This is a genomic window from Serratia sp. JSRIV004, from assembly GCF_019968705.1.
Taxonomy (GTDB): domain Bacteria; phylum Pseudomonadota; class Gammaproteobacteria; order Enterobacterales; family Enterobacteriaceae; genus Chania; species Chania fonticola_B.
On sequence record NZ_CP074140.1, the window covers coordinates 5,741,089 to 5,855,383 of the forward strand.

110 protein-coding genes, 4 tRNA genes, 3 rRNA genes, 1 pseudogene and 1 riboswitch (1 of these 119 cut by a window edge) are annotated in these 114,295 nt (G+C 54.6%); of the genes and pseudogenes, 33 read left to right on the forward strand and 85 right to left on the reverse strand.

The genetic code is table 11. The features are described from left to right. Positions 1-398 precede the first annotated feature (398 nt). Both KGP21_RS27270 and KGP21_RS27275 read left to right on the forward strand, forming a co-directional pair. Complete coding sequence (locus tag KGP21_RS27270) at positions 399-1,217, forward strand: winged helix-turn-helix domain-containing protein (RefSeq protein ID WP_223498598.1); 819 nt, start codon at positions 399-401, stop codon at positions 1,215-1,217. Continuing rightward, positions 1,190-1,702: a hypothetical protein gene (locus tag KGP21_RS27275; protein WP_223498599.1), complete on the forward strand. Its 513-nt coding sequence runs from the start codon at positions 1,190-1,192 to the stop codon at positions 1,700-1,702. Before KGP21_RS27270 ends, KGP21_RS27275 begins: the two co-directional genes overlap by 28 nt. A 169-nt stretch (positions 1,703-1,871) precedes the next feature. Here the strand turns inward: KGP21_RS27275 and KGP21_RS27280 are convergent, their stop codons facing one another. After that, positions 1,872-2,159 (reverse strand): hypothetical protein, encoded by a 288-nt coding sequence (locus tag KGP21_RS27280; RefSeq protein WP_223536633.1) that lies wholly within the window; start codon positions 2,157-2,159, stop codon positions 1,872-1,874. A gap of 186 nt (positions 2,160-2,345) precedes the next feature. Between KGP21_RS27280 and KGP21_RS27285 the strand changes: the two genes are divergently transcribed. Continuing rightward, on the forward strand, positions 2,346-3,476 hold the full coding sequence (locus KGP21_RS27285) for an RNA-guided endonuclease TnpB family protein (RefSeq protein WP_141234362.1): 1,131 nt from the start codon (positions 2,346-2,348) through the stop codon (positions 3,474-3,476). Between the two features lie 285 nt (positions 3,477-3,761). On the opposite strand, the gene KGP21_RS27290 is transcribed toward KGP21_RS27285, so the two are convergent. Continuing rightward, entirely contained in the window at positions 3,762-4,304 is a 543-nt protein-coding gene (locus KGP21_RS27290; protein ID WP_223498602.1) for a hypothetical protein, read from the reverse strand. A gap of 237 nt (positions 4,305-4,541) precedes the next feature. Here KGP21_RS27290 and KGP21_RS27295 point away from each other — a divergent pair, with 237 nt between their 5' ends. The 3 genes from KGP21_RS27295 to KGP21_RS27305 are packed head-to-tail and all read left to right on the forward strand — an operon-like array spanning position 4,542 to position 7,877. After that, positions 4,542-5,576, forward strand: a complete 1,035-nt coding sequence (locus tag KGP21_RS27295) for a glycosyltransferase family 9 protein (protein WP_218520160.1) — start codon at positions 4,542-4,544, stop codon at positions 5,574-5,576. A gap of 22 nt (positions 5,577-5,598) precedes the next feature. Next, complete coding sequence (locus KGP21_RS27300) at positions 5,599-6,093, forward strand: molybdopterin-dependent oxidoreductase (RefSeq protein ID WP_024527650.1); 495 nt, start codon at positions 5,599-5,601, stop codon at positions 6,091-6,093. After that, on the forward strand, positions 6,090-7,877 hold the full coding sequence (locus tag KGP21_RS27305) for an ATP-binding protein (protein ID WP_021807382.1): 1,788 nt from the start codon (positions 6,090-6,092) through the stop codon (positions 7,875-7,877). The genes KGP21_RS27300 and KGP21_RS27305 overlap by 4 nt, the downstream gene beginning before the upstream one ends. Here the strand turns inward: KGP21_RS27305 and KGP21_RS27310 are convergent. Continuing rightward, positions 7,867-8,718, reverse strand: a complete 852-nt coding sequence (locus tag KGP21_RS27310; RefSeq protein WP_021807381.1) for a helix-turn-helix domain-containing protein — start codon at positions 8,716-8,718, stop codon at positions 7,867-7,869. The two genes, KGP21_RS27305 and KGP21_RS27310, sit on opposite strands and share 11 nt — an antisense overlap. Before the next feature lie 601 nt (positions 8,719-9,319). Between KGP21_RS27310 and KGP21_RS27315 the strand changes: the two genes are divergently transcribed. Further along, on the forward strand, positions 9,320-9,715 hold the full coding sequence (locus KGP21_RS27315; RefSeq protein WP_223498978.1) for a DapH/DapD/GlmU-related protein: 396 nt from the start codon (positions 9,320-9,322) through the stop codon (positions 9,713-9,715). On the opposite strand, the gene KGP21_RS27320 is transcribed toward KGP21_RS27315, so the two are convergent. The 24 genes and pseudogenes from KGP21_RS27320 to terL form a co-directional block, all read right to left on the reverse strand. Next, positions 9,708-10,271 carry a tail fiber assembly protein gene (locus KGP21_RS27320; RefSeq protein ID WP_223498979.1) on the reverse strand — a complete coding sequence of 188 codons (564 nt, stop codon included), beginning with the start codon at positions 10,269-10,271 and terminating at the stop codon, positions 9,708-9,710. The two genes, KGP21_RS27315 and KGP21_RS27320, sit on opposite strands and share 8 nt — an antisense overlap. Next, positions 10,271-10,957 (reverse strand): annotated as a pseudogene (locus KGP21_RS27325) (phage tail protein); the annotation flags it as partial. The pseudogene KGP21_RS27325 and the gene KGP21_RS27320, both read right to left, overlap by 1 nt. Positions 10,958-11,463: 506 nt before the next feature. Further along, a complete protein-coding gene (locus tag KGP21_RS27330) occupies positions 11,464-12,036 on the reverse strand; it encodes a YmfQ family protein (RefSeq protein ID WP_223498980.1) in 573 nt (190 codons plus the stop codon). Beyond that, positions 12,033-13,103: a baseplate J/gp47 family protein gene (locus KGP21_RS27335; protein WP_223498981.1), complete on the reverse strand. Its 1,071-nt coding sequence runs from the start codon at positions 13,101-13,103 to the stop codon at positions 12,033-12,035. The genes KGP21_RS27330 and KGP21_RS27335 overlap by 4 nt, the downstream gene beginning before the upstream one ends. Further along, on the reverse strand, positions 13,103-13,453 hold the full coding sequence (locus tag KGP21_RS27340; protein ID WP_223498982.1) for a phage GP46 family protein: 351 nt from the start codon (positions 13,451-13,453) through the stop codon (positions 13,103-13,105). Before KGP21_RS27340 ends, KGP21_RS27335 begins: the two co-directional genes overlap by 1 nt. A gap of 53 nt (positions 13,454-13,506) precedes the next feature. Next, positions 13,507-14,169, reverse strand: a complete 663-nt coding sequence (locus KGP21_RS27345) for a phage baseplate assembly protein V (protein ID WP_223498983.1) — start codon at positions 14,167-14,169, stop codon at positions 13,507-13,509. 10 nt (positions 14,170-14,179) lie between these two features. After that, positions 14,180-15,382: a phage baseplate assembly protein gene (locus KGP21_RS27350; protein WP_223498984.1), complete on the reverse strand. Its 1,203-nt coding sequence runs from the start codon at positions 15,380-15,382 to the stop codon at positions 14,180-14,182. Further along, positions 15,366-16,676 (reverse strand): DNA circularization protein, encoded by a 1,311-nt coding sequence (locus KGP21_RS27355; protein WP_245398477.1) that lies wholly within the window; start codon positions 16,674-16,676, stop codon positions 15,366-15,368. The genes KGP21_RS27350 and KGP21_RS27355 overlap by 17 nt, the downstream gene beginning before the upstream one ends. A 41-nt stretch (positions 16,677-16,717) precedes the next feature. Next, a complete protein-coding gene (locus KGP21_RS27360) occupies positions 16,718-18,958 on the reverse strand; it encodes a phage tail tape measure protein (RefSeq protein WP_223498986.1) in 2,241 nt (746 codons plus the stop codon). After that, on the reverse strand, positions 18,948-19,103 hold the full coding sequence (locus KGP21_RS27365) for a hypothetical protein (protein WP_223498987.1): 156 nt from the start codon (positions 19,101-19,103) through the stop codon (positions 18,948-18,950). The genes KGP21_RS27360 and KGP21_RS27365 overlap by 11 nt, the downstream gene beginning before the upstream one ends. Then, on the reverse strand, positions 19,103-19,501 hold the full coding sequence (locus KGP21_RS27370) for a hypothetical protein (RefSeq protein WP_223498988.1): 399 nt from the start codon (positions 19,499-19,501) through the stop codon (positions 19,103-19,105). The genes KGP21_RS27365 and KGP21_RS27370 overlap by 1 nt, the downstream gene beginning before the upstream one ends. Further along, positions 19,498-19,872, reverse strand: a complete 375-nt coding sequence (locus KGP21_RS27375; RefSeq protein ID WP_223535853.1) for a phage tail protein — start codon at positions 19,870-19,872, stop codon at positions 19,498-19,500. The genes KGP21_RS27370 and KGP21_RS27375 overlap by 4 nt, the downstream gene beginning before the upstream one ends. Before the next feature lie 13 nt (positions 19,873-19,885). Beyond that, entirely contained in the window at positions 19,886-21,307 is a 1,422-nt protein-coding gene (locus tag KGP21_RS27380) for a phage tail sheath C-terminal domain-containing protein (protein ID WP_223498990.1), read from the reverse strand. Further along, positions 21,300-21,551 carry a DUF2635 domain-containing protein gene (locus KGP21_RS27385; RefSeq protein WP_223535854.1) on the reverse strand — a complete coding sequence of 84 codons (252 nt, stop codon included), beginning with the start codon at positions 21,549-21,551 and terminating at the stop codon, positions 21,300-21,302. Before KGP21_RS27385 ends, KGP21_RS27380 begins: the two co-directional genes overlap by 8 nt. Continuing rightward, the gene (locus KGP21_RS27390; RefSeq protein WP_223498992.1) at positions 21,532-22,200 is read right to left on the reverse strand and encodes a DUF1834 family protein; all 669 of its coding nucleotides are present in this window, start codon (positions 22,198-22,200) and stop codon (positions 21,532-21,534) included. The genes KGP21_RS27385 and KGP21_RS27390 overlap by 20 nt, the downstream gene beginning before the upstream one ends. Beyond that, positions 22,197-22,628 (reverse strand): gp436 family protein, encoded by a 432-nt coding sequence (locus KGP21_RS27395; RefSeq protein ID WP_223535855.1) that lies wholly within the window; start codon positions 22,626-22,628, stop codon positions 22,197-22,199. Before KGP21_RS27395 ends, KGP21_RS27390 begins: the two co-directional genes overlap by 4 nt. A gap of 2 nt (positions 22,629-22,630) precedes the next feature. Further along, on the reverse strand, positions 22,631-23,044 hold the full coding sequence (locus tag KGP21_RS27400) for an HI1506-related protein (protein ID WP_223498994.1): 414 nt from the start codon (positions 23,042-23,044) through the stop codon (positions 22,631-22,633). Between the two features lie 3 nt (positions 23,045-23,047). Next, positions 23,048-23,956 carry a Mu-like prophage major head subunit gpT family protein gene (locus tag KGP21_RS27405; protein ID WP_223498995.1) on the reverse strand — a complete coding sequence of 303 codons (909 nt, stop codon included), beginning with the start codon at positions 23,954-23,956 and terminating at the stop codon, positions 23,048-23,050. A gap of 14 nt (positions 23,957-23,970) precedes the next feature. Further along, positions 23,971-24,369, reverse strand: coding sequence for a hypothetical protein (locus KGP21_RS27410; protein ID WP_223498996.1), 399 nt, complete (start codon positions 24,367-24,369; stop codon positions 23,971-23,973). Positions 24,370-24,373: 4 nt separating this feature from the next. Continuing rightward, on the reverse strand, positions 24,374-25,468 hold the full coding sequence (locus KGP21_RS27415; RefSeq protein ID WP_223498997.1) for a phage protease: 1,095 nt from the start codon (positions 25,466-25,468) through the stop codon (positions 24,374-24,376). A gap of 208 nt (positions 25,469-25,676) precedes the next feature. Further along, positions 25,677-26,213: a phage virion morphogenesis protein gene (locus tag KGP21_RS27420; RefSeq protein ID WP_223535856.1), complete on the reverse strand. Its 537-nt coding sequence runs from the start codon at positions 26,211-26,213 to the stop codon at positions 25,677-25,679. Next, positions 26,213-27,376, reverse strand: a complete 1,164-nt coding sequence (locus KGP21_RS27425; RefSeq protein ID WP_223535858.1) for a phage minor head protein — start codon at positions 27,374-27,376, stop codon at positions 26,213-26,215. Before KGP21_RS27425 ends, KGP21_RS27420 begins: the two co-directional genes overlap by 1 nt. Further along, positions 27,363-28,946, reverse strand: a complete 1,584-nt coding sequence (locus KGP21_RS27430; protein WP_223499000.1) for a DUF935 domain-containing protein — start codon at positions 28,944-28,946, stop codon at positions 27,363-27,365. Before KGP21_RS27430 ends, KGP21_RS27425 begins: the two co-directional genes overlap by 14 nt. Next, positions 28,946-30,589, reverse strand: a complete 1,644-nt coding sequence (gene terL / locus KGP21_RS27435) for a phage terminase large subunit (protein ID WP_223535860.1) — start codon at positions 30,587-30,589, stop codon at positions 28,946-28,948. The genes KGP21_RS27430 and terL overlap by 1 nt, the downstream gene beginning before the upstream one ends. A 74-nt stretch (positions 30,590-30,663) precedes the next feature. On the opposite strand from terL, the gene KGP21_RS27440 reads away from it, so the two are divergent. Next, positions 30,664-31,146 (forward strand): hypothetical protein, encoded by a 483-nt coding sequence (locus KGP21_RS27440; protein WP_223535862.1) that lies wholly within the window; start codon positions 30,664-30,666, stop codon positions 31,144-31,146. A gap of 145 nt (positions 31,147-31,291) precedes the next feature. Here the strand turns inward: KGP21_RS27440 and KGP21_RS27445 are convergent, their stop codons facing one another. From KGP21_RS27445 to KGP21_RS27500, 12 genes are all read right to left on the reverse strand, one after another. After that, positions 31,292-31,792 carry a DUF1804 family protein gene (locus KGP21_RS27445; protein WP_223535864.1) on the reverse strand — a complete coding sequence of 167 codons (501 nt, stop codon included), beginning with the start codon at positions 31,790-31,792 and terminating at the stop codon, positions 31,292-31,294. 388 nt (positions 31,793-32,180) lie between these two features. Next, entirely contained in the window at positions 32,181-32,579 is a 399-nt protein-coding gene (locus KGP21_RS27450) for a hypothetical protein (protein WP_223535866.1), read from the reverse strand. Then, entirely contained in the window at positions 32,570-33,040 is a 471-nt protein-coding gene (locus tag KGP21_RS27455) for a lysozyme (protein WP_223535869.1), read from the reverse strand. Before KGP21_RS27455 ends, KGP21_RS27450 begins: the two co-directional genes overlap by 10 nt. Continuing rightward, positions 33,024-33,365 (reverse strand): phage holin, lambda family, encoded by a 342-nt coding sequence (locus tag KGP21_RS27460; RefSeq protein WP_223535871.1) that lies wholly within the window; start codon positions 33,363-33,365, stop codon positions 33,024-33,026. Before KGP21_RS27460 ends, KGP21_RS27455 begins: the two co-directional genes overlap by 17 nt. 126 nt (positions 33,366-33,491) lie before the next feature. After that, positions 33,492-33,680: a hypothetical protein gene (locus KGP21_RS27465; protein ID WP_223535873.1), complete on the reverse strand. Its 189-nt coding sequence runs from the start codon at positions 33,678-33,680 to the stop codon at positions 33,492-33,494. A 144-nt stretch (positions 33,681-33,824) separates the two neighbouring features. Beyond that, positions 33,825-34,283 (reverse strand): mor transcription activator family protein, encoded by a 459-nt coding sequence (locus KGP21_RS27470; RefSeq protein ID WP_223535875.1) that lies wholly within the window; start codon positions 34,281-34,283, stop codon positions 33,825-33,827. Further along, complete coding sequence (locus KGP21_RS27475) at positions 34,261-34,686, reverse strand: gp16 family protein (RefSeq protein ID WP_223535877.1); 426 nt, start codon at positions 34,684-34,686, stop codon at positions 34,261-34,263. Before KGP21_RS27475 ends, KGP21_RS27470 begins: the two co-directional genes overlap by 23 nt. Then, complete coding sequence (locus KGP21_RS27480) at positions 34,670-34,951, reverse strand: DUF4752 family protein (protein ID WP_223535880.1); 282 nt, start codon at positions 34,949-34,951, stop codon at positions 34,670-34,672. Before KGP21_RS27480 ends, KGP21_RS27475 begins: the two co-directional genes overlap by 17 nt. Further along, on the reverse strand, positions 34,951-35,322 hold the full coding sequence (locus tag KGP21_RS27485) for a hypothetical protein (protein WP_223535883.1): 372 nt from the start codon (positions 35,320-35,322) through the stop codon (positions 34,951-34,953). Before KGP21_RS27485 ends, KGP21_RS27480 begins: the two co-directional genes overlap by 1 nt. Then, positions 35,303-36,022 carry a 3'-5' exonuclease gene (locus KGP21_RS27490; protein WP_223535885.1) on the reverse strand — a complete coding sequence of 240 codons (720 nt, stop codon included), beginning with the start codon at positions 36,020-36,022 and terminating at the stop codon, positions 35,303-35,305. The genes KGP21_RS27485 and KGP21_RS27490 overlap by 20 nt, the downstream gene beginning before the upstream one ends. Continuing rightward, entirely contained in the window at positions 36,004-36,222 is a 219-nt protein-coding gene (locus KGP21_RS27495) for a hypothetical protein (protein ID WP_223535887.1), read from the reverse strand. The genes KGP21_RS27490 and KGP21_RS27495 overlap by 19 nt, the downstream gene beginning before the upstream one ends. Continuing rightward, positions 36,215-36,934, reverse strand: coding sequence for a DUF2786 domain-containing protein (locus KGP21_RS27500; RefSeq protein ID WP_223535889.1), 720 nt, complete (start codon positions 36,932-36,934; stop codon positions 36,215-36,217). Before KGP21_RS27500 ends, KGP21_RS27495 begins: the two co-directional genes overlap by 8 nt. Positions 36,935-37,021: 87 nt before the next feature. Between KGP21_RS27500 and KGP21_RS27505 the strand changes: the two genes are divergently transcribed. After that, on the forward strand, positions 37,022-37,258 hold the full coding sequence (locus KGP21_RS27505) for a hypothetical protein (protein ID WP_223535891.1): 237 nt from the start codon (positions 37,022-37,024) through the stop codon (positions 37,256-37,258). 123 nt (positions 37,259-37,381) lie between these two features. Here the strand turns inward: KGP21_RS27505 and KGP21_RS27510 are convergent, their stop codons facing one another. Genes KGP21_RS27510 through KGP21_RS27540 form a run of 7 tightly spaced genes read right to left on the reverse strand, consistent with a single transcriptional unit; the run spans position 37,382 to position 41,958 of the window. Beyond that, positions 37,382-37,573, reverse strand: a complete 192-nt coding sequence (locus KGP21_RS27510) for a hypothetical protein (RefSeq protein ID WP_223535893.1) — start codon at positions 37,571-37,573, stop codon at positions 37,382-37,384. 5 nt (positions 37,574-37,578) lie between these two features. Further along, positions 37,579-38,208, reverse strand: coding sequence for a DUF3164 family protein (locus KGP21_RS27515; protein WP_223499017.1), 630 nt, complete (start codon positions 38,206-38,208; stop codon positions 37,579-37,581). Then, positions 38,198-38,416 (reverse strand): hypothetical protein, encoded by a 219-nt coding sequence (locus KGP21_RS27520; RefSeq protein ID WP_223535895.1) that lies wholly within the window; start codon positions 38,414-38,416, stop codon positions 38,198-38,200. The genes KGP21_RS27515 and KGP21_RS27520 overlap by 11 nt, the downstream gene beginning before the upstream one ends. Positions 38,417-38,428: 12 nt before the next feature. Beyond that, complete coding sequence (locus KGP21_RS27525; RefSeq protein WP_223535896.1) at positions 38,429-38,707, reverse strand: hypothetical protein; 279 nt, start codon at positions 38,705-38,707, stop codon at positions 38,429-38,431. A 19-nt stretch (positions 38,708-38,726) separates the two neighbouring features. Next, positions 38,727-39,614: an AAA family ATPase gene (locus KGP21_RS27530; protein ID WP_223499020.1), complete on the reverse strand. Its 888-nt coding sequence runs from the start codon at positions 39,612-39,614 to the stop codon at positions 38,727-38,729. A 10-nt stretch (positions 39,615-39,624) separates the two neighbouring features. Beyond that, positions 39,625-41,631, reverse strand: a complete 2,007-nt coding sequence (locus tag KGP21_RS27535; RefSeq protein ID WP_245398481.1) for a Mu transposase C-terminal domain-containing protein — start codon at positions 41,629-41,631, stop codon at positions 39,625-39,627. A 57-nt stretch (positions 41,632-41,688) separates the two neighbouring features. Beyond that, a complete protein-coding gene (locus tag KGP21_RS27540) occupies positions 41,689-41,958 on the reverse strand; it encodes a helix-turn-helix domain-containing protein (RefSeq protein WP_223499022.1) in 270 nt (89 codons plus the stop codon). Between the two features lie 147 nt (positions 41,959-42,105). Here KGP21_RS27540 and KGP21_RS27545 point away from each other — a divergent pair, with 147 nt between their 5' ends. Beyond that, positions 42,106-42,648: a helix-turn-helix domain-containing protein gene (locus KGP21_RS27545; RefSeq protein ID WP_223499023.1), complete on the forward strand. Its 543-nt coding sequence runs from the start codon at positions 42,106-42,108 to the stop codon at positions 42,646-42,648. 664 nt (positions 42,649-43,312) lie between these two features. On the opposite strand, the gene KGP21_RS27550 is transcribed toward KGP21_RS27545, so the two are convergent. Continuing rightward, a complete protein-coding gene (locus tag KGP21_RS27550) occupies positions 43,313-43,849 on the reverse strand; it encodes a TetR/AcrR family transcriptional regulator (RefSeq protein ID WP_223499731.1) in 537 nt (178 codons plus the stop codon). Between the two features lie 385 nt (positions 43,850-44,234). On the opposite strand from KGP21_RS27550, the gene KGP21_RS27555 reads away from it, so the two are divergent. Beyond that, the gene (locus KGP21_RS27555; RefSeq protein WP_021807380.1) at positions 44,235-45,455 is read left to right on the forward strand and encodes a Tm-1-like ATP-binding domain-containing protein; all 1,221 of its coding nucleotides are present in this window, start codon (positions 44,235-44,237) and stop codon (positions 45,453-45,455) included. Positions 45,456-45,520: 65 nt separating this feature from the next. Here the strand turns inward: KGP21_RS27555 and spy are convergent, their stop codons facing one another. Beyond that, complete coding sequence (spy, locus tag KGP21_RS27560; RefSeq protein WP_223536638.1) at positions 45,521-46,024, reverse strand: ATP-independent periplasmic protein-refolding chaperone Spy; 504 nt, start codon at positions 46,022-46,024, stop codon at positions 45,521-45,523. A 411-nt stretch (positions 46,025-46,435) separates the two neighbouring features. On the opposite strand from spy, the gene pdeR reads away from it, so the two are divergent. Continuing rightward, on the forward strand, positions 46,436-48,427 hold the full coding sequence (gene pdeR, locus KGP21_RS27565; RefSeq protein ID WP_021807377.1) for a cyclic di-GMP phosphodiesterase: 1,992 nt from the start codon (positions 46,436-46,438) through the stop codon (positions 48,425-48,427). 19 nt (positions 48,428-48,446) lie between these two features. On the opposite strand, the gene KGP21_RS27570 is transcribed toward pdeR, so the two are convergent. Next, positions 48,447-49,313 (reverse strand): crotonase/enoyl-CoA hydratase family protein, encoded by an 867-nt coding sequence (locus tag KGP21_RS27570; protein WP_021181809.1) that lies wholly within the window; start codon positions 49,311-49,313, stop codon positions 48,447-48,449. Positions 49,314-49,634: 321 nt separating this feature from the next. On the opposite strand from KGP21_RS27570, the gene yhjD reads away from it, so the two are divergent. The 3 genes from yhjD to KGP21_RS27585 all read left to right on the forward strand — a co-directional run bounded on the left by yhjD (position 49,635) and on the right by KGP21_RS27585 (position 53,139). Then, on the forward strand, positions 49,635-50,630 hold the full coding sequence (gene yhjD, locus KGP21_RS27575; RefSeq protein WP_021181810.1) for an inner membrane protein YhjD: 996 nt from the start codon (positions 49,635-49,637) through the stop codon (positions 50,628-50,630). 341 nt (positions 50,631-50,971) lie between these two features. Next, on the forward strand, positions 50,972-52,294 hold the full coding sequence (locus tag KGP21_RS27580; protein ID WP_021807376.1) for an MFS transporter: 1,323 nt from the start codon (positions 50,972-50,974) through the stop codon (positions 52,292-52,294). A 92-nt stretch (positions 52,295-52,386) separates the two neighbouring features. Then, positions 52,387-53,139, forward strand: a complete 753-nt coding sequence (locus tag KGP21_RS27585; RefSeq protein ID WP_021807375.1) for a CDP-diacylglycerol diphosphatase — start codon at positions 52,387-52,389, stop codon at positions 53,137-53,139. Positions 53,140-53,146: 7 nt separating this feature from the next. Here KGP21_RS27585 and KGP21_RS27590 read toward each other — a convergent pair whose 3' ends face one another. After that, complete coding sequence (locus KGP21_RS27590; protein WP_223536640.1) at positions 53,147-55,192, reverse strand: AsmA family protein; 2,046 nt, start codon at positions 55,190-55,192, stop codon at positions 53,147-53,149. Positions 55,193-55,295: 103 nt separating this feature from the next. Continuing rightward, entirely contained in the window at positions 55,296-56,096 is an 801-nt protein-coding gene (gene pdeH, locus KGP21_RS27595) for a cyclic-guanylate-specific phosphodiesterase (RefSeq protein WP_071784888.1), read from the reverse strand. A gap of 142 nt (positions 56,097-56,238) precedes the next feature. Between pdeH and KGP21_RS27600 the strand changes: the two genes are divergently transcribed. Beyond that, entirely contained in the window at positions 56,239-56,442 is a 204-nt protein-coding gene (locus KGP21_RS27600) for a 2-hydroxymuconate tautomerase family protein (RefSeq protein WP_021181815.1), read from the forward strand. 153 nt (positions 56,443-56,595) lie between these two features. Then, positions 56,596-57,528 carry a sugar kinase gene (locus tag KGP21_RS27605; RefSeq protein WP_021807372.1) on the forward strand — a complete coding sequence of 311 codons (933 nt, stop codon included), beginning with the start codon at positions 56,596-56,598 and terminating at the stop codon, positions 57,526-57,528. A gap of 87 nt (positions 57,529-57,615) precedes the next feature. Here KGP21_RS27605 and ilvC read toward each other — a convergent pair whose 3' ends face one another. Continuing rightward, positions 57,616-59,091, reverse strand: coding sequence for a ketol-acid reductoisomerase (ilvC, locus tag KGP21_RS27610; protein WP_179253259.1), 1,476 nt, complete (start codon positions 59,089-59,091; stop codon positions 57,616-57,618). A gap of 168 nt (positions 59,092-59,259) precedes the next feature. Here ilvC and ilvY point away from each other — a divergent pair, with 168 nt between their 5' ends. Continuing rightward, positions 59,260-60,144: an HTH-type transcriptional activator IlvY gene (gene ilvY / locus KGP21_RS27615; protein ID WP_039996195.1), complete on the forward strand. Its 885-nt coding sequence runs from the start codon at positions 59,260-59,262 to the stop codon at positions 60,142-60,144. On the opposite strand, the gene KGP21_RS27620 is transcribed toward ilvY, so the two are convergent. The 8 genes from KGP21_RS27620 to KGP21_RS27655 all read right to left on the reverse strand — a co-directional run bounded on the left by KGP21_RS27620 (position 60,139) and on the right by KGP21_RS27655 (position 68,784). Then, positions 60,139-60,840, reverse strand: coding sequence for a DUF2461 domain-containing protein (locus tag KGP21_RS27620; protein WP_179253260.1), 702 nt, complete (start codon positions 60,838-60,840; stop codon positions 60,139-60,141). The genes ilvY and KGP21_RS27620 overlap by 6 nt on opposite strands. A gap of 21 nt (positions 60,841-60,861) precedes the next feature. Continuing rightward, the gene (ilvA, locus tag KGP21_RS27625; protein WP_021181821.1) at positions 60,862-62,406 is read right to left on the reverse strand and encodes a threonine ammonia-lyase, biosynthetic; all 1,545 of its coding nucleotides are present in this window, start codon (positions 62,404-62,406) and stop codon (positions 60,862-60,864) included. Positions 62,407-62,411: 5 nt separating this feature from the next. Next, on the reverse strand, positions 62,412-64,262 hold the full coding sequence (ilvD, locus tag KGP21_RS27630) for a dihydroxy-acid dehydratase (RefSeq protein WP_021181822.1): 1,851 nt from the start codon (positions 64,260-64,262) through the stop codon (positions 62,412-62,414). Positions 64,263-64,329: 67 nt separating this feature from the next. After that, entirely contained in the window at positions 64,330-65,256 is a 927-nt protein-coding gene (gene ilvE / locus KGP21_RS27635; RefSeq protein ID WP_021181823.1) for a branched-chain-amino-acid transaminase, read from the reverse strand. A gap of 21 nt (positions 65,257-65,277) precedes the next feature. Continuing rightward, positions 65,278-65,535, reverse strand: a complete 258-nt coding sequence (ilvM, locus tag KGP21_RS27640; protein WP_021181824.1) for an acetolactate synthase 2 small subunit — start codon at positions 65,533-65,535, stop codon at positions 65,278-65,280. Then, positions 65,532-67,178, reverse strand: coding sequence for an acetolactate synthase 2 catalytic subunit (ilvG, locus tag KGP21_RS27645; protein WP_223538551.1), 1,647 nt, complete (start codon positions 67,176-67,178; stop codon positions 65,532-65,534). The genes ilvM and ilvG overlap by 4 nt, the downstream gene beginning before the upstream one ends. Positions 67,179-67,319: 141 nt before the next feature. Continuing rightward, complete coding sequence (ilvL, locus tag KGP21_RS27650; RefSeq protein ID WP_071681478.1) at positions 67,320-67,418, reverse strand: ilv operon leader peptide; 99 nt, start codon at positions 67,416-67,418, stop codon at positions 67,320-67,322. A gap of 133 nt (positions 67,419-67,551) precedes the next feature. After that, positions 67,552-68,784: an MFS transporter gene (locus KGP21_RS27655; RefSeq protein ID WP_021807367.1), complete on the reverse strand. Its 1,233-nt coding sequence runs from the start codon at positions 68,782-68,784 to the stop codon at positions 67,552-67,554. Between the two features lie 343 nt (positions 68,785-69,127). Between KGP21_RS27655 and KGP21_RS27660 the strand changes: the two genes are divergently transcribed. Further along, positions 69,128-70,651, forward strand: a complete 1,524-nt coding sequence (locus KGP21_RS27660) for a YifB family Mg chelatase-like AAA ATPase (protein WP_094982438.1) — start codon at positions 69,128-69,130, stop codon at positions 70,649-70,651. 28 nt (positions 70,652-70,679) lie between these two features. Here the strand turns inward: KGP21_RS27660 and KGP21_RS27665 are convergent, their stop codons facing one another. After that, complete coding sequence (locus tag KGP21_RS27665; RefSeq protein ID WP_021181829.1) at positions 70,680-71,018, reverse strand: DUF413 domain-containing protein; 339 nt, start codon at positions 71,016-71,018, stop codon at positions 70,680-70,682. A gap of 119 nt (positions 71,019-71,137) precedes the next feature. Between KGP21_RS27665 and hdfR the strand changes: the two genes are divergently transcribed. Then, positions 71,138-71,965 carry an HTH-type transcriptional regulator HdfR gene (gene hdfR, locus KGP21_RS27670; protein ID WP_021807365.1) on the forward strand — a complete coding sequence of 276 codons (828 nt, stop codon included), beginning with the start codon at positions 71,138-71,140 and terminating at the stop codon, positions 71,963-71,965. A gap of 4 nt (positions 71,966-71,969) precedes the next feature. Here hdfR and yjfF read toward each other — a convergent pair whose 3' ends face one another. The 13 genes from yjfF to btuB all read right to left on the reverse strand — a co-directional run bounded on the left by yjfF (position 71,970) and on the right by btuB (position 85,397). Continuing rightward, entirely contained in the window at positions 71,970-72,962 is a 993-nt protein-coding gene (gene yjfF / locus KGP21_RS27675) for a galactofuranose ABC transporter, permease protein YjfF (RefSeq protein WP_037376500.1), read from the reverse strand. Continuing rightward, the gene (gene ytfT / locus KGP21_RS27680) at positions 72,959-73,960 is read right to left on the reverse strand and encodes a galactofuranose ABC transporter, ATP-binding protein YtfT (RefSeq protein ID WP_037376499.1); all 1,002 of its coding nucleotides are present in this window, start codon (positions 73,958-73,960) and stop codon (positions 72,959-72,961) included. The genes yjfF and ytfT overlap by 4 nt, the downstream gene beginning before the upstream one ends. Before the next feature lie 17 nt (positions 73,961-73,977). Then, complete coding sequence (gene ytfR, locus KGP21_RS27685; RefSeq protein ID WP_179253263.1) at positions 73,978-75,492, reverse strand: galactofuranose ABC transporter, ATP-binding protein YtfR; 1,515 nt, start codon at positions 75,490-75,492, stop codon at positions 73,978-73,980. Between the two features lie 22 nt (positions 75,493-75,514). After that, positions 75,515-76,471 (reverse strand): galactofuranose ABC transporter, galactofuranose-binding protein YtfQ, encoded by a 957-nt coding sequence (ytfQ, locus tag KGP21_RS27690; RefSeq protein WP_021807362.1) that lies wholly within the window; start codon positions 76,469-76,471, stop codon positions 75,515-75,517. Positions 76,472-76,768: 297 nt separating this feature from the next. Beyond that, a tRNA-Trp gene (locus tag KGP21_RS27695) sits at positions 76,769-76,844 on the reverse strand. A 53-nt stretch (positions 76,845-76,897) separates the two neighbouring features. Next, positions 76,898-76,974: transfer RNA gene (locus KGP21_RS27700), tRNA-Asp, on the reverse strand. 94 nt (positions 76,975-77,068) lie between these two features. Beyond that, a 5S ribosomal RNA gene (rrf, locus tag KGP21_RS27705) occupies positions 77,069-77,184 on the reverse strand. 104 nt (positions 77,185-77,288) lie between these two features. After that, positions 77,289-80,196 (reverse strand): 23S ribosomal RNA (locus KGP21_RS27710). Between the two features lie 220 nt (positions 80,197-80,416). Next, a tRNA-Ala gene (locus KGP21_RS27715) sits at positions 80,417-80,492 on the reverse strand. A 108-nt stretch (positions 80,493-80,600) separates the two neighbouring features. Beyond that, positions 80,601-80,677 (reverse strand) — tRNA-Ile (locus KGP21_RS27720). Between the two features lie 75 nt (positions 80,678-80,752). Continuing rightward, positions 80,753-82,293 (reverse strand): 16S ribosomal RNA (locus KGP21_RS27725). The 16S, 23S and 5S rRNA genes sit together here with 4 tRNA genes alongside, the layout of an rRNA operon. Positions 82,294-82,708: 415 nt before the next feature. Next, entirely contained in the window at positions 82,709-83,572 is an 864-nt protein-coding gene (gene murI / locus KGP21_RS27730; RefSeq protein ID WP_037376430.1) for a glutamate racemase, read from the reverse strand. Next, positions 83,517-85,397 (reverse strand): TonB-dependent vitamin B12 receptor BtuB, encoded by a 1,881-nt coding sequence (gene btuB, locus KGP21_RS27735; protein ID WP_037376431.1) that lies wholly within the window; start codon positions 85,395-85,397, stop codon positions 83,517-83,519. The genes murI and btuB overlap by 56 nt, the downstream gene beginning before the upstream one ends. 73 nt (positions 85,398-85,470) lie before the next feature. Beyond that, a riboswitch (cobalamin riboswitch) is annotated at positions 85,471-85,686 on the reverse strand. Between the two features lie 120 nt (positions 85,687-85,806). Between btuB and trmA the strand changes: the two genes are divergently transcribed. Next, positions 85,807-86,907, forward strand: a complete 1,101-nt coding sequence (gene trmA, locus KGP21_RS27740; protein WP_021807206.1) for a tRNA (uridine(54)-C5)-methyltransferase TrmA — start codon at positions 85,807-85,809, stop codon at positions 86,905-86,907. A gap of 64 nt (positions 86,908-86,971) precedes the next feature. Here trmA and KGP21_RS27745 read toward each other — a convergent pair whose 3' ends face one another. Then, positions 86,972-87,334 (reverse strand): YijD family membrane protein, encoded by a 363-nt coding sequence (locus KGP21_RS27745; protein ID WP_021807207.1) that lies wholly within the window; start codon positions 87,332-87,334, stop codon positions 86,972-86,974. 13 nt (positions 87,335-87,347) lie between these two features. After that, complete coding sequence (gene fabR / locus KGP21_RS27750) at positions 87,348-87,980, reverse strand: HTH-type transcriptional repressor FabR (protein ID WP_024482854.1); 633 nt, start codon at positions 87,978-87,980, stop codon at positions 87,348-87,350. 214 nt (positions 87,981-88,194) lie between these two features. Between fabR and sthA the strand changes: the two genes are divergently transcribed. Beyond that, a complete protein-coding gene (gene sthA, locus KGP21_RS27755; RefSeq protein WP_021807209.1) occupies positions 88,195-89,592 on the forward strand; it encodes a Si-specific NAD(P)(+) transhydrogenase in 1,398 nt (465 codons plus the stop codon). Here the strand turns inward: sthA and oxyR are convergent. Beyond that, on the reverse strand, positions 89,575-90,492 hold the full coding sequence (gene oxyR / locus KGP21_RS27760; protein WP_021181915.1) for a DNA-binding transcriptional regulator OxyR: 918 nt from the start codon (positions 90,490-90,492) through the stop codon (positions 89,575-89,577). The genes sthA and oxyR overlap by 18 nt on opposite strands. A 153-nt stretch (positions 90,493-90,645) precedes the next feature. On the opposite strand from oxyR, the gene KGP21_RS27765 reads away from it, so the two are divergent. The 4 genes from KGP21_RS27765 (at position 90,646) to KGP21_RS27780 (ending at position 93,704) form a co-directional block, all read left to right on the forward strand. Continuing rightward, positions 90,646-91,377 (forward strand): glutathione peroxidase, encoded by a 732-nt coding sequence (locus tag KGP21_RS27765; protein WP_021181914.1) that lies wholly within the window; start codon positions 90,646-90,648, stop codon positions 91,375-91,377. 133 nt (positions 91,378-91,510) lie between these two features. Continuing rightward, positions 91,511-92,959 carry a dihydrolipoyl dehydrogenase gene (locus tag KGP21_RS27770; protein WP_166733653.1) on the forward strand — a complete coding sequence of 483 codons (1,449 nt, stop codon included), beginning with the start codon at positions 91,511-91,513 and terminating at the stop codon, positions 92,957-92,959. Positions 92,960-93,130: 171 nt separating this feature from the next. Continuing rightward, positions 93,131-93,391, forward strand: coding sequence for a hypothetical protein (locus KGP21_RS27775; protein ID WP_021807211.1), 261 nt, complete (start codon positions 93,131-93,133; stop codon positions 93,389-93,391). Continuing rightward, on the forward strand, positions 93,378-93,704 hold the full coding sequence (locus KGP21_RS27780; protein WP_021807212.1) for a type II toxin-antitoxin system HicB family antitoxin: 327 nt from the start codon (positions 93,378-93,380) through the stop codon (positions 93,702-93,704). Before KGP21_RS27775 ends, KGP21_RS27780 begins: the two co-directional genes overlap by 14 nt. 29 nt (positions 93,705-93,733) lie before the next feature. On the opposite strand, the gene argH is transcribed toward KGP21_RS27780, so the two are convergent. From argH to argC, 4 genes are all read right to left on the reverse strand, one after another. Then, positions 93,734-95,107: an argininosuccinate lyase gene (gene argH, locus KGP21_RS27785; RefSeq protein WP_021807213.1), complete on the reverse strand. Its 1,374-nt coding sequence runs from the start codon at positions 95,105-95,107 to the stop codon at positions 93,734-93,736. Between the two features lie 74 nt (positions 95,108-95,181). Continuing rightward, the gene (locus tag KGP21_RS27790) at positions 95,182-96,399 is read right to left on the reverse strand and encodes an argininosuccinate synthase (RefSeq protein ID WP_021181909.1); all 1,218 of its coding nucleotides are present in this window, start codon (positions 96,397-96,399) and stop codon (positions 95,182-95,184) included. Between the two features lie 26 nt (positions 96,400-96,425). Continuing rightward, positions 96,426-97,199, reverse strand: coding sequence for an acetylglutamate kinase (gene argB / locus KGP21_RS27795; RefSeq protein ID WP_223536642.1), 774 nt, complete (start codon positions 97,197-97,199; stop codon positions 96,426-96,428). Between the two features lie 20 nt (positions 97,200-97,219). Further along, a complete protein-coding gene (gene argC / locus KGP21_RS27800) occupies positions 97,220-98,224 on the reverse strand; it encodes an N-acetyl-gamma-glutamyl-phosphate reductase (RefSeq protein ID WP_021181907.1) in 1,005 nt (334 codons plus the stop codon). Between the two features lie 218 nt (positions 98,225-98,442). Between argC and argE the strand changes: the two genes are divergently transcribed. The 4 genes from argE (at position 98,443) to rihC (ending at position 105,244) form a co-directional block, all read left to right on the forward strand. After that, entirely contained in the window at positions 98,443-99,588 is a 1,146-nt protein-coding gene (gene argE / locus KGP21_RS27805; protein WP_223536643.1) for an acetylornithine deacetylase, read from the forward strand. A 315-nt stretch (positions 99,589-99,903) separates the two neighbouring features. Continuing rightward, positions 99,904-102,540, forward strand: a complete 2,637-nt coding sequence (gene ppc, locus KGP21_RS27810; protein ID WP_021807214.1) for a phosphoenolpyruvate carboxylase — start codon at positions 99,904-99,906, stop codon at positions 102,538-102,540. A gap of 333 nt (positions 102,541-102,873) precedes the next feature. Then, a complete protein-coding gene (gene dcuC / locus KGP21_RS27815; protein ID WP_037376433.1) occupies positions 102,874-104,244 on the forward strand; it encodes a C4-dicarboxylate transporter DcuC in 1,371 nt (456 codons plus the stop codon). A 64-nt stretch (positions 104,245-104,308) separates the two neighbouring features. Beyond that, positions 104,309-105,244 (forward strand): ribonucleoside hydrolase RihC, encoded by a 936-nt coding sequence (gene rihC / locus KGP21_RS27820; protein ID WP_209523637.1) that lies wholly within the window; start codon positions 104,309-104,311, stop codon positions 105,242-105,244. 36 nt (positions 105,245-105,280) lie between these two features. On the opposite strand, the gene metF is transcribed toward rihC, so the two are convergent. The 3 genes from metF to metB form a co-directional block, all read right to left on the reverse strand. After that, entirely contained in the window at positions 105,281-106,180 is a 900-nt protein-coding gene (gene metF, locus KGP21_RS27825) for a methylenetetrahydrofolate reductase (protein WP_021807217.1), read from the reverse strand. 214 nt (positions 106,181-106,394) lie between these two features. Next, positions 106,395-108,830, reverse strand: a complete 2,436-nt coding sequence (locus KGP21_RS27830; protein WP_021807218.1) for a bifunctional aspartate kinase/homoserine dehydrogenase II — start codon at positions 108,828-108,830, stop codon at positions 106,395-106,397. A gap of 3 nt (positions 108,831-108,833) precedes the next feature. Further along, a complete protein-coding gene (gene metB / locus KGP21_RS27835) occupies positions 108,834-109,994 on the reverse strand; it encodes a cystathionine gamma-synthase (RefSeq protein WP_021181896.1) in 1,161 nt (386 codons plus the stop codon). Between the two features lie 318 nt (positions 109,995-110,312). On the opposite strand from metB, the gene metJ reads away from it, so the two are divergent. After that, complete coding sequence (metJ, locus tag KGP21_RS27840) at positions 110,313-110,630, forward strand: met regulon transcriptional regulator MetJ (RefSeq protein WP_006317756.1); 318 nt, start codon at positions 110,313-110,315, stop codon at positions 110,628-110,630. Between the two features lie 72 nt (positions 110,631-110,702). On the opposite strand, the gene rpmE is transcribed toward metJ, so the two are convergent. Further along, the gene (gene rpmE / locus KGP21_RS27845; protein ID WP_021181895.1) at positions 110,703-110,918 is read right to left on the reverse strand and encodes a 50S ribosomal protein L31; all 216 of its coding nucleotides are present in this window, start codon (positions 110,916-110,918) and stop codon (positions 110,703-110,705) included. A gap of 199 nt (positions 110,919-111,117) precedes the next feature. Here rpmE and priA point away from each other — a divergent pair, with 199 nt between their 5' ends. Beyond that, on the forward strand, positions 111,118-113,313 hold the full coding sequence (gene priA, locus KGP21_RS27850; protein WP_021807219.1) for a primosomal protein N': 2,196 nt from the start codon (positions 111,118-111,120) through the stop codon (positions 113,311-113,313). A gap of 280 nt (positions 113,314-113,593) precedes the next feature. Beyond that, on the forward strand, positions 113,594-114,295 hold the 5' portion of the coding sequence (gene cytR, locus KGP21_RS27855; protein ID WP_024482873.1) for a DNA-binding transcriptional regulator CytR. Its footprint extends 327 nt past the window's final position; 702 of the gene's 1,029 nt are visible here — the first part of the coding sequence; its start codon is at positions 113,594-113,596; its stop codon lies beyond the right edge, outside the window.

The following is a 114,295-nucleotide window of genomic DNA, read 5'->3' on the forward strand; positions in this document are numbered from 1 at the left end:
CTTAACCACGCAGAAATCTGGCAGGTAATTATGACATCATACATTTTTACGCGGGTAGAAAGTCCCGCACCATATTAGTCATCAAATACCCAAGGTCCCTCTCAATGGAAACCACAGTATCATCGTAACACCACTTAAAATAATCAAAAAAAATCAAAAATAATCATCTGAGATTCTTATAATTTTAAGATTTTTCCTAAAGTGCATTTTGCTTAAAAAAATGCGATCATATGATAAATTAATGAACCTATAAAGTTATTAACTCCTTCTTAGATTTCGCCTAACATAATGATTTTAAAAACATAAACCAATTTGTCCACAGGTAATTTAAAATGGAGTTTTCTTGCTCAACATACAATCTTAAATGAAACTTAAGTGATGATTTGATAAGGCAAAAAATGAACGACGTAGATAAAGAAGATGCAGAAATCAGCAATCGCTGCATTTACCTCATTGACCAAAAAGTATACTTCATACCCGATGAAAACGTACTCATTTCAAAAAATTATGATGAGAAGATTAAACTTTTAAGTACAGCAACAGAGTGCCTTTCTACTCTTATCTCACGTCAGGGGCAGATAATCCCCAGAGAAGAACTAATGGACAGTATCTGGAAAAAAAGAGGCGTTATCGCTTCTGACAATAACTTTTACCAGACGATACTCACCATCAGAAAGGCGTTTTCAACACTTGGCTTGGATGATGTAATTGCAACAAGATATAGAAGAGGTCTGGTTATAGAAAAAAAAACCTCAATTATTTTAAAGACACAGCTTTCATCAGGCAGTGTAGAGACAAGAACTCTGCCGTTGGAAGGTACGATAGATGAGGTGGCCTGCCAGGATACTCAGCAAGATACCATTGAGTCCCCAACCAACAACCCCCCCCAGTCAAAGAGAAGAGGTTTCTATGCTATTTTATTATTAACCCTCACCCTTGGCTGCATAACAGGACTCATTTTAAATATAAATTCGGGTAGGTTCTTTGATACTTTTCACCATATGAACAGTGGCTACCCATGTGATATTTACCTCTCCAACAATACTAACTCCATAGAGAGCGTCACATCATTTTTAAAAAGTAAAAAATTCTCCTGCAATAAAGGAGAAAAAGTTTATTATGCCTCAAGACAGCAAATTGGTTATCGGGCCATTATCACATGTGATAGTACATTTCAGGAGGGTGGCGAATGTTCAACAGAATTTTATCTAGATTAAGCATAAGAAAACTGAAAATCCCTTTAATTATCATGGCTATTTTTGCCATTAGTTCACTATCTGTATTAGAATTAAGAAGGTATTTATACACTCAGCACAATAGAATATCCTGCTACGCAAATGTAAATATACATAAAGATGACAAAATACTTTCCCTCAGGTTAAGATATCTTATGCAGAAAGGTAATGGCATGATTTTCCTACAAGGTAAATTGTATGAAAACGGAGAGAGTGCTGGAATTATAAGCAGGGATATTTCGTTTGATTACATTCAAAGTGGATCTTTTTATAAGATCTACGTAGAAGATATAGTAAACCTTTCTCAGAGTACACTTTTTGGCGCAAAAGTGGATACCTTCCTGCCTGATATTTGGTATCAAAAAGGGATACGCAGTGGTTTTTTCATCCAACCTCAATATCCTAATGGCTATATTTTCGGCCGATATTTTTTGCCTTCTTTCTATTGCCGGAATATCGATGATTGACCCCAAGAAAAGAGGTCTGTTAGCTGTGCCACGAGCACATCGTCAGGCCTGATAAACAGCTTTAAGGGGGCGTCACTATAAATGCGCCAAAAGCGTCGGTATATCCCTGATGGAGGGAGACAGTGAAACTGGCGAGAGTCTGCAGCAAACCCAGGCCGCTCAAGCGGCCTCAGACTGGTGACAAAATCCAATATGACGGTGGTTTTATGTCTGCCAATTGAAGCACAATAATCTGTATGCCCATGCCGGAAGTGGGCAGGTAAGAAGTGACACCGGCCTTGACCAAATCGTGGTTCATCCACTTCAGCGACTCCTTATTGCCCTTGCCGCCGAACGAACCCTGCCCCCAGCCGTGCACATGAATATCGACAAAGCCGGGCATGATGATCCGATGACTATGGTCGATGCAGCAACCGGAAAAGTGGCTGGCGAAACCGCTTATTTTCCCTTGTTCCACCCATAGATAACCGGCCTTGATACCGTCGGGGAATACGATCCGGTTGGATTTGATAACCCCGGAGCGCGGGTCATTCCTCAGGATGCTTCCGAGAAACCTCGACCTTCAGGCCGGGGAGGAAAGGAGGCTGTTTTCAGACTAACGTGGTTTGGCATAATCACATTTTCCTCTCTAGTATGTGGATCCATGAAACGTGCATATAAGTATCGGTTTTACCCAACACCGGAACAGTCTGCGCTTTTAGCTCAGACGTTCGGCTGCGTGCGTTTCGTCTATAATTCAATCCTTCACTGGCGCACTGATGCGTACTACGAACGACAGGAAAAAATCGGCTACATACAGGCCAATGCGCGCCTTACTGCTCTCAAAAAAGAGCCTGAGTTCACCTGGCTGAATGACGTCTCCTGCGTACCCCTCCAGCAGTCTTTGCGGCACCAACAAGCGGCATTTACTCACTTCTTTGCTGGACGGGCTGCATATCCGGCTTTCAAGAGCAAACGCCACAAGCAGACGGCAGAATTGACAACCAGCGCGTTTAAATACCGTGAAGGCAAGTTGTACATGGCTAAAAGCAAAATGCCTCTTGATGTCCGCTGGTCACGCCCGTTGCCATCCGTGCCGTCTACCGTCACCCTTTCCAGAGATGCTACCGGTAGGTACTTCGTCTCCTGCCTTTGTGAGTTTGAACCTGTATCACTGCCGCTTAGTGCCAAAACAGTTGGCATTGATGTTGGCTTAAAAGATTTGTTCGTCACCGACTCTGGACTCAAAACCAGCAATCCCCGCCATACAGCTAAATACGCTGTACGCCTTGCGTTGCTACAGCGCAGATTAAGCAAAAAAGCCAGAGGTTCGAAAAACCGAACCAAAGCGCGCTTAAAGGTCGCCCGACTCCACGCGAAAATCGCCGATTGCCGGATGGATAACCTGCACAAGTTGTCCCGCAAACTGATTAACGAAAACCAAGTTGTTTGCGTCGAATCCCTTAAGGTAAAAAACATGCTCCGCAATCCAAAGCTGTCTAGAGCGATAGCAGATGCTGGCTGGAGCGAACTTGTTCGCCAGCTACAGTACAAAGGCGCATGGGCGGGGCGTAGCGTTGTCGCTATCGACCCGTTTTTCCCAACCTCAAAACGCTGTAGCAGTTGCGGCTTCACCATGGAAAAAATGCCTCTTGATATTCGTAATTGGCACTGCCCTGAATGCGGGGAAGACCATGATCGGGATATCAACGCGGCCCGAAATATCAAAGCTGCCGGGCTGGCAGTGTTAGCCCACGGAGAGCCTGTAAATCCTGAATCGCAGCACGCGGCTTAGGTTCGGCTCGTTGAAGTGGGAATCCTCGTCCTTTAGGGCTTGGAGCAGCCAATATCTGGCCCCTGGTTTACTTTACCGCTCTATCAAACAATGCCAGCGCGCCCACCATCAAGGCCAAATACTGGCTGATTCAAGGCTCCTTTTTTGCCCGTCAAAAAACGGAGGCACGACAAATTGCCACCCCGGTCGTTTTCAGACGGGCGGTAATAGGTCAACGTTGGTGGGCGGTTACCAGGCCAGGCCGCGATCCAGAATCAATCGATCACGGACACCAGATGGTTTAGCTTACTGATTTACGACTGCGGGGACCGGAATATCCAATCCATAAAGGCGCAGCATGGCAGGCGTGTCTTCAACGTCAGCAAAAACATACCGCACTCGGACTGCCGCATTTTCCGGGATGGTAATATTCGCATCCCCAGGCACCAATGCGGTTTTCAGTGGTGAAACAAACCCCTCCTTGTCTAACAGCATCAATGATTTACTTTCATTCAGATTGCTAAGACGTACGATTTTGTCGGTTTTATTACGTAGGGAAAGGGTCACTTTATATTCTTGGAGCGCGACTTTCTCAATGGCGGAAACCGATGCGGTGACATTTTTAACCAGATTGTCTTTGTCGGTCACAATGATGGCCCCATCAATGCTGCTACCTGACTGACGGCCATCATCCACGCCATCTTTCAGACCGCTGAGAGCATCTTTACCTGAGGCAATGACGCCAGAGACCACGCTTTTCACGCTGTCTTTCACCACGGCGGTCTCTTCAGCCTGAACGGCAGTGGCAGCCATCATCACCAAAACCAAGGCCATTACGCTATTTTTCATCTCATTATCCTGCTTATCATTATCCATTGACCACAAAATCACCTCAATCTAGCGGAAAATAACACGGATGACATCTTATCTATTGGGGCTGCCTTCCTGCGGCTATTCAGGTAAGGCGTAAACTCCAATCTTTTTAATGCTATTTCGCTTATTCTCACCTGCAAAGCGCGGCGTTTTCTGCCATTCTTTTGCCTATTCCTCCTAGCCTTAGCCACGCCTTCGTAGACAGGACAAATAATGGAAGTGTTAACAAAGGATGAAGTGTTATATCACCGGGGAAGTTTGCTGACGGCAGACGGCGTCATGGTCGCCTCATGGGATCTTGAACAACAGGAGAGTTTTTCCGGTGATTATTTTAGCCTGGCTGGCTACCGCGGTATCCGCAATGCCGCTGCGGCCCCTTTCAACGTGGATTATTGCAACGAATCTGTCGTGCACATCATTAATGGCATGGGCGTAACGCTGGGCGATTCCATTATTGGCCTGACTGCACTTGAGGCTCTGCGCGAGTTTAATCCCAACTTGCACACTATTATTTATCGGCCAGGGCGCGCGCCCCACTATGTCGATCAGCTTTATCATCTGGCGGCAGGCGTGGTGGCGGATCTCCGTTGGCTGCCGTGGAAGGCAGAGCATATTCCAGAACAAGAACTGTGTATCGATGCCGGTAATCAACTGTTCTGGCCAGCCTTCACCACGTTGCCGATGATCGATTTTTTTCTGCAGGCGCTGGGCGTTGAACCTACCGCTATTCCTGCTACGGCGAAAGCCAACCGCTGGATGCAAAAACTATGTCTGCCGCCATTACCTGAACGCTGGCAGAACAAGCCCTACGTGCTGTTTTGCCCCACCGCCAGTACGCCGTTACGCAGCATTCCGGCCAGTGCCCATGTGCCACTGGTGAATGCCCTGTGGGAGAAATTTGCCTGCCCAGTGCTAGGATTTGGCGCGGTAGATCATCCGCATTATGTGGATATTCAACCGCTTTCCACCACGACCGCGGATTTCCTGGCCTGGGTGAAGCATGCCCGCTATGTTCTGACATCGGATACCGCTGCGGTGCATATTGCCGCTGGTTACGATGTGCCAACCACCGCCTTCTTTACCTCAATCGCTCCCGAATTGCGGGTGCGAGACTATCCTTTATGTCAGCCTGTCTATTTTGCCATCCCCGAGCTGAACAACGTGCAGGCCAGCGCCAGAAAGCATGACCTGGAGCAGGTCGAACTAGCCTTTACTACCCTGATGCTAAACGAATTGCCGTGGGCCTGATCCCCGGTCTGGAGAACTACCGATGCTGTTGACCGCAATAAGAAATACCGCATTTGCCCTGCTGGCTTTGGTCATTACCCAAACCAGCGCACTCAGCTTTACCCTGGAAGTTGGCGGCAAGATTAAAAACACCACCGACGCCGAGAACAAAACCTATGTCTTTACCGATAAAGAGCTGTTTGCCATGCCGGTCCACAGCATCACGACCACCACGTCGTGGACGCCAAGAGTAAAATTCGATGGCGTATTGCTGGCAGATATTTTGGCTAAAGTGGGGGCCGAAGGCACCATGATGACGCTCTACGCGCTGAACGATTATTATATTGATGTGCCCATCTCGGACGTGGCTAAATACAATATGATCCTGGCCTATAAAATGGGCGGGGAAATGTTAAAGGTGCGCGATTTCGGGCCGCTGTTTCTGATCTATCCCCGCGATGCCGGGGGCGCGGAGCTCAACTCTCCGCTGTATAACTCGCGCTTTATCTGGCAGATCAACAGGATAGTAATTAAATGAAGTTAGTCCGCTTCAAAGACAGCGGCAGGTTGGCCATTCCGGCCATTTTTGCCGCCTTATTCCTGCTCGCCTCGACGGTGACGCTGTATTACTACAGTGCCACCTTGTCCAAAAAAGGGCTGTATGCCGTTGCCGGTACGCAGGAAAACTACTCTTGGTCGATCGCCAAGTTCGCCATCAAGCTGGCGGAATTTGAAACCCTGGTGGAACAGCAAAAAAGTACCAATCAGGTGGATATCGATAACCTGAGGCTAAGGTTCGATATTCTCTATTCTCGCTATTCGGTGCTCGCCCGCCCGTCAGAATCGACCCTGCCGCTGTATCACGAGCCTGGATATCCCGAGCTCGTTGAACGGATGCGCAATGAAATTACCCAGTTGGATCAGTTGGTCAACAGCCCTCAGGTAGATCTGGGGCTGATTTCGCAAGCCATGCAACAGATCAAACCCTCCGCGATTATGATGGCCAACCTGGCGGACCACGCTGAAGTGAAGCAGCGCACCGGCGCTTACGAAGATTTTATCGAGAAAAGGCACATCATCTTTTATGGCCTGGTGATCATTATGTTCTCGGTGATCGCGCTGATTGCCATCACGCTGATCGTCATCCGCCAGCAGCGCCAAACCATCAGCCAGCAGTCGAAGGCCATTCGCGCAGAGCAAAAGGCTATCCGCACCAAAAACGCCTTCCTCGGGGCCATCGGCCATGAACTGCGCACCTCGCTGCAAAGCATTATGTCCGCCATTGATGTGCTGACCAATACCCGCGTATCCCATGAGCACAAGGATACCTTCCACCGGCTGGAAACCGCCGCCGAGCAGATAGAAAGCCAGATGAAGGATCTCACCGATTATGCACGCCTGGACAGCGGCATGATGGAGCTGCGCATTGTTCCCTTTAATGCCCAGCAGGTGATCGACGAAACGACGGATGAAATCGCCATGCTGACCCATAAACCTGGGGTCAAACTGGTACGTGAAGTGGAGTTTACCCATGCGCAGGTCTATTCAGACCCTCAGCGGCTTCGGCAAATCGTGGTTAACCTGCTGACCAACGCCTTTAAATATACCGAAAGCGGCACCATCACGCTGCACAGCTGCCTGCGTAGCCAACCGGCGGGAAGCTCGTTAATCATTGAAGTCACGGATACCGGCATCGGTATCGACAATGCCCTGCTACCGCAGATTTTCGAGCCCTTTACCCAGCTCGATCAGTCAAATACTCGCCAATACAGCGGGGTTGGCATGGGATTGGCGATCGTCCACGGCCTGGTCGAATTGCTCGATGGCACGATCACGGTGTACAGCGAAGTGGGAGAAGGCAGCACCTTTATCGTCAGCATCCCCGTTGAGATCAGTGAAGAACAGTTGCCGGAGCAAAGCCCACGTCCGGCAGCGACGCTGTTGAAAAAAGAGCAGCAAATCCTGGTGGTGGACGACAATCCTGCCGCAGGCATGGCCTTTATCGCCCTGCTGGATAAGTTGGGCTATCAATATGAGCTGTGTGACTCGTCGGAACGTGCGCTGCAAAAGCTGTTGCGGCGGCCTTACGATGCCTTGCTGCTCGACCTGCAAATGCCCGGCATCGATGGTGTGGCAGTGGCGCAACAGTTGCGTGACCAGCGTGGCCCGAACCGTAATATCCCGATTATCGGTATCAGCGCCTATACGCCGGAGCTGCTCCCTAGCGAGCAACGCGCCATGTTTGACGATTACCTGATGAAACCGGTACGCATGGAGGCGCTATCCACCTCACTCACGTCGCTGTTTGTCGCTACAGATTAAAGCACCGTTGCAGTGCGGCTTCGATCACATGGAGCCGCACCGGCTTTTCATACGGGCCGAGCACGTCATAATCACGCATTGCTCTGGCAATCTCTGACTCACGCAAATCGGTGCCCAACTGGCCGGTCAGCACCAGGATCGGCGCATCCGCATGATCGGAAGTGCGAATGGTTTCGATGCATGTCTGCGCCGTCTCATGGCCTATCAACCAATCCACCACGTAGCCATCAAACGGGCTTTTGGCCAACGCCTGGCAGAAACTGCTGACGTCATAGAAAGCCACCGCGTTAAATCCTTGGCTATTGAGATACTTGGTTAGCTCATCAGCGGCCTGATGTGCATCGTCCAATACTGCAATGCTCAGGCGATCGTCCTCGCTAAGGCCGGGGCGGATCTCGATCAGTTCGACAGCAAAATACTTGCCCTGTGGGGCTTCGCCAGCTCGATAAACGATCCACTGCCCATCCTGCTGCAAGCCAACAAACTCGGCCTGCTTGCTGCCCACTAGTTCGCTGCTAATGTGCGCCACGCAAGGTAACGCCACCCCGGCCACAGAAAAGATGGCATCCTGTGCCACAGTGGACCCAACAGACTCGCTTTCGGGGAGAATGTCGACGATGGAGGCTGGCGTTTCTCCCAAGGCCAGTGCCACGCTGTTGATTTGCTCCAGCGTCCATGGGCTCTGGCCTTTCAGCTTGCGGTGAGCATGGGAAAAACTCAGATCCAAAATGCGGCTGAGTTCCTTGGCATGTTGTCGCTTGCCGATCCCATGTTGCAAAAAGAGTTCCCTGACCTTGCCTGCAATCGACTGCGAATCGAATTTTTGATGATTGTTAAACATGTTATCCTTCGATATATCTCGCTGATTTTTCAGTCGCTTTGTGTAGCGCGGCGAAATTTTCTGGACTGTTTTGCAATAAGTTCTGGACTGCCTCAGAGTGCGAAAAAAAGTAAATTTCGGACAGTCCGGGATTGAATGCACTAATTAAATTTACTGAGGGGCTTCCTCAATTCTCGTGCAATCCACATCAAATTTTCATTCCAATAAAGCGTCACATTGACGTCACTGCGGCAACGCCGGGCGTTCCGTTTCCCATGAATGGTTCGAGTGGCCTGACTCAAAGGTGCGATACCTAAGCCTGATGTAGCAAAAGATGGAGCGGTTCTAAAGGCATTGAGTAATGCACAAAGGCGTAGGCGGGAGATTGTAGAGTACAAAAGCCTATAAAGGTATGCCGCAACGTAAAGATGCTCTAACACTGGCTCCCCCTTCCACTTTCCATTAGAATGCTATGGTTTCTATCTAGATAGCAGAGGGTACATTGTTGCAACACTTCTTATCGATATTTCGGAAAAAATTATCTCCGAAAAAATGTTGTTTGATTTTTAACAGCGTCAATTTATCCGGAAGGCGCAGGCGCGAATTATTCAAGAAAACAGGCGTGACTGTAGGTAAAGAGTTCACTATCACGCCTCCTTTCTACTTTGAGTTTGGTAACATATCATTGGGAGAAAACGTATATATCAACACTGGATGCGTATTCCTTGATAACGCATCGATTATCATTGGTGATAGTTCATTATTAGGTCCGCAGGTTAAATTGTGTACTCCTACTCACCCTGTCTCAGCTGATGGACGGTTAGGGGAACACAGAACAACTTCACAACCTATATCAATTGGTAAAAATGTGTGGATCGGCGCTGGTGTCGTTGTTTTACCTGGTGTAACTATCGGTGATAATAGTGTAATTGCAGCAAATAGCGTCGTAAAATCAGACATCCCATCCAACGAATTATGGGCAGGAAGTCCGGCAGTGTTCAAACGATGCATTAAATGACGGGCCAGTCAATATTTGGTGCTTCATTTACATCAACTCTACTTAACTCAATACGGTGTTTTTTCCAGGCGATGAGTTGCGTTTTCTCTTCATCTGTAGCCATCTCCAACTCAACAGCATCAGTAAGGGTATTGATGTTCTCTGTCGCAATAGCTAAAAGCATTCTCTTTTTACCTTCAGCATTACTGATAATCTGATTTCTTTCGACCTGTTCATCTTTAACCCATACTTTCCCGTCCCAAACATCATAATCTGATGTGGGCTTCAGTGTCGTTAAAGCATCAGGGATTGGGCCTGGCTTTTCTATAACCATCTCTCTACGCGTGGATTTCTCCCAAACTATCCTCCCTCGATGATCTTCTTTCTGTTGCCACTCATCGTTGTCAAAGCAAACAACACAGCCTTCAGCGGCTTTGGGAGCTTCTATAACTGTGCAATAAGCGGGGAGTCCTGTACCAGCAGGAATATAACAGTCGCTGACACCGAGAAACTCCTTTGTATCAGCCATGAAATTATAAACTTTAATGGTTTGCGCTTCACCTGACATTTCAAACATTATGCTAACCTCACAATATAGTTAAAGACGATATTTTTGACGGTATTTTCCACATTACCCACTGCACTAATGGTCAATCCATGTGTATGGCTTCCAAGAGCTAAAGTATGACTGTGTGCACCTATACCGACCCAATGATCATGAGCGCCAATATAGATGGCATGGGCATGTTCTCCTGCGTATGACGTTGTTGCTGGAGTAGATGATAAAGAAAACTGGCTACCTGACGCACCATTTCCTCCAGGATAATTTGGTTGGTAATATGTGTGCGCATGACTTCCTTGAACATCAGTACCTTTACTACCGTAATCAAACGCCGTTGTTTGTTTTGAACCATAGTCGAAAGCTGACGTTGTCTTTGTTCCCAAATCTGTCGCATTGACTGTACCACCGTGCGTGTGCGACTTAATGCCATCTTGCTCCTGGCTTAATAAATTTCGTCCACTGGCCGGTTTACCTTTAATCATCCATCCGCGCATATCCGGGATTACACCACCAGGATAGGCAAGGGCAAGTTTAGGATATTTGACCTTGTCAAACGTCTGACCTTGCATAAATGCAAACGCATTACCCGCAGGAAGCGTATCGCTTGGCCAAGGGATAGGTGAGCCAACAGGCAGTAATCCATCAGGAGCCGGAGGTGGGTTAGCCTCATCGAAAATCATTATCCACCCTTGCCAAACTCCATTACGCAACGAGTTTCGCCAGTGTTTATCGTTAACCTGTCCCTTATCGGTCAATGCTCTGGCAATCAAAACCCCAGACCGGTTACCAATGGCTGACATTAATGACCAATCCAGCTCATAGGAAACGGCTGTTGAAGGCATGTCAAGTGAAGGCGCATTGACAGCATAGTTGCCGCTTGCCATCCCTTTAATCACTGTTAATGTATCTTCTTTAGAAACCTCTTGCGTCTCGCCACCAATACCAAACTCACCACGTTTGATATAACCTTCCGTAGCCGTGCCGGTGATTTTCTTGATTGCCGCCAGTAATTGGTCTTGTTTGGCGGGGTCAGCTTCAATACCCGCAGACTTCAGCACGTTGATTATTTCCTGCTGAGCGTCACGGACTGCACCCTGTGAGTTATTCATCCATTCAGCGGTGACGATGGTTCCTTCAATCCCCTGCGTCGGATCGCCATCGTGGAACAGTTTATCCGGCGTATTGACCGGTGGCATTAAGCCTTGCATTATTTGTCATCCTCATACGTGAAATAACAATCTGTAAAGGCCGGTTTAAGGTCCTTAAATGTGCTTTCTAAAATAGATTCACCGAACGCTAACAATGGCTCACCCGTTGCCGATGCTCCCGTCCGGAATCGGTATTTCGGGGTAACGGCCTGCAAAACGTTCACCTGCCATACCCAGCGCATCCCTTCGATATAAAGACGTTCACCACACCGGTTAACCCCGACCTGAAAGGCTCGGGGTTCGCTGATAGTGATGGTGTAACCGAGACTGGCGGCCAGGCTGGTAAAGTACGCAATAGACAGCCCCCCTGTGGCAGCCATCTTGACCAACACATTCTGGCGGCGTTCCTGCTGCGTAGCCCCATCACGCGGGACCACGTCATAAACCCGCTCCCAATCAGAGAGCGTCACCGATGAATAAAATGGCGTAATGGATGCCAGAACGCTGGCCGCTGACGCTCGAACCGTGTCCATCAAATTCGCCTCCGCCGTTAACTCAGCAGAGAGATTTTGACCGTTAGGGTCATAACTGAGCGGCGGCAACAAGGCTCGGAATAAATCAACCGTGTTCATTTCAGTGGCTCCACGCGGATATTCCCGGGGCGCAGCCATTCCCATTTTGTCGCGTCAATCATTGCCGGGACATTTCCGGCAGGCGTTATTATTTTCCTGTCGGTTATGCCGCTAATGAGTGAAATTTCGGTTTCGAGCTGGGAAACAATAAGTGTTTGCCCAGGCTCCAATCGGTTCATAAAGTCAGTAATGACCGACTGAACCAAGGGCGTGACCTGCGCTATCGTCAGACCAGTGACGGCAGACTGAACCACAAAATCAACCGCCTTTTTCGTCGGAGCCAGTACCAACGTATCCTTCGCGGTGACCGGGCGAATTTCATCAATATGGGACTGAACGGCGTTTATCAGCGCCTGCGGCGGCAGTTCATTATTTGACGTAATGGCCACGTCCACGGTTCCAAGCCCTCGCCGTAGCGGCGCTACATAGGCAGATGTGACTCCCTCGACCTCTAACGCCCAGCGCTTGTAGTCGTACTTGTTCCCGCCCGCAGGAGGCTTGCGCAGGATGTCCAGGTAACGCGCCAGCAGGCTGGCGTCCGATTCTGTCTCGGTGCCACCCGCCAAAGGATTAACCGTCACCGTAGTGTTAATGCCTTCAGGCGGGCTGACCAGCGTCGCTGTCTTTGCCGTTGTCGTGTTGGTGCTGACGCCGGTTGCCGTGCTTTTTACTGCGACCTGGCCAGTGCCATCATCGCCAATGGTGCAGGTTTCAGTGGTCGACACGCTGACGCCTTCCCCCCGGATTTGTGCGCCTGTTTCGAGCACCTCACCGACCGTGCCGGTGATCGTGACGTTGCCTGACGAATGGGTGGCTTTTTTGCGGTAAATATTACGCTGTCGACAATGCAGCTCCAGATTTTCGGTGTCGGCGGTATCGGGGAAAATCTGACGGACGATCCAGCCCTGGTGAGCATAGAGACCATCCGCTACGCCGGACACTGCATTGGCGCGGACGCCATAATCGCTGTCGGTGCCGGTATCGATGTTTTCATCCGGGAGCGCGTTTTTAATATCACGCAGCTGGCGGGCTGTGCTTTCTGCAACAGTAGGGACAGGGAACGTCATCAGGTGATCCTTACGGGGTGTTTGAACGTATGGGGCGAGCCAGCGCTGTCTTGAACCGTGACGCTCAAGAACAGCCACCCCTTCGGACCCTTTTGCGCGTCGATGGTAATGGATTGCGCACGTCCGTCATTCAACAATGGCTGAAGCGCCTGCTCTGAATACTGAATGGCCAGCAGCCTGACCTGGGGAAGGTCTTTATCCCGCTTCAGTTCATGGAGACGCGACCCCAGCGCGGGGTCTGCCCAGTAACTCCCGAGCGGAGTTTCAAGGCGCAGATAAACCGCGTTCTGAAGTGAGTCAATCCGGCTGTGAGTGTAATCGCCGGTCGTGGGGGAAATATTCTGGTCCATGCTGCCAGTGTGGCAGCATGGACCAGGGAGTAGCGGCTGAGGGGGTTCAGCGTTTAGGGGATGGGGTGACCAGTGGGTTTGCCGCCGTTGCCGTTTGGATGGTCGTGACCCGTCAGTGAAATGGTTCCGGCTTTCACGTCGCCATCTGTCTCATAATTGCCAGCGGTCTGGCGGAGTGTACCCTCAAACGTTGCCGTTGCGCCATCACCACCGCCTTTGATGTCCATACCGCCGTTACCGCTGATTTTCCCCGTTGCGATAACCTGCTGACTGGCAGTGACTTTAGGCGTCGTAAAGTCGGCGCTTTCTTCGGCGTCCACCTCATATGTTTTGCACTTGACGCGGTAGACGTCGCAGGTCGCCTCGATAATCTTCCCGCGCTTGAGGACGATGCGGGTGCCCTCATCGGTATACAGTGCCACCTCGCCGGTCTTGAGCGCCGTCAGTCTGTAGCCGCCGTGCTCAGTCGCCACGATGACGGTGTGGGACGTTTGGCCATTGAGCGGGACAGCTATTCCCATGCACCCGGCGGGCGGGTTGGAGGTGTAGCCGTAGTGCTGAAAATACTCCGCCCCGTCCAGCCGCTCCCCGGCCAGACCACTGAGCTGGATCATCTGGACCTTCGTTGTGCTGTTGGCTGAGCCGGTGACCACACGGAACGCCTGACGGATGTTCTGGAGCGCCTGCGCAATGCGCTGATTCACTTTTTGCCACATCGTAATCCCCTTATACGTCCACAATGGCCACGTCGTTATTGTCTTTCTTGCCACGGCGGTGGCGGCGTTTTTTCTCACGCGGGAACGCGTCGGGGATCCACACGCCATCCTCTTTAAATCTGAGGCGGGTGGTCTGGCCATTGCGCCCTCCACTGAACTGGCGACCCATCAGGAAGAAAATGGCGTCCAGTCCGTGGGGTTCACTGACAATGCGGACCCGCTGACCAGGTTCCCACAGGATGCCCTCCGGGGTTCTGTGGCCCGCTACCTCGGCGCTGATATCCCAGCCTGACAGACGGGCGTCGCTCATCTCTTTTTTTGCTCTGTAGTTCACCTGCTCCCTGTTGTTGGTGTCCCCGAGGGTGATGATCTGCGGACGGTAATACGACACCGTTGGGTCGGTGGCGACGGCCTTCATATTGTGGGTGCCTGTCTGGCTGTCAACGGTATTGTCGCTGACGGCGTTGCGTCTGACGCCACCGTTATCGTCCCAGATATCGATGGGGAGCGGCGCGGTATCACTCTGACTGTCTGCGCTGCGGGCGTGGCTCTGTGCCAGCGCGGTCAGCGTTGAAAAACAGCCATTCATGGAGCGGTTATCTTCCAGGGATAATACGTTATTACCCGCACCGTCATTCTTCAGAACCAGCGTAGCGACCGGGCTTGCCGAGTAGTCAGGGCCACCGACGATTAACGTCCCGTCAGCCGCCATCCAGGGCCAGAGACCGCGACCGGCGGCGGCTTTTTCCAGTGCGTCCCATGCGCGTGTTCCCGGCTCGATCGTCACCTTGTCGTTACGTGGCGCACTGTCGGCCTGTATGCGGATATTACCGATCCCCAGGGGGCGAACTATCTTCTCGATCACGTCGTCCAGGCCAAGCTGGTTGGCACTGAACACCGGCGCGGCGCAGTCGACCAGAATGGCCGCGTCATCGCGCCCGCTCAGTGCCAGCGAATAGTTTTGCCGGGAGACAATGCGGCTGACTGTATCAATCCGACCACTGAGGACGGTCTCACCGCCCACCTGTAGCCTGACGATCGCGCCGCGCACAATGTCCGCCGGAAAGACCTTATCCGGCAGGCCAAGCGATAATTGCCAGGCGTCCGCAGGCTTTAGAAAATCGCTGTCGATGCGATAGCTTGACCAGTCGGCGTGAGATCGGCCAGCAATGACCAGGCTGATCACTTCCCGGTCATCATTTTGCGTAGGCATTGAGAACCATCCCGGCGGTGATGAGGTTCGGATCCCGAACCTGTGGATTGAGGCGAAGCAACTCTGCTGCGCGGTTGTGGTCGGTGTACCAGTCATGCGCCAGAAGGCGCAGACAGCTATCGGTCTGGACGCGTTTACGCGTCAGCGGTGGTCGACGCGACAGGACCAGCAGACCTAAACCTTGTACGGCCAGCCCGATGGTCTCCAGTCGGTCGACCAGCGTCAGCCACATGATCCCGACCGGTGCCGTGGTTTCGGTTATCAGCGCCCGCGCTGGCTCGTAACGTGAACGCAAGAACGTGATGGCAGACTGGATCCGGGTGCGGACGTCGTGGACCAGCCGTTCGATATCGTCAGGTGTGAGTAAGGTTGTCTGTGCTTCATCTGATAATATCGCACAGGCCGCGCTGGCCAACTCCGCCACGGCTGAAATGGAATACGCCGCTTTAACGTCCTGCACGTCAGACAGCGACGAACCCGATGGCAGCGGGACGCTCGGGGTCACGTCGCCATTAATAAAGGACTCCGGCAAGTCGACCAGGCTGTCCATGTCGCTGACAATCTCATTCCAACTGGAGATCACGGTCGATGGCGTTGCCACGTCAGGGGCGCGGGGAGCTATCCCGAGTGTCGTCACGGGAGCGGACAGTGCCAGTGAGGGCACTGCGCTGGCCACGTTCGCCGTGTGAACCTCCAGAACGTTGCCCAGCTCCTGAATAAACGTATCAGGGGCACTGGCCAGCCCGACCCACTGCTCGGCGCTAAAGCGCACGTCGCTTTTAAAGGTCAACAGCGTGTTAATGAGTGCGGACTCAATGGTTTTACCCCGTTTAATGAGACTGTTAACGGTATTTAATGGCGCAGTGATCGCGGCGAAAAAGTCGCCCAACTCGTCGGTGAGCTGGTCTAGTTCGTCGAATAATGCACTGCCGAACATCTCCGGTAATGCCGTGCTGAACAGCCTGAACCCGGTTCTGTTCTCCAGGAAGTTCAGCTCCACCGTGCAGCTGTCAGGAGCCTCTGCATCGTGCTGGATGTCGTAACGGGTGACGATGACTGACGGGACAGAGCCATAGACCGGGTGGATCAGTTCGCCGTCGCCAGGCTCGTCCAGGACCGCCATCAAGCGCTGTAACCGGTATTCGTAAGTATTACCCCACAGAAACGCCGTCAAGCGGAACGTCCTTGGCTTGCGCCCCAGGTCCTTCACGTCTGCACCGTCGACGTGTGGGTATTCATACTGCGCGTGGTCGCGGCTGATTTGTTCGTTTGTGGCCGTGACGTCAAACGTCACGCCCCTGAATGATGCGATTTGCAGATTGTCAGCCCAGCCCATTATTGGGATCCTCCTGTGCCTCTGTTACCGTCCTGCACGTTGTAGGCGTTGACCGCCTCCGCCAGAACGTGGCCATCAACGACCAACTGTGTCGTGACATTAACCGGGGTCGTGGGCGGTGATCCGGCTTGTGCCTGCTGAGGGGGCGTGTTGTTCCTCACCCCGGGTGTCGTACCTTGACCGCTCCCTCCTTGCGTGACGGCAGTGACCTGGTCTGGCGAAACGGACGCATTCCCGGCGCTGCTCTGCTGGTCGGCCAGATAACGCTGGATCCATTGCTCGTTTTCCGTTGAGTAACCTTCTCCGAACTGATACCAGGGCTGGTATTTTTTCCGGGCGGCGTCGATGGTGGACTGCGGGTAGTTGGCGCGGATCTGTTTCCAGCGTTCCTCGCTGCCGTTTAATGCGGTATCTTCCTCATCCGTGGTAAACGTGGCAATAGAGGTCACGGCCATGGCGGGACCGGCTATTTTTGACGCTGCCCCGAGCGCACCCGAAACGCCTATGCCCAGTGTTTCCGCGACGCCAGCGGTGTCTTTCAGACTGTCGACGGTGTCTGATAACCCGCCATCACCTTTCCCCCCTCCGCTAATAAACTTGAGTCCTGCAAAGGCCACTGCCGCAGCGGTCATCGACTGGATAGCGGTCGCCGCCCCGGCGGCGGCAGTCGCCAACCCCGGGAATTCTTGCGCCAGGTCTGTCAATTTTCCCGACGCTGCCCCCGCCGCATCGGCCAGACTTTTTACGCTGTCCATCTGCGCAAAATCGGCCGTGTTCTTTGCCTGCTCAACCTTGTAATCGTTGGTGCTTGTAATAAAAGCAAAATCTTCATCCCCGGCCCGTTTGCCGACAGGCAAGGTGCGCTGCTGGTTAATCTCAGCCTCGACCTGTTTTCGGTATTCCGGATTGTTACGGTAAGCCAGCAAGGCCATCAGCGCCTGGCGATCTGCCATGATTTTACCAACGCCGCTCCCTTCCAGAAGACTGGCCATCGACTCCATCACGGCTCTGCGTTCGCCATCGTCTTTCGTGCTGGCCATCTTCGCTTGGAGTTGCTGATAGCGTTTATCGCTGCCCACAACCTTATCCACTACCCGGGAGAATGCTTCGATAGGGTCAATCCCTTTTTCACGGGCGTTCGCCAGTGTGCCAGGCAAGTCGATGCCGTGGCCGTTGATCTTGATACGGGCAGCGGAGTCTGCCGCCTCACGGCTGGTGAGTTTGGCCAGCAGGTTGACGACATTATTCCCGGCTTCGTCGCTGCTGCCTGCCGTGACCCCGGCGACTTCGTTCAGGGTCAACAGCTTGGCGAAGTCGTCCATGCCCTTCATCCCCGCAGCCCCCGCAGTGGCCATCTGTGGTGCCAGCCAGCGAGCCATGTCTTTGAGTTCAAAGTTACCGGCTTTACCTGCGGCGATGGACATATTCAACATGGTGGAAATGTCTTCATCCTTCAGGCCGAAAGACTGCTTTCCCTTGATGGCCAGCGTGGCAAGGTCGAGCGCAGACGCACCGGAGGCGGTGGCGCTTTTCATAATTTCCGGCAGTAGCGTGTTCGCAGAGTCATAAGACACCACGCCGCTGGCCAGCATCTGGTTCATCGCTTCCGAGGCGTCTTCTTTGGTGCCACCACCGTAACCGACAGCCTGGCGAATGCTGGTTTTCAGCTTGTCACGTCCCGCCAACCGCCCGGCCTGGCCGCCGTCGCTGAATGCAGTATTCGCCATCATGGAGAGCTGGCGTTCATAAACCATTTGACGGTTTACGGGGGCGGCTGTCATGGCGACACCAGCGGCCAGCCCTCCCGCAATGCTCATGGTATTACCGCCAATGCGTTTGGCTTCAGCCACCCGGCTGAATCCGCGCATTTCCTGGCGCAGTTCCCGGATGCGGCCTTTCATCGACCTGAAGGCTTTATCCTGCTCCTGGGCGGATACAACGCCGCTACGCGTCAGTCGGTTGTAACTGGCGATGGTCTGGGCTATTTCTCGCTGGATGGTACGCTCGGCACGAACGCCAAGATTTTCACGGGCTGCCGCAGCGCGTCGGGACTCATCCGCCGCTGTTCTGGCCCCTCGAGCACCTTGCTCGCTGCTTTTCTTCGCCGCGTCGCCAGCGCTTCCAACCGCCTTTTCCGCATCGCTAGCGGCTTTGGTGGTGAGTTTCAGGCCCTTGGCCAGTACCGCAGAGGCGTCATCCTTTGCCGTCAGGGTCATGCCAACTTTGAAGTTACCGGCCATTGCGCGTTTTCCCTTTTTTACGTTTCGTTCTGCGGGACTTAAAGGACTTGTGAGTGACGGCAGGATCCTTTTTACCGGGCTTGTTGCCGTTCAGTTTGCTGAGGGCCGCCAGTCTGCCGTCCAGTTCCGGACGGCTCATCTGCATTATGTGTTCTTCGGTGATGCCGTATCGCCCGAGGGCAAGGGCGGCGAGTCTGATCCCGGCGAGCCGGGATTCCCGCCGTTCCGCTTTACCTTCAGTCGCTTAATCGCTGCACTCAGTACGTCATAGTCGTCTTCGGTCAGATTGTCGTTTAACAGCTCCGCCGTCAGCGCCTCAGCAGGAATATCGCCGAGGCGAATAAGCGCCAACGCAAAAACCGCCGTTCTGTAGAACGAATCAGCCGCGTAGCCTTCAATGGTGCCGTATTTTTCCTCCGTGTCTTCGAGGGCCTGGCCGGTCATCTTCATCACCGGCAAGCGGATCTCAAATTCACAATGGACGGTGTCACCGAACGGGATCCCATCCAGCAGGGTCCCGGTCTCTGTCTTGACCTGTGTCATGCGTCAACCTTCCTCAAAGCAGCCAGTTTGATATCGACTTTAGCTTCATTGTCGACCGTATATTTCTCACCCACCTCCACGGTGAAGCAATCCAGGTATGACGTCCGTTTACCGCTGTTATTCAGGGGGTAAATGGAGATCTTCACGCCTTCCAGACCCTCCCAGTCCGGCTCGTCGGTATCAGGAATAACCGCCGATACAGACAGTTCATAGGTCGCGATACCCCGGGAAAAGCCTTTTGCCTTACCGGTTTTGTTCATCGTTTTAACGAGCTTGCGGCCCGTTGCGATTTGTACATCCAGGTCGGTGATTTCGATTTCCTGGCTGTCAATCTCCAGCACAATCGAACCGACGTATTCTTCAAGCGCCATGCGGTAACCCTCCTTACAAAATCATATCGATACGGCCTGCGAAAACATGCAGGCCATTGACGACGTCAACCGGGATGACCGAATCACAGCGGTTTGGATCAAACTCACTTGGCTTGACGATAAGCTTGTCCTTGTTGGCGGCCACGTTCTCCAGAATTTCCGCGTCATCCAGCTTGGTCAGCACGTCGTAAAGCTCGCTTTTAACTTTTGGCGGTGTGCGTATATTGAGTTTTTCACGCGGAAAGCGCAGGCTCATACGTTCACGGCAGGCTTTCCGGGTGTAATCCAACGTACGGATAGAGGTAATATCCAGCAGGGCCGGATCCTCGACGCCTTGCTGATTGACGATGTACGAACTGACCGCACGGACAATCTGCACCGTATTACCCGGGCCGACCTCAATCGGGGTAAGACCGTTATACAAGGCGCTTTCCTGTTCATTGCGGCCTTCTCGCTGCGTCATGGAAACAATATCCATCCCTTTCAGCGGGAGGGTATTGAGTGGGCGGGCGGGGTCTTCTTCGCTGGCCATCACTGCGCCATACGTTGCCGCAAGGATGGCGGGCAACTTTTGCGACCCGCGATACCAGGGAATGGACACTCGCCCGTTGTTCACCTGGGCGGCGAGCGTCGTCCCCGTACCGAGACTGCCGACCCAGCCCGCACAACCGACCGCGCCACGTTGCTCCATTGCGCTACCGGTGCTGGTCAGGTGTTCACTCAGCGCCGCCAGTGCGTCATCGGTGCTGAACGGGCAGATCAGGATGTTATGGCCCGCCGCAAAGACGGCATCCAGCGCGGGCTGAATATCGGGGTCCATTTCACCGCCCGCCATGGGAGTGAGGGTGAGCGTCAGGCCGCTGGCGGTGGTGCTGGCCTGTAGCGTGATACCGTTACCCCATTCGCCAAAAGTGCGGGCGGAGAGCGTAAGCTGGCTGTCCTGTGAGTCATACGCACCGGAGACCAGGAGCGTCGGATCCTGCGCCATCGCTGCCACCAGGGCTGGAATGATAGTGTCGGGCTTGTCGCCGCTGCCCACGTTCACCGCAACCTGTTTCCCGGCAATCCACACCGTGATCGTCCCGCTCTTTGTGGCGGTGCCTGCAATCTTCAAGCCACCGCTCGCGGCCACCCCGGCGTTTCCATTTTCAATACCGATAACATCCAGTTGAAGGTAGCGGTTGGCGGTAATGGCCGCGCTGGCCATGTTGGCTGCCAGCGAACCCGCGCCGAAATAAGTCGCGGCCTCGTCGTCAGAGAACACAGAGACTGGGGTCAGCGGCTCGGCAGTGCCGGAGGGTAACATCGGCCCGATCACCAGAACCCGCTGAGGGTTCCCCGGAAGCGTGTTAACCGCCAGACGGGTGTTAAACTCAATGTATACTCCCGGTTTGCGGATGCTGTTCGGGATGGTGTCAAACTGGATCTCACTCATTTTCTGACGCCTTCTTGGTTGTTTTATCCTGCGCGGTGTCGGCTTTGCTGGCCGGAGCCTGTCTGCCGGACGTCGCTGGCGGTGTAACCTCATTAACCCGCAGCAAATCGCCCTCTTTGAGGGCGCGGCGGTAATAGGCCGAGCTTTCAACCTCGACCGGCTCCCCGGTGATGTAGTTTTTTACGTCGCGCTCCTTCGGGAATTTATCCACCCCCGGGGCTGCTTTAACCTTGATTGTTGCCATTGTTCTCTTTCCTCAGTTCGAGCAGGTCTTCGGGGTCATCTGCCGCTACCGTTCCTGATGAGTGATAGCGCATCCCGATATGCAGTAAATCAGGGTCTGGGTCAGACAGTTGACTCCTGTAGGTATTAAACGCGGCATCCGGTGCGTCCGCGTCTGTCGATCGCTCAGGCCATTGGCCATTCTCCAGCGCCAGTTCAATCCACGTCGTATCAAATTCACAGGCAAAGACCGATGCCGCCTTGTCTTCCGTTTTCGAGTTAAACAAGGTGCGGACCCGACCAGGCTCGAAATAGTCGATTTTCATCCCCAAATCCTGCCCGGTGATGAGTCGGCGAACCGACTCCACCAGGAGGTTGGTCCCCACCTCATTGAGATTGACGCCGCCGTGCCGGGTACTCTGTTCGTCACGGGTGTTGTAGTCGCCGACCACGACCACAAAACGGCCCGTCACTCTCCGCTTCTGGCGAGATGTGCTGCAACGCTCGGTCTTTTGGATCCCGCCGAACGTGACCCAGACACCGGGGAGGCGACGGAGGATTTTCCCCATGTCGTCGTCCAGTTCGCCTGCGTAGGTCGTAACATCGAGGATCATCTGCCCAAGACCACGACGCAGACGGTCGACCAGGGCCAGTTCAATATCGGTGATCAAAACGCCCCCCCGTCAGTAGACTCACGACCGAACTGGCGAACACCCGAATAAATCCGCATCTGAGACGATGACGGGATCACGCCACCGGACGTGTCGCGCCCGAGGTTTATCTTGCCGCTGGCCACTTTCTCCAGAAACTTGATCGAGTCGTCATAACGCAGGCGCATTTCCTCGGACAAAATCCGGTGATCCGTGGCCAGTTGGTAGCGGGTAATGTCGCAGCAGTAGCCGATCAGGATCCCCGGGCTGTCCGGCCACGGTGTTTTGTAACGCCCCACCAGGTAGCCATCGATGACGTTACTGGCACGCTCCAGCGCAAAGGTCAGCTTGTCGTTGTCGACCGTGCCGGTGCGCTTTTCGTCGGTCAGTGAAACGGTCTCCCGTTCGCTGAAGGTTTTAACGAACTGCTCTGGTGTGGCGTAGGGCATGGTTATTTCCCTTTCTTCTCAGTGGCGGCCGCCAACTGCGTCGCCAGGTCAGCAGATGTCTGACGTTCGGTGTCCAGTGCAGCAGTCAGGTCAGTCACGCACTGACGGGCCGTTTCCAGGTCTTTGGTCAGCGTGGCGATCTCATCCTTGGCGGTGGACTCCTGCGTCACCAGGATTTGAATATCCCCCTCAAGCTGGAGAACCTTTTGCTTTAGCACATCGAGCTGGCCGCCTCCGCTGTTTGCCGTATCGTCCTGGTTACGGATGGCCACGACCAGCATCGGCTCGGCCTGAAGCTCCGCAATCTGTTTAGGCGTGAACGTATCCAGCGGCCAGGTCTGAGTGGTGTCGCTGTGGGCCATACCGCAACGGCGAAAACCGTCGCGTTTGGCGGTGATGTCGATAACCTTTTCCATGTCTTATGCCTCCGTTCCGATAGAACCGTAGCCCAGTTGCCACAGACCAAAACCTGCCGCGCCGCGAGCTTCTGCGCCGAATTTGAATTTTTTGCGGTTGAAAACATCGTCCGCATTGAGATCGGTTTGTTCAACCGGGTGCGGGGCTTCACGTTCCTGATAGAAGAACGGCGTGATCGCTTTGCTGGTGTCCAGCAGGAACCAGGCGGTGTCACTGGTTAAACGCGGCTCGGCGACAACCTCGGCGGTCCCCTTGTATATGTTGACCTTGCCATCCTCCAGGCGGTCAGCCGTCATCAGAGTGCGAGCGGTGTCTTCCAGGGCTACCGGGACCAGGAGAATATTCGGGTTCACATTCAGCGGTCGATTGTCATCGTCCTTGACCTTGCGCATTTGGGTACGCGCCACCCCGAACGACGCTTGAGCCGCTGCAAGAGAGGCGCAGGACAGCGCTTTTGTCCCTTTGTTGGAGAAGACGCCATCGCCCATCGGGTGGTCGGTGTCAAAATAATACTGGCCGTCGTAACACGGGGTGCTGAACGACGTATTAATTAGCCCAAAGACCAGATCGTCAGGCAGCTGTGCCGCCGATTCTCCCGCGGATTTGGCCTGGATGGCATAAATCCCGGTCTGGTCGTCCTGAAGGTCGTTGCGGTCGACCTCGATGGTGGCTTCCCAGTCATCGTTAATGACGGTGTATTTAAAGGCCGCCAGTGATTTGATGACCTTGTCACCAATCCACTTACGCATACCTGGGAAGCTGGACAGCCAGCTGTAATCATTGGCGCGCCCCGTTGACTGGATTTTCATCGCCACCTTTTGCCACTGCGTCGGGGCGGTTTTTAATGCCCCGTTAAACGTGGTTTTAAGGTTGACGAAAAACAGCTGAATATTCGCCTTGTTAACAATCATTTTTTTATGACTCCTTAAGAGATGTAAACCCAGACGCCGTCTGGAGACACTTCGATCACAGTACCGGCAGTGCGTTTCGAGGTGGCATCAACGGCGACGGTCACGCTGTCTTGCACCTGGCAACGTCTGCCGACCAACGCCTGCGTCACCGGTTTGGATGCGCTGTTAGCCAGGCAAAAAGCCCCACCGCGCCGGATTAGCACGATCACGTCGCCGTCTGCGCCGCCCGTGTTATCCACGAACTCGTCGGAAACACCGCTGACCGCCAGATTATCGGTGTCGCTGCCCCTGTCGGCGGGCACGGCGAAACCTTCCTCATTGATGGCGACCATATGGCCCCCGTAAATTTTCACACCGCTGGCGACCTTTAAGGCGATGCGCAGCCCGTCTTTACGCCACGTATTACGATCCATAGTGTTAATCCTTCAGTAATTTGGCCATTTCTGCCGGGTCGTTGCCGAACTGGTTACACAGTGCGATTTGTTCGGCGGTTAACTGCGCCACGCTGATTTTGTCTTCCGGCTTCGGTGGAATAAAATCCTCGCTCTGCTGATGAGTCAGGGCGGCAATTTTCGGGGCGTTGCCCAGCCAGGACTTGAGCGCGGCCAGGTCCTTTTTGCCGTAGTCCTTCGCCCATTGCTCCTGAACCGACAACAGGCGGCCATCCGACAGTGCGGCCTGAACCAGCGTGTCGACTTCAGCGGTGCTGGAGGTTTGCGACATTGCCGCCAGGCGCGTCTGTAATTCGGTGACGACCTCAATCGGGGAGTGTTTCGAGGGGTCATACGCATTGGCTGACAGGCTGGCGATTTGTTCATCGCGTTGAGCCAGCAGCGCAAGCAGCCCGACAGAGGCGGCAGCTGTTCCCTGGCCCGTCGAAATCGCGTCGATCACTTTTTGAAGTTCGGCTTTGATTTCTTCCGGGGTTGCAGTGACGGGCAGGTTCAGCATCCAGCGAATGCTGGTGAGTAGCTCTGCTAAATATTCTTCGTCCACGGTTGTGGTCTCCGATTCGGTTGATAAGGACGCCAGACGACTGGCAGCGGCAAGCATCACCTCGTCCATGTCGTCTAACGCGGGGGTGTTGGTGAGCGCGGCGTGAAGCAGTTGGCGAACCTCGCCACGTTTGTTGTAGCTAAAGACGGGGGAAATAAAGCGGTATTCTTTTGCCGCAATCATCGCCGCCGCGTTGGCCGTCCATTCGACGCCTATCGCATACAGACCATCGCCTTCACGCCATTCCACCTTGCTGAACCAGCCCGCAGCCGGGGCGGGCTTGCCGTTCTTGGCGCTGTGCAGCGTTTGGTGTTCGTAGTCAATGACGAAAGGGTTTTTTGCCGCGTCGACCTGCGCCACCAGAGCGGCAGCCAACTCGGCGTTAATGATCCATTTGCCGCCGTCGACATCGAAGGGACGACCATCGACGCCAGCAAACTCCCCGGCGGGGAACAGCTGGATCTCGTTGGCGGTGCTGTTGATTTCGAGGGCTAAAGCCGCGATACGTGTTTTCATGACACGCATGATGACGCGCCTGGAATATCGGTAGCGGCTGAGAGGGTTCAGCGCTTAGGTGTGTTTAATGCAGGGGGGACTGGAGGCCAAACCGCTTTTAAACCCTTTTTAAAAACGCGCCTGCGCGGTTTTAACCGGGTCAGAGCCATCGGACTGCATTCAAGGGGACAAAAACGCGTAGCGGGGATTACAGCGCGTTTGTATGCACTTAGTCAATCACTCGGGCAAAATAGCGATTGGCGGTGTCTTCCAGATCAGTAATATCGCTGTCAACAATTTGCAGGAATGGACGCGCTGGCATCTTCACGGTATAGGCACCGACCGTGGCACTTTGCACAAAATTACTGTTACGCTTTTTGACGAACTGGCGGCTGACGCTGCCGTTCTTGTACTGCTTGAAATAGAGATTTTGGCTTTTGGCCGAGTGCTTAATCTCGCCGCCCTCGTTGTGGATCCTCGCGTAGCGAACATTTGTCCCGACCGTGGCGTCGTCATTCGTTACGGCGGCGCGGATACTGGCCGCCAGTCGCCCGGACTTCTGGAGGATTTGTCCGGAACCGCGTTGCCTGGCATAGGCAGGACTCCAGCCCATCCACTTGGGGCGGCCCTCGTGTTGGAAATTGGTTTCCACCACATCGAGCAGGGTGCCCGCCAGCGCCGTCATCAGGTCATGCCGCTGGGTCGTTGAGCGGATGAGTTTTCCCAGCGTGGTGTTATAGGCGGTCAGGTCTATTTTAATGTCCATCATGTCCCCGGGGTGTCCTGCATTGACCAGGCGATCAGCTCGTCACCATCGACAGTGGCCACCGACCAGCGGTCGCCTGATTTCATCGCATAGCGCCAGGCTTTACCGTCCTGCGTGAGTTGCTGCGCGTTCTCGATGGTCTGTTGCATCAGGACGTAATCTGACAGCCTGGGCGGTGCGCCAGTGCTGGCTAACTGCTGCATGACAGTTGCACCGATGTTGACCGCCTGAAACTCGGCGGCGGTCTGCCTGACCTGGGACGGGGAGAGCACGGCGACCGGGTAGTGCTGCTGTTTGTCCAACTGCGTGACGTTCTTCAGGCCCTGTGCAAAATCGGGACCGGTCAGGGAGCCGGTAACGTACTGACGCGCCGACAGGTAATCATACTTTTCCAGTTGCGGCTGATAGGCCACCTTGCCCGGATTGAACCCGAACCCCGGGTCGGCGGTGTAGACGCTGCCATCCGGCATCGTGAGACCCATCGTCTTGATGGTCTTCCCGGGCTGGCAGTATTCTTGCTCAACCTCCACCAGGCGACCTTCGCTGCGCTGAACGTTGAGACCATACTTGTCGACGTCAGACTGCGAGCGGGCGCGTATACGGCAGCGGCAACCGTACCCGTCGGGGGTGTAGAGGAATTCCCAGACCGGGTCGTCTGCGGGGGCGGTGAAACCGTTCAGCGCGGCATGTTTGGGCCGGGTGTGGATGTCCATCACGGCGACGCGCTCAAAATAGGGACGGTCGGCCACGTTGGCCATCTGCTGAACGTAACGGCCTGCGTTATAGCTGGACTGTATGTTGGTGTTGAACAGGGTCTGTAGTCGGCGCGGCGTTAACTGCTTACCCTGGAGTTCCCCGGTATCAGGATCGGCGACCAGTCCTTTCCCCATCCAGCCCTTCGCCTCCAGTACCGGCTGCAGGGTCTTCACAAACTCCTGATAGGTGTCGCCGTTTTTCAGTGCCGAGTGCAACCCGCCCCGGATATCCTGCAACACATCGAGTTTCAGAACGCCCGCGACCGTGAACGCCCGGGCATGGGCCACCGTCTGCACGTCGTGCCAGTTGAAACCGATGGCGTAGCCCTTGCTTTCGAAATAACGGATCGCCTCTTCTGGGGCCAGCGTGTAGGCGTACCCCAGATCAACATCGTCAGCTGTCGGCATTCAGTCGCCCCCAGATATCCGAAACAAAAAGGGCCTGCTCCAGCAACTGCCGCAGTGCTGCATCCGGGAGGGTCGGCCACGCGTGCGCCAGGATGTTCATTGCCTCATCCGCGCTGTGGCCCTGCTGGAGTGCGGCAACCAGTGGGGTCAGTAACGCCTGCATCCCCTGATTAATCGCCTCTGCTGGGAGGTCGGCGCGGTCGATGGCGCGTTGTGCCGGGTCGTCGTCTTCCTTCGCCTGGCTCAACGCGGCCAGGCGCAGGTCCTCACGAATACGGCTGAGGCTGGCGGTGTTATCGCTGACCGCAGGCAGCGCCAGCACCGGCTCGCCATCCTTCGGTGTCGGGATGCCGATTTTTTTGCGGACCCACGACTGCGGGATATCCGGCAGACGGACATCGTTCACCAGCGTGGCCAGGGCCGTGGCCCAGTCTTTAAACGCGATTTCTTCCTGGGTATCGAAGACAAAACGCGGGAGGCGTCGCGTTCTGATATGGCCGTAGCCGTTGAGGGCGGCCATCATCTGGGTGAGGCTTAGAAACATCCCCTCCAACTGACGGGCGTCGGCGGTCAGGATATCGTGGCGGACCTCGTTGTGGACGTTCCCCAGCGCGTTGGTCGAGGTTTTACCGTCGGCCTGGCTAGTCAGCGTACTGCCTAAAATCGCTTTGGAGACGGTACGTTCCGACCAGTCGATCATCGCCATAAAGGGCGTTTCACGCCCGCTCGCCGCACTTTCAAACTTGATTTCATTCCCCTGCGGAATGGCGGCCACGGCCTCATGACCGAGATGGACCAACGCCTGAAGGATTTGGTCGCGGTCTTCGTCGCTGGTCCCCTGAGCGTAGTAGGCAATACGTGCAGGAAGGCCGTAAATCTCCAGGAACTCGGCGAGGTCGCGCAGCGCAAAGTTCTTGAACAGATACGGCCAGACCAACACGCGGAACAGTCCCGACGAGCCGATGAAACCAGACCGGGCATTGTTGCGGTGAACCAGCCAGCCAAACGGCCACAGCGCCGATCCACTTTTCCCCTCCTGATAACTGCCATCGTCGAGACGAATTTCGTCGCCCTGGTCCGGCAAGGTGTTAAACCAGTGGTGAGGGCGCTTGGTCAGCGACTCCGGCAACCAGATGTTATCGACCCGTTCCCACGCCATCTCCTGACAGCTGAAGCCATAGCCGACGGCACTCATGCCGTTGAGGATGACGTCTTCCATATTGGGGATCCCGCCCATCCAATCGGCCACGGCGGCGGTGAGTTTCAACTCCTCAGCGCTGGCATTCAGGGGCGGCTCGATGGACCAGTCCAGCGTTAACAGCGCATTGCGCCGCTTCTCCATCTCGGCGAACAGGTGGCCGTCACGTTCTTCCATATCGCCGAACAGGCACGCCTGAGCGGACAGGTTGCCCTGCTCGGCGGCTTCCAGAATGCGCGGCAGGCGGCGAATATTCAACCCGCGTGACGGGTGATCGGGATAAATGCGCAGGCGCTCCGCCACCTTCACCGTCTGCGCCGTCTTCAGGGCCTCGCGCTGTAACGGTTGCCCGTACCTGTCAACAATGGCCATTACCAGCCCCCTCCTGAACCAAAACGACCATCACGATCACGCGAAGCACCGCGTGGCGTGTGGACCTGAAATTTCGCACTGCGTGAGACCGCAAGCCGCCAGAGCATATCGAGACAGTCCGGGCCGTCGTCGTGGTCTGCCTTCGGGTAGTGTCTGAGCTGGTCAATCAGGGTCTGGTGTGCCGGACTGACACGGATCAGGCCGTTGACCATGTGCGGCTGTAACGACTCGATACGCAGGGCCTTATCTTCCAGCGGAATGACCGGCAGCGCCGGAACCGGGACGCCTAATTTGGCGGAACGTTCAACTAACACGGTGCGTAAAAACTCCTGAAACTGGACCGCCTCAATGGACCAGCAAAGGCAGTGCCATTCGCGCTGGTACTTGATGGTGTCTTCAATAATTTTATCGGGTAAACGGCGACGGATATCGGCCTCCACAACGTCCAGGATCCCGGTGTAGCGATTAAAGCCCCCGACCAGAATGGCGGACGGGTCACGCTTCTTGTTCTTCTTGCCGAGGCTCGGGTCAACCGCGCCATAAAATACCCATTCGTTGAGCCGGTTCACCCAGAAATTGATACAGCCCACGAACAGCGCATCCTCGCCGCTGACCGGGTCGTTCTGGTATTCACTGTCGAAGGTGTCATGACCGTCACGAACGCGGATTTTCATCAGTGCCAGCAGCGGACGCGCCGCCCATGAAACGATCGCGTCCTTCAGCATGGCGGCCTCATTCTCGATGTAATAGCGTTCTGCTTCCTGTACCTGCTTGTTGCGGATCAGTTCTTCCCACTCGTCCCACAACTTCATGTTGGCGGGCCACTGGATCACAGCCTTAAATCGGGCAGTTTTCCACATCGGGTTATCCAGCGTTCGGGAGAGAACGGAATCGTAGTGGAGAATAGTACCGATGTAGACGATATCGGTTTTCCCGCCCGCTTCCCCGAGCGGCATGACGGTCTTCGTTAACCAGTCGTGAAGCTTGTCCCGCTGCTCATGGTTGCGGACCATCTCGTCGTTCTCGATATCGTCCAGGATAACCAGGTCAGGACGGTACGGGCCATGACGCAGACCACGCAGCTTTTTACCGCTACCCGCGACCGTGACTTTGATATTGTTGGCGGTGACAATGGTCCCCATCCGCCAGACGCGTCCCTGGCCACACGCCGCCGGGAAGTCGTTTTTTAAACGTGGGTTAAACTCCAGTTCCGCCTTGATGGCTTCCAGCATCGGATACGCCTGGTCTATCGAGTCCATAATGATGACCGGGTAATGCTTGATAGCCCGAATAAGGGTCCACAAAACGAACAACTGGCTGACCAGCGTCGATTTTGCTTCGCCACGCGGGGCCGCGATGGCGTCGTTCTCACCGTCAGGGCTGGCGATAATCTGCGGCAGTCGCTTGAATAAATACTTGTGCAGTTCACTTTTTGCCGGGTTACGGACGTAGTGCGGGAAATACGTCTCCACAAAATAATCATACCCAGTGACCGGATCGGCCACGGCAGCGCATCGCGCTTTAGTCGCCTGCGGATCGACAGCAAAACCCAGACACTCGGCTTCGATGGTTTGGCGTATGCTGGCGATGTACTCAGCCAGTTCCTGCTGGAACTCCTTGAGCGTCTTTTTTCTCTTGGCCATAAAATTCCTGATTATGCTTAACGTGTAACCCTTTTTTATGTAAGCTTTTTCCTTTCACTTCAAAGGAAATTCAAATGGGTGCCAGACAAATCGAATTACTCGAACGTTTTATTCAGGGGGTGACAGGAAAGCCGCTGTCATCATTTAAGCCTCTTGAGGGAACAGGCTTTGAAGCAAATGCGCTTATCTGGCCGCTGGGTTCTCGTTTTAAAGGCAAAACTACGGACATATCGAATACGATCTATCAGTTTGAATATGAACCGCTGGCAGATCAGGCTATTGAAGATTATGTTTTTAATGATGATCAATGGACTGATTTACCTCTGCCCGTTTTGGCCGTGCTTTATGAGCGATTCACTCAACTAAGTATGCTGTTGAGTGCGCATGAAAAACACGGCACGATGACCGTACTGCCCCCAGAGTTAGGCGAAATTAACAAGGCCAAATTTCTAGCACTGTTCTGGCTTCATGGAATGACGCTCCCTTTTCCAGTAAACGGCCAAGCTCTTTTCGAACGCGGGAAATTGTTTGTGGATCCATCGAGCGGGCCACACTAAAAGCCTTTTCTCGGGCCTGTTCCAACCAGACTGAATTAAGTTTATTCATGATGTAACCCTCTTGCTTTTCATGATCTCCAAGCGTTCACCGACGTTGGTTCTGACAGTAACCGATCACACTTGCGGCGCTTCTTGGGCCGCATAGCTAACGAAACTCATCCTCCAGCACGCTGGCGAACTGTTCCAGGACTTCGACGAACGGCACGTAAAGTGCCGGATTTTTCTTGCTGATAAAGTCGCCCATCTTCTGAACCACCTCCAGCGCCGTAGCCAACCGGTCGGTCTCTGGCAGGATTTTCTTACTGGAAGCCACTGCCTTGCTCAGGCTGTCTGACAGACTGGCCAACAACTCGACGGACTCTTTGGGCGGAATATCGGGGTTTTGGTTTACGAGTTCCAGCGTGGCCTGGCACTTAATCACCAGACTGATCAACACCGTGCGAGCCATGCTCTCCAAACCATCTCCCGCCAACGTGTGCGCCACGCGCAGCTTGTCCCAGTCGTCGCCTTTTTTGGCGGCTGCCGCTTTCCAGCGGCGCACCGTGTCAAACGGGACACTGCACTTGAGGGAGACCATCTCCAGTGATAGCTGGTCAAAGATGTATCCTTTGCGGACTTTGTCCCGTGTGTCCTGTGGCCAGGCCATTAGCGCTCCTTCTGAGCTTCCTCAATCTTGCGTTGGACGTCGCTGGCGTATTCCCCAACAATGACCTCTTTCCCGGTGTCTAATACGAGGGTGGTCCCGGACCTGCCGTTATAGTCGACCCCATAAAAATGGGTGATGCGCTCAACCATGACGCGAACCGGCTCTGCGCTATATCCGTATGACTGAAAACTCATTACTGCCATGCTATTCATACTCTGAGGTTAATAATTTGCACTCAGGCGGAGGGGGTAACGTTTTGCCTGTTTCCCCGCTGGCCCTGAGTTGCTCAATCTGCCGGATCAATGCTTTGTCACAGTTACCCTGGCGTAGGGTCTCCAGCAGCCCGATGTTCCACGTCACCGACTCCCCGTAGGTCAGCCGCCCGGGATTATTTCCCGGAAGCGGAGCCAGCCGGGAGGCGGTCAGGTTCGCGGGCAGCATCTGATAGGGCTGCGGCGCGGGTCTGCTCGGCGTACCGCCACAACCGCTGACCACTAGCATCAGGAACAGACTGGCCCGCGCAGGGTTCCCGGATGATTTGTTGACGGATTTCAATCTGCGTTTTCTCCTGCTTTGCCGTTCCCTGCTGGCTGTATGTCAAACCCTGCTGACCGACAACCTGTTCGCCGTTATGCTGCTTACGGCTGGCAGCCAATGTGTCGGAGAGGGTTTTATTCTCATCCCTGAGCGTCTTCACCGTTGCTTGCGTAGTGAAGTAGCTGTCCACAGCGAAATACCCCACCGTGATCGCCGCCAGTACTAACAGGTCTTTTGTGATTAGCGGCATGGTTTCAGGAACAAATCCCGCTCAGCGGCGCGGCGACGGGTTAAGCCCTTCATGACCTTGCCTGCGGAATTGTTCCACTTCACAAACTCATTCGCAGCCCCCTCATAGTCACCGGCATTGAGCTTGCGTAACAGCGTGCTGTCCCCCAGCCCCTCGGGCACGTCGTCCTCGTCGATATCGCTCCCGACGTTAAAGGCGAAGCTGACCAGCGCGTCGAACTGGTTCTGATTGATCTCGACCTTCACGAGCGTCCTTACATCACGCTCAAATCGAGCCACGTCATCGTTTAACGCCTGTTTAGCCTGCGCCTGAGTCCAGGTTAAGCCGGGTTTAACCTCAGGCCCAGTATGCCCCCAGCCAATCGTCCAGGGCGCTCCCCCTGTCCCCGGGTCGGGATAAGCCGTCAGCGACAGGCCTTCAAATGCTTTAATCAAGGCCAGGCCGTTATTGCTTATTTTCATTTTTCCCGTCCTGAGTGGTCCCATTGATCCGTCGGTTTGCGAGGGTGTTGGCGATATCGCGCAGCTTGTCCGCGCCAATGAAGCCAATGATCCCGCCGACCAGCGCAGCGGCGCTTGATGGCAAGCCAACATGTTCCAGTAGTCCACTGAGGCTGGTCGCAACAATCCCGCACACGATGGCGCTGGTAATGGTGTATTTTTTGGGTTGTCCATCTTTTATGTTCATCATCGACGACACGCCAATAGCCGCCAGACCTGCATAGAGGGCGGGGGCGTTGTCAGCTATCCATTTCAATGAGTCTTCCCAGAATCCCTGATCGCTCATACTTTTCTCGCTTGATGGTTATCGGATGGCAATGCCACGTTAACAAGTAGGGGGATTGTGGAATAAAGTGAGGGGGAGAAACGCTGGAAAGGCTTCAGCGCCCCCTTTTACCGGGGCGCTGATTAATCAGAATGTTGACAGGGAAGGCAGGGTGATGATGGGTTTGTTACACAATGCAGCGGCCTGATTGGCTCTTTCGACAGCCGCCCGCATTTCGCGCTCGGCTGAGGTGACGTCGTCAAGAGAACGTTGTAACAGTGCGGTGTCTAAAACGGTCTCATGCTGTTCTGCCTGCTGGTTAAGCATGGTAGCCATGCTTCTTCATAAACGCAAAACGGCGGCTGGCAGCATCGCTGGCCTGCCGGGATTACGCGTTATATTCGCCCAGTGCGGCATAATTTGTCATGATAAATCTCCGGTGCAAGAGTGAGTCAGTGTCGTCAGAGGGGCGCATGTTCATCAGAACAGCCCGGGTTGCGTCTGTTTATCCTGGTTAAGTCGCTTACTGATTAGCTGCCAGCCGATGCGGTCACTGATCCCGAATTGCGGGCATAATACCGCCATCGCCTGGCGAATTGAAAGACCCGCCTCCTGGCGCTCCGCAACCGCCGCCACAAATCGGGTGTTGCGCAGTTGCCTCAGTGCCGCATCACAACGGGGGATATAAAACTGCGCGGCCCCCAGGTAGGCGATTAATTTCTTCAATTCCTCATCGCTGAGCACCTCACGTAACAGCGAATGAACGCCGCCGGAACGCTCCTGAGCCGCGCCACTTTTAGCCGATAATGTGACACCGCCAAAACGGTCAATCAGCCTAGCTGTCGCGGGATACCCCAGAATGAGCAACAACACTTTGGCCGACTCGGGCAGGAGGTCTTCTGTTCTCGCCAGTTCCTCATGGTTGACGGTGATTTTCATGTTTCCCCCTGCGTTTGGCATCGATAACCAGGGCTTGCATCAGCCTGGTGAGTTCGTCCGTTGTCAACCAGTCCACGCGCTCACGGTTAAACATGTGCTTCGCCATGCTGACCGCATAAGACCACGGACGGCCCGCATCAGCCAGTAGCGCCTCGACCTTGCTTAAAAGGCCTTTGTGACTACTGGCCACCGAGGGGCGACGGCCCTGCTTTTTGGACTGGCGGGGGAACCCTGCCGTGTGCATGTACTCTTTGACAGTCTGGAGTTCCTCCAGACTGCATCGGGTTGCGCTGGTCTTCCCGATCAAGCGCTCAAGCGTCTGGCGATAGGTGGTATCATCCCAGCCCAGGAACGCCTGACCGGCTTTGATAGCCCCAATCAATTTTTTAGCATTCGGTGTCATGTTGTTTTCCTTTTCGCTGGGAAATTTGCAAACACCAACCATCGGATGTTTCCAGGAGCAGAACCTCTCCAGCCTTCAATTCATACGTCGCCAAAATTTGATTGATCGCAGTTTCAACCTTTCCTTTAGGGCTTCTGCCAGTAAAGAGTTTGATGACATTCCAGGTGATCCACGCCCCTGTTTTACTTGCAATATAAAACCAGATAACCACAATCTGACCGGTAATGAACCAATCAGCGGCGGTAAAATTCCCGAGGCTATTCATCAGCCTTCCCCTTGTAAATTGGCGTGACCGGTCACGGCGCTGGTTAAATTCATCGAAAGACAGTCACGGGTAAACCAACAGGCCGCTTCACCTTTGAAGTCACCGTTACAGCCACCAGGCAGAACCTTGCCGCAGCGCTGGCAGCTCCCCAGCGCCTTCTCTTGCCGCTCAAGACGCTGATCGTCACAGAGGATCAGCAGGCTTATATACTCATTGCGGCTGTAGGCAGAGCGCCCCGGGTTTCGGCGTTGGCGGTTTCTCTCCAGCGCTTCGGTCTCTGGCTGAGTCAGTACCAACTCGTGCCTCAGCCCCCCGCTGGCGGCCAGTTTTGCGCGTTGTTCTGCCTTGCGGTCAGTTGCTGACTTGGCCATCTTCTCCTCCTTGATGTTCGGGACGGTTCATCAGGGCCATGTGCTTCAGCGCATCTTGTGCCTTCTGGAATCTAAGGGCGTAGTCGGTGGCGATGGCTTCCAACTCCTTGATACGCCGAGCGGCACGGCTTGATGATGGAAGGGCGCTATAGGCGGCATGAGCAACTTTCACCTGATGCAGGGCATCGGCCAGCGCATTATGCTTCTCACCGGCAAACGGGATCGCTTTTACATCAATTCCAGACAGGCGCACCAGGGTGCGCAGGTCTGCAACATCCCAAAACTTCCAGGGGTAGATGTCGTCGCCCTTGGCGTCAACCATTGGATCGACGCGGTCAAACCATCCTTCAAGAATACTGATGTCAAAGACCGAACCATTACCCCACGGGATACAGCGACCACCACCGGAGTTATGCAGGAAAGCCCGCAACTCAGACGCAACACTGACAGGGGAGCGCTTACCGTTAAACGCTTCGTCGCGAGCTTCTGCACTCTGTTTACCCCACCATTCCAGGGTGCTTATTTCTGGCAAACCATAGGCGAGAGCCGCGTCATAACCCATTCGCTCGTAGAAGGTTTCGCCCACATTACCGGTCTGTAGATCAAACGCTACGGCGGCGATGGAAAGCACTGGACACCCGCGCTTTTTACCCAAGGTCTCGATATCGATCATGATGTTGGTCATTTGGCTAATCTCCATTTGGTTTTGTAGCGCTCGATGGCGGCCTTCATTTCCTGTTTCACCGCCCCTTTGTGGATGGCATAACCCCGAATGTCGTAAAACCTGAACCGTGCCTTCCCTGGATACTCAGGGACTTCCACTGCGGTGGAGAGATTGCTCATGGTGTAAACGCAGGTCTTGCCGTTATCGCGATATTCGCAACCCTTAACGTTAAGCATGTTGACCTCCGATCAATTTGGTTTCGTTGGTCGCACCATTAACAGCATGATTCAGCTGCGCCTGACGCCCAGCAACAAAACCGGCGACGCTGGCCTCATTGCTGCGGCTGCACTCGCGAGCCTCTCTGTAGGCGCTTGTTTTCATCGTGCCAGAGTCCATCTGCCGCTGCTTATAAGCAGCCATTAACGTGGTCTCTGACTCTGTCGGGGCCAGTTCAGCCACAATCTGATAGACCCCGTTAGCCCAACCTTCGCAGAACAGATCTGCCCGGGCGATTTTGGTGGCAGGCTTGGTGTTCTTGTGGATCTTTGCGATAAAATTTTTACGGGCTGCTGTCATTTGCCTGGCTAAAACATCAAAGGCATAGGCGGCAATCTGGGGACGACTGTCAGGCCCGTAGAACGTCACGACCCGGTGGGGTGTTCCGTACTTACCATAGCGCCAGTCAAACATGGCCTGAACACCGAAAGCACGATTGATCACCTCTACCAGCCAGCCCAGATATTTAGGCGGTGTCTGCGCATTGCTGGGAGAACCTTTGGTGCTTGCTTCGCTGATATCGATAAACTCCGCTTCAGACTCACTGACGCCGTGCTGCTTCATCAGGTTTTGCGCCTGACGCAGCGCGGCGGCGGCTTCATTGGAATTAGTCGCTTTACGTGCCAAATTGAGAAGCTTTTTAATTTTTGCTAAATACTTTTCTTTATTCATAAATAACTCCCGAAATTAGTTGATCAATTTCAATTGGTTACATGTAATAATGGTTAAGCCCATTTCGGCATAACACTTGAGGTAAATATGTTTGACGACAAAAAAACCATCGTTGACGCCATTGTCGCCAGTCAGGGGGCATGGAACATACTCATCGGTGAACTTATCGACCAGATGGCATTTGATCCCCATAAACTGGGTAAACACCTGAGGGGTGTTCAGGCCGACCTTCACAAGACTGGGCGTCCTGACATGGCTGTGGCGCTTGATGTGTACACTGCAATTGCTGATACATGGAGTCAGAAGACCTCACCATCTGATTAGCAACATCGCGAATGGATTGTTCAGAAATGATAGTTTTCATAATTTAATTCCTCGTAATTTGGCGTAAGTCAGCCCCGGCGGGTTTACGCCAATATTTACATAACGATTTAATAAACCATTAAATCAGTGTGCGGGAGTCAGTGTTTCCACTTTGACGAAATAAGGCTCCCGGTTTATTTCCACTACGCAACCACATTTGAAATCACGAGCCACGTCTACCGTTCTGACCACGGTGCCACCACACGGATCAGGATGTACCTGGTGGATGAATGCGGCCCCGACTGAGTGCGCCTGGTTAAATTTTGCGGCGTTCATGGCGTTTACACCCCTGAAATATCCAAAGAAATTGGCACGTATTTATCGGAATCTCCGACACGTTCATAGAGACGGATATAGCTTTTACTGCTGATAACCTGGACAGCCTCTGCAAGCGCATCCATTGCCCGCAACCAGCGAGGGTCGGTAATATCATGGCGACGGAGTTGTAACACGCGACCAGGGTTGATCTCGCCCTCCTTATCGGTAGAGAATGCCCGATCAATGATGGCTAGCAGCTCCGGACGGGCGTCCTTCGTCCACTCAGCCACACAAGCATCAATCAACTCCTTGGCGGCCTGAATACGCTCATCAAAGGCGATGCGGTCTTGCATGGCCCGCTGCACTCTGAATCGACCATCATAGCTGTACAGGGTGACATTGCCTTTTTTACCGCCAATAGTGGCCCCGTACTGTTCCGCAGAGAGGTCAACCAGTGCCTGAATGTCAGCAAATGTATCCTGTTTAAAATCACGCAGCGCCTCTTGCAACGGTTTGGCGCGTTCCACAATGGCCTTGACCAGGGCATCACGTTCTTTATCTACCGGTTTAACCAGGCTTTCAGGCGTCAGTACGCCGCGAGCATCTTTCCAGTAACCGTCTGGAATGGTGTTTTCAGGGGCATTAGTGGACATTGTCATTACTCCTATTGATATGAATGGTTTTACAAACATCTTCCCCGGAATTTTTATAACCGGGCTGATTACTTAATGCGCCAACGATGGTGTTATAAATAAACTTGGCTTGTCCTGACTCTGCTGTAGTGCATGGACCTTCAGCATAACTATTCGTATTAACGCCAGTTTTATTTTCCTGGATGGTTATCTTTAAAATAATAGTCATTGCATCCTGTCTTTAGTGAATCGACTCAGACCAGACGACCCTACAGCCGCCCGACGTAAACTGCCCTTGACGGTAACGCCCCTCAGCTGAGTAACCTAATTCATGATAAACAGCTCGACCACTATGGATCTGCTGATCGCAATAACCGCAGGGCTGAACCCGGATCACCGGTTTATTGCTAGCCAGTGTGATCGATTTCACGGTCACGCCCTGAATGCTGAGTGCCTTAACGACATTGCTGGCACGTTCCATTAACTCGACCAACTCTTCATTTTTTAAGCCGTTAAACATGACTATCACCTCAAAAAAGTCAGTTGATTAGCATCTCCGAGAACTTACGGACAGCCCCAGCGTCAACATGCTCGCCACTCAGCAGGCTGTAGCGATTGACGCCGCGCAGCAGCTTAAACAAGCGGCGGGCGTTGCCCTTGCAGGCAGAGAACAGTGCATCACTGACCGCTGAGTCCTTGGCATCTTCGAGGACACTCGTTGCTATGGAGTCAATGTCTTCACGTGGTAGAACGTCGCCCAGCGGCAGCGCAAAACCAACGCGGCTATAAAGCTGCTTATACTCGCCGCGTTTACCTTTGAGGTTAATAATCAGGCGGGGCATCCCTGCCAGTACAACGCCGATCCCGGCTTTGTCGTGGATGCGTCGAATGGTTTCGAGCGCACGATGTGGCAGGTTCTCCGCCTCATCAATCAGCAAAATACGCCCGGAGTCTTTAAGCGCCACAATGATGGCCTCGCTCAGCTCGTGCATGTTGCCGCGCTTGTTCAGGCCCAGACGGGCACACAGTTCCTCAAGCACAACGCGGGCGGTATAGCCCGGATCCGCTTCAAGCAAAAGGGCTGTGCGGTTATCGGCGGCATACTGACGCATCACCATGGTTTTCCCCATCCCTGCATCGCCATAAATAACGTTGATATCGCCGTCCAGGTGGGCCATACGAATAACCTCAAGGCATTTGCTGGCGGTATAGGTACGAATAAAAGAAACTGTTAATTTTTGGCTCTTTTCCTTTTCGGCTTCTCTAGCAATCAATGCAACGATATCCAGCTCAAGGGTTTTAACGTCGCCGTTATATTTCCCCTGTAAATACTGATTAAGCGTGGCCGGACTTTTACCCAACGCGCGGGCGACTTGTGTCTGTGACCAGTTACGACGGGCCATTAATTCGGATAATTGAGCAATCATAGTTACCTCGTTATTCATGGTGTGTGCCGGTCTTCTTTAAATGCTGTTCCCGGTCAACTTCTAAAAAATGGTAATCGTGCTGTTCTGCCTGCTGTATCTCCCCCTGGAGAAGCATCCCAAAGTCGGGCATTGGTTTATGCTCAATGACCGGGGTAGCCTGTTCAATGACACGCTGTTTTTTCTTGTCCAGCAGAGCCACCTGACGCTTGGCACGCTCCTGAATACCCTGAGCCATTTTAGTTTCAGGAACTGCGGCGTTTGTATTGCCGTTCCAGATAGCCTTACAAATATAAGAACCGTCCATCCTGCGGATAATGACTTCTTGAGCGTTGCGCGGGTCATAAGCGACACGGACTTCAACGCCATCAAAATCAGCCAGAGCATGGGAGAAATAGCGGTTATTGCTGAGGCGGATCCAGCCACGGTCAACGGTGCGTTTTTCTTCCGGCATGAACATCTCGCGCAGTTCCACTTCGGTCAGATACTCGATTTCGTCGCCCTCCGTGGCCAGAACCGCTTCGCGGTAACGGGCCGGGGTCAAGTGCTTGCTGTTGTACTTGGGCAGCTCACTGTGTTCGTGGCTGTTGTTGTAACGGTCGATTTCCTCCTGGATGATTGCCAGCACATCCTCCCATTCAGGCACCGCTTCTGTTGCCCGCCGTTGGCGGACGTTAAGTGGCTTACCCTGGCTCTGTGCGTTCTCGGCTGACTCAACCGCCACCATCAGACGGCGGAGGTTGTCACGATCTGCGCCGCGTCCATTAAATGTCGGTACACGCTGAGCGATAGCGTATGGAATGACGCCGTTCAGCCGCTCGATGATGCCACGAGCCTGCGGGTTACCGGGAATACCGGTCATGTGCTCGATCCCCATGCGAGGGAAAATACCGGTTGTTTCCGCGTCCAGCGTCTTGTTTTTCTGGCCTGAACCATTATCCGTATAGACAAACAACGGTTTACCATAGCGTTGTATGCCATAGCGGTACGCCTCAGAAACGCCGCGCACGTTCTCGGAATAGGACAGGCTCCAGCCCACAACAAAACGTGAACGACCATCAATAACCAGCGTCAACTCCGGGGTAAATGCTGCTTTGCTGATAGGGTGCTTCACTTTCATATCCAGTGATTTCCCATCGCAAATCCAGCAGCCATTAACCGGCATACAGGACCAGTCACGGCGGCTGTAAACTTCCAGCGCCCGTGCAGCGGAACCACTGACACGACCGCGAAGCCGTTCCCGCTTTGGAAGCTTCTTCATCACCCGGCAAATGGCGTCATAAGACGGCATCACCGCCAGCATGGCGGGCTGGTCATGAAATTCGTGTTTCCAGTCAGCCTCGAAATCACGGTAGCAAAAACGCATGGTTGGCCCGTTGGGGCTGCGCCAGTACGCCAGGAAGCGCGGCAACCAACTGACGTCCTCCGGCTTCTTCGCTTTATGGTGACCGGGTGCCAACATGGCCAGGCGTTTTTCGGTGTCGTTAACCGTCAGCAGATACACGGAATACCATTCTTGCAAACTGCTACGGCTGACGCCCAGGCGTTTACCTTTGCGAGCGTTCGCCAGTTCAGCCATTTGCATCAGTGGCCCCGGCAGTGTTCCGGCGCGGGAACCGTCGACAATGTAATTGACAGCAGCGAGACGACTCAGACCAGCTTGGTCATAAAGTTTTAACACCTCCAGTGCCAGCGCCGAACGTGCATCTGCCACGGCTTTTTGCTTGTCGGTCAACTGGCTGACCTCACGCTCCAGCAGGGCCGGGCACTGGTTCAGGATGTCGAGTTCTTCACGGGGTTTAATACCAGTCTTGCGCTCAGCCGTGACAGTGGTAACCACAGCAGTATCGCTGGCCACTTCGACAACCTGTTGGTAATGGCGGGCAAGGACAACCTCACGGGCTTCACGTGGTAAACAATCAACGTGATATTCGAAAGCCTTTGAACCTGTACGACGACGGCGTAGGTCAGAATTTCCACCTGCACGTTTATTCAGATTATTACGGATATTGTGAAGCATGCTCGGAAAGCCGGGCAAATTTGCACATTCCTGAACAGTCAACCAGATAGACATTCCTTATCCCCTAATCCGAAAAACGGTTTCAATGTAACGACTCGGCCAGATAAGCTCTGGAGATACACCGATTTTTTGTGCGATTGCATCTTCGTAACGGCCGCACTTACGGTAGAAAACATTACGAATCGCGTTTTTACCTACGCCCAGTTCGCTTTCTAAATCGCTCAGGCTGACACCCTTGCGATCGAGAGCTGCGATTATCGCTTTGCTTGACCAGTCCTCACCGGCGCAAACAAACAGATTCGCCATGTCTTGTGTTAGCAACTGCATCGTTGATATCCTTCCTCGTTTATCTAAAACGATAATTAAATATGATTATCGCTTACACACAATCTAATCGCACAATAAACCGATTTCAAGTGGTTTATTCGCAAATTAATCCGAATAAATTAATCTTGATATGAATCATGGTGTTACATGAATAAAACTGATAGTACAGCGAAAGACCGAAAGCGGTTTATTTCGATGCCAGGAATAAACCGTTTTTCAGAACGGTTAAAAATTGCGATGGGCGCCATGACTAATGTGGCCTTGGCCAACGTATGTGGCATCTCAGAGTCTGCGGTGAGAAGTTACCTTAAAGGGCGCAGCTACCCAGGCATTGATAAGATTCAGGCCATAGCACAGGCGTGTAGTGCTCCAATGGAATGGCTCATTACAGGAGATGTAGAAGCTGATAAAAACGATAGCATCGCAATATATTACGATAGTAAGTTGATGGGGGTGATTGAGGTGATGACTGATGAGCAGCGCCAGCAACTAGCACAGGTCATCGTTCAACATGGCATATCTGGCATTATGAGAGCCTTACAGAGCATTGAGTCAATCGCTGAGTTTTCATTGCTCCCTGAGAACGAAAGGCTGCAACTAATGCAACTTCATGGCGAGATTAAAAAGGGGGCACCTGAGGATAGTAAAACCAATGAGCTGAACCTGCCGGTTCACAAGCAAGCTGGCTAAACCCCGCATGCTGTTCGGCTAATGCTGAGTGGGGTTTATTAATAAAGTCGTTTCGCTCGTTACTCATTGAGATAAAGGGATAAATTAGTATAGATCATGGTTTAATGATATGCGTTTAAATGAAGTTTAAACGTGATTAATGCAGAGGTTATTCAGTCCAGAATTTACCGCATAAAAAAGTATTTTTGGTTATTTTGACGGAGGCAGTCCAAAATCAACCAATCCCTCAAAACCCGCGCCAGTCTTGGCGTCGTGTCGAAGTTTCGATTTTTCCCACCATCCAGAATTGATCACCCCCCCACACTTTGACACCCATCCGTACAAAAACGTTATCGAAATCTCGCATACTATACAATCTTAGCCTAATAGCTTGCTTGACATACCATCTTTTATGGTCAAACATGGTATCAGAAGTGATGTATTATAAAAACGATAGTAGAACGATAAGTTAGTAATAACCATACCAACACCAGGGAAATTATAAGCCGGCCACAACACCTGATTAAAGTATCAACAGGGAGTTGCAAGCTGAGCAAGTTTAACCGCAGAGTTAATTGCTTCACCCCTCGTTAAGCCGGGGCCCGCAAGGGTTCCGGTTTTTTATTTGCCAAAAAACCAATGAAAAGGCCGGAGAGCACTCCCCGGCCCGTCACTCGTTCGCGGATTATCCCTCAACTCTGGCATCTTCCTCAGCCTGACGAATGATGGCTTTGGCCATCCACTGGGTTACATCCTGAATATCATCGAGCTCTAAACCCCAAATGTCCTTCAGCACCAGGAACACCTCGGAACCATAAATCAGCGAAAAGGCGTGGATCACGCGTTGCAAGGCTTCAGCAGGGAGTTTGTTCTGCAAGGGCTCAACCGCCAGCTTCAACAGCCGCTTGCGATTGCCACGCACAAACTTTTCGCCCGGCGTCGCGTTAGCCCATTGCTGGAGTGATAGCTGTAACGCCGCACGTAGCGCGCCTTCATGCTGCTCCATCTGCGGGTAGGCAAACGCCAACAGTTGATGAATGCGCTTGAGCGCATCGTTATCCTGCGGTTGCCATTCAAGGATCGGCCCCAGGCTTTTCGCCACAACGGCGGAGATCAGGGCACTTTGGGTGGGAAAATAGCGATAAGCGGTGGCACGAGAGACCTGCGCATGCGCCGCTAGCTCAGTAATCGAAGGGAAGACTCCACCATCGTAGAGCTCCATCGCACAGGCCAGCAGCAAGCTGCGGGTTTTGGCACGAGTATGTGTCAAAGATTCATCCCGTGGAGCGGGAAATGCGGATATTGGCACGTTTTCCTCGAACTTCCTCGTATCTTCCAGCCTTGGAGTCAATACGATAGACAGCCTCACCGACAGATCCTGACCCATCGGCAACGTAAAAAATTACAGCTAAGATAGCCAAAAACGGGACTCAAGTCTCACTTTAAACAAATTAATGCTTGCAAAAATGATACGGCAGTCTCATTATGACCAACAAATAAACGATAGTACCTTATTGTCCGACACCAGGGTTCACCACCTACTATAAAAAATAGCATTAAAATCAATTTGTTCAGGCCTTTGTCTGAACCTTTTTCAGGAACAGATGATGAGCAGCACCCCGGGTTTTGTCTATATTGCTACCACAGCAGATACTAAAGGACAAGAACTGGAATATGTCCGTCATCTGATCGCCAATCTCGATTTACCCGTCATCACCCTCGACCTCTCCACTTCCGGTAAGCCTTCTCTGTATCACGCGGACGTTTCTGCGCATGAGATCGCGGGTTACCATCCGGAAGGTGAACAAGCCGTTTTTTGTGCTAATCGCGGGCAGGCGATTGCGGCCATGGCTATCGCTTTTGAGCGCTTCATGCTCTCACGTCGTGATGTTGCTGCACTGCTCGGTTTGGGCGGGTCTGGTGGCACCGCGATCATCACGCCCGCCATGCAACAGTTGCCCATCGGCCTGCCAAAGCTGATGGTGTCGAGTATGGCGGCGGGTGATGTCGCTGGCTATGTCGGCTCCAGCGATATTGCCATGCTGTATTCCGTCACCGATATCGCCGGGCTAAATCGCATTTCACGCAAGGTATTGAGCAATGCCGCCAACCAGATAGCCGGCGCCATCCGCTTTCATATCGATGATGATGCCGACAGCAAACCTGCCACCGGCCTGACCATGTTTGGCGTCACTACGCCTTGTATCAAGGCCGTGACCAGCGCCATTGAGCACGACTGGGATTGCCTGGTGTTTCACGCTACCGGCAGTGGTGGCCAGGCAATGGAGAAGCTGATCGACAGCCGCTTGCTCAACGCCGTATTGGATCTGACCACCACCGAGGTGTGCGACTATCTGTTTGATGGCGTGTTGGCCTGCAACGAAGATCGCTTTGGGGCCATTGCCCGCACCGAGATCCCTGGTGTGATGTCATGCGGAGGGCTGGATATGATCAACTTCGGTCACCCGAAAACCATTCCGGCCCGCTACGCCAATCGTCAATTTTATTGCCACAACAGCCAGGTAACGCTGATGCGCACCACGGCGCAGGAGAATACCCAGTTAGGGCGCTGGATTGGTGACAAGCTGAACGCCTGCGCCGGGGAAGTATGCTTTGTCGTACCGCTGGGTGGCTTTTCAACCTTGGATGCGCCAGGGCAACCCTTCTGGGATCCACAAGCGCTGAGCGCTTTTGTTCACTCGCTGGAACGGACGCTGGTACAGACCGCAAAACGCCGGTTGCTCAAGGTACCGTACCATATCAACGATCCCCTGTTCGCCGCGGTTATTATCGAACAATTTAATGCCATTGCTGCTACAGCTAAATAATCCTGTCAGAAAATAAAAAAAGCCGGGCAAATAACCAGGCATTTTTATTTTGACAGCAATGTGAATTATTCAGCAGCAGGGACATGATCGCGCATTTTCTTCATATGCTCCATCATCTTCTGCTCGCGTTTCTGATAATTCTCATTGTATTGTTTTTTCTGCTCTGGCGTTAGCAGGTTATACATTTTGTTTTCCGCTTTGGCACGTTCCAGCATGTGCTCGGATTGCGCTTTGCCGATTGCATCGATCTGGGCTTTTACCTTGGCTTCGTCAAAGTTTTCCGAAGCGATCATACTGTGTAGCGCCTGGCGTTCGTCTTTAGCTCCCGGGCCGCGTTTTTGATGCGACTCTTTCATAATATCGCGCATCTGCTGGCGTTGATCTTTGGTCAAGTTCAAACCAGCAAAGAGATTGTCTCTTTTCGCCTCTTTATAGTGCATCATTTTTACCGGGGCGGCAGGTGTGGTCGATGCGGTTGCCGGGGCGGTAGTTGCATCGGCAGCAAAGGCGGCAGAAGCAGAACCCAGGGCTAAGGTTGAAGCGACAAATAAAGCAGTCAGTTTACGCATAATTATTTCCTTAAAAGTTATTCTTCATCAGGAGCGCTGTACGTTAACAGGCTCGCTATCTCGTCGTCGGAAATAATAGTATGCGCATGAATATATAGTAATGCGAGGGAGTGTAAATTTTTTAAAATCAAAAATGGCAATATTCGTCAATTATGAATAAATTATGGAGAAGGCGTCTGTTATTTGGAAGATTACATGACCCAAGCGTAATTATTAGTGTGGCTTTTGTCCACCTCCAGCTTGGGATTAATTTAGCATCCCTAGCCACAACTCTGGCTCAACGAAGCCAAAAACTGATTTTCGCACACTGCGCGGTTCTCTTTTACACTCTATACAGACGTCGTTCACGCGATCCCCATCGTCTTTCAGGCTGCAGCGTAGGGTCCGGCTGTCCCATTTTGAGGAATGAACATGTTCGCAGACCAAGGCCCGATACTCCTTAACACCCATTTTGGCACCAGCAGCCCTTACTGGCATCTGGCGTTTGACAGCAATGCCCTGCAGTTGACGGCAATCAAAGGCAAAACACACCTTGCCGTGGCCCTCGACGAAATGCAGGCGGCGAAAATCCGCCGTCTGAGCGGGGTCACCGCCAGCCTGGATCTGACCATCCAGCTCAGCGGCCAGCCCATCCACCTGCATTTGGTCGGCCGCCGGATCAATAAATTTGAGTGGGCTGGCACCGCCTCTGCCTATACCGATACCGAGGCCGTGGCACGTGATTTGGTGCACGGCCTATCGTTTGCCGAACAGGTGGTGTCAGAGGCTAATTCCGTCATTGTCATCGTTGACCAACACGGCCGCGTCCAGCGCTTTAACCGCCTGAGCGAAGAGTATACCGGCCTGCAGGAACAGGACGTGATTGGCAAAAACGTCTTCAAGATGTTTATGAGCCCCGAAGAGGCCGCAGCATCCCGGCGCAATATTGCCAACTTCTTTCACAACGGGGCCTCCTATGAGGTGGAGCGCTGGATCAAAACGGTCAAAGGCGAGCGGTTATTCCTGTTCCGCAACAAGTTTGTCCACAGCGGCAGCGGCAAAAAAGAGGTGTTCCTGATCTGTTCCGGCACGGATATCACCGAAGAACGCCGTGCCCAGGAACGCCTGCGGCTATTGGCCAATACCGATACCATCACCGGCCTGCCAAACCGCAACGCCATTCAGGATGATATCAACCGGGCGATAAGCGAACGCGGTGAAAGCCACGTAGGGCTGGTCTATCTCGATCTGGATAACTTCAAAAAAGTGAACGACGCCTATGGCCATATGTTTGGCGATCGCTTGCTGATCGAGGTGTCCCACGCCATTCTCAGTTGCCTGGATCATGGAGAAAAACTTGCCCGTCTGGGGGGCGATGAATTTCTGGTGCTGGTCACCCAGGCCGACCGGATCATGCTGCAAGAGCTGGCCCAGCGCATTATCGATCGCTTGCAAATGCCCTTCCGCATCGGCCTGATCGAGGTCTACACCGGCTGTTCGATTGGCATTGCCCTCTGCCCGCAACATGGCCACGATCTGGACAGCCTGATCCGCAGCGCCGATACCGCCATGTACGTCGCCAAGGAGCACGGCAAACGCACCTTTATCGTCTTCTCGCCGGACATGAACCGCCGCGTTGCCGAATACATGTGGCTGGATACCAACCTGCGTAAGGGGCTGGAACAGGAGCAACTGGTGGTGTATTACCAACCCAAGGTCACAACGCTCAACGGAGCCGTGAACAGCGTAGAGGCGCTGGTCCGCTGGGATTCACCGGAGCGCGGGCTGATCCCACCGCTGCAGTTTATCTCCTATGCCGAAGAGTCCGGGCTGATTGCCCCACTTGGCCGCTGGGTGCTGCAAACCGCCGCTAAACAGGCTGCCATTTGGCAGCAGCAGGGGCTGAATTTACGCATTGCGGTTAACCTTTCCGCCAGGCAGTTGGTGGATGACAGCGTGGTAGACGATCTGGTTGAGGTACTGCGAGAAAACCAGCTTTCTCCCTGCACTCTGGACTTTGAGCTGACCGAGAGCAGCCTGATAGAAGATGAGAATCGGGCTCGTGAGGTGATCGCCCGGCTACGGGCCTTGGGCGCCCAGGTACACCTGGATGATTTTGGCACCGGTTACTCCTCTCTGGCCCAGTTGGCACGTATCCCGCTGGACGCTATCAAGCTGGATCAAAGCTTTGTTCGCGGCGTCAATCTGGCCCCGGTATCACAGTCATTGATACGCGCCATCGTCGCGGTCGCCGAAGCGCTACAGTTCAAGGTGATTGCCGAAGGGGTCGAGACGGACAGTGAAAATCGTTTCCTGGACTGCGTTGGGGTCGATGAAAAACAGGGATTCCTGTTCGCCCGGCCGATGCTGCCCGAACAGTTGGAGCAGTGGCTGAAAACCTATAGCCCGCAATCACCAAAGTGATGCGGGCGGGAATTAACGCTTAGCCAGCGTGACGCTGATTAAGCGTGTGCCGATCCTGCAACATCACCAACCGTTCAATGTACAGGCGATCCTTCTCCTCGATGGTAAAGGCCGCGTGCACCCAATCCTCGGTAATGTCCATCAGCTCGGAGCGGGTTAACTGTAATACCCGCTGACGCGCGCGTAACATGGCACGCATACCGTTCAGTTTGGGCCTGATGGTGTCGATGAAGGTACGAGTCGCCATATAGGCATCACCTGGTTGAAACAGCTTATCCACCAGCCCATAGTTTTCGAACCATTCGGCAGTGTGAGACTCACCGCTCCAGATCAGTTCTTCCGCCAGGCGCATACCTGCCTTGCGGGCTACCAGTGAATAACCGCCCATACCGGGAAACAGATTGAAGGCGATTTCTGGGAACCCCATCCGTGCGTTGTTCTGCGCCAAAACAAAATGGTGCGCCAATGCCGCCTCAAAACCGCCCCCTAGCGCGCTGCCCTCCACCATGGCAATGCTGATGGCCCCGGTATCAAAACCTCGTGCTGCCGCATGCACACAGTCGATACAGGCCCGGGCATATGCCATCATCGCCTCACGCCTGCGGTTTTTGATCGCTTCGGCAAAAAAGCTCAGATCCCCGCCGACGTTAAACATGTTTTGCACCAGCGAGCCGGTGACCCAGAAGTCGAACTGCAACGTCGACTCTTTCGCCGCCTGCGCCAGCGTCATGATGTCTTCTATCAGCGCCTGATTGAAGCAAGGACGCGGCTCTGCACGCAGTAACATCCACATGATGTGGCGATCTTCCTCGTAATAAGCGGAAAGTTGCGACAGGTTGCCCGCTTCGGTAAATGGACGACAGGTGGGATGATTGAATAATTTCATAAGACCTTCCATTTTATCTATTGATTCAGGAAATAACCGTTCCAGCCCCTACGGCTGCAGTAGGCGCATGCCGGATAAAAAAGCGCGCGCCATAAGATGAGTAAAAGCCTTCCTGGCGCTGAGATAGATAAAATTGCAGGGATCCGGCAGAAAAACAGACGTGTGGTGAATAGGACAAAATCGAACGTTCTTACTCGCAGTTGTTGGTAGAGGCCATCATCAGAATTAACCCAATCTCGTCCATTAGCGACCAAATCGAGGGCATATTTGGCTATAATCAAGCACATGCCCATTGATTTACCTGAAGGATACCGTGACGTAATGCAGAATAAAGCCGCTCCAGAGCAGCCTGAGGCCATTGAGAAACCGACGATCGCCATCAAAACCGGCAATCAAAAACTGGATAAAGGCCTTTCGGGGTTCGCTCGCCTGATAGAGCGCGTTAAAGCCTGGCCCACCATCGCTCACCTGCTGCGAGCCACCGAACGCTTCAACGACCGTCTCGGCAGCCAGTTTGGCGCCGCCATTACCTACTTCTCGTTTCTCTCACTGATCCCGATCCTGATGGTGTCGTTTGCCGCCGTGGGCTTTGTGCTGGCATCTAATCCGGATTTGCTGGCCGAACTGATCAACAAGATCGTCAACAGCATCAGCGATCCCACGCTGGCCAGTACCTTGAAGAACACGGTGAATACCGCCATCCAGCAACGTACCACCGTCGGCCTGACCGGTCTGGCGCTGGCGCTGTACTCCGGCATCAGTTGGATGGGTAACCTGCGTGAGGCGATCCGCGCCCAGTCCCGTGACGTCTGGGAACGTAATCCGCAGGATCAGGAGAAAATCTATTTTCGCTACACCCGCGATTTTATTTCATTAACTGGCTTGGTGGTGGCGCTGATCGTCACTCTGTCTTTAACCTCGATTGCGGGTTCTGCCCAGGCGGCCATCGTGCATGCGTTGGGACTGGATGGCATTGAATGGCTGCGGCCGGCGATGACGCTGATCGCGCTGTCGATCTCCATTTTTGCCAACTACCTGCTGTTTCTGTGGATCTTCTGGATGCTGCCACGCCATAAGCCGAAGAAAAAAGCGCTGCTGCGCGGCACCCTGATCGCCGCAATTGGCTTTGAAGCCATCAAGTTTGTGATGACCATGACGCTGCCACAGGTCGCCAAATCACCTTCCGGTGCCGCCTTTGGCTCGGTGATCGGGCTGATGGCGTTCTTCTACTTTTTTGCCCGCCTGACGCTGTTTTGCGCCGCCTGGATCGCCACGGCACAGTATAAAGAGGACAAAACCCTGCCGCAGGGCAAGTGAATATCCACCATCAGCATGGTATTCATGCCAGTCGCAAGGTTGCGACTGGTTTTTTATTTCAATAATCAACTCAAAAAGCAGTCAATAACTCTAAAACCAGACTAACCGATCGGCAAAAACCAGCATAACAAACTACCCTATAACTTTTCTTTGCACCTTTTCCAGTCATTCTCTCTGCTTATAGCTCACTTCACCACGTTAACGACCATAGAACGTCAACTCGTTAAAACATTAGTCTTTTTAACAGTTTATTTGCCAGATAGTACAAAATCTCCCCGTTGAAAAGCCATTTTGCTATGACTAAGATGAATTTTTCCCTAGTCAAAATATAAGAAATAACTATGCAAGCCACCATCGCAACCCCCTTGGACGCCGATGCCGCGTCCACACCGGTTAACTCCCGGGGAAAAGTCATCGTCGCCTCTCTGGTCGGTACCGCCATCGAGTTCTTTGATTTCTATATTTATGCCACCGCTGCGGTGATCGTATTCCCGCATATCTTCTTCCCACAGGGTGACCCGGCAGCTGCAACGCTACAATCGCTGGCCACCTTCGCCATCGCCTTTGTGGCACGGCCCATCGGCTCTGCTCTGTTCGGCCACTTCGGCGACCGCGTCGGGCGGAAGGTCACCTTGGTGGCTTCACTGCTGACCATGGGGATTTCCACCGTGCTGATCGGCCTGCTGCCAAGCTATGCAACCATTGGCATCTTTGCACCGATCCTGCTGGCGCTGGCACGCTTTGGCCAAGGCCTGGGTCTGGGTGGCGAATGGGGCGGTGCCGCGTTGCTGGCCACCGAGAATGCGCCTGCCAACAAACGTGCGCTGTACGGCTCTTTCCCGCAGTTGGGTGCACCGATCGGCTTCTTCTTCGCCAACGGCACCTTCCTGCTGCTCTCCTGGTTGCTGACTGACGAACAGTTCATGACCTGGGGCTGGCGCGTACCGTTTATCCTCTCTGCCGCGCTGGTGCTGGTTGGTCTGTATGTGCGTATTTCGCTGCACGAGACTCCGGTTTTTGCCAAGGTGGCCAAAGCGGGCAAACAGGTGAAGGTCCCGCTCGGGACGCTGTTGAGCAAACACAAAAAGGCTACCATCCTGGGTACCTTCATCATGCTGGCTACCTATACGCTGTTCTACCTGATGACCGTTTACTCCATGACCTACGGCACGGCCGCAGAGCCGCTGGGGCTGGGATATTCACGTAACAGCTTCCTGTGGATGCTGATGGTAGCGGTGATTGGTTTTGGCGTGATGGTGCCGATCGCCGGTTTGCTGGCCGATGCCTTTGGCCGCCGCAAGACCATGATTGTCATCACCCTGTTGATGATCGGCTTTGCCTTCCTGTTCCCGAGCATGCTGGGTTCCGGCAATCAGCTGTTGGTGATGGCTTTCCTGCTGCTGGGGCTGAGCATTATGGGCCTGACCTTTGGCCCGATGGGCGCACTGCTGCCTGAACTGTTCCCAACCGAAGTGCGCTACACCGGAGCCTCGTTCTCGTATAACGTGGCCTCGATCCTGGGGGCTTCGGTAGCGCCTTATATTGCGACCTGGTTGGCTAACAACTACGGGCTGTTCTACGTTGGCATGTACCTGGCGGCCATGGCCAGCCTGACGCTGATCGCGCTGCTGCTGATGAAAGAAACCCGCCACACGTCTCTGTAATCCTCTCCCGGCCCCCTGCCTATGGGGGCCTGTTTGTCTGTTGTCACAAATCCCGGCTATGCTATCCCTCCATTTGCTGAGGAAACCCGCCCATGTCATTGCGCCGTTGGCTCTGTTTGTCTGTTACGTTGCTGATTATTATCGCCATTGCCACCTATTTCTGGCTGAAACCGGCCCACCCGGATGCGCTGTGGCATATCGTCAGCCAACAATGCCTGCCGAATCAGCAACAAAACCATAATCCGGCCCCCTGCGCACAGGTAGATGAGCAGGCCGGGTTCGTCGTGCTGAAAGACCGCAATGGGCCTTTGCAATACCTGTTGATGCCAACGGCCAAAATCACCGGCATAGAAAGCCCACTGGTCTTAGAGCCCGACACTGCCAACTTATTCACCTTAGCCTGGCAGGCCCGGCATTTTATGGCGGATAAACTCGGTAAACCGATCGACGATGCCGCCATCTCTCTGGCGATCAACTCCGAATATGGCCGTACGCAAAATCAGCTGCATATTCATATCTCCTGCCTGCAACCGGCGGTAAAAAACCGGCTGGCGCAGCTGCAAGGGGATTTCAGCGAAAGCTGGCAGCCGCTACCCGGTGGATTGCTGGGGCATGATTATTTGGCTCGCCGCGCCAGCGCTGCTGAACTCAAGCAGCTTGGGGCATTCCGTTTGCTGGCTCAGGGCGTTGAGGGCGCACGTGAAAGCATGGGGAGCTACGGCATGGCGATGACGGCCTTACCGGGAGGGGATTTCCTGCTGTTGGCTGTGAAACGTAACCTATGGCAGCTGAATCTGGCCTCCGCCGAAGAGAGCCAGGATCACAGCTGCCGGGTACTACAGTAATCTTGGGTCACTTCTTGTTCTTCATCTGCTGCAGGATCTTGCCACACTGGTTTTCTTCGCCACCGTCACTCGGTGAAACCAGAGCCAGCAACGCTGCTGCCGGGGCGACAACCACTCCCAATGCCACCGCAGCCACCCCGCGAGCAATCAACGGTCCAGCCTTCACGCCAGCGTCCGGTTTTTTAAACGTCCCTTTGACATACAGCGGCGAACGCAAGGTCAGCACCCGCATCCCTTTACTTTCCGGATCGATGGACAGATCCAGCCGCTCGGTGGCGAAATTGATGTTGCCGGTGATGTTGATGATGGCATTTTCCGTATCAAACACGAACAGTCGTGGCGTCGCCAACCCGCTGCGAATGCCGACATCCGCCGCAGCGCAGTTGATCCCCACCTCGTCATCGCCAAACAGTTGAGCTACCAGGTAGTTACCTACGTTGAGGCCCAGGATTTCCATCAGGCTGCGGCTGATCACGCCGTCATTGATCAGCAGGCGCAGATCGCCGCTGCTGGTCGCCAGCAAATCGGCCACCGAGTTGCCGCTGCCTGTTAGCTTGGCATCGCCGTTCAATTCCCCCAGGCTGCGCTTCATCGACTCCACGTTCGGCAGCAACTGCTTCAGCTGGAACTTACGCGCGTGCATATCCACCCGGCCCTGCATCGGGCTCTTGCTACCATCAAGACGGACGGTGGCATTCAGGTTGCCCCCGGCCACGCCGAAGCGCAGCGGGTCCATCAGGATCACTGCGTTATCCAGCTTAAGATGGGTATTCAGATCGCTCAACGGCAGCGAACTGCCATGCTCAATACGTTTGGCGGTAAATTTGACGTCGGCATCCATTACCCCCCAGCTTTTGGTTTCGAACTTCTCAACCGGCAGCACTTTGTCGCTCGGCTGGCGGGTTTTCTCGCCGCGATTGGCTTTCTGCTGATTGGAGTCCGCGCCGATCAATGGCGCAAGATCGGCAAAACGCAGCTGTTTGGAAAGCACTTCACCGCTCAACTTGGGCCGCGGGTGGCTCGCAACGTACTTCAAGTCCCCATGGATATCGCTGTCACCGATCTTGCCGTCAAAGCCCTGATACTCGAATACCGCACCGCCCGGTTGATGCAACTGGGCGATAAGATGGCCATCGGTAGAATAAGGTGGAGTGTTGGGTAACAGCACGCCGGTCAGCGCATACAGGTTTCCCAGGCTGTCACCGGAGAATTTCAGCCGTAGATCCAGGCCGCCAAGGTTCAGCGGATCGGACAACGTCCCCGCAATCTGCACTCTGGTATTGCCGGAACGGACATCGGCCTGCAGCGGGAACGGAATATCAGCACTTTGCAGTGACAGCATGCCACCTATTTTGCCGCTGCCTGACAGCGCTTCACCGTGGTATTTTCCTTTAATCTTCCAGCCGAAGACATAATCCGGCGTCGTCGCTTTATCTCCCGGCTGCTTACCCGCAACTTCACTAAAGGGCAGAGGCTTGCCAAGTGGGTCGATCAGCGCCTGGAAATCGGCCTTGAGCGTGGCGTCTTTAAAATCAATCTGGCCGCGATCGAACACGATATCGTGAATGCTGACAGACCAGTCTGACTGCGGTTGGTTGGGGTCTTTTTCGGCGCTGTTAGCCAGGTTGAAGGTCCAGTTATTGTCACCGTTCGCCAGGCGCTGTAGCGAGGCATTTGGCTGTTTCAACCAGATACGCGGGATCAGCACCTCTTTGCCCAGCAGCGCCAATGGCGCGATCGAAGCATCGACGCGTTGCAGTGTGACCATCTCATCACCGGGGATCTTGGCAGGGTTGCCCAGCATAATATCTTCGGCGTGAATATGCGGCCAAGGTACCCAGGCACGCCAGCCTCCCTCATCCTGGTGACGTTCCCAGTTAACGCCCAGACCGCCACGAATAGCAAACGGGCGCTGCAGCTCGGCAGAGACTTTGCTATTGATGGTGGGTTTGAGGCGGTTCCAATCGAAGGTGGCAATGAACACCACCAAAACCACGATAATCAGCAGTACGATGCCGCCAATCCAGCTAAAAGTTTTGCCTGTTCTTGTCATAGCGGCTCCCTTGAGGCGATAGCTGACTGCGAAAATTGATAAGCAGCCTTACTGAAAGCCTAGTCGAGGATAAGCCTAAGTTCACGCGATGGGAACTAATGGGTCAAGGGATGGGGGCAATAAACCGCGTAGGCAGCGTTTTCAGCTGGTCAAAATGTGCAGGGCGGCTCAGGTAATACCCTTGGGCTGCAAACGCGCCAGAGCGCTGTACCAGCAGCCATTCCTGCTCTGTTTCTACCCCTTCGACAATCACTCCGTCGCTATGCTGGCTCATCAGGCGCACCAGGGTAAAAAACAGCTGGATGCCCTCGTCGCTTTGCTTGAGCAACATGAACAGCTCGCGCGCCACCTTGATATACTGATAACGCCAACTGCTGACCGCAGAGAAATTCGCCAACCCGCTACCAAAATCATCCAGCCACAGGCGCTCCGCTCCGCGGATATGCTGCAGCGGCCCATTCAACGCCCTGTCTGCCTGCTCAACCAGCTCAAAACGCAGGTAAGGCATGACGCTGATTTGCCGCTGCATCGCCGGGTGTCGCTGCAGGGCCTGTAAGGCCTTGCCGTCGATATTGATGGAGACCATCAACGCATGGTGGATAAACATGGCCTGCCATTGCTGCAGTAAATTGAGCTGTTCCTGAAGCACCGCCAGGCGCTGGCGCAGCCCAAGCGCGGCAAAGTAGTCCTCTGGGGAGACCGGCTTGCTCGGTGCCGCCGGATGATGCACCGCAGTAAGCAGCTCTACCGCCAGCAATTTGCCGCAGGTGCGGTAAATGGGCTGAAAAGTATACAAACGCCGACACTGCCGCCAGTAACGGAAGACCTTGGCACGCTGCCAGGCGGCAAACAATGGCGTCAGTAGACCAGAGATCATGTTGGTTATCATCGGTTCTATCGCCATTAGGGAATGGGAACGATAACGTTGCCGGAAATTTGTCGATCTTGTTATCGGCAACGCACAATAAAACTTTAAGCTTGGGTAAAAGGTCCCTACATTAAACCATTACCTACATGCAACGTTTCTATAACAAGAGGAAAATTTAATGCCCTACGTAAATATCAAAATTACCCGCGAAGGCGCAACCGCGGAGCAGAAAAAACAGCTAATTGCAGGCGTGACCCAACTGTTGGTCGATACGCTCGGCAAAAATCCGGCCACTACCGTGGTGGTTATAGATGAAGTGGAAACCGATAACTGGGGGATTGGTGGTCAATGTGTCACCGATCTGCGCGCGGCGGCCAAGTAGTTTTCCTTCCTCAGCGGCGGGAAACCACGCGTTTCCCGATCGCGATCATAAACTAATTAAAACGCTGTTTTATTCCTATTGACTCGCTTCGCCCTTGCGTTGAGACTGGACGTATTCGCAGCAACCAGACCCATTATCAAGCCAGGGATTATCATGAACAGCAAAAACCTCGCCGTGATCGGCGAATGCATGATCGAACTGTCGCAGAAAGGCGCCGATCTCAGCCGTGGATTCGGCGGCGACACCCTCAACACTGCCGTCTATATCGCCCGTCAGGTGCCGCAACAGGCGCTGAACGTGCATTACGTCACCGCGCTAGGCACCGACAGCTTCAGCCGGGAAATGCTGCAAACCTGGCAGCAGGAGCAGGTAAAAACCGATTTGATCCAGCAATTGGACAACAAGCTGCCGGGGCTGTACGTGATCGAAACCGACGATACCGGCGAGCGCACCTTCTATTACTGGCGCAACGATGCGGCCGCACGCTACTGGCTGGATGGCCCGCAGGCAGAGAGCCTGTGTGCACAGCTGGCGCAGTTTGATTACCTGTATCTGAGCGGTATCAGCGTGGCGATCCTCAACCCTGCCAGCCGGGAAAAACTGCTGACCCTGCTGCGCCAATGCCGGGCCAACGGCGGCAAAGTGATCTTCGATAACAACTATCGGCCGCGGCTGTGGCAAAGCCAGCAAGAGACTCAGCAGGCCTATCGCGAGGTCCTGGCCTGTACCGACATCGCCTTCCTGACGCTGGATGATGAAGATTTACTGTGGGGCAAGCAGCCGGTTGAGCAGGTGGTGAGCCGTACCCGCGACTTTGGCGTGAGTGAGATTGTGATTAAGCGTGGCGCAGATTCCTGCCTGGTGTTCAGCGCCGATGGGGGAACCCACGACGTACCCGCGGTCAAACTGCCAAAAGAGAAAGTGATTGATACCACCGCCGCCGGAGATTCCTTCAGCGCGGGTTATCTGGCTGTACGCCTGACCGGCGGTGATGCGGTTAGCGCGGCCAAACGTGGTCACCTGACCGCAAGCACGGTGATCCAGTATCGCGGGGCCATCATCCCACGCGAGGCGATGCCACAATAATTCCTGTCGTCTAGATAGGCGAAAGGCCAGCAACGATGCTGGCCTTTTTAGTTGGCCCGATAAATCGGGCCTCTACAATCTTGGTGCTTAACCGGCTACTGCGATACGTTTCATATCGGTCATATAACCACGCAGTTTGCGGCCAACGGATTCGATCGGGTGGTTGCGCACCGCTTCGTTCACGTCACGCAGTTGCGCGTTGTCAACGGTGGTACCAGCAACTGATTTACCCAGATCGCCCGCCTGCAGAGTGGTCATGAACTCTTTCAGCAACGGTACCGCCGCATAAGAGAACAGGTAGTTACCGTATTCTGCAGTATCGGAGATCACCACGTTCATTTCATACAGACGCTTACGCGCGATGGTATTGGCGATCAGCGGCAGCTCGTGCAGTGATTCGTAGTAAGCAGACTCTTCGATGATGCCTGAATCCACCATGGTTTCGAAGGCCAGCTCAACGCCCGCTTTCACCATTGCTACCATCAGTACGCCGTTGTCGAAGTATTCCTGCTCGCTGATTTTGCCTTCAAACTGCGGCGCAGTTTCGAAAGCGGTTTTGCCGGTCTCTTCACGCCAGGTCAGCAGTTTCACATCGTCTGCGGCCCAGTCTGCCATCATACCGCTGGAGAATTCGCCAGAGATGATGTCGTCCATGTGCTTCTGGAACAGCGGAGCCATGATGCCTTTCAGTTGCTCAGACAGCGCATAGGCACGCAGTTTCGCCGGGTTGGACAGGCGATCCATCATCAGGGTGATACCGCCCTGCTTCAGCGCTTCGGTGATGGTTTCCCAACCGAACTGGATCAGTTTTTCTGCGTACGCCGGGTCGGTACCTTCAGATACCAGCTTGTCGAAGCACAGCAGAGAACCCGCTTGCAGCATACCGCACAGGATGGTCTGCTCGCCCATCAGGTCAGATTTCACTTCTGCAACGAAGGAAGATTCCAGCACGCCTGCACGATGGCCGCCAGTGGCTGCCGCCCATGCCTTGGCAATCGCCATGCCTTCGCCTTTTGGATCGTTTTCCGGGTGAACCGCGATCAGCGTTGGTACACCGAAACCACGTTTGTATTCTTCACGCACTTCGGTACCTGGGCACTTAGGTGCAACCATCACTACGGTGATGTCTTTACGAACCTGCTCGCCAACTTCAACGATGTTGAAGCCGTGGGAGTAGCCCAGCGCAGCACCGTCTTTCATCAGCGGCTGTACGGCGCGAACTACGGAGGTGTGCTGCTTGTCTGGCGTCAGGTTAACGACCAGATCGGCCTGCGGGATCAGATCTTCGTAGGTGCCAACCATGAAGCCGTTCTCGGTGGCTTTGCGCCATGAGGCACGCTTCTCGGCAATCGCTTCTTTACGCAGCGCATAAGCCACGTCCAGGCCGGAATCACGCATGTTCAGACCCTGGTTCAGACCCTGAGCACCACAGCCGACGATCACCACTTTTTTCCCTTTCAGGTAACCGGCTTCATCCGCAAATTCGTCACGCGCCATGAAACGGCACTTACCCAATTGCGCCAACTGCTGACGCAGGTTCAATGTGTTGAAATAGTTAGCCATGGTGATGCTCCAGTTAGATGTTGTGTCGTGCAATATTATTCTCATTCCCGCCCTGTCTATGCGGGATCCGTTGAAACCAATGTATAACAGGAATTGCGTTGCTTAAATTGATATATTACGAACGTGACGTTGCAATTTCTGCAACACCCCGCTGCGAGCGTACTGATTATGGACTTACGTGATCTCAAGCTGTTCCTGCACCTGGCTGAAAGCCATCACTTTGGCCGCACGGCCAAGGCGATGCACGTCAGCCCCTCTACGCTTTCCCGCCAGATCCAGCGGCTGGAAGAAACGCTTGGGCAGCCGCTGTTTCTGCGTGATAACCGTACCGTAGAGCTGACCGATGCTGGCGAACAGTTGAAAGTGTTTGCTCAACAAACGCTGCTGCAGTATCAGCAGTTGAAACATTCGCTTGGCCAGCACGGCCCTTCTCTGAGTGGCGAGCTACGCTTGTTCTGCTCGGTCACTGCCGCTTACAGTCATCTGCCACCGATCCTCGACCGCTTCCGTGCCCAGCATCCCCTGGTTGAAATCAAATTGACTACCGGTGATGCCGCCGATGCGGTGGACAAAGTACAATCCAACGAGGCCGACCTTGGTATCGCCGGGCGGCCTGAAACACTCCCCACCAGCGTCGCCTTCACCCAAATCGGTGAGATCCCGCTGGTGCTGATTGCTCCCGCTCTGCCGTGTGCGGTTCGAACGCAGGCTTTTGCAGAGCAGCCGGACTGGGCCAATATGCCGTTTATCCTGCCGGAGCATGGCCCATCAAGAAAACGCATCGAGCTGTGGTTCCGCCGCCAGCACATCACCAATCCGCTGATTTACGCCACCGTCGGCGGGCATGAGGCGATTGTTTCGATGGTGGCATTAGGCTGCGGTATCGCGCTGATCCCCAGCGTGGTGGTAGATAATAGCCCGGAGCCCGTTCGCAACCGCATCTCTCAGTTGGAAAATATCTCGATGGTCGAACCGTTCGAACTGGGGGTCTGCGTGCCGAAAAAACGCCTCAACGAACCGCTGATTGAGGCGTTCTGGCGTTTGCTCTCATAAATCTTCGGGGTCGATCTGCTTCATCGCTTCCACCTGCATCAGCCACTGGTACAGCGGCTCCAACTGCTGGAAACTCTGCGTAAGGGTAGCGACCAGATCGGCGCTGAACAGCTTTTCCACCTGATTATCTGTGGCCATCACCGCGAAGGATTTGCGGTTGTACCAAGTAGCAATCTCCGGTGCCTGATCCTTCACTAACGGGCGCTTATAGCTTTCCCCCACCAGCTCGAACGGCGCGCGGCAGCACTCGGCCACCTCCAAAAACGGCTGTGGTCTGCGCAGCAAGGTGTGGCGAAACAGATCCATGGTGGCTTTGTCGGCGCTGTAATAACCCAGGCCATAACGCAGCATGTCCGGCCCCAGTTCAAAGAAGTACACCGGTGCCAGCTTCCAGTCTTTGCTTGGCCGCTTGAAGGTCAGCCACATGCGGCTACGGTAGCGGGATTTATCATGGGAAAAACGCGTGTCGCGATGAATGCGCGACAGCGTTTTGCCAATGGCCGGACGGGTTTCAAACTGCGGGTCAATCATCAGCATCGCAGGACTCAGCGCATCCACCAGCGAACGGAACGGCGTTAACAGCTCACGGTCATACACGCCCCGATTGGCATCAAACCACTCCTTGTCGTTCTCGATCCGCACCTGTTGCAGGAAGTCCAGCCCTTGTTGGCTGAACCCGGTGAACTCATTACTCATACGCTATCCTTGTCGCCGATGTTAGCCCTGCAGGAAGAACCGGAAGGCCGGGTTGTCGGTCTCATCATGGCAGTCGTAACCCAGCGCCTGCAGGTGTTGCTCAAACTCTGGCTCAGTCTGAGAAAGCTCAAACCCTGCCAGCACGCGACCAAAATCGGTACCGTGGCTGCGGTAGTGGAACAGCGAAATATTCCAGTGCGTGCCCAGCGTTTGCAGGAACTTGAGCAGAGCGCCCGGTGACTCTGGGAACTCAAAGCTGTACAGACGCTCACGCAGCGGTTTCGAAGGCCGCCCGCCCACCATGTAACGCACGTGCAGTTTTGCCATCTCATCGTCGGACAGGTCTACCACCTGATAGCCATCACGGTTCAGCTCATCGATGATTTCCAGCCGCTCGGTATGGCCCCTGGTCAGGCGGACCCCGACAAAGATGCAGGCGTTGTCAGCATCGGCATAGCGGTAGTTGAACTCGGTAACCGCACGGCCACCCAACAGCTGGCAGAACTTCAGGAAGCTGCCCTTCTGTTCTGGAATGGTCACCGCCAGCAGCGCTTCGCGTTGTTCGCCCAGTTCGCAACGTTCGGAAACGTAGCGCAGTCCGTGGAAATTCACATTGGCACCGGAAAGCACATGGGCCAGCCGCTCGCCCTGAATATTGTGCTGCTGCACGTATTTTTTCAGCCCTGCCAACGCCAGCGCGCCAGAAGGTTCGGCGATGGCCCGCACGTCTTCGAACAGATCTTTCACCGCTGCGCAGATCGCATCGCTATCGACGGTGATCACATCATCAAGGTATTCACGGCACAGACGGAAGGTTTCATCACCGATGCGCTTTACTGCCACGCCTTCAGCAAACAACCCGACGCGCGCCAGATCGACCGGCTGCCCGGCATCCAGCGCCGCACGCAGACAGGCCGAATCCTCAGCTTCCACGCCAATCACTTTGATTTGCGGCATCAGTTGCTTGATCAGCACCGCGACACCGGCCGCCAGGCCGCCACCGCCAACCGGCACAAACACCCGGTCCAGGTGCGCGTCCTGCTGCAATAGCTCCATCGCCAAAGTGCCCTGCCCGGCAATGACTGCCGGGTGATCGAACGGGGGTACAAAGGTCATGCCCTGTTGCTGCGAAAGCTCAATCGCCTTGACCTTGGCTTCGTCGAAGTTGGCGCCGTGCAGCAACACTTCACCGCCGAAACCGCGCACCGCATCAACCTTGATATCCGCCGTCGACACCGGCATCACGATCAGGGTTTTGATCCCCAAACGGTTGCCGGAAAAGGCGACGCCCTGCGCATGGTTGCCCGCAGAGGCCGTGACCACACCACGCGCCCTCTGCTCTTCATCCAGGCTGGCAATCATCGCGTAAGCCCCGCGCAGCTTAAAGCTGTGCACCGGCTGGCGATCTTCGCGCTTCACCAGAATGGTATTGCCGAGGCGCGCAGAGATCTTGCCCATGGTCTGTAACGGGGTGACCTGAGCCACCTCGTAAACTGGCGAGCGGAGTACCGCTCGCAAATATTCGGCGCCACAGGGGGCGTCGGGTAGGGGTTGTGATACCGCCATGGTGGTTAGCCTCCCAGCTTGCTCTTGTCCCGCACTGCGCCTTTATCAGCACTGGTGGCCAGCGTAGCGTAAGCACGTAACGCATAAGATACCTGGCGCTCACGCGCTTTCGGTGTCCAGGCCGCATCACCGCGTGCCAGTTCCGCCTCACGGCGTGCAGCCAGTACGCTCTCCGGCACATCCAGCACCATGCTGCGTTTCGGGATATCGATATCGATCATGTCCCCTTCTTCCACCAGCGCAATCAGGCCGCCGCTGGCCGCTTCCGGCGAAACGTGACCAATGGATAAACCGGAGGTGCCGCCTGAGAAGCGACCATCGGTGATCAGCGCACAGGCCTTGCCCAGCCCCATCGATTTCAGATAGGTGGTTGGGTAGAGCATTTCCTGCATGCCCGGCCCGCCTTTTGGCCCTTCATAGCGGATCACCACTACGTCGCCGGCCACCACTTTACCGCCAAGAATCGCCTCAACGGCCGTATCCTGGCTCTCATAAACTTTGGCTGGCCCACGGAAAGTCAGGTTGTCTTTATCCACGCCAGCGGTTTTAACGATGCTGCCGTCTTCGGCCATGTTGCCATACAGCACCGCCAAGCCCCCTTCCAGACTGAAGGCGTTTTCCAAGGAGCGGATACAGCCATCGGCACGATCGTTGTCCAGCGTGTCCCAACGGCAGTCCTGTGAGAATGCCTGGGTGGTGCGGATGCCCGCCGGACCTGCGCGGAACATTTTCTTCACGGCCTCATCCTGGGTCAGCATGATGTCGTACTTTTCCAGGGTCTCTGGCAGCTTCATCCCCAGGATGTTATCCACATCGCGGTTCATCAGCCCGGCGCGATCCAGCTCGCCAAGAATGGCAAGTACGCCACCGGCACGGTGTACGTCTTCCATATGGTATTTCTGAGTGCTTGGCGCCACTTTGCACAGATGTGGCACTTTGCGGGACAGGCGATCGATATCCGCCATGGCGAAGTCGATCTCGCCTTCCTGCGCTGCCGCCAACAGGTGCAGTACGGTATTGGTGGAGCCGCCCATCGCAATGTCCAGAGTCATCGCATTTTCGAATGCGGCCTTGTTGGCGATGCTGCGTGGCAGTGCACTCTCATCGTCCTGCTCGTAGTAACGCTTGGTCAGTTCGACGATGCGCTTACCGGCGTTCAGGAAGAGATCCTTACGATCGGCGTGGGTCGCCAGCAGCGAGCCGTTGCCCGGCTGAGACAGGCCCAACGCTTCGGTCAGGCAGTTCATGGAGTTGGCGGTAAACATCCCGGAGCACGAGCCACAGGTTGGGCAAGCGGAACGCTCGATCTGCGCGCTGTCGGCGTCGCTGACGTTCGGGTTGGCACCCTGGATCATCGCATCGATCAGGTCCAGCTTGATGATTTTGTCGGAAAGCTTGGTTTTACCGGCTTCCATCGGGCCGCCGGAAACGAAGATCACCGGAATATTCAGGCGCAGTGACGCCATCAGCATCCCTGGGGTGATCTTGTCGCAATTGGAGATACATACCATCGCATCGGCGCAGTGGGCATTCACCATATACTCCACCGAGTCGGCGATCAGTTCGCGCGACGGCAGAGAATAGAGCATGCCGCCGTGGCCCATGGCGATCCCATCATCCACCGCAATGGTGTTGAACTCTTTGGCGACGCCGCCGGAGGCTTCGATCTGTTCTGCAACCAGCTTGCCCAGGTCGCGCAGGTGCACATGGCCCGGCACAAACTGGGTGAAGGAGTTGACCACCGCAATAATCGGTTTGCCGAAATCGTCGTCGGTCATCCCGGTCGCGCGCCATAATGCGCGGGCACCCGCCATGTTGCGGCCGTGGGTGGTGGTGGCGGAACGGTACTTAGGCATGCTCTTCACTCCAAAAATAGTCATTTTACGGACGGCGAACGAACCATCCGTTTAGTGTTGTCTGTCGTTATTGGTTTACCGGATCCAACCAGCCGTACTTGTCTTCGGTTTTGCCGCTGAACAGGCCAAAGAACGCCTGCTGGATCTGCTTGGTAATTGGGCCGCACTTGCCGATCCCTACCTGAATGCCATCCACGCTGCGCACCGGCGTGATTTCCGCCGCGGTGCCGGACATAAACACTTCGTCCGCCAGATACAGAGACTCACGGGAAAGCACTTGCTCGCGCACTTCGAAGCCCATGTCTTTTGCCAGCTTGATGATCGCGTCACGCGTGATACCTGGCAGGGCAGAAGAGGTGAACGGTGGAGTAAACAGTACGCCGTCTTTCACTTCAAACAGGTTCTCGCCTGCGCCTTCAGAGATATAGCCGTGAACGTCTAGCGCGATACCTTCCTGATAGCCGTGGCGGCGTGCTTCGCTGCCCACCAGCAGTGAGGAAAGATAGTTGCCCCCGGCTTTCGCCGCGGTAGGAATGGTGTTTGGTGCTACACGGTGCCAGGAAGAGACCATCGCATCGATACCTTGATCCAGCGCTTCTTCACCCAGATATGCGCCCCAAGGAAACGCCGCGATAATCACGTCGGTTTTATAGCCTGCCGGTGGGTTAACGCCCATGCCAACATCACCAACAAACACCAAAGGACGAATATACGCGCTGACCAGATTGTTTTTACGCAGCGTAGCACGGCAGGCTTCCATCAGTTCATCGACGCTTTGCGTTACCGGCATGCGGTAAATTTTTGCCGAGTCATGCAGACGCTGCATATGTTCACGGTGGCGGAATACCACCGGGCCTTTATGGGAGTCGTAGCAGCGAACCCCTTCAAATACCGACGTTCCGTAGTGCAGCGCATGCGACATTACGTGAACCTTGGCATCGGCCCAAGGAACCATCTCACCATTGAACCAAATATAATCGGCTTTCTTCGTCATTGTTCTGTTCCTTTTGCGCAATCAGGCGCGTATTTGTTGTGATGATTGTTGCTGGATCTCAACGCTGGAGACATCCATCAGTTTGCTCAACTGAGATGACAGTAAATCCACAGGGCGCTGGCTGGCAACGGTCAATTCAATATTTATATCGTCGCTATTGCTGCCCGAAGCCATATTCATAGCACAGACCTGGAAGCCACGGTGACGAACAACGCGCAATACGCGCTCTAACATTTCAGGGCGGAAGCGGGCCTGGATCGAGAGTTGATGCTGCATCATGATACTTTCTCCAACATGGTTTCGTTGCCTGCGCCCGGCGGCACCAGCGGCCAGACGTTCTCGAGTTCATCAATGGAAACCTGCAGCAGATAAGGCCCTTCGCTGTTAAGCAAGGTATCGAGCGCGTCTGCGACCTGGTCTTTGCGGGTAATACGTTGGCCGGGGATGCCGAAAGCGCTGGCCAATATCAGGAAATCGGGGTTATCGGAGAGGTTGGTTTCGCTGTAACGGCCATCAAAGAACAGTTGCTGCCACTGACGAACCATCCCTAAACGCTGGTTATCCAGTAACACGATTTTCAGCGGTAACTGTTTGCGTTTGATGGTACCCAGCTCCTGCACGTTCATCATGAAGGAACCATCTCCGGACACGCAGATCACCATATCATCCGGGCGTGCCATCTGCGCACCTACCGCTGCGGGGATACCGAAGCCCATCGTCCCCAACCCGCTGGAGGTGATGAAGTTCTCTGGGCGTTCAAAGCTCATGTGCTGCGCGGTCCACATCTGGTGCTGGCCCACGTCGGTGGTCACCACGGTATTGGCCGGTTTGCGTTCAGACAGTTGCTTGAGCAGCAACGGAGCATAGATCGGTTGGCCCGGGTGGTCGTAACGCCAAGGGTGAGTTTCTTTCAGTTCGGCCACCCGTTGCAGCCAAGGGGCGATCTGCATCGGCTGTTGCAGCGCTGGCAGCAGGGTTCTCAGATCCCCTTGCAGGGCCACATGTGCCTGACGCAGCTTGCTCATTTCTGCCGGATCGATATCCATGTGGATCACCTTGGCCTGCGGCGCAAAGGCGTTCAGCTTGCCGGTCACCCGATCGTCAAAACGCGCGCCTACGGCTATCAATAAATCACACTCCTGCACGGCGAAGTTGGCAGCTTTGGTGCCATGCATACCCAACATGCCGAGATAATACGGATGGTTGGCATCCGGTGCGCCCAAGCCTTTCAAGGTCGCCACGGTTGGGATTTGCGTCAGCTCGACAAATTCCCGTAATGCCGAGACTGCCTGCGCCATCCCTACGCCACCGCCCACGTACAGCATTGGCTTCTGCGCCTGTGCCAGCAACTGCGTGGCCATAGCCAGCTCCGCCGTAGGATGTTCAAACTGGTCTTCTACCGGCATCAGATGAGGAGGCAAATCGCCCTGCGCCAGTTGGATGTCTTTCGGGATGTCGATCAGTACCGGGCCTGGGCGGCCGCTGGTGGCGATGGCAAAAGCCTCTGCCATGATCCCTGGCAGCGCTTCCAGCGACTCCACCAGGAAACTGTGTTTGGTACAGGCCAGAGACAGGCCAAGAACATCGATCTCCTGAAAAGCATCGGTACCGATAAGCGCAGAGCCTACCTGACCGGTGATCGCAACCACTGGCACCGAGTCCAACAGCGCATCCGCCAACCCGGTGATCAGGTTGGTCGCTCCGGGGCCAGAGGTGGCGATACAGACGCCAACTTTGCCGCTGGAACGAGCATAGCCAATGGCCGCAATCGCCGCACCCTGCTCATGACGACACAGCAGATGTTCAACTCCGCCGTCATACAACGCATCGTAGACCGGCATGATCGCACCACCGGGATAGCCGAATACCTTGTCTACCCCCTGCGCACGCAACGCTTGAACTACCCACTGAGCACCATTCATGGTTATTTCCCCGCCTTGTTGCGGGAAGTGCAGGATTTTATTCTGTTGGTCATTCTCTGCTCCTTGTTCATATTTTCTTGGCATAAAAAAACCCCCGGACCTTTTGGGTGCGGGGGTTATCTTGCGATTCCGGCTTGTTTTCTAAGCCTTTCTTCGTCCAAGTGCAGCCCCGCACGGTGGGATAATAATCACCACCACGCTAATCACGACTAGGCTAATCACTTGGGCTAGGGCTTTCATAATTGGGTTGTTCACTGTGCTCGTTTCGAACTAATGCCTACAGAGTTACCATAGCAGCCGGTAACCTGACAACACTTTTTTTGCGTTATTATTCGGCGCTGCCGGGTCAAAGCTGCAACAAAGCGCATGAAATTCAAACGCTAACACCAGCACCAGGCGCTTTACTTTCCACCGCAATCGCTTTGCCGCGCGTATCCTTGCCGAAATACACCAGCACCGCGATCACGATCGCCACCGTCCCGGCAATCATCGCCATCGCCAGGCCGTAGTTTTGCCCATGATGTTCCGCAATCGTGGCCTGCAAGGTCGCGTTCACTGAGGCAATAAGATTACCCAGCTGATAGACAAACCCCGGCAACACCGCGCGGGTATTCGCTGGCACCAGTTCGTTGAGGTAGGTTGGGATCACACCCCACGCGCCCTGCACCATGAATTGCATCATGAACGCCCCCAGCCCCAGCATCAGCGAACCGCTGGCGAAGGCCCACAGCGGGATCACCGGTAACGCCAGCAGGGCCGCAATAATAATGGCTTTCTTACGGCCAATTTTTTCCGACAGGGCACCAAAGAAAATACCGCCGATAATGGACGCGATATTGTAGCTAATGGCGATAATACTGACGGTTTTAGGATCGAAACCGTGCTGAATTTTCAGGAAGGCCGGATACATATCCTGGGTGCCGTGAGAGAAGAAATTAAACGCCGCCATCAGCAGCACCAGATAGACACACAGCTTCCAATGACTCTTCAGGACTGGCAGCAAAGCGGTGCTTTCTTTACGAGCCCGTGCCGCCAGCCACACCGGCGACTCTTCCACGCAGAAGTAGATAAACGGCAGTAACAGGATTGGCGCGGCCCCGATCACGAACATGCCACGCCAGCCGACCACTTCAAACAGCAGGCCGTAGGCCACCGCCGCCAACAGATAGCCAAACGGATACCCCGCCTGGAAGATACCGGACATCAGGCCGCGCGAACGATCTGGGATGCTTTCCATCGCCAGCGAAGAGGCCACGCCCCAGATGCCCCCCATCGCCACGCCGTAAAGCACACGCAGCAACAGGAAGACGGTCAAAGAAGGAGCGGCCGCCGACAACAGCTCGAATACCGAGAAAAACACGATATTCAACATCAGGATTGGTTTACGGCCGTACTTTTCCGCCGCACGGCCAAAGATCAGGGCGCCAATCGGGCGCACCGCCAACGTCAGCAGGATCGCCAGGGTGACTTCTTCCATCCCCACCTGAAAAGCCTGAGCTATATCGCTGAGCAGGAAGACCAGCACAAAGAAATCGAAAGCGTCGAGCGTCCAGCTTGAAAAGCTGGCAATTGCCGCATTGCGCTGCAGCGGAGTCCAACCGAACATAGTGTTATCCCTACCGTAGAGTATGAAGTTATCAGGTTTAGCGGCGGCCGCAGCGGGTGCGGTAGCGGTCGGGGCTTTGTTAATGAAGTGATTTTTTATTTTAACCAATTGTTAAATACACCCATTAACCCTGCTGTTGCAACTTGGTTAGCTTGCTAATTTGTTGCAACCTTGTGGTAATTGTTAAGGGGTATTACAGTGAAATGCGTGCCGGCTCGAAAAACACCACTAACCTGATGAAATAAATTACTTTTAATTTTGTAGCACTACGCAAGTTGACGATGAATAGAGCGCAGCTATCGGTCCGTTCCCGCATCATGTTGCCTTCAGCGAGGAGAGCAATATGTCACTGGCGGTAATCTATACCCGTGCCACGATCGGCGTGCAGGCACCTTCGGTCATGGTTGAAGTCCATATCAGCAACGGATTACCCGGCCTCACGCTGGTCGGTCTACCGGAAACCACGGTGAAAGAAGCCCGTGACCGGGTGCGCAGCGCACTGATCAACAACGGCTTCACCTTTCCGGCCAAACGCATCACCGTCAATCTGGCACCCGCCGATTTGCCTAAGGAAGGGGGGCGCTATGATTTACCCATTGCGCTGGCCATTCTGGCGGCCTCAGAACAGTTGCCAGCAGATAAGTTGGCGCACTATGAGTTCCTGGGTGAATTGGCGCTTTCTGGCGCATTGAGGGCGGTGCACGGCGCCATTCCGGCGGCAATAGCGGCAGCCGAGGCCAAGCGTGAGCTGATCCTCGCAGCGGCCAACGGCAAAGAGGCAGGGTTGCTTCCCAACAGCACAACCCGAGTCGCGGAACATTTGCTTGAGGTTTGCGCTTTTTTGCAAGGTAAGGGTGAGCTGCCGATCGCCGTAGCGCCCCCTGCGGCCGCCACGTCAACGGAAACTGCCGACCTGCAGGAAGTCATTGGCCAGGAGCAGGCAAAACGAGCGTTGGAAATTGCCGCGGCCGGGGGCCACAACCTATTGCTGCTTGGCCCTCCGGGCACCGGAAAAACCATGCTGGCCAGCCGCCTCAACGGTTTGCTGCCGCCGTTAAGCGATCGGGAGGCGTTGGAAAGCGTGGCCGTTGCCAGCTTATTGCATCACCCTGATGAAACCCTGCCATGGCGACAGCGGCCGTTTCGTGCCCCGCATCACAGCGCTTCGATGGCTGCACTGGTTGGAGGTGGTTCCTTGCCACGGCCAGGGGAAATCTCCATGGCGCACAACGGCGTGCTATTTCTGGATGAGTTACCGGAATTTGAACGGCGAGTATTGGATGCGCTGCGTGAGCCGCTGGAATCCGGTGAAATCGTCATCTCACGCGCTAGTGCCAAGGTACGCTTCCCAGCCAGGGTGCAGCTGATTGCAGCGATGAACCCCAGCCCAACCGGACACTATCAGGGCATACACAACCGCACGCCACCGCAGCAGATTTTGCGCTACCTCGGCAGGCTCTCTGGCCCCTTCCTCGATCGATTTGATTTGTCGATTGAGGTGCCACTGCTGCCACCAGGCGTACTGGCCAAGCAGCGCCATGCGGGGGAAAGCAGCCAACAGGTACGTCAAAGGGTGCTGGTGGCGCGCGAGCGGCAGCTGGCACGTGCAGGTAAAGTGAATGCGCTGTTGAGTAACCGCGAGGTGGATCGGGATTGCCATTTACCTGCAGCGGAAGCGGAGTTTTTAGAAAGAACGCTGAGCCAACTGGGATTATCGGTTCGAGCCTGGCATCGCATCCTGAAAGTGGCACGCACACTGGCCGATTTGACGGGGGAACAACAGATTGATAAACGCCATCTCAGCGAAGCGCTCAGCTATCGCAGTATGGATCGCCTGCTGCTGCAGTTACACCGCAGCCTGGAATAAAAAATGGGGCCGAATGGCCCCATGATGATCAATCGTCGCTTTCAGTGTAGTCTTCTACCGCATCAGCCTGCGGCTTGCCACCTGACAACGTATGGAATTTTTTCGGGCGGCGGGTGCGCGCCAGATATTTAGACCATACTTTTTCTTGCTCGGTTACCGGTTCACGCTCACCGCGACACACTGCAACGAACAACTGTTCTTCTTCAGTGGCTGGCTGGCGTTTGCCGGCATCCAACTCGTTGAACGCATACCCGAAACGCTCTAGCAATTGCGCTTCTTTAATGGTGAAATCGCCGTGACGGGAGAACCCGCGAGGATAGTTTTTATTATCAAAAAAACGACTGTTGGTGGTGAAGCTATCCGCCATCTGACACGCTCCTAATTCTCTCATGGCCGTGCTGTTTATGGCGCGGAGTATTAGATAGGCTTGACATCGTGTAAAACAAAACATTTAAATCTTAACGATAAAAAATTTTGGAGATTGGTGTGGACACCGAATTACTGAAAACCTTTTTGGAGGTCAGTAGAACGCGACACTTTGGCCGCGCAGCGGAATCCCTGTACTTAACACAGTCTGCGGTGAGTTTCCGTATCCGTCAGCTTGAAACTCAATTAGGGGCGAATTTATTCACCCGCCACCGCAACAACATCCGCCTGACACCAGCAGGAGAGCGGCTGTTGCCCTATGCCGAGAGCCTGATGAACACTTGGCAGTTAGCAAAGAAAGAGGTGGTGCGATCGCTACAGCACAGCGAACTTTCGATCGGCGCCACCGCGTCGCTATGGGAAGCTTACCTCACGCCCTGGTTGCAATCTCTCTACCAGCAGCGGGAGGCCTTGCAGCTCGAAGCCAGGGTGGCTCTGCGCCATTCTTTGGTGAAACAGCTACATGAAAGACAGCTCGATTTGCTAATCACCACCGAACCGCCAAAGATGGATGAGCTGGCCAGCCAGCTGTTGGGTAACTTCTCGCTACGCCTGTTTTCCTCATCGCTACGCGATAAATCCGCCCCCATGCCTTACATCAAACTGGAATGGGGTGCCGATTTTCACCAACAGGAAGCCCGCATGCTTGAGGGCGACAGCATGCCCGTGTTGACCACCACTTCGGCACATCTGACGCGCCAATTGCTGGAGACAACCGGTGGCTGTGCATTTCTCCCCAGCCAGTGGGAAAAAGAGTACCCTCAGTTGATCGCCGTTGCTGACGCCCAGCCGATCATCCGCCCGCTTTATGCCGTCTGGCTGCAAAACAGCGACCAGCAGCCGTTAATCCGCCAACTGCTGAAAATACCTTTAAATACCGCAACCTGAGCCGCTATGACGGCTTCAGGCGTGGATGGCGGGGTTTTGCCCGTCTGGTCTGCCAAAAGGCGCTCATCGCCTTCTGGAGGCCGATAAAGCAGAACAGCAGGATGCCGATGACGATTTTGGTCCACCAGGAGCTGAGCGAGCCATCGAAAGTGATGTAACTCTGGATTAGGCCCTGGATCAGCACGCCAAACAGGGTACCCAAGATGGTGCCGACACCACCGGTCAGCAACGTTCCCCCAATGACGACCGCCGCAATGGCATCCAGTTCGACACCGCTGGCAGCTAGAGCGTAACCGGCGGAAGTGTATAGCGAGAAAATTATGCCAGAGAGGGCTGCCAGCGTACTGGAAAGCATGTAAATCTGGATGGTGGTACGCCTTACCGGCACCCCCATCAAGGCAGCGGAGACCGGATTGCCGCCAATGGCATAGACGTTATGGCCAAAACGGGTGCGATGCGCCAGGATCATGCCAATCGCCACAACTAGCAGCATCACCAGCGCCAATAAGGTAAATCGGCCACCACCGGGGACTTTCCAGGCATAGTTTGCCAGCGTGGCATACAGCGGGTGATCGATCGGCAAAGACTCTTCTGACACGATAAAACTCATGCCGCGCACGAAGAACATCCCCGCGAGCGTGATGATAAATGCAGGTAATTTCAGCACGTCAATGATCCAACCCATCAGCGCACCAAACGAGGCCCCCATCAGCAAGGCAATGACAAATGCATAACCTGGAGCTATACCATAAGTGCCAATCAGCTTGGCCAGCAGTACGCCGGTAAAGGCGATCACTGAGCCCACCGAAAGATCGATACCCCCTGAAAGGATCACAAAGGTCATGCCCACGGCCACAATGCCGAGAAAGGCGTTGTCGGTCAGCAGATCGCACCAGACGCGGGTGGAAGCGAAGCTGGGGAATTGGCTAAGGCAAAAGGCATAGCCCAGCAGGAAAACCGCGATAGTGATCAATAGGGGAAGGTTACGTTTCATCATGATTTCCGTCTCCGCCACAGCCGCTGTAATGACACACTGGGGGATTGCACCAGCAACACGGCTAATACCACCACCGCTTTCAACACCAGGTTAAACTCCGGTTTATAGCCCGAAAGCAGAATTCCAGTATTCATGCCCTGAATGATTAGCGCCCCCACCACCGAGAGCAACAGATTAAAACGCCCGCCCAGCAGTGACCCACCACCAATCACCACGGCCAGGATCGCATCCAGTTCGAGCCACAGGCCCGCATTGTTGGCATCCGCACCACGGATATCCGCCGTGACGATAACCCCTGCCACCGCCGCGCACAGGCCGCAAATGATATACACCGCAATAATCACCCAGCGAGTACTGACGCCAGCATTACGTGCCGAGCGCAAATTGATACCGACCGCCTCAATAAACAGCCCCAAAGCGGTTTTGCGTGTCAGTAACCAAATCAGCAGCAGCATGATGGCAGCAATGATCACCGGCATCGGCAGATACATCAGCGAACCACTGCCGAGCTTGGCTAATCCTTCACTTTCAAAGGTGACGATTTGCCCTTCGGTAATCAACTGCGCGATACCGCGCCCGGCCACCATCAGCATCAAGGTGGCGACGATCGGCTGGATTTGCAGCACCGCCACCAGGAAACCGTTCCACAGGCCACACAGTGCCCCAACCGCTAATGCGGCCCCCAGGATGTAAGCTAATGGGTAGCCAGCGCTAGTCATGGTGGCAGCGGTCGCCCCGGCAATCGCCATCACCGCACCGACGGAGAGATCGATCCCACCGGTAGCGATCACTAGCGTCATACCCAAGGCAAGCAGCGCAACGGGGGCACCGCGATTAAAAATATCAATCACGCTGCCGAACAGGCGGCCATCCTGGATATGAATTGAAAAGAAATGGGGGGCGACCAGGCTATCGATAAGCAAAATCACCGCCAGCGCCCCCAGCTGCGTCGCTCCGGCGGGCATTACCCACCTTACTTTGCGCGGTCCACCGGTCATGGGAAAACTCCTGTGGTTCATGCTGCCCCCTGTTGCACGGCAATGGCCTGCATAATGGCGGGAACCGTAATGGCATCATGCTCAAGCTGCGCCACATGTTTTCTATCGCGTAATACCACGATGCGATCGGCATAGCCTGCCAGCTCCTCCAGTTCGGAGGAGATCACCAGCAGCGCCAACCCTTCATCACAGAGCCGTTCAATCAGGCGGATAATTTCCGCATGGGCTCCTACGTCAATGCCACGGGTTGGCTCATCCAGGATCAGGAAACGGGGTTTAGTCGCCAGCCAGCGGGAAAGCAGCACCTTCTGCTGGTTACCGCCGGAAAGGTACTGGATTTGCTGCTCCGGCCCCGGTGTGCGGATCCCCAGCAGTTTGATGAAATCCTCCGCAATTCGGGTTTGCTCACGCAAAGGGATAGGCCGTAACCAGCCACGCTGCGCCTGCAATGCCAGAATGATGTTTTCCCTTACCGTGGCCGCGCCGACAATACCGTCGGTCTTACGATCTTCTGGGCAATAGCCAAATCCCAGGCTGGCCGCTTTACGGGGGGTAGGGATCGCCACCATTTTGCCCTCAACCTTCGCTGTACCTTTATCCCGAGCCTTAATGCCGAAGAGCAGTTGTGCCGTCTCAGTACGCCCCGATCCCAATAAACCAGCCAGACCAACTATTTCTCCAGGCCGGATCGCCAGATCAAAGGGCTCAACCATGCCGCGTCGGCCATAACCGCTAAACTCCACTAACGGCGGAGCCTGCACGGCCTGATGTTCGCTGCGTTTGAGCAACGTCTCATCAAAACTGTGGCCAAGCATCATCTGTACCAACTCGAGCCGTGGCAACTCGGCGGTGACACGGGTCCCGACCAGCTTGCCGTTACGCAACACAGTAATACGATCGCTGATGCGGTAAACCTGTTCGAGAAAATGGGTGACGAAGATCATCCCCATTCCCTGAGATCGCAGTTGGCTAAGAATATCCAGCAGCATGGTGACTTCCTTGGCATCCAGGCTGGCGGTGGGTTCATCCAGGATAAGCACCTTGGCGGAGAGATCGACGGCGCGAGCAATCGCGACAATTTGCTGAATGGCGATAGAGTAGTTACCCAGCGGCTGGCTGACATCCAGCGGTAATCCATACCCTTCCAGCAGCTTACGGGCATTACGCAACAGGGTTTTTTGATCGATTAGGCCAAAGCGGGTGGGTTCGCGTCCGATAAACAGATTAGCGGCCACCGAGATATTAGGCAGCAGGTTAACTTCCTGATAGACGGTGCCAATCCCCAACGATTGCGCCTGGGCCGTATTCTGTGGCGCAATCGCGGTGCCTTCTAGCCAGACCTCACCGGCGGAGCGTTGGTAAACACCGGTTAATGCCTTAATCAGCGTAGACTTACCCGCGCCGTTTTCCCCAAGAAGCGCCACCACCTCACCGCGTTGTAGTGTGAAATCAACCTGCTCCAGCGCTTTTACACCTGGAAACTCCACGGATAACCCGCTTATTGCCAATAATGCTGCCTGAGGTATGGCCATTATCTGCTCCGCCTGTTAACGATCAATATCCCATGCTTTTCTTCATATCGTATTCCTGTCTGGCCGTTTCAGGCTGCAGCAGTTTCGACTCGGTCTGGATAAATTTCTGTGGCTGTGTGCCGTCTTTTTTCAATGCAATCAAGGCATCAAACGCAGGTCCTGCCATATTTGGCGTCAGTTCAACCGTGGCGTTGGCTTCCCCTTCCATCATTGCTTTAAAGATATCCGGCACGCCGTCGATGGAAACAACCTTGATCTGTGAGCCCGGTTTGAGGCCAGCTTCTTTGATCGCCTGGATGGCACCAATGGCCATATCGTCGTTATGTGCATAGACGGCGCAGATGTTTTTGCCGTTCTGTTCAGCCTTGATAAAGCTTTCCATCACTTCTTTACCCTTGCTGCGAGTAAAGTCACCGGACTGCGAACGGATGATTTTGACGTTGTCGGCAGAAGCAATACCATCCGCAAAGCCTTTCTTGCGGTTAATGGCCACGCTGGCCCCAACGGTGCCTTGCAGTTCCACCACGTTACAGGGCTTGCCCGCAACGGCTTTCACTAGCCATTCGCCTGCGACTTTCCCTTCATGGACGCTGTCAGAGGCGACGGCTGCGGTATACAGCGAGGGATCGTTCACTTCGATCATGCGATCCAGCAGGAAGACCGGGATTTTGGCCTCTTTCGCTTCCTGCAATACCGGAGTCCAACCGGTGGCCACCACCGGCGCAATGAAGATGGCGTCAACGCCCTGAGCAATAAAGGATCTCACCGCCTTGATCTGGTTTTCCTGCTTTTGCTGTGCATCGGCGATTTTCAGCGTAATACCCCGTTTTTCCGCCTCCTGTTTCGCCACTTTGGTTTCTGCCGAACGCCATCCTGATTCAGAACCAATCTGAGAAAAGCCGACAACCAAGGGGGCAGCCTGCGCCGCTCCCATCAACACGCCGCTTACGGCGGCCGCTAACAGTAAACGCTTAACCATGTTTTTCTCCTCGCTCTGCCTGAATCGATCAGACAGAGATGGCTGTGGGTATATTCGCTTTCATCGAGTGTGCCCAACAAACTCGTGGGGCTTATAAGGTGTAGTTGAAATACAGACAGGAATGATGAGCGATATCACAGCGCGGGATTACAACCATTTTGTACATAGATACAGCTAGAAATGTCTAAATTGGGAACGATTTCGGCGGGAATTTTGTGCGCGCTAGCGGCAGGAGTCGCAATTTTAGGCGAGTAGAAAGCAAAAAAAACCCTTCGCTTTCGCAAAGGGTTTCTAATATGGCAGGGGCGGAGAGACTCGAACTCGCGACACCCGGTTTTGGAGACCGGTGCTCTACCAACTGAGCTACGCCCCTAAATTACGCTTAACATTATGCCTGCTAAAGTTAGCAGGCATAATTTAAATAAGTGGCGGAACGGACGGGGCTCGAACCCGCGACCCCCTGCGTGACAGGCAGGTATTCTAACCAACTGAACTACCGCTCCACCGATTCTTTTACGTCGCATCTTTCGATGCTGGCAAAACCACCTGGGTGATTTCGCGCATTACCAGGTGTCATACTGATAACGTTTATTTGATGCCTGGCAGTGTCCTACTCTCGCATGGGGAGACCCCACACTACCATCGGCGCTACGGCGTTTCACTTCTGAGTTCGGCATGGGGTCAGGTGGGACCACCGCGCTATTGCCGCCAGGCAAATTCTGTTTCATTCTTGGCCGTTACTTTCGTAACCACCAGAACCAATCTCGGAACTTCGCTGAAAATCTCTACAATCTCTCTAAAACACCTTCGGTGTTGTAAGGTTAAGCCTCACGGATCATTAGTACTGGTTAGCTCAATGCATCGCTGCACTTACACACCCAGCCTATCAACGTCTTAGTCTTAAACGTTCCTTCAGGGGCCTTAAAGGCCCAGGGAAGACTCATCTCGAGGCAAGTTTCGCGCTTAGATGCTTTCAGCGCTTATCTTTTCCGCACTTAGCTACCGGGCAGTGCCATTGGCATGACAACCCGAACACCAGTGGTGCGTTCACTCCGGTCCTCTCGTACTAGGAGCAACCCCTCTCAATCTTCCAACGCCCACGGCAGATAGGGACCGAACTGTCTCACGACGTTCTAAACCCAGCTCGCGTACCACTTTAAATGGCGAACAGCCATACCCTTGGGACCTACTTCAGCCCCAGGATGTGATGAGCCGACATCGAGGTGCCAAACACCGCCGTCGATATGAACTCTTGGGCGGTATCAGCCTGTTATCCCCGGAGTACCTTTTATCCGTTGAGCGATGGCCCTTCCATTCAGAACCACCGGATCACTAAGACCTACTTTCGTACCTGCTCGAGCCGTCACTCTCGCAGTCAAGCTAGCTTATGCCTTTGCACTAACCTCACGATGTCCGACCGTGATTAGCTAACCTTCGTGCTCCTCCGTTACTCTTTGGGAGGAGACCGCCCCAGTCAAACTACCCACCAGACACTGTCCTCACCCCGGATCACGGGGCCGAGTTAGAACATCAAACATTAAAGGGTGGTATTTCAAGGTTGGCTCCATGCAGACTGGCGTCCACACTTCAAAGCCTCCCACCTATCCTACACATCAAGGCTCAATGTTCAGTGTCAAGCTATAGTAAAGGTTCACGGGGTCTTTCCGTCTTGCCGCGGGTACACTGCATCTTCACAGCGAGTTCAATTTCACTGAGTCTCGGGTGGAGACAGCCTGGCCATCATTACGCCATTCGTGCAGGTCGGAACTTACCCGACAAGGAATTTCGCTACCTTAGGACCGTTATAGTTACGGCCGCCGTTTACTGGGGCTTCGATCAAGAGCTTCGCCTTGCGGCTGACCCCATCAATTAACCTTCCAGCACCGGGCAGGCGTCACACCGTATACGTCCACTTTCGTGTTTGCACAGTGCTGTGTTTTTATTAAACAGTTGCAGCCAGCTGGTATCTGCGACTGGCTTCAGCTCCGAGAGCAAGTCTCTTCACCTACGCGCCAGCGTGCCTTCTCCCGAAGTTACGGCACCATTTTGCCTAGTTCCTTCACCCGAGTTCTCTCAAGCGCCTTGGTATTCTCTACCTGACCACCTGTGTCGGTTTGGGGTACGATTTGATGTTACCTGATGCTTAGAGGCTTTTCCTGGAAGCAGGGCATCAACTACTTCTGCACCGTAGTGCATCGTCATCACGCCTCAGGGTTGGTAGCGTTCCGGATTTACCAGGAACACCCCCCTACACGCTTAAACCGGGACAACCGTCGCCCGGCTAGCCTAGCCTTCTCCGTCCCCCCTTCGCAGTAACACCGAGTACAGGAATATTAACCTGTTTCCCATCGACTACGCCTTTCGGCCTCGCCTTAGGGGTCGACTCACCCTGCCCCGATTAACGTTGGACAGGAACCCTTGGTCTTCCGGCGAGCGGGTTTTTCACCCGCTTTATCGTTACTTATGTCAGCATTCGCACTTCTGATACCTCCAGCAAACCTCACAGTTCACCTTCAACGGCTTACAGAACGCTCCCCTACCCAACAACGCCTGAGCGTCGCTGCCGCAGCTTCGGTGCATGGTTTAGCCCCGTTACATCTTCCGCGCAGGCCGACTCGACCAGTGAGCTATTACGCTTTCTTTAAATGATGGCTGCTTCTAAGCCAACATCCTGGCTGTCTATGCCTTCCCACATCGTTTCCCACTTAACCATGACTTTGGGACCTTAGCTGGCGGTCTGGGTTGTTTCCCTCTTCACGACGGACGTTAGCACCCGCCGTGTGTCTCCCGTGATAACATTCTTCGGTATTCGGAGTTTGCATCGGTTTGGTAAGCCGGGATGGCCCCCTAGCCGAAACAGTGCTCTACCCCCGAAGATGAGTTCACGAGGCGCTACCTAAATAGCTTTCGGGGAGAACCAGCTATCTCCCGGTTTGATTGGCCTTTCACCCCCAGCCACAAGTCATCCGCTAATTTTTCAACATTAGTCGGTTCGGTCCTCCAGTTAGTGTTACCCAACCTTCAACCTGCCCATGGCTAGATCACCGGGTTTCGGGTCTATACCTTGCAACTATTCGCCCAGTTAAGACTCGGTTTCCCTACGGCTCCCCTATACGGTTAACCTTGCTACAAAATATAAGTCGCTGACCCATTATACAAAAGGTACGCAGTCACACCACGAAGGTGCTCCCACTGCTTGTACGTACACGGTTTCAGGTTCTATTTCACTCCCCTCGCCGGGGTTCTTTTCGCCTTTCCCTCACGGTACTGGTTCACTATCGGTCAGTCAGGAGTATTTAGCCTTGGAGGATGGTCCCCCCATATTCAGACAGGATGTCACGTGTCCCGCCCTACTCATCGAACTCACAGTTAATGCATTTTAGTGTACGGGGCTATCACCCTTTGCTGCGCGACTTTCCAGACGCTTCCACTAACACAAGAACTGATTCAGGTTCTGGGCTGTTCCCCGTTCGCTCGCCGCTACTAGGGGAATCTCGGTTGATTTCTTTTCCTCGGGGTACTTAGATGTTTCAGTTCCCCCGGTTCGCCTCGTATGGCTATGTATTCACCATACGATAGTGTGTCGAAACACACTGGGTTTCCCCATTCGGGTATTGCCGGTTATAACGGTTCATATCACCTTACCGACACTTTTCGCAGATTAGCACGCCCTTCATCGCCTCTGACTGCCTAGGCATCCACCGTGTACGCTTAGTCACTTAACCTCACAACCCGAAGGTGTTTCTGTAAACAGAGAACACTGTCGTGCTGTTTATTTGAGAGACTCTATGACAGGTTAATCCTTACCCCAATACATCTACGGAGGGATAAGTTTCAGCTGTCATGTTTCAATTTTCAGCTTGTTCCAGATTGTTAAAGAGCAAAATACTTCGCAGCATACTGTTGCCAGTACACTCTGAAGTATTATCAAGGACCATATGGATATGGTGGAGCTAAGCGGGATCGAACCGCTGACCTCCTGCGTGCAAGGCAGGCGCTCTCCCAGCTGAGCTATAGCCCCATACAGTCACTTGCAGAAACCTTTATTTACCACTCGCTCAGGCAAGAGATGCTCACTGGACGTTTACGGTGTAAACGTATCGCGTGCAACGCAGCACAAGTGCGAATTTGGTAGGCCTGAGTGGACTTGAACCACCGACCTCACCCTTATCAGGGGTGCGCTCTAACCACCTGAGCTACAAGCCTATAAAGGTATTTCTGCTCGTTACTTTTTCATCAGACAATCTGTGTGGACACTGCACGCAACTGCATATCTTTAGGTAAGGAGGTGATCCAACCGCAGGTTCCCCTACGGTTACCTTGTTACGACTTCACCCCAGTCATGAATCACAAAGTGGTAAGCGCCCTCCCGAAGGTTAAGCTACCTACTTCTTTTGCAACCCACTCCCATGGTGTGACGGGCGGTGTGTACAAGGCCCGGGAACGTATTCACCGTAGCATTCTGATCTACGATTACTAGCGATTCCGACTTCACGGAGTCGAGTTGCAGACTCCGATCCGGACTACGACATACTTTATGAGGTCCGCTTGCTCTCGCGAGTTCGCTTCTCTTTGTATATGCCATTGTAGCACGTGTGTAGCCCTACTCGTAAGGGCCATGATGACTTGACGTCATCCCCACCTTCCTCCGGTTTATCACCGGCAGTCTCCTTTGAGTTCCCGCCATTACGCGCTGGCAACAAAGGATAAGGGTTGCGCTCGTTGCGGGACTTAACCCAACATTTCACAACACGAGCTGACGACAGCCATGCAGCACCTGTCTCACAGTTCCCGAAGGCACCAATCCATCTCTGGAAAGTTCTGTGGATGTCAAGAGTAGGTAAGGTTCTTCGCGTTGCATCGAATTAAACCACATGCTCCACCGCTTGTGCGGGCCCCCGTCAATTCATTTGAGTTTTAACCTTGCGGCCGTACTCCCCAGGCGGTCGACTTAACGCGTTAGCTCCGGAAGCCACGCCTCAAGGGCACAACCTCCAAGTCGACATCGTTTACAGCGTGGACTACCAGGGTATCTAATCCTGTTTGCTCCCCACGCTTTCGCACCTGAGCGTCAGTCTTTGTCCAGGGGGCCGCCTTCGCCACCGGTATTCCTCCAGATCTCTACGCATTTCACCGCTACACCTGGAATTCTACCCCCCTCTACAAGACTCTAGCTTGCCAGTTTCAAATGCAGTTCCCAAGTTAAGCTCGGGGATTTCACATCTGACTTAACAAACCGCCTGCGTGCGCTTTACGCCCAGTAATTCCGATTAACGCTTGCACCCTCCGTATTACCGCGGCTGCTGGCACGGAGTTAGCCGGTGCTTCTTCTGCGAGTAACGTCAATGAACAGTGCTATTAACACCGAACCCTTCCTCCTCGCTGAAAGTGCTTTACAACCCGAAGGCCTTCTTCACACACGCGGCATGGCTGCATCAGGCTTGCGCCCATTGTGCAATATTCCCCACTGCTGCCTCCCGTAGGAGTCTGGACCGTGTCTCAGTTCCAGTGTGGCTGGTCATCCTCTCAGACCAGCTAGGGATCGTCGCCTAGGTGAGCCATTACCTCACCTACTAGCTAATCCCATCTGGGCACATCCGATGGTGTGAGGCCCGAAGGTCCCCCACTTTGGTCCGAAGACGTTATGCGGTATTAGCTACCGTTTCCAGTAGTTATCCCCCTCCATCGGGCAGTTTCCCAGACATTACTCACCCGTCCGCCGCTCGTCACCCAGGAGCAAGCTCCTTGTGCTACCGCTCGACTTGCATGTGTTAGGCCTGCCGCCAGCGTTCAATCTGAGCCATGATCAAACTCTTCAATTAAAAGCTTGATTTGCTGCAACTCGTGCAGCGATGCTCGAAAATTAACTTTCGTAATCATTCATTCGCATGAATGACTGCTTGGTCACTCTTCAAGACTTGATATTTTTTTGCTACCGAAGTAGCTGGATATCGTCTTGTGAGTGCCCACACAGATTGTCTGATAAATTGTTAAAGAGCGTTCGTTACCGTGAAGTTTCTCGGTAACGCGGGAGGTGCATATTACGCTTTCCCGCTGAAGAGTCAACCTTTTTCTCTTACGAGACGCGGTGTTTTCACCGGGTTGCTTCTTCCTGGCTGGGCGACTTGTTCGTCGTTGTTCCCGGTCAGTGGAGGCGCATTATAGGGAGTTCTCAGAACGCCGCAACCCCTAAATTCATTTTTTTTGCTGACCGTCGAATGTTTAAGCAAAACCCCATTAAAGCGGCAGTTTTTTCAACGATTTAAAGCCATAACCCTGCAAAACGGGCAATAAAGCATCGGTGTCTTCATTCAGCGCCATGCAATACGCCAGATTCTCTTCCTGAGTTGAGACCAGATTTTCCTGATTAGAGATAAGCCAGGCAGCTCTGCGGGCAATTGCCGCACCGGAATCCACCAGACGCGTTCCTTCAGGCAGGACTTGCATCAGCTCTTCAGATAATAGAGGGAAGTGAGTACAGCCCAACACGACCGTGTCCGGAGGCTCGCGCATGCTCAGCCACGGCTGCAATATTTTCTTCAGCGTTGCCAGCGGCACAGGTTCACCATGCAGCTTGGCTTCTGCCAGCTCCACCAGCTCAGAAGAGCCTAACAGCTCAATTTTGCAATCTGTCGCGAAACGCTCGATCAGTTCATGAGTATAAGTACGCTGAACCGTACCGCGCGTGGCCAGTAAACCGACGATACCGTTGGCGGTCAGTTTGGCAGCAGGCTTGATCGCTGGCACCACTCCCACCACCGGGAAAGCAAAACGCTCACGCAGCGCAGGTAAGGAAACGGTACTGGCGGTATTGCAGGCAATGATGACGATTGCCAAAGGATGACGTTCCTGAACCGCACTGACAATTTCCAGCACGCGCTCAACGATGAACTCTTCGGATTTCTCGCCGTAGGGGAATGCCACGTTATCGAAGGCATAGATATAGTGGAGATCCGGCAGCAGTTGCCGAACCTCCTGAAACACTGACAACCCGCCGACGCCGGAATCAAAAACCAGCGCCGTCGGGCGAGGAGCCGCAGTGGCGTTAGAAGGTATAGCTGCCAGTGAGGTAGTACTCTCTTCCTGGGGTAGCGTAGCCATAAGCCGTCTCATAATCTTTATCAAACAGGTTGGCAATTCTACCACGAACTGTCAGCTGAGAGGTTATTGGATATGAGGCGCTCACGTCGACCGTGCTGTAACTCGGCAATACGCGCTGCTCAGGGTTATAAGTAGAAGAGATATTGTCGTAACGCTTGCCGTAGTACTGATACGAGATATCCATGTCCAGGTTGAACATCGTCCAATCCAACTGATATTTGGCCTGACGTTTCGAACGGCGCGCCAGCACCTCATCGGTCTGGTCATTACGCGGATCGATATATTGCAGCGTCAAACGGTGGGTGAACATCCAGGTATCAAAGCTACCGGTCCATTCAACGCCTTTAATCGTTGCCCGATCCACATTGTAATACTGCCCCTGATAGGTCACAGGGTCAGAATCATAGTTGATCAGGTTCTGGATTTTGTAATGGTAAGCAGACAGACGCCAATCCAATGGCCCGGTCAAACCTTCCAGACCCATTTCCCACTGTTTGGACTCTTCCGGCTTGAGGTTGCTGTTGGAATCAATGCCAAAGCGTTTTGAGCCATATTGCTGACCCAATGACGGCGTCAGGAAACCCGTACCATAAGATAAGGTAGCTCGATAGCCATCAACAAACTCCCAACCTGCCGCAGTCTGCCAAGTGCCGTGCCAACCAAAGTCACCTGCCTTGTCTTCACGCCCAGAGGCTTCCAGCGTCACGCTGCCAAACTGCTGTTGACCGCTCAGGTACAGCCCCGTGTTGTCTCTTTTATAGGTATCGGCAAAGGAACTGTCGGAAGAGGTCAGGCGCTGTTGCTGGAAATCGGCACCGGCGGTAACGCTACCGTGCTCGAAAGCATAGGTATTGCCCCATTGCAGGTTACGCTGATCCATATCATCCAGCGTAGTGCTGATGCCATAACGGCCATTCTGGCTGCTGTAGTTGTAATCTTTCTGTTTCTGATAGCTGCCCGTCAGTTGAGAAGAGAAAGCCCCAGACAGGAAACGCAGCCCCATATCATAGGTATGGCTATACAGGCGGTCTTCATCATTACTGTACTTCGGGCTGTAAGGTACACTGCCGACATCGTAGTCCGAGTTATTGGTATAACCATAACCCCGCACGAAGCCTGAGAAATTCTGATTGAACTGCTGTTCCAACCCGCCCCAGAAGCTTTTATTACGGAAACCATCACGATCGCTGTCGACCGAATAAGGCGAGCCTGGCTGCACATTGAAACCGTTGGTCATCTGGTAGCTGCCCGCAACGGTAGCAACAGTGTTATCAAAACGCTGGCGCAAGGCACCATCGTACTGCTGGTATCCTTTAGAACCGATCCCCGCCTGGACTTTTCCGCCCTCTTTATCCGTCTGGGTAATGATGTTGATGACCCCGCCGATGGCACCAGAACCGTAAATGGCAGAGCGCGGCCCACGGATAAACTCCACACGCTGAACCAGCGCCAACGGAACCTGGTTAAAATCGACGCCGTTGCTGATCCCCAGACGGGCCATTGGCACGCCGTCAATCAGAACCAATACATGACGAGCTTCAGTGCCGCGTACCGAGAGGGATGACCCCTGCCCCATACCGCCGTACTGTGAAATATCGACACCGGGCAAACGGCGCATTACATCATTGAGGCTTTTGGCCTGCCAGCGATCGATATCTTCGCGGGTTACCACATCGGCAGGCGCCAATACGGAAGAGACCGGTTGAGGGAAGCGATTGGCGGTCACCACCAGATCATCGCTACTTTTAGCCGTGGTGTTATCTTGCGCCCATCCAGAAAATGCCGTCGCGGAGGAGACCACCGCCAGCAGTGTATTTTTTATCATTGTCATTATAAAAAGCATCCAAACTTCATTGGGGATGCCGCAGGGCCACGGCCGGTAGTTCGCGACGGCTATGGATATTGCGACGTACACCGGTAGGTTTTCGGGCTTGGGATTTGCCGGTTGCCTGTGGCAACCCGCACCGGGCGATGACTTCCCATCCTGCAGTGGACAGTGTCTGCGTCATTTAACGCTATCGCCGTGACTTCCCCATACCGCTGCGCGTCAGCTCCAGATTTGCACTGGATTCCCTTTTCACTCGCTGCTTGAGACCGGACGGCAATGCTACAATCAATGAAAATGGATGTCTAGATTGCCAACAGTGTTGCAAAATAGCACCACAACAAAACTGGACTTCACGGGCTGATTCCCTACAATCCCCGCTGATCCAATTTGCCTGACGAGAGAAACCATGACGCCCGAGAATTTGCCTATTGAACGCTATGACGACCAACTGGCGGAGAAAACAGCCCGCCTGAAGACCATGATGTCACCGTTCACGGCGCCCGAGCCGGAAGTGTTTCGCTCGCCAGTCAGCCACTACCGGATGCGTGCGGAATTCCGCATCTGGCATGATGAGGACGATATGTACCACATCATGTTCGATCAGCAGACCAAGCAGCGTATTCGCGTCGATAGCTTCCCGGCGGCCAGCGAGCTGATTAACCGCCTGATGAGCGCCCTGATGGCGGCCCTCAAGCCCAATCCAGTGCTGCGCCACAAGCTGTTCCAGATCGATTATCTTTCTACGCAGAGCGGTAAGATCATTGCCTCGCTGCTGTATCACCGCAAGCTGGACGAACAATGGCAGCAAGATGCCACTGCGCTGCGTGATGCGTTACGCGCAGACGGCTTCGATGTGCAACTGATTGGCCGCGCCTCGAAGATGAAAATCATGCTGGATCAGGACTACGTCGACGAAGTGCTGCCGGTCGCTGGCCGCGCAATGATTTATCGCCAGGTCGAAAACAGCTTCACCCAGCCAAACGCAGCCATGAACGTGCAAATGCTGGAATGGGCGCTGGATGTCACCCAAGGTTCAAAAGGGGATCTGCTGGAGCTGTATTGCGGCAACGGCAACTTCTCGCTGGCCCTGGCCCGCAACTTCGAGCGGGTATTAGCCACTGAAATTGCCAAGCCTTCGGTGGCGGCGGCGCAGTACAACATCGCGGCCAATAATATCGACAACGTGCAGATTATCCGTATGGCGGCGGAAGACTTCACTCAGGCAATGAACGGCGCTCGCGAGTTCAACCGGTTAAAAGGGATCGATCTGAGCAGCTATAACTGTGAGACGATTTTCGTCGATCCGCCGCGCAGCGGGCTGGATGAGGAAACGGTGAAGATGGTGCAGACCTATCCACGCATCCTTTACATCTCCTGCAACCCGGAGACCCTGTGCGCCAATCTGGATACGCTGCAGACCACGCACAAAATCACTCGCCTGGCTCTATTCGATCAGTTCCCATACACCCATCATATGGAATGTGGCGTATTGCTCGAACGCCGCTGATCTAGACAGGCGCAAAAACCAAAAAAGGCACTCCGCGGAGTGCCTTTTCTCGATAAAACCATTTTTAATGCTGAACAGTGACGGTATTGCGTTTCTTTAATTGAAAACCAATCCAGAGCACCAGCACCACGCAGACAATCGAGGGCAGGAAGTTCGAGCCGATCTGCGGGTATTCCGCACGCACGATCGCGCTATATCCCAGGACGCCCAACAGGAAACAGCCAGCCGCCAGTTTTGGCATACCATCCGGCATTGGCTGGTTCAGGTAACGCTGATGCAGGCAATATACCGCCAACACCAAAGCAATCAACGGGAACGCTGAAAACGACACCACCGAACTGAACAGCGCGGCAAAGGAACCGTTTACGGACAGGCCGGCAATCAACGCCAGCAGTAAAGTACCATTCTCACGGCTTAGTTTTTCCATGACTTTCACCTTGTTATACGTGGGATACAGATGCTTTTTCTTGTTCGCGGCGATACCAGTAATAGGCTCCTTTGGAAATCATCCGCAGTTGCAACACTAACCTTTCTTCGAGCTGCCGCCGTTGTTCAATATCAATATCCAGCGCTTCCGCACCGGCACTGAACACAATCGTCACCATAGCTTCCGCCTGCGCCTCGGTAAAACTACGCGGCATATGGTTTTCCAGCTCAAGGTAATCTGCCAGTTCGGCGATAAAATGTTGGATTTCCCGTGCTACCGCCGCACGAAACGCGGCCGAGGTGCCGGAACGTTCACGCAGCAACAGCCGAAAGGCGTTGGGATTATTGCCGATAAACTCCATAAAGGTCGATACCGACGTGCGGATCACGCTGCCGCCTTTGGCAATACGCTGGCGTGCCTGGCGCATCAATTGGCGCAGCATCAGGCCGCTTTCGTCAACCATGGTGAGCCCAAGCTCATCCACATCGCGAAAATGACGATAGAAAGACGTGGGCGCGATGCCCGCCTCTCGTGAGACTTCACGCAGGCTCAGGCTGGCAAAACTGCGCTCGGCACTCAGTTGGCTGAAAGCCGCCTCAATGAGGGAACGACGAGTGCGTTCTTTTTGTTGTGCTCTGACGCCCATTTGCATATCCGGATGACTTCCCTTCTTCAGTCTAACGCCGCAGAACTGGCAATATAGCAAATTTATTGCAACAGCATTTATACAAACGCGCTTTGTCACAGTTCTAGGCCACACCGATTGTGCTTTGCCACAAAAAGGCTAATGGTAATTGGGCACGCAGCGCTATGATGTTAAGATACCGTTGTAAATTTGTATAAGAACAGGTCTCTCCTACATGCAACAACACTATCAATTTGATGCCATTATCATCGGCTCCGGCCCTGGTGGTGAAGGCGCAGCCATGGGTCTGGTGAAACAAGGTGCCCGCGTGGCCGTGATCGAACGGTACAATAACGTGGGCGGCGGCTGTACTCACTGGGGAACCATCCCCTCAAAAGCCCTCCGCCACGCCGTCAGCCGCATTATCGAATTCAACCAGAACCCGCTTTACAATAACTCCCGCACCCTTAGTGCCACCTTCCCTGACATTTTACGCCACGCCGACAGCGTGATTAACCAGCAAACGCGCATGCGCCAAGGGTTCTACGAACGTAACCAGTGCAAGCTGTTCGCCGGTAACGCCAAGTTTATCGACGCCAACACCGTCAGCGTAAGCTATATGGATGGCACGCAGGATACCATCCGCGCCGACCATATTGTGATCGCCTGTGGTTCACGCCCTTATCATCCGAACGGCGTTGATTTTAACCACTCGCGCATTTATGACAGCGACTCCATCCTGGAGCTGAACCACGAGCCACGCCACGTAATTATCTACGGCGCTGGGGTGATTGGCTGCGAATATGCTTCTATCTTCCGCGGTTTGAACGTGAAGGTGGATTTGATCAACACCCGCGATCGGCTGCTGGCGTTCCTCGATCAGGAGATGTCAGATTCTCTGTCTTACCACTTCTGGAATAACGGCGTGGTGATCCGCCACAATGAAGAGTTCGAGAAGATCGAAGGCACCGACGATGGCGTGATTGTGCATCTGAAATCCGGCAAGAAAGTGAAGGCCGATTGCCTGCTGTACGCCAATGGCCGTACCGGTAATACCGATGCGCTGGGCCTGGAAAACGTGGGGCTGGAATCAGACAGCAGAGGCCTGCTGAAGGTCAACAGCATGTATCAGACCGCCGTATCCCACATTTATGCCGTGGGTGACGTGATCGGCTATCCGAGTCTGGCGTCTGCCGCTTATGACCAGGGCCGCATCGCCGCTCAGGCCATCTCTTCTGGGGAAGCCAGCGGGCATCTGATCGAAGACATTCCAACGGGCATTTATACCATTCCAGAAATCAGCTCCGTCGGTAAAACCGAGCAGGAACTGACGGCGATGAAAGTGCCCTACGAAGTGGGCCGCGCCCAGTTCAAACACCTGGCTCGGGCGCAGATTGCCGGCATGAACGTGGGTAGCCTGAAGATCCTGTTCCACCGCGATACCTTGCAGATTCTGGGGATCCACTGCTTTGGTGAGCGTGCGGCAGAGATCATTCACATCGGTCAGGCGATCATGGAACAGAAAGGTGAAGGTAATACCATCGAGTATTTCGTCAATACCACCTTCAACTATCCGACCATGGCCGAAGCCTACCGTGTGGCAGCGCTAAACGGCTTAAACCGCCTGTTTTAAGTTCGCGTCCAGGTAGTTCTGCATGTGTTCGCGAATAGCCTCGGCCAACTGCTCATAGCGGCTACGCAGCGGGGAGCCGGGGCGATACACCAGAGCAATGGTGCGCTTCGGTTCCGGTTTGTAGCACTCCAGATAGCACACGCCGTCACGCTCACGCTCACGCGGCACCGCCAAGGCGGGTAACAGCGTTATCCCACTGCCCGCGGCAACCATATTACGCAGCGTTTCCAGACTGGTCGCGCGGAAGTGGGTATCCTCATCCGCACCGGCCTGGAAGCAAAAGCCCAGTGCCTGATCGCGTAAACAGTGGCCATCTTCCAGCATCAGCAGTTTTTCACCCGCCAAATCGGCCATCGCTACGCGTTCGCGCTGCGCCCACGGATGGTCGGAATAGACTGCCAATTGCATCGGCTCATCGAACAAAGGCACTTCGATAAAGGCTTCGGTCTCTTTCACCAGGGCAAGAATAGCGCAGTCCAACTTGCCGCTGTCCAGCTGTGCCAGCAGTTGATGGGTTTGTGCTTCGTGCAGGTACATTTCCAACTTGGGAAAGGATTTATGCAGCGTCGGGATAATCTGCGGCAGCAGATAAGGCCCCACGGTAGGGATCAGGCCGATATGCAACGGCCCGGACATCGCCTCCCCCTGCTGGCTGGCCATTTCCTTCAAGACTTTGACTTCGCGTAGCACGGTGCGCGCCTGCTCCACCAGCAGTAAGCCTGCCTGTGTGAAAAGCACCTTACGGCTGGTCCGCTCAAGCAGCATCACGCCCAACTCGTCTTCCAGCTTACGGATCTGCCCACTCAATGTTGGTTGGCTGACATGGCATGAGTCGGCAGCGCGCCGGAAGTGGCGGTGCTCGGCCAAGGCGACCAGATACTCTAAATCACGAATATTCATTGTTGTTTCCCTCCTGGCCATGATAGCTCATGGCGATAGATAAGATAGCAACGAGTGATTAGAACTATCAAGCCCCGCAGTGAATAATGTCCCCCAACGAAGCGCAACGGCGCCAACATAAAAAATTCATTTTTCTAATTAAGGGGTTAATTCATGTTTACCAGTCAAGAAGGCAAAAAAGTCCCTCAGGTTACCTTCCATACTCGCCAGGGCGACCAATGGATTGACGTGACCACTGATGACCTGTTCAAAGACAAAACCGTGATCGTGTTCTCCTTGCCGGGCGCGTTCACCCCAACCTGCTCATCAAGCCATTTGCCGCGCTATAACGAACTGTCCAGCGTGTTCAAGCAACACGGCGTTGACAGCATCCTGTGCGTCTCGGTGAACGACACCTTTGTGATGAACGCCTGGAAAGCCGATCAACACGCCGAAAATATTACCTTCGTGCCGGACGGCAACGGTGAGTTCACCAAGGGCATGAACATGCTGGTTGAGAAAGCCGATCTGGGCTTTGGCCCACGTTCATGGCGCTACTCCATGCTGGTGCGTAACGGCGTGGTAGAAAAAATGTTCGTCGAGCCAAACAAACCGGGCGACCCGTTTGAAGTCTCTGACGCCGATACCATGCTGAAGTACCTGGCACCGGAATTCCAAGTGCAGGAATCGGTCTCCCTGTTTACCAAGCCGGGCTGCCCGTTCTGCGCCAAAGCCAAACAAATGCTGCAAGAGCGCGGGATCCAATATGAAGAAATCGTGTTGGGCCAAGACGCGACCACGGTCAGCCTGCGCGCTGTCAGCGGCCGCGCTACCGTGCCACAGGTGTTTATCGGTGGTCGCCACATCGGTGGTAGCGACGATCTGGAAAACTTCCTGTCAGCCTGAATGATAAAAATAAACCCGATGGGTCTCAGGCACGGTTCAACAATCTGTCGCCTGAAAAACCTAGCGGAATAGAAGTAATGTGACCTTTGGCGGGTGCTAACCCGCCCTTTTTTTATTCCCTTCAGGAGCGGATATGAAACTGTTGAATGTCGACGTCGCCGTTATTGGCGGCGGCACAGCCGGACTAGGCGCTTACCGCGCAGCAAAACTTTCTACCCCGAGCGTGGTGATGATTGAGGGCGGACCTTTTGGCACTACCTGTGCCCGCGTTGGCTGTATGCCTTCCAAATTGCTGATTGCTGCGGCAGAAGCGGTGCATCAGATCGAACGTGCTCCAGGGTTTGGCATCCATCCTGCGGGAAAAACCACCATTAATGGCCGTGAAGTGATGGATCGCGTCAAACGCGAGCGCGATCGCTTCGTCGGTTTTGTACTGGAAGGGGTCGATAGCATCCCGGCCGCAGATAAAATTCAGGGCTATGCCCGCTTCATTGACGACAACACCCTGCAGGTTGACGAGCATACGCGCATCGTCGCGCAGCGTATCGTGATTGCCACCGGTTCCCGCCCTAGCTGGCCTGCGCCGTGGAACGACCTGGGCGACCGCCTGATCGTCAATGACGATGTGTTTAACTGGGATGATTTGCCGCAGTCCGTCGCGGTATTTGGCCCAGGGGTGATCGGATTGGAACTGGGCCAGGCGCTGCATCGCCTTGGCGTTACCACGAAAGTGTTCGGCGTTGGTGGCGCGGTTGGCCCGCTGACCGACAGCATAGTACGGGAATATGCCGCTAAAACGCTGGGTGAAGAGTTCTATCTCGACCCAGATGTCAAAGTAGACATCATGCAGCGTGAAGGCGACAAAGTGTTTATCCGCTACCAGGATCTGCACGGCCAACCGCAGGAAATGATGGTGGATTACGTGCTGGCCGCCACCGGCCGCCGCCCGAACGTCGACAAGCTGGGGTTGGCAAATACCACCCTGGTGCTGGATGCCAAAGGTGTGCCACAGGCCGATCGCTTAACCATGCAAACCAGCGTGCCGCATATTTTCATCGCTGGGGATGCCAGCAACCAATTGCCACTGCTGCACGAAGCCAGCGATCAGGCTCGAATTGCCGGACACAACGCGGGCAGCTTCCCTGAGGTAACGCCAGGCTTGCGCCGCAGTGCGATTTCCGTGGTGTTTTCAGACCCGCAAATTGCCATGGTCGGCTCAACCTTCCGTGAACTGAACCAGAAATTCAGCGCCTGTGGCTGTTTTGAAGTGGGTGCCGTATCCTTCGAAAACCAGGGCCGTTCCCGGGTGATGCTACGCAATAAAGGCATCTTGCACGTCTATGGCGAGCAAGGGACTGGCCGCTTCCTGGGGGCAGAGATGATGGGGCCAGACGTGGAGCATATCGCCCATCTGCTGGCCTGGGCACATCAGCAGCAGATGACCATCGACCAAATGCTGGATATGCCGTTCTATCATCCGGTGATCGAAGAAGGGTTGCGAACCGCGCTACGCGATCTGCAAGCCAAGCTGAAGCTGGGTGAGTCTGAGGCCGAACGCTGCCAGCGTTGCCCTGGCGAATAAGCCTTTATCTCTGCTATCAGTCACCATCCACCGGGCCTTCGCGCCCGGTTTTTTTGCGTATGGCATTCCAACCTTGAATCTCCTTGCTTGCCGAGTTTTGGTTTTAGCGTCATTTTTATGCTCCCTCACCTTGAAATGATACTAATATTGATACTAATATGGGACAGCTAAATGAAAGGACTCAGAGAAACCATTGACGATCTGCAACAGCGGCAAGCCAATATCAAATTCAACACATTAGTAAAGATCTGCACCTACTGGTTTGGCCCACCCCGCTTGAACGGTGGCAGTCACAAGGTTTACAAAATGCCTTGGCCGGGGGATCCACGCGTGAATATCCAACGTGCAGATAGCGGCATGGCAAAGGTATATCAGGTCAAACAGGTGATCAGCGCGCTGATCAAACTGGAGGAAGAAAATGGAAAAACATGAGCACTACACTTACCGCATCACCTGGTCAACGGAGGATAGCGAGTATGTCGGCCTCTGTACGGAGTTTCCTTCTCTGTCATGGCTGGCACCTACCCGCACCGCAGCGCTGGACGGCATTGAAAAGCTGGTCCGCGATGTGATTGCCGATATGCTTTCCCAAGGTGAAACGCCGCCAGAGGCACTGGCAGAGAAAAATTTCAGTGGGAAACTGGTGCTGCGGATGACCCCGGAACAGCATCGCCGCCTGGCGATTAATGCTATGGATGAAGGCGTTAGCCTGAACCGCTATTTGTGCGCCCGGTTGGCAGGATAAGGGCAGCATTGCGCTGCCCTCGGCGTAGCTTAGAACAGGCGTTTTTTCGCCTCGGCGATTGCATAGGCAACCTGCTGAGGAGAAACGCCGCCCTTGGCCGCACGCTTATCCAGGCAAGATTGCAGCGACAGGATCGGATAAACATCGTCACCAATCACGCTGTTGAATTTCTGCAAATCGCTCAACGGCAGGTCTTCCAACGGTTTGCCCTGGCGGATCGCTTCCACTACCGCTTCACCCACAATGTGGTGCGCTTCGCGGAACGGCACGCCTTTGGCAACCAGATAGTCGGCCAGCTCAGTGGCGTTAGCATAACCTTGCTGTGCCGCTTCCTGGCAACGCGGGCGCTTCACCTGAATGCCGTCCAGCACCAACGCCGCCATTTGCAGGCAATCCATCCAGGTGTCGAGCGCGTCGAACAGCCCTTCTTTGTCTTCCTGCATGTCTTTGTTGTAGGCCAACGGCAGGCCTTTCAACGTCATCATCATGCCGGTCAAAGCCCCTTGCACGCGGCCAGACTTGCCACGGATCAGCTCTAGCGCATCCGGGTTTTTCTTCTGCGGCATCAGGGATGAGCCAGAGGTCACGCGATCCGAAAGCTCGACAAACGCCGCTTCGCCGCTGTTGAAGAAGATCAGGTCTTCGGCAAAGCGCGACAGGTGCACCATGCTGATGGCCGCATTGGACAGCAGTTCCAGCACGTGGTCACGATCGGAGACGCTGTCCAGACTGTTGCGCGTAGCAGAGGCAAAGCCCAACCAGCCAGCCAGTTGTTCACGGTCGATAGGATAAGCGGTTCCGGCCAAGGCACCGCTACCCAGCGGGCTGACGTCCAGGCGTTTCAACGTATCCTGCAGGCGGCTTTCATCACGCGCCAGCATCTCAACGTAAGCGAGGCACCAGTGGGCAAAAGTCACCGGCTGGGCGCGCTGCAGGTGGGTATAACCCGGCATCACCGCATCCTGATTGGCTTCGGCGGTTTCCACCAGCGCCTGTTGCAGCTGTATCAATGCCTGAAGCAGTTCACTAACCTGATGTTTGCACCACAGTTTCAGATCGGTGGCCACCTGATCGTTACGGCTGCGGCCGGTATGCAGCTTTTTGCCCAGATCGCCGACTTTCTCGATCAGCTTCTGCTCGACCCAGCTGTGAATATCTTCTGCGTCGCTGTTAACGATCGCCAGAGGATCGGCCTGCACTTCTTCCAGCAGCACGTTCAGTGCCTGCTCAAGCTGCTGTTGCTCTGCTGACGTCAGTACGTTGACGGTCACCAGCGCTTTTGACCAGGCGACGGAGCCCACAATATCCTGTTCCGCCAGGCGATAGTCAAAGCGCAGGGAATCATTTAACTGTTTGAACCGCTGATCCGCTGCCTGACTAAACCGTCCGCCCCAAAGTGCCATAATTTTGCTCCTGAATAAGTATGCGAAAGGGCGCAGCATGCTGCGCCCCTCAAATTGACGCTAAACCCACGACGTTACTTTTTCTTCTCGTTCAACGCGCGAATACGGGAAGAGAGCGAGAACAGACGGATAAAGCCACCCGCATGGCTGTGATCGTAAACTTCGTCTTCGCCAAAGGTCGCAAATTCTTCTGAGTACAGGCTGTTGGCCGATTTCTTCTGGATCGCCGTCACCTGGCCTTTATACAGCTGCAATACCACTTCGCCGTTAACTTCTTCCGCCAGCGCTTGTGCTGAAGCCTGAATGGAACGACGTAGCGGAGCAAACCAGCGGCCATCGTAGACCACATAGGACATTTCCAGGCCCAACTGCTCACGCCATTTAAAGCTATCACGATCCAGTACCAACTGCTCGATCCCGCGCAGCGCGGCAACCATAATGGTGCCTCCTGGGGTTTCATAGCAACCACGGGATTTGATGCCTACCAGGCGGTTTTCCACGATATCGATACGGCCCACACCATGTTTGGCACCCAGCACGTTCAGGGCTTCCAGACACTTGTACGGGCTCATGGCTTCACCGTTAACGGCCACTACACAGCCTTTCTCAACGGTCACGGTCACTTGTTCTGGCTTGTCCGGTGCTTCCAACGGATCGACAGTCCAGACCCAGCAATCTTTGTTTGGCGCATTCCACGGGCTTTCCAGCACGCCGCCTTCGGTAGAGATGTGCCAGGCGTTTTCGTCACGGCTGTAGATCTTCTCCAGCGAAGCGGTGGTTGGGATATTACGCTCTTTCAGGTAATCCAGCAGTGCTTCACGGGAACGCAGGTTCCACTCACGCCAAGGCGCGACGACCTTCAGGTGTGGAGCCAATGCGGTATAGGTGGTTTCGAAACGCACCTGATCGTTGCCTTTACCGGTAGCCCCGTGACACAGCGCATCAGCACCCACTTTCAGTGCCAGCTCAACCTGAGCCTTGGCAATGATCGGACGCGCCATTGAAGTCCCCAGCAGGTAGCTGCCTTCGTACAGTGCGCCGGTCTGCAGCACCGGATAAACGTAGTCACGGATAAACTCTTCACGTAGATCGACAACATGACACTCAGAGGCACCGGATTGCAGAGCTTTCTGCTCAACGCCTTCCAGATCGCCGCGCTCCTGGCCGATGTCCGCCACGAAGGCTACCACTTCACAGCCGCCGTAGTTCTCTTTCAGCCATGGAATGATGGCCGAAGTATCCAGACCGCCGGAGTACGCCAGAACGATTTTCTTGATGCCTTTGTTTTGCATTGTGTTATTCCTTTTTAATTCTAAATTTAAGCGAGGATCCGGGTGCCAATCGACACACCATTAAACAGAGCAGGGAGCTTTTCGGCATTACGCCAGCTGGCGATATCTACCGGGCGGCCAAGGGTACGTGCAGCATCCAGCGCTGCATTGACCTTCACCACCATACCATCGGTAATGATGCCTTGAGCAATCAGTTGCTCGGCTTTTTGTGCTGTCATTTCCGCGATGCGCTGCCCTTTGCCGTCGAGAATACCGCTGACATCCGACAGCAGGATTAAATCCGCCCCCAGCGTGGCGGCCAGGGCAGTCGCTGCCTGATCGGCGTTCACGTTCATCAGTTGCCCCTCGGCAGTGATGCCGATGGAGCTGACCACCGGCAGGTAGCCAGCGCCTAACAAGGTATTGAGCAGCGCAGCTGTTCCTGGAACTGCATGGCCTACGTGGCCCAACGCTGGATCCAGCTGCGTAACCGCAACGCTGCCACCGTCTGCCAGGCTCAGACCAACGGCATTAATTTTGTGCTTCACCGCCCAGGCCAGCAGGGTTTTATTGGCCGTTCCTGCCAGCGCGCCGGTGATGATATCGATCTGATCGGCTGGAGTGACACGCAGGCCGTTCTTCTTCACTACCGGCAGGGAGAGCTGTTTCATCAGCTCATCCACCACGCAGCCGCCGCCGTGAACGATCACCAGCGGGCGCTGATGTTGCTGGCGATAGACATCCAGCGCGGTAAACAAACGCTCCAGCGCTTCTTCACTGTCCAGTAGCACGCCACCTAGTTTGATAATCAATGGATTCATTGCTGTTTACTCACGCTGATTTAAAGTAAGGATTGGGTTTCCGGGAAGCCGAAACGGATATTCAGACACTGCACCGCCTGGGCCGCCGCACCTTTCAACAGGTTATCTTCTGCGGCTACGACGATCAGATGCTCGCCCTGAACGGCAAAACCGATATCACAGAACGGCAGGCCCACCACGGATTTCAGTGCTGGCACCCCTTGGTCGTACAGCCGTACCAGCGGTTTATCATCGTAAGCCGCATGGTAAGCCGCCGCCACGTCCTGCGCGGTGACACCCTTGTTCAGGCGGCAGGTGATGGTTTCCAGAATACCCCGTGGGAAGTTACCCAGATGTGGCGTAAAGATGACAGGCACCCCGAGATGAGCAGAGATTTCTGGCTGATGACGGTGATTGAACAGGCCGTAAGGTTGCAGGCTGACTTCACAGAAACTGGTCGTGACGCTGGCTTTACGCCCTGCACCGCTCACGCCACTGACGGCGTTGATCACTGGCCATTGAGCCAGGTTCAGCAATTGCTTGTCGAGCAGCGGTTTGAGCGCCAGCTGCGCTGCCGTTGGGTAGCAGCCCGGCACGGCAATCAGCTGCGCCTGCTTGAGTTTTTCGCTCTGCCACTCTGCCAGGCCGTAAACCGCCTGCGCCAGCCAGTCGGCATGCTGGTGTGTAAAGCCATAATATTGCTGATAAAAATCAGCATCCTGTACGCGGAAGGCGCCGGAGAGATCAAACACCACACAACCGGCGGCCAGGAATGCTGGCGCGATGTCGTGGCTCACCTCATGGGCGGTCGCGAGGAAAACAACGTCGATGCCTTTGGCCGCTGCGGCAACGTCAACCAGCGGTTGTAATGGCAGATCGACGATGCCTTTTAATTGAGGGTGCAGCTCGGAAAGCAATTTTCCTGCATCTGCACTTTGCGCTGAAACCGCTAAAGCGGTTATGTTCATGTGTGGGTGGCGATTCAGGTAAGCCGTGAGCTCTGCTCCGGCATAACCGCTGGCACCAACAATCAGCGTATTCAACATGTGGCCTTTCACCTTCTTGGCTAGCAATCTAAGAGTCACGGCGACCCCGGTAGCAGGGCTTGGTCGCGTTGTTGCGCGGTTCACCCACGTGGTTGAGCGTGATGTTTTTATCAACATCCGGGTTACAGGTTCCCTTACGCTCTAGCTTACTGTATTTTTATTCAAAATAAATGCATGAATATTGATACTATCCTAACCAAAGGCTGTCAACAGTGAAGATGAAATTACCTCCATTTATTGAGCTGTACCGGGCGTTGATCGCCACTCCGTCGATCAGCGCCACCGATGGCGCCCTCGATCAGAGTAATGAAGCATTAATCAACTTGCTGGCCGGCTGGTTCAACGATTTGGGCTTCCGCGTCGACGTGCAGCCCGTGCCGGACACCCGCAACAAATTCAACCTGCTGGCGAGCCTCGGCGAAGGCAGCGGCGGCCTGCTGCTGGCGGGCCATACCGACACGGTGCCTTACGATCAGGGGCGCTGGACGCGAGATCCCTTTACCCTGACCGAGCACGACAACAAGCTGTACGGGCTAGGCACCGCCGACATGAAGGGCTTCTTCGCCTTTATCCTCGATGCGGTACGCGATATCGATGCCAGCAAGCTGACCAAGCCGCTGTACATTTTAGCCACCTCTGATGAAGAAACGACGATGGCTGGTGCACGTTACTTTGCTGCCTCCAGTAAAATCCGCCCAGACTTTGCCATCATCGGCGAGCCAACCTCGCTGCAACCGGTGCGCGCGCACAAAGGCCATATCTCCAGTGCGATCCGCATCGTGGGTCAGTCGGGCCATTCGAGCGATCCGGCGCGCGGCGTCAATGCCATCGATCTGATGCATGAGTCCATTGGGCATCTGATGGCATTGCGCAAAACGCTACAGGAGCGCTACAACAACCCGGCGTTTGCTGTGCCTTACCCAACCATGAACTTTGGCCATATCAGCGGCGGCGATGCGGCCAACCGTATCTGTGCCTGCTGTGAACTGCATATGGATATTCGCCCATTGCCGGGGATGACGTTGGATAACATCAACGAACTCCTGCACGAAGCGCTGGCGCCGGTAAGCCAACGTTGGCCTGGCCGCTTGACGATCGATGAGTTGCATCCGCCGATCCCTGGCTACGAATGCCCAACCGACCATCACATGGTGGCGGTGATTGAAAAACTGCTGGGTTCACGCACCGAAGTGGTCAATTACTGCACCGAAGCACCGTTCGTCCAGGAAGTATGCCCAACGCTGGTGCTCGGCCCAGGTTCGATCAACCAGGCGCATCAGCCGGATGAATATCTGGATACCGCGTTTATTGAGCCAACGCGTAAGCTGCTGGGTCAGTTGGTCGACCATTTCTGCCGGCAATAAACCTTAATAACAACAGGGGAATGGGTTACCATCCCCTACCTCTTAAGGCGTAGCAATTTACGCCGATAAGCCAGACTGATAACCGGCAGCGCGTAATTAAATTTCAGAAAATACGCCGAATTTGATGTTTTTTTGCTAAAAATAGTGTCAATTGATGATTGGACAGGCACGTGATCGGCTAAAACCGGCAGGCTGCGACGGCACGTGAAATTTACTTACAAGATGAAAAATCACGTACTCATCGTGTTCAGATAGTGGTGAAAAACGCTGCAATCGGAGGATGATAAGTATGCAAAGAACTGGGTCAGGGATTATATGAACGAACAATATTCGGCAATGCGAAGTAATGTCAGTATGCTCGGCAAACTGCTAGGCGATACCATTAAAGAAGCGCTGGGCGAGCATATTCTCGATCGCGTTGAAACTATCCGTAAGCTTTCCAAATCCTCACGTGCCGGTAACGAGGCGCATCGTCAGGAGCTGCTCTCTACGCTGCAGAACCTGTCTAACGATGAGCTGCTGCCCGTTGCCCGCGCCTTCAGTCAATTCCTCAACCTGACCAACGTTGCCGAGCAATACCACAGCATCTCGCCGCACGGCGAAGCGGCCAGCAACCCGGAAGCCTTGGCGCAGTTGTTTACCAAGCTGAAAGACAACAAGCTGGATAACAAACAGCTGCAAAAGGCGGTGGACGATCTTTCCATCGAGCTGGTCCTGACCGCTCACCCAACGGAAATTACCCGCCGCACCCTGATCCACAAGCTGGTTGAGGTGAACACCTGCCTGAGCCAACTGGACCATAACGATCTGGCCGACTACGAGCGTAATAAAATCATGCGCCGTCTGCGCCAGTTGGTCGCGCAATCCTGGCATACCGACGAGATCCGCAAGAATCGCCCATCCCCGGTTGATGAAGCCAAATGGGGCTTTGCCGTGGTGGAAAACAGCCTGTGGGAAGGCGTACCGGCCTTCCTACGCGAATTCAACGAACAGTTGGAAAACTCCATCGATTACCGCCTGCCGGTAGAAGCCGTGCCTATCCGCTTCACCTCCTGGATGGGTGGCGACCGCGACGGCAACCCGAACGTGACCGCCGAAATCACCCGTCACGTGCTGTTGCTGAGCCGCTGGAAGGCCTGCGATCTGTTCACCCGTGATATTCAGGTGCTGGTTTCCGAACTGTCGATGACCGAATGTACCCCGGAACTGCGGGCATTGGCCGGTGGTGACGAAGTTCAAGAACCTTATCGCGAATTGATGAAGCAACTGCGCAGCCAGCTGATGAGCTCCCAGGCCTACCTTGAAGGCCGCCTGAAGGGTGAACGCGTGCTGCGTCCGCACGATCTGCTGGAACATAACGAACAGCTGTGGGAACCGCTGTATGCCTGCTACCAATCTTTGGTGGCCTGTGGCATGAGCATTATCGCCAACGGCCAACTGCTGGACACGCTGCGCCGCGTGCGCTGCTTTGGCGTGCCGCTGGTGCGTATCGACGTGCGCCAGGAAAGCACCCGCCATACCGAAGCCATTGCCGAACTGACCCGCTATCTGGGCCTGGGGGATTATGAGAGCTGGTCAGAAGCTGACAAACAGGCATTCCTGATCCGTGAGCTGAACTCCAAGCGTCCGCTGGTGCCACTGAAGTGGGAGCCGAGTGCAGACACTCAGGAAGTGCTGGAAACCTGCAAGGTAGTCGCCGAAGCGCCACAAGGTTCGATCGCCGCCTACGTCATTTCCATGGCACGTACCCCGTCCGACGTCTTGGCTGTGCACCTGTTGTTAAAGGAGACTGGTTGCCCATTCGCGCTACCGGTGGCCCCGCTTTTCGAAACCCTCGACGATCTGAACAACGCCGAAGACGTGATGACCCAGTTGCTGAACATCGACTGGTATCGCGGTTTTATTCAGGGCAAACAGATGGTCATGATCGGCTATTCCGACTCGGCAAAAGATGCTGGCGTGATGGCGGCCTCCTGGGCGCAATACCGTGCACAGGACGCACTGATCAAAACCTGTGAGAAGGCCGGAGTAGCACTGACGCTGTTCCATGGCCGTGGTGGTTCCATTGGCCGTGGTGGCGCACCTGCGCACGCCGCTCTGCTGTCCCAACCACCAGGCAGCCTGAAAGGTGGCCTGCGCGTGACCGAACAGGGCGAGATGATCCGCTTTAAATTCGGTCTGCCAGAAGTCACCATCAGCAGCCTGGCGCTGTACGCCGGTGCGGTGTTGGAAGCCAACCTGTTGCCACCGCCGGAGCCTAAGCCAGAATGGCGCACGCTGATGGATGAACTGTCCGAAACCTCGTGCAACATGTATCGCGGTTACGTGCGTGAAAACCCTGAGTTTGTGCCTTACTTCCGCGCCGCTACGCCAGAGCAGGAACTGGGGAAACTGCCATTGGGTTCACGCCCGGCCAAACGCCGCCCGAACGGCGGTGTTGAAAGCCTGCGTGCCATTCCGTGGATCTTCGCCTGGACGCAGAACCGCCTGATGCTGCCAGCCTGGCTGGGTGCCGGTGCTGGCCTGCAGGAAGCGGTGAAGGCTGGCAAACAGGACCAGTTGGAAGCCATGTGCCACAACTGGCCGTTCTTCTCTACCCGTATCGCAATGCTGGAGATGGTATACGCCAAAGCCGACCTGTGGCTGGCCGAATACTACGATCAGCGTCTGGTAGACAAGTCCCTGTGGCCGCTCGGCCAACAGTTGCGTGATCAATTGGCCAGCGATATCAAGACGGTGCTGACCATTGCCAACGACGACCATCTGATGGAAGACCTGCCGTGGATCGCTGAATCTATCGCGTTGCGCAACGTCTACACCGACCCGCTGAACGTGTTGCAGGCCGAGCTGCTGCACCGTTCGCGCCAGCAGGAGCATCCGGATGCCCGCGTTGAACAGGCGCTGATGGTCACTATTGCTGGCGTGGCGGCCGGGATGCGCAACACCGGCTAATATTGCTTCATCTTTGCAGCAAGCACCGATGCGATCGGCGTCGGTGCTTATTCTCTCCCTCGATTATCCCCCGTTCCTAATCTGCATATTTTGCCCCAGCGGTCACTCGCTACGGGTTATCAAGACTGTTATTGCTGACTCTCATTCTGAATCCATGCTCAGTTTGACCACACCTTTTGCATTGATTATGCTGAACTTGTGGTCCAATAATGCAGTTAACATCAAAATTACCGGTACTATTCGTTACTGGTAATAGCCAAAGACCTTACCTTCTTGAAAATACCTTCACAGAAAGATATTTATCATGAAGATTGATAATGACAGGGAAAGTAAATGGATGTAGCACTAATAATCAGCTTGGCAGTACTCGTCGTGGCCGGTTACGCCATTGCCAAGAATTACGACACCAAGCTGGTGTTGTTTAGCTCAGGGATCGTACTCATGTTGGCGGCAGCCACCTTGGGCTTGCCGATTTTGAGCGCCGGAACGGGGACGGGCACCGTCTGGTTGGATCCGTTAAAACAAATCGAGCTGGATTTCATCAAGCAGTTTAGCCGGGCAGGCATCATCATCATGGTGCTGTTCGGCTTTTCCGCTTATATGTCGCACATTGGCGCAAACGATGTCGCGGTTAAAATCATGTCAAAACCCATCGCGAAGATCCGCTCCCCCTATATTCTGGTACCGATCGTGTTCTGGATAGGGTCACTGCTGTCATTGATTATTCCCAGCGCCGCCTCACTCGCCGTGATTTTAATGGCTACGCTTTACCCCATTCTGCGCGTGGCAAACATGTCCTCACTCAGCGCCGCCGGGGTCATTGCCACCACTGCCACCATCGTACCCACACCGCTGGGTGGCGATAATGTGGTCGCAGCCAAAATCCTGGGTTTCGAACACGTGGTGGACTACGTCACTATGCACCATGCCGTTATCTCACTGCCGGTGCTGGTCATTATCGGCATCGCGCACTATTTCTGGCAAAAGTACATGGATAAGCGCCAGGGTGCCGCCGCGTTTACCGACGTCGATGAGAGTAAATTGGCCACCAACAGCCTGCTCCCTCCGGCTTACTACGCCATATTCCCGCTGATCCCGTTATTCCTGATCGTGGTATTTGGCCTGTTCTTCCGCCAGATAAAAATCGGCCTGGTGGAAATTACCCTGTTCTCGTTTGCCCTGGCCTTTATTGTGGAACTGATCCGCAAGGGCGACCTGCGCGAGCAAATGAAAAACTCGTCGCTGTTCTTTACCGGCATGGGGCAAGGCTTCTCGCAGGTGGTGGTGTTGATCGTGGCTGCCAGCACCCTGGTGGCCGGGTTGACCGTCATCGGGGCCATCGGCACCGTGGCCTCGCTGGTTAAAGAGGTCAACAACGCCGGGATCGGCCTGATGTTTATCTTCTCTGGCCTGACCGCGCTGATCACGCTGATCAGCGGTAGCGGTAATGCGGTGTTTTACTCCTTTATCGAGCTCATTCCTTCGATAGCCACTCAGGCTCACGTCGATCCGGTGATGATTGCCCTGCCGATGCAGCTGACCTCAAACCTTATCCGTGCGATGTCGCCAGTCTCTGCGGTGGTGATCATCGTGGCATCAGTAGTCAAAGTCAGCCCGATTGAGGTGGTCAAAAGAACCTCGGTGCCGTTGCTGATCGGGTTTATCGCCACCCTGATTTTCACGCTGATCCGCTATTCGTTCTGAGGAGATGCAAATGAGCACTATCAGCTATTTTGACCATCAGCACTAACTCTGTATGGGAGATATTATGTCCTCTAACTCTGCACCTATTGCCATGATCCTGGATACCGATCCCGGTATTGATGACGCCGTCGCGCTGGTTGCCGCGCTGTTTCATCCCAAAATCGACCTGCGCCTGGTAAGTACGGTCGCTGGCAACGTTAGCGTGGATAAAACCACCAACAATGCGCTACGCCTACTGCATTTCCTGGGCGCATCAACGCCCGTAGCTCGCGGGGCAGCGGCTCCGCTGGTACGTAAACTGGAGGATGCCAGCCATATTCACGGCAACTCCGGCCTGGATGGATACGAGTTTGAAAAGCCGACACGGCAGATCCTTGACGGTCATGCCGTTGAAGTGATGCGTGACCTGCTACTGGCCAGCAAGGAACCGATAGTCTTGGTGCCGATTGGCCCGTTAACCAACATTGCCCTGTTGCTCACGCTCTACCCGGAATGTAAACCATCCATCGCGCGGATCGTCATGATGGGAGGCTCCGCCAGCCGTGGCAACCATACGCCAAACGCGGAGTTCAATATCTACGTGGATCCCGAGGCCGCCAGCATGGTGTTTGCCAGCGGTATCCCGATTGTCATGTGCGGTCTGGACGTCACCAACCGGGCTACGCTCACCGCCGAGATGATAGCCAGCTTACCGACGCTGAACCGCACCGGGGCCATGCTGCATAGCCTGTTCCAACACTATCGGGGTGGGAGTATGAGCCGTGGGCTGAAAATGCATGATTTATGCGCTCTGGCCTATCTGGCAAAACCCGAGCTATTTACCACTCAGGCCTGCCATGTGGCGGTAGAAACGCAAGGTGAGCTGACCAGAGGAACGACCTGCGTCGATCTGGCCAACCGTTTGAAACTGCCAGCCAATGCCGAAGTCTGTCTAGAAATCGATGTCGAAGGATTCCGGCAGTGGTTTGTGGAGATGCTCACGCACCCGGCCGTCCCTTGATGATGTCGCGGTTGCCGCAACGGCAACCGCTATCTATCAGCCCACCACTGCAGCGGGGCGCACGCCCAGGGTATGGCAGATAGCGTAACTCATTTCCGCCCGGTTGAGCGTATAGAAGTGGAAATCTTTGACTCCTTCGCGGCTCAGGATCTTCACCATATCCATGGCGATATTGGCGCCGACCATCTTGCGGGTTTCCGCATCGTCATCCAGCCCGGCAAACATGCTAGTCATCCAGCTTGGCACCCGCACGTTGGTCATGGTGGCAAAGCGCTGTAGCTGCTTGAAGTTGGACACTGGCAGAATGCCAGGCACGATTTCTACGTCGATGCCAGCAGTCACACAGCGGTCACGAAAACGCAGATAACTTTCAACGTCGAAGAAGAACTGGGTGATGGCACGGTTGGCACCGGCATCGATTTTACGTTTCAGGTTGATCAGGTCTGACTGGGCGCTTTTCGCTTCCGGATGCACTTCCGGGTAGGCCGCGACAGAAATATCAAAGTCGCCGACGTCTTTGAGCAGCGTGACCAGATCGGTCGCATACATCTCCGGCTTGCCACCGCCTGGTGGTAAATCGCCACGCAGCGCAACGATATGGCGGATACCGCTGTTCCAGTAATCAGTAGCGATCTCACGCAGCTGCGCCGGGCTGGCATCAATACAGGTCAGGTGAGGCGCTGCTTCCAGACCAGTGCGCTCTTTGATCCCCTTGATGATGCTGTGGGTACGGTCGCGCTCACCCGAGTTGGCACCGTAGGTCACAGAAACAAACTTGGGTTTGAGGCTGCTCAGGCGATCGATCGACTGCCACAAGGTATCTTCCATCTCGCTGGTGCGCGGCGGGAAGAACTCGAACGACACGTTAATCTGGCCGTTTAACTCTGCCAGACTCTGATTCAGCGCTTCCCGCTGGTTTGCGTGATAAAAACTCATACCCTGTCCGCCTCTTATCGATCACTGTTTTGCTTCGTTATAATAAGCGTCTATACGTTTAGACGTCTAGATAGAAAATGCCGGATGTTGCCTGAAGAGTCAACAGGAAAGTGAGGGAGATACGATGATTAATCCTCACGCAAGATGAGAGAATTTCATGTTGAAGGATTGAACGGGGGCAGCGCGGCGCCACCCCCGAGTTTAAAGTGAGGATTTAAAGCAGTTGTGCCAAGCGGTTAAGGTCGGACTGGATGGCTCCAGCCGTCACGTCGCGACCGGCCCCTGGCCCACGGATCACCAGCGGGTTGTCGCGGTACCAGCGGCTCTCGATGGCGAACACGTTGTCACAGGGCAGCAGCGAAGCCAGCGGGTGTTCTGGCCGCACGGCCTCAACGCCAACGCGCGCTTTGCCATTAGCATCGAAACGCGCCACGTGGCGCAGCACCAGGCCCATTTCGTTGGCCGCTTCGAAACGCTGTAGCATTTGCTGATTCAGCGCGTCGCCGTTCTCGAAGAACTGGTCGATGGATCCTTGCTCCGCGCCTGCTGGCACCAGCGACTCCACACGCACCTGGTTAGGTTCAATGTCATAACCCGCTTCACGCGCCAGGATCACCAGCTTACGCATCACGTCTTGTCCTGACAGGTCAACACGCGGATCCGGTTCCGTCAGCCCCTGCTGCCAGGCCTGATCCACCAGATCGGTGAACGGCACCGTGCCGTCAAACTGCAGGAACAGCCAGGAAAGCGTGCCGGAGAAGATGCCGCTGATCGCAAGGATGCTATCCCCGCTGTCGCGCAGATCGCGCACGGTATGGTTCACCGGTAATCCGGCTCCCACGGTGGCGTTATACAGCCAGTGGCGGCCCGTTTTGGCAAACGCATCGCGGATCTGGCGGTAATTGGCGCTGCATGAGGCCCCCGCCAGCTTGTTGGCGCTGATCACATGGAAACCATAGCTGGCAAAGTCCAGATATTGCTCCGCCAACTCCCCACTGGCGGTGACGTCGAGCACCACCAGATCGTCGAACGGGTGCGCCCGCATCCACAGGAACAGCGACTCTTCGTCCAGTTCCTGCGCTTCATCTTCAAAGAACGCCAGCGCGCGGCTGGCATCCAATCCGTCATAATCGAGCAGGCTGCGACGGCTATCCACCACCCCTGCCAGGCTAAACTCAAAGCCGCTGCGCGCAGAGATATTCTTCTGTTCACGAGCAAACAGCTCCAGCCAACGCGAACCAATATTGCCTTTGCCAAACAGCACCAGGCCAATACGCTTTTCCGCGCGGAACAGCGTTTGGTGCAGGCCCTGGATCAGCAGACCAGTCGGCCCCTGACGCAGCACGGCCACCAGGCTGATACCATCCTCGGCCTGCCAGATGAACTCCACCGGCTGGTCCTTCAACTGCTGATAGAAACGATGGCTATGCAGCGGATTTTTGCACACGCCCGCGCCCACCAACGCTACCAGCGCCAACCCTTCACGCAGTTGCAGTTCACCCGGTAGCCCAGCCTCCTGCAAAATGCGCAGCACGCTGCCCACCACTTCAGAGGTGTAGCACAGCTGGATCAGGTTACGGTCAGGATGAACCCCTACGGCCAACGGTTTGATCTGCGCGCGCTTGAGCACCAGATCCAACTCTTTCTGCGCCAGCTTGAAGTCATGCTGCGGCGCAACGCTGAGTTCGATCAGGCAGACATCATCGTGGCTGGTGACAATTTTGGCACCGGTGCCGGAAGCCAGCACGCGCTCGATACGGGTCGACCCCTGCTCCGGCTGATAGCTGCAACGCAGTTGCAGATCGATATCGCTGCCAGACACCGGCTGCAGGGTTCGGGTATGTAGCACCGGAGCCGCCAGGCGGGCCAGCTCGCTGGCCTCATCCAGACGCAACAGCGGCAGCAGGCAGGCATCTTTCACTTTGCGCGGATCGGCGCTGTAAACCCCGGCCACGTCGCTCCAGATGGTGACTCGCTCCACTCCGGCCAACGCGCCAACCTGCGTGGCGGAATAGTCACTGCCGTTGCGCCCCAGCAGCACGGTTTCACCGCTGTCATTACGCGAAATAAAGCCGGTTACTACCAGACGTTTGCCGGGATGTTGAGCCAGCAGTTGCTGCAATAACGGATAGGAACGACCTTCGTCGACCTGCGGCTGTGCCGCACGTTCGGCACGCAGGAAATCACGCGCGTCCAGCCATGCCGCCTGCATGTCCTGCTTGTTCAGCACCGCAGCCATCAGGCGGGCTGACCAGATCTCACCGTGCCCCACCACTTCGGCATACACCGCATCATCAACCTTGCCGTCCAACAGGATCGCCAGGCGCTCAAGATCGTGGATAAATTCGGCAATCAGCGGTTCCGCCGTTTCCGCCGGCAACAACCCGCCGATCAGCTCACTGTGATAACGGCGCAGCGTTTGCTGCACCTGATGCGCGGAAAGGCGATCGCTCTGGCTAAGCTTCAGCCAGCTGATCAGTTGGTTGGTGGTGCTCCCCGCCGCCGACACCACCATCATGTCACCCGGCTGGCTGTATTCGGCCATGATCCCGGCCACCCGCAGATAACACTTCACATCTGCCAGGCTGCTGCCGCCAAATTTGTGCAGTTGACGCCCGCTAACCGGCCCTGCTACCGCAATTGCATTCATGACTTACCTCGTAGCCGCCGCCTGGAAGGCTTGTTCCAGATCGGCAATCAAATCTTCGCTGTCTTCAATCCCCACGGAAACACGCAGCAGGCTTTCGGAAATCCCCGCTGCGGCACGCGCTTCTGGCGCCATACCGGCGTGAGTCATGGTTGCCGCATGTGAGATCAGGCTTTCTACGCCACCCAGGGATTCCGCCAGCGTAAACAGCTCCAGAGCAGACAGGAAACGGCGCAGCAGCGCTTCATCCCCATCCAGTTCAAAGCTGAGCATGGCACCGAACCCACGTTGCTGACGGCACGCAATCTCATGGCCAGGGTTTTCTGGCAAGGAAGGATGATACAGCTTTTTGACCAAGGGTTGCTGCTGTAAATAGCCGACAATCGCCTCGGCATTATGTTGTGCAGCCTTGATACGCGGCGACAGGGTACGCATCCCCCGCAATAACAAATAGCTATCGAATGCCGCGCCGGTGACGCCGATATTGTTGGCCCACCAGGCCAGCTCGACCGCCAGATCTTTATCTTTAGCAATCACCGCGCCCGCAACCACGTCGGAGTGGCCGTTGAGGTATTTGGTACAAGAGTGGACGACCAGATCGGCACCCAGTTCGATCGGCTGTTGCAGCGCCGGGCTGAGGAAGGTGTTGTCTACCACGGTCAGCGCACCGGCTTCGTGGGCAGCTTTACAGATGGCCGCGATATCCACCACGCGTAATAGCGGGTTGCTTGGGCTTTCGATCAGCACCAACTTCGGTTTTTGCGCCAACGCATCGCGCAATGCGGCTTCATTTCCTTGATCGACAAACAGCACCCGATACGCCCCGCGTTTGCTCAGGCTATCGAACAGGCGGTAGCTGCCGCCGTAGCAATCATGAGGGGCCACCAGCAGATCGCCCGGCTTGAGAAATACCGTGGTCACCAGATGGATTGCCGACATCCCGCTCCCGGTCATCACCGCCCCCGCACCTCCTTCCAATTCTGCCAGCGCACGCTGCACGACATCACGCGTAGGGTTACCACGGCGTGAGTAATCATGAGCTCGGGGCTGGTTGAAATCGGTGAAGTTATAGGTGCTGGAAAGATGGATCGGCGGAACGACGCAGCCGTACTGTTCGTCATCATTCAGACCGCTACGTACGGCAATCGTGGCTGGTTTACGCGTCATAGGGTGGCTCGGCTCTCGGAAAGTGGGGGGAATGAGGCTTAAAGATTAACCGCAGCGGATATAGACGTCAATACATCTGGACATCTAAACTTCTTTGCGTATAGATTGAGCAAAGGGACAATACCCGCTAAAATTATGGCGGTTTGTAATATTGATAAGATGTCAGCCCAACAATGCATAGGCATAGCCTATTAAATCATCAGATTCAGTGACCCTTATCGCGTAAAGTAGACATTTATTTAGTGAGCACAGTGAAGATCGGGCATAATTGGCCGGTTTTTAGAATTTTGTATTTTTCAGACAATTTTAAGGTGTCCCATGGCTGAGTGGAACGGCGAGTATGTCAGCCCTTACGCTGAACACGGTAAAAAGAGCGAGCAAGTCAAAAAAATCACGGTATCCATTCCGCTGAAGGTGCTGAAAATCCTGACGGATGAACGGACTCGTCGCCAGGTAAACAACCTGCGCCACGCCACCAACAGCGAACTGCTGTGTGAAGCATTCCTGCACGCCTTTACCGGCCAGCCGCTGCCGAACGATGAAGACCTGCGCAAAGAACGCAGCGATGAAATCCCGGAAGCCGCGAAAGTACTGATGCGAGAATTGGGTGTCGACCCTGATACCTGGGAATATTGATCCTGCCTGCACCGAAGGCAAAAACGAAAAAAGGCGCCCGAAGGCGCCTTTTTCATCTGACGATAAGAAAACTTATTTCTTAACGCCTGGCACGCTGAAACGCTTGTTGAAGCGGTCAACGCGGCCACCGGTAGCAACATCACGCTGCTTGCCAGTGTAGAACGGGTGGCATTCGCCACAAACGTCCAGGTTCAGATCGTGACCCACGGTAGAGCGGATTTTGATCACGTTACCGCAAGAGCAGTTTGCAGTAACTTCTTCGTATTTAGGGTGAATACCTTTTTTCATGGGAGAACCTCAGTTAAGGCCGTGTCGCTATCCAGCCCTGTTCCGCCAGACACCACACGTGGTTGATAATAGGTTTTGATATGGGATTATACCAAAGGCGGCAAATTATACAGAATAAAATGTAGCGCGCAATCGGATCCGTACATTTGCCAGCCTACCGTGTAAACTAGCCAACACTTTTTTCTACCTGGACAGCCACATGCCTGTTGTACACGTTGCTCTACCGGTTCCCCTTGCCCGCACCTTCGATTATCTGCTGCCCGCAGGCCTGCAGCCGGTCATCGGCGCGCGCGTCAGTGTGCCTTGGGGAAAGCAACGGGCGATAGGCATCATCACCGGCAGCAGCGAGAGCAGTGAACTGCCGCTGGAAAAGCTCAAGCCCATCGATGGCCTGCTGGATAACGACTCGCTGTTCACCACCAGCTTGTGGCGCATCCTGCTGTGGGCCAGCGAATACTACCATTACCCGATCGGTGAAGTGTTGTTCCATGCGCTGCCCATTCTGCTGCGTCAGGGTAAGCCCGCAGAAGCCGCCCCGCTGTGGCAATGGTTTGCTACCGAGCAGGGGCGCGCAACCCCGCCGGAAAGCCTGAAGCGTGCGCCAAAGCAGCAACAGGCACTGGCGGCACTGCTGCAACGCCCGGTGTATCGCCATCAGGTCAGCGAATTGGAGCTGACGGAAAGCGCGCTCCAGGCGCTGCGGGCCAAAGGCTTGATCGACCTGCGTTCGCAAACGGTAGCAACGCAGGATTGGCGGCCAGGCTTTGCCGTGCTCGGCGAACGATTGCGGCTCAATACCGAGCAGGCCACCGCCGTGGGCGCTATCCGCAGTGAAGACGAGCAGTTTGCCGCCTGGCTGCTGGCCGGGGTCACCGGCTCCGGCAAAACCGAGGTTTACCTCAGCGTGCTGGAAAATATCCTGGCGAAAGGTAAGCAGGCGCTGGTGTTGGTGCCGGAGATCGGCCTCACCCCGCAGACCATCGCTCGCTTTCGTGAACGCTTCAACGCACCGGTAGAAGTCCTGCACTCCGGCCTGAACGACAGCGAACGGCTGGCCGTTTGGCTACGCGCGCGCAGCGGTGAAGCCGCCATTGTGATCGGCACCCGCTCGGCGTTGTTCACCCCCTTCTCACGCCTTGGGGTGATCATCATCGACGAAGAACACGACAGCTCCTATAAACAGCAGGAAGGCTGGCGCTATCACGCTCGCGATCTGGCGGTATTCCGCGCTCACGCCGAAAACATCCCACTAGTGATGGGCTCTGCAACACCGGCGCTGGAAACGCTGCACAACGTGCAGTTAGGCAAATACCGCCAGCTCAAACTGACCCAGCGGGCGGGCAACGCCAAACCGGCCAATCAGCATCTGATCGATTTGAAAGGCCTGCCGCTGAAGGTCGGGCTCTCTCAGCCTCTGCTGAAAAGCATGCAGCACCACCTGAAGAACGGCAATCAGGTGATCCTGTTCCTTAACCGCCGTGGCTATGCCCCCGCGCTGCTGTGCCATGAGTGCGGTTGGATCGCCGAATGCCAGCGCTGCGACCATTACTACACGTTCCACCAGCATCAACGCCAGCTGCGCTGCCACCACTGCGACAGCCAGCGCCCGGTGCCACATCAGTGCCCGCAGTGCGGTACCACCAACCTGGTTTCCGTCGGCGTCGGTACTGAACAGTTGGAGAACGAACTGGCTCCCCTGTTCCCGGAAACCGCCATTACCCGTATCGATCGCGATACCACCAGCCGCAAGGGGTCACTGGAACAGCATCTGGCCGATATTCACCGTGGCGGCCCGCGTATCCTGATCGGCACGCAAATGCTGGCCAAAGGCCACCACTTCCCGGATGTCACCCTGGTGGCGTTGCTCGACGTGGACGGCGCGCTATTCTCCGCCGATTTCCGTTCTGCCGAGCGGTTTGCCCAGCTCTATACTCAGGTTTCAGGCCGTGCCGGGCGGGCGGGCAAGCAGGGCGAGGTGCTGCTGCAAACCCATCACCCGGAGCACCCGCTACTGCAAATCCTGTTACAACAGGGTTACGACGCCTTTGCCAAGCAAACCCTGGCCGAGCGTAGCAGCGTCTTCCTGCCGCCCTACACCAGCCACATCATCGTGCGTTCGGAAGATCACGATAATCAGCAGGCACCGCTGTTCTTACAGCAGCTACGCAATCTGTTGGAAGCCAGCCCGCTGAAGGATGATTCGCTGTGGGTAATGGGCCCGGTTCCGGCACTGCAACCCAAACGCGGGGGTCGCTTCCGCTGGCAACTGTTGTTGCAGCACCCGTCCAGAAAACTGTTACAGCACCTGATAAAAAGCACGTTGCCATTGATTGGCACCCTGCCTCAGGCACGTAAAGTCAAATGGACGTTAGACGTTGATCCCATTGATAGTTGATTAAGAAAACTCTCAATTCCATGGTTAAAAGCAAACGTTTACACCACAATTTGCGAGCGAACACGAAAAAACCTTCCTGCGTCACACTTTTCATGCAAATTAGGTAACAAAAGCGGCTCGTAATCTGTTTAGAATGTCGGTGAAGGCATTTTTTCAGCCAGGCAATGGAATGCTTGAATGTGGATGACGCTAAAAATAACACCACCACCACTGCATGCCAGACTTTTTGAGCAAACTGAAGTAACCGCGTTAGCCGGGTGCTGACGCAAGGAGAAAGGCGTTGGAACACAAGCAAGAATTACCCATGGCGACCATGAAAGACGTTGCCGAAATGGCCGGCGTTTCCACGGCAACCGTGTCGCGTGCGCTGATGAATCCGGAAAAGGTGTCAACGCCAACGCGCCAGAAAGTGGAACAGGCCGTGCTGGCCGTGGGTTACTCCCCTCATGCCCTGACACGCAATATCAAACGCAATGAATCCCGCACTATCTTGGTGATCGTCCCGGACATCTGCGATCCGTTTTTTGCCGACGTGATCCAGGGGATCGAGCAAACGGCAGCGCAGCAGGGTTACCTGGTGCTGATCGGCGACTGTGCGCAGCAGAACCAACAGGAACGCACCTTCGTTAACCTGATCATCACCAAACAAATCGATGGCATGCTGCTGCTCGGCTCCAACCTGCCTTTCGACGCCAGCAAGGAAGAGCAACGCAACCTGCCGCCAATGGTAATGGCCAACGAGTTTGCACCGGAGCTGGAACTGCCAACGGTACATATCGACAACCTGACCGCCGCGTTTGAAGCCGTACATTATCTGCATCAGCTTGGCCATAAACAGATCGCCTGTATCGCCGGGCCAGAACAGATGCCGCTGAGCCATTATCGGTTGCAAGGCTACATTCAGGCGCTACGCCGTAATGGCATTACCGTCGAAAGCAGCTATATTACCCGGGGTGACTTCACCTACGAAGCCGGTGCGCAG

Coding starts and splice junctions, on each gene's coding strand:
- KGP21_RS27765 (WP_021181914.1), top strand. CDS start 90,646: ATGTTTACCAGTCAAGAAGGCAAAAAAGTCCCTCAGGTTACCTTCCAT.
- KGP21_RS27505 (WP_223535891.1), top strand. CDS start 37,022: ATGTTTGACGACAAAAAAACCATCGTTGACGCCATTGTCGCCAGTCAG.
- KGP21_RS27345 (WP_223498983.1), bottom strand. CDS start 14,169: ATGTGGCAAAAAGTGAATCAGCGCATTGCGCAGGCGCTCCAGAACATC.
- ilvY (WP_039996195.1), top strand. CDS start 59,260: ATGGACTTACGTGATCTCAAGCTGTTCCTGCACCTGGCTGAAAGCCAT.
- metJ (WP_006317756.1), top strand. CDS start 110,313: ATGGCTGAGTGGAACGGCGAGTATGTCAGCCCTTACGCTGAACACGGT.
- KGP21_RS27425 (WP_223535858.1), bottom strand. CDS start 27,376: ATGCCGACAGCTGACGATGTTGATCTGGGGTACGCCTACACGCTGGCC.
- KGP21_RS27480 (WP_223535880.1), bottom strand. CDS start 34,951: ATGAATAGCCTCGGGAATTTTACCGCCGCTGATTGGTTCATTACCGGT.
- metF (WP_021807217.1), bottom strand. CDS start 106,180: ATGAGTTTTTATCACGCAAACCAGCGGGAAGCGCTGAATCAGAGTCTG.
- KGP21_RS27375 (WP_223535853.1), bottom strand. CDS start 19,872: ATGGCGCTTGAAGAATACGTCGGTTCGATTGTGCTGGAGATTGACAGC.
- KGP21_RS27500 (WP_223535889.1), bottom strand. CDS start 36,934: ATGAATAAAGAAAAGTATTTAGCAAAAATTAAAAAGCTTCTCAATTTG.
- KGP21_RS27665 (WP_021181829.1), bottom strand. CDS start 71,018: ATGGCGGATAGCTTCACCACCAACAGTCGTTTTTTTGATAATAAAAAC.
- KGP21_RS27780 (WP_021807212.1), top strand. CDS start 93,378: ATGGAAAAACATGAGCACTACACTTACCGCATCACCTGGTCAACGGAG.
- KGP21_RS27530 (WP_223499020.1), bottom strand. CDS start 39,614: ATGATTGCTCAATTATCCGAATTAATGGCCCGTCGTAACTGGTCACAG.
- KGP21_RS27305 (WP_021807382.1), top strand. CDS start 6,090: ATGAAGTTAGTCCGCTTCAAAGACAGCGGCAGGTTGGCCATTCCGGCC.
- KGP21_RS27445 (WP_223535864.1), bottom strand. CDS start 31,792: ATGGCCTGGCCACAGGACACACGGGACAAAGTCCGCAAAGGATACATC.
- ilvG (WP_223538551.1), bottom strand. CDS start 67,178: ATGAATGGTGCTCAGTGGGTAGTTCAAGCGTTGCGTGCGCAGGGGGTA.
- KGP21_RS27465 (WP_223535873.1), bottom strand. CDS start 33,680: ATGGCTACCATGCTTAACCAGCAGGCAGAACAGCATGAGACCGTTTTA.
- KGP21_RS27605 (WP_021807372.1), top strand. CDS start 56,596: ATGAACAGCAAAAACCTCGCCGTGATCGGCGAATGCATGATCGAACTG.
- KGP21_RS27450 (WP_223535866.1), bottom strand. CDS start 32,579: ATGCCGCTAATCACAAAAGACCTGTTAGTACTGGCGGCGATCACGGTG.
- KGP21_RS27535 (WP_245398481.1), bottom strand. CDS start 41,631: ATGCTTCACAATATCCGTAATAATCTGAATAAACGTGCAGGTGGAAAT.
- rpmE (WP_021181895.1), bottom strand. CDS start 110,918: ATGAAAAAAGGTATTCACCCTAAATACGAAGAAGTTACTGCAAACTGC.
- KGP21_RS27510 (WP_223535893.1), bottom strand. CDS start 37,573: ATGAACGCCGCAAAATTTAACCAGGCGCACTCAGTCGGGGCCGCATTC.
- KGP21_RS27310 (WP_021807381.1), bottom strand. CDS start 8,718: ATGTTTAACAATCATCAAAAATTCGATTCGCAGTCGATTGCAGGCAAG.
- KGP21_RS27495 (WP_223535887.1), bottom strand. CDS start 36,222: ATGCTTAACGTTAAGGGTTGCGAATATCGCGATAACGGCAAGACCTGC.
- pdeR (WP_021807377.1), top strand. CDS start 46,436: ATGTTCGCAGACCAAGGCCCGATACTCCTTAACACCCATTTTGGCACC.
- ilvL (WP_071681478.1), bottom strand. CDS start 67,418: ATGAAAGCCCTAGCCCAAGTGATTAGCCTAGTCGTGATTAGCGTGGTG.
- KGP21_RS27415 (WP_223498997.1), bottom strand. CDS start 25,468: ATGAAAACACGTATCGCGGCTTTAGCCCTCGAAATCAACAGCACCGCC.
- KGP21_RS27525 (WP_223535896.1), bottom strand. CDS start 38,707: ATGTTTAACGGCTTAAAAAATGAAGAGTTGGTCGAGTTAATGGAACGT.
- KGP21_RS27270 (WP_223498598.1), top strand. CDS start 399: ATGAACGACGTAGATAAAGAAGATGCAGAAATCAGCAATCGCTGCATT.
- KGP21_RS27490 (WP_223535885.1), bottom strand. CDS start 36,022: ATGGAGATTAGCCAAATGACCAACATCATGATCGATATCGAGACCTTG.
- argH (WP_021807213.1), bottom strand. CDS start 95,107: ATGGCACTTTGGGGCGGACGGTTTAGTCAGGCAGCGGATCAGCGGTTC.
- oxyR (WP_021181915.1), bottom strand. CDS start 90,492: ATGAATATTCGTGATTTAGAGTATCTGGTCGCCTTGGCCGAGCACCGC.
- yhjD (WP_021181810.1), top strand. CDS start 49,635: ATGCAGAATAAAGCCGCTCCAGAGCAGCCTGAGGCCATTGAGAAACCG.
- KGP21_RS27590 (WP_223536640.1), bottom strand. CDS start 55,192: ATGACAAGAACAGGCAAAACTTTTAGCTGGATTGGCGGCATCGTACTG.
- KGP21_RS27660 (WP_094982438.1), top strand. CDS start 69,128: ATGTCACTGGCGGTAATCTATACCCGTGCCACGATCGGCGTGCAGGCA.
- KGP21_RS27420 (WP_223535856.1), bottom strand. CDS start 26,213: ATGGACATTAAAATAGACCTGACCGCCTATAACACCACGCTGGGAAAA.
- KGP21_RS27300 (WP_024527650.1), top strand. CDS start 5,599: ATGCTGTTGACCGCAATAAGAAATACCGCATTTGCCCTGCTGGCTTTG.
- KGP21_RS27545 (WP_223499023.1), top strand. CDS start 42,106: ATGAATAAAACTGATAGTACAGCGAAAGACCGAAAGCGGTTTATTTCG.
- KGP21_RS27475 (WP_223535877.1), bottom strand. CDS start 34,686: ATGACACCGAATGCTAAAAAATTGATTGGGGCTATCAAAGCCGGTCAG.
- KGP21_RS27330 (WP_223498980.1), bottom strand. CDS start 12,036: ATGAACACGGTTGATTTATTCCGAGCCTTGTTGCCGCCGCTCAGTTAT.
- KGP21_RS27410 (WP_223498996.1), bottom strand. CDS start 24,369: ATGGATCGTAATACGTGGCGTAAAGACGGGCTGCGCATCGCCTTAAAG.
- argE (WP_223536643.1), top strand. CDS start 98,443: ATGAAATTACCTCCATTTATTGAGCTGTACCGGGCGTTGATCGCCACT.
- KGP21_RS27395 (WP_223535855.1), bottom strand. CDS start 22,628: ATGCCCTACGCCACACCAGAGCAGTTCGTTAAAACCTTCAGCGAACGG.
- KGP21_RS27520 (WP_223535895.1), bottom strand. CDS start 38,416: ATGACTATTATTTTAAAGATAACCATCCAGGAAAATAAAACTGGCGTT.
- KGP21_RS27385 (WP_223535854.1), bottom strand. CDS start 21,551: ATGGCAACAATCAAGGTTAAAGCAGCCCCGGGGGTGGATAAATTCCCG.
- KGP21_RS27830 (WP_021807218.1), bottom strand. CDS start 108,830: ATGAATGCAATTGCGGTAGCAGGGCCGGTTAGCGGGCGTCAACTGCAC.
- fabR (WP_024482854.1), bottom strand. CDS start 87,980: ATGGGCGTCAGAGCACAACAAAAAGAACGCACTCGTCGTTCCCTCATT.
- priA (WP_021807219.1), top strand. CDS start 111,118: ATGCCTGTTGTACACGTTGCTCTACCGGTTCCCCTTGCCCGCACCTTC.
- KGP21_RS27440 (WP_223535862.1), top strand. CDS start 30,664: ATGGGTGCCAGACAAATCGAATTACTCGAACGTTTTATTCAGGGGGTG.
- KGP21_RS27370 (WP_223498988.1), bottom strand. CDS start 19,501: ATGACACAGGTCAAGACAGAGACCGGGACCCTGCTGGATGGGATCCCG.
- btuB (WP_037376431.1), bottom strand. CDS start 85,397: ATGATAAAAAATACACTGCTGGCGGTGGTCTCCTCCGCGACGGCATTT.
- rihC (WP_209523637.1), top strand. CDS start 104,309: ATGTCCTCTAACTCTGCACCTATTGCCATGATCCTGGATACCGATCCC.
- yjfF (WP_037376500.1), bottom strand. CDS start 72,962: ATGATGAAACGTAACCTTCCCCTATTGATCACTATCGCGGTTTTCCTG.
- KGP21_RS27275 (WP_223498599.1), top strand. CDS start 1,190: ATGTTCAACAGAATTTTATCTAGATTAAGCATAAGAAAACTGAAAATC.
- murI (WP_037376430.1), bottom strand. CDS start 83,572: ATGGCTACGCTACCCCAGGAAGAGAGTACTACCTCACTGGCAGCTATA.
- KGP21_RS27540 (WP_223499022.1), bottom strand. CDS start 41,958: ATGCAGTTGCTAACACAAGACATGGCGAATCTGTTTGTTTGCGCCGGT.
- metB (WP_021181896.1), bottom strand. CDS start 109,994: ATGACGCGTAAACCAGCCACGATTGCCGTACGTAGCGGTCTGAATGAT.
- spy (WP_223536638.1), bottom strand. CDS start 46,024: ATGCGTAAACTGACTGCTTTATTTGTCGCTTCAACCTTAGCCCTGGGT.
- KGP21_RS27485 (WP_223535883.1), bottom strand. CDS start 35,322: ATGGCCAAGTCAGCAACTGACCGCAAGGCAGAACAACGCGCAAAACTG.
- ytfR (WP_179253263.1), bottom strand. CDS start 75,492: ATGGCCATACCTCAGGCAGCATTATTGGCAATAAGCGGGTTATCCGTG.
- KGP21_RS27380 (WP_223498990.1), bottom strand. CDS start 21,307: ATGAGTGAGATCCAGTTTGACACCATCCCGAACAGCATCCGCAAACCG.
- KGP21_RS27620 (WP_179253260.1), bottom strand. CDS start 60,840: ATGAGTAATGAGTTCACCGGGTTCAGCCAACAAGGGCTGGACTTCCTG.
- KGP21_RS27745 (WP_021807207.1), bottom strand. CDS start 87,334: ATGGAAAAACTAAGCCGTGAGAATGGTACTTTACTGCTGGCGTTGATT.
- KGP21_RS27360 (WP_223498986.1), bottom strand. CDS start 18,958: ATGGCCGGTAACTTCAAAGTTGGCATGACCCTGACGGCAAAGGATGAC.
- KGP21_RS27455 (WP_223535869.1), bottom strand. CDS start 33,040: ATGAAAATAAGCAATAACGGCCTGGCCTTGATTAAAGCATTTGAAGGC.
- ilvC (WP_179253259.1), bottom strand. CDS start 59,091: ATGGCTAACTATTTCAACACATTGAACCTGCGTCAGCAGTTGGCGCAA.
- KGP21_RS27405 (WP_223498995.1), bottom strand. CDS start 23,956: ATGATTGTTAACAAGGCGAATATTCAGCTGTTTTTCGTCAACCTTAAA.
- KGP21_RS27515 (WP_223499017.1), bottom strand. CDS start 38,208: ATGTCCACTAATGCCCCTGAAAACACCATTCCAGACGGTTACTGGAAA.
- KGP21_RS27320 (WP_223498979.1), bottom strand. CDS start 10,271: ATGTTTGAAATGTCAGGTGAAGCGCAAACCATTAAAGTTTATAATTTC.
- pdeH (WP_071784888.1), bottom strand. CDS start 56,096: ATGGCGATAGAACCGATGATAACCAACATGATCTCTGGTCTACTGACG.
- ilvE (WP_021181823.1), bottom strand. CDS start 65,256: ATGACGAAGAAAGCCGATTATATTTGGTTCAATGGTGAGATGGTTCCT.
- KGP21_RS27775 (WP_021807211.1), top strand. CDS start 93,131: ATGAAAGGACTCAGAGAAACCATTGACGATCTGCAACAGCGGCAAGCC.
- KGP21_RS27470 (WP_223535875.1), bottom strand. CDS start 34,283: ATGAAAATCACCGTCAACCATGAGGAACTGGCGAGAACAGAAGACCTC.
- KGP21_RS27550 (WP_223499731.1), bottom strand. CDS start 43,849: ATGGAGCTCTACGATGGTGGAGTCTTCCCTTCGATTACTGAGCTAGCG.
- sthA (WP_021807209.1), top strand. CDS start 88,195: ATGCAACAACACTATCAATTTGATGCCATTATCATCGGCTCCGGCCCT.
- KGP21_RS27580 (WP_021807376.1), top strand. CDS start 50,972: ATGCAAGCCACCATCGCAACCCCCTTGGACGCCGATGCCGCGTCCACA.
- trmA (WP_021807206.1), top strand. CDS start 85,807: ATGACGCCCGAGAATTTGCCTATTGAACGCTATGACGACCAACTGGCG.
- ilvD (WP_021181822.1), bottom strand. CDS start 64,262: ATGCCTAAGTACCGTTCCGCCACCACCACCCACGGCCGCAACATGGCG.
- KGP21_RS27290 (WP_223498602.1), bottom strand. CDS start 4,304: ATGAAAAATAGCGTAATGGCCTTGGTTTTGGTGATGATGGCTGCCACT.
- KGP21_RS27555 (WP_021807380.1), top strand. CDS start 44,235: ATGAGCAGCACCCCGGGTTTTGTCTATATTGCTACCACAGCAGATACT.
- ilvA (WP_021181821.1), bottom strand. CDS start 62,406: ATGGCGGTATCACAACCCCTACCCGACGCCCCCTGTGGCGCCGAATAT.
- ytfT (WP_037376499.1), bottom strand. CDS start 73,960: ATGACCGGTGGACCGCGCAAAGTAAGGTGGGTAATGCCCGCCGGAGCG.
- KGP21_RS27790 (WP_021181909.1), bottom strand. CDS start 96,399: ATGCAAAACAAAGGCATCAAGAAAATCGTTCTGGCGTACTCCGGCGGT.
- KGP21_RS27340 (WP_223498982.1), bottom strand. CDS start 13,453: ATGGACCAGAATATTTCCCCCACGACCGGCGATTACACTCACAGCCGG.
- KGP21_RS27770 (WP_166733653.1), top strand. CDS start 91,511: ATGAAACTGTTGAATGTCGACGTCGCCGTTATTGGCGGCGGCACAGCC.
- argB (WP_223536642.1), bottom strand. CDS start 97,199: ATGAATCCATTGATTATCAAACTAGGTGGCGTGCTACTGGACAGTGAA.
- terL (WP_223535860.1), bottom strand. CDS start 30,589: ATGGCCAAGAGAAAAAAGACGCTCAAGGAGTTCCAGCAGGAACTGGCT.
- KGP21_RS27585 (WP_021807375.1), top strand. CDS start 52,387: ATGTCATTGCGCCGTTGGCTCTGTTTGTCTGTTACGTTGCTGATTATT.
- dcuC (WP_037376433.1), top strand. CDS start 102,874: ATGGATGTAGCACTAATAATCAGCTTGGCAGTACTCGTCGTGGCCGGT.
- KGP21_RS27335 (WP_223498981.1), bottom strand. CDS start 13,103: ATGACGTTCCCTGTCCCTACTGTTGCAGAAAGCACAGCCCGCCAGCTG.
- KGP21_RS27460 (WP_223535871.1), bottom strand. CDS start 33,365: ATGAGCGATCAGGGATTCTGGGAAGACTCATTGAAATGGATAGCTGAC.
- KGP21_RS27295 (WP_218520160.1), top strand. CDS start 4,542: ATGGAAGTGTTAACAAAGGATGAAGTGTTATATCACCGGGGAAGTTTG.
- ilvM (WP_021181824.1), bottom strand. CDS start 65,535: ATGATGCAGCATCAACTCTCGATCCAGGCCCGCTTCCGCCCTGAAATG.
- KGP21_RS27365 (WP_223498987.1), bottom strand. CDS start 19,103: ATGCAGATGAGCCGTCCGGAACTGGACGGCAGACTGGCGGCCCTCAGC.
- KGP21_RS27285 (WP_141234362.1), top strand. CDS start 2,346: ATGAAACGTGCATATAAGTATCGGTTTTACCCAACACCGGAACAGTCT.
- KGP21_RS27570 (WP_021181809.1), bottom strand. CDS start 49,313: ATGAAATTATTCAATCATCCCACCTGTCGTCCATTTACCGAAGCGGGC.
- ppc (WP_021807214.1), top strand. CDS start 99,904: ATGAACGAACAATATTCGGCAATGCGAAGTAATGTCAGTATGCTCGGC.
- KGP21_RS27400 (WP_223498994.1), bottom strand. CDS start 23,044: ATGGAAAAGGTTATCGACATCACCGCCAAACGCGACGGTTTTCGCCGT.
- KGP21_RS27430 (WP_223499000.1), bottom strand. CDS start 28,946: ATGGCCATTGTTGACAGGTACGGGCAACCGTTACAGCGCGAGGCCCTG.
- ytfQ (WP_021807362.1), bottom strand. CDS start 76,471: ATGGTTAAGCGTTTACTGTTAGCGGCCGCCGTAAGCGGCGTGTTGATG.
- KGP21_RS27350 (WP_223498984.1), bottom strand. CDS start 15,382: ATGCCTACGCAAAATGATGACCGGGAAGTGATCAGCCTGGTCATTGCT.
- KGP21_RS27600 (WP_021181815.1), top strand. CDS start 56,239: ATGCCCTACGTAAATATCAAAATTACCCGCGAAGGCGCAACCGCGGAG.
- KGP21_RS27655 (WP_021807367.1), bottom strand. CDS start 68,784: ATGTTCGGTTGGACTCCGCTGCAGCGCAATGCGGCAATTGCCAGCTTT.
- argC (WP_021181907.1), bottom strand. CDS start 98,224: ATGTTGAATACGCTGATTGTTGGTGCCAGCGGTTATGCCGGAGCAGAG.